This is a genomic window from Limnohabitans sp. T6-5 (assembly GCF_003063315.1).
Taxonomy (GTDB): Bacteria; Pseudomonadota; Gammaproteobacteria; order Burkholderiales; family Burkholderiaceae_C; genus Limnohabitans_A.
The window spans coordinates 343,309-453,901 of sequence record NZ_NERV01000003.1; the positions used below are offsets into that span (position 1 = coordinate 343,309).

Below are 110,593 nucleotides of genomic sequence, written 5' to 3' on the forward strand. Positions count from 1 at the left end.
GTCTGAAACGCCGTGGACGAAGAAGCTCTGGATTTACGACCTGCGCACCAACAAGCATTTCACGCTCAAGACCAACCCGCTGCGCCGGGCTGACTTGGACGAGTTTGTGGACTTGTACAAGGTGGGCAAGCGCCACGAACGGACCGAGACTTGGAGCGCTGAAAACCCCGATGGCCGTTGGCGTGCGTATGGTTATGACGAGCTGATCGCCCGCGACAAGACCAGCCTGGACATCTTCTGGCTCAAAGACGAGAGCCTGGCCGACAGCGACAACCTGCCCGCCCCGGCGGTGATTGCCCAGGAAATCGTGGAAGACCTGCAAGCCGCGCTGGAGCAGTTCAAGCTGATTGCGGGTGATTTGGGGGCCGATGTGCCCGAAGTCGCGGTTTAATCGTGGCCATGAACAAAACCGACCAAATGAGTTTTTTCGGCTTTGAAGCCGGGGGCGTGGATAAGCCCAAGAAAACTTCGATGAAGACGACCAAGCCCCGCCTGGCCCAGCCTGCTGCATTGGCCGCGTCGGCCTTGCCTGCCGCCTTGGCGGCCACGGCGCAGCCACCAGTTTTGCCCCAGGCCGAGGGGTCCAGTGCCGACCCCGAAGCCATGGCCCAGGCCCTGGCGCAGCACCCCGACTTTCGGGTGCTGCGCCGTTTGGTGCCGTGCGCCGACTATGGCGGCTTGCAGGGCCAGGCCACGCAGCGGGTGATCGTGCTGGACACTGAAACCACCGGGTTGGACAGCAAAAACGAAAAAATCATCGAGCTGGCCATGTTGTCGGTGCAGGTGGATGTGGCTACGGGGTTGCCGGTGGGGCCCGTCACCATTTATGAGTCGTTTGAAGACCCGGGCAAGCCGATTCCACCGGCCATTCAGGACATCACGGGCATTGACGACACCATGGTGCAGGGACAGCGCATCGACGATGCGGCGGTGACAGCGTTGGTGGAGCAGGCCGATCTGATCGTGGCGCACAACGCCGGGTTTGACCGGCCTTTTGTCGAAGCCAGGCTCCCGGTGTTTGCCCGCAAGGCCTGGAATTGCTCCTTCATGGGCATTGACTGGAAAAAAGAGGGCAGCGGTTCGGCCAAGCTGGAGTTTTTGGCGTCTGAGCGCGGCTGGTTTTACGACGCGCACCGGGCGCAGGTCGATTGCCACGCCTTGCTGCAGGTGCTGGCTTCGCCCCTGGGGGATGGTTTGACCGGTTTGTCACGCCTCTTGGCGGGTGCCGGGCAGATCCGCTACAAGCTGCGTGCCACGGGTGCCCCGTTTGAGGCCAAGGACAAACTCAAGGCACGCGGCTACCGCTGGGACGGCGAAGGCCGGGTCTGGTGGTGCAGTCTGGGTTCGGACGAATTGCTGGACGCCGAGTGCACTTGGCTGCGGGCCGAGGTCTATGGCCAGCGCAGCGCCCGGGTGCAACTGGAAGCCATGGACAGCCTGGTGCAGTTTTCCAGCCGGGCCGGGCGCATCACCGAACGCGCCTTGTGAGGCCTGTGCCAGCGCCCCGCAAGCCTTGGTGATACCGGCAACCGTGTCTGTCTGGGATAATGCCAGGTTGCACAGACACCACACGCCCCCATCTACCGGCTTGAGGTCTTGAGCTGGCACCCACGGGGTGTTCAGTCTCTGCCAATTTTTATTCAGGGTTTTCAAATGGCTCAATACGTTTTTTCCATGAACCGGGTCGGCAAGATCGTGCCGCCCAAGCGTCAGATCCTCAAAGACATTTCGCTGTCCTTCTTCCCGGGCGCCAAGATCGGCGTGCTGGGCACCAACGGATCGGGCAAGTCCACTTTGCTCAAGATCATGGCCGGCATCGACAAGGAGATCGAAGGCGAAGCCATCCCCATGTCGGGCCTGAAGATCGGGTACTTGCCGCAAGAGCCCCAGCTTGACCCCACCGAAACCGTGCGCCAGTCGGTGGAAAACGGCATGGGCGAGATAAAGGCCGCGCAAGCACGCCTCGAAGAGGTGTATGCCGCCTACGCCGAAGAAGACGCCGACTTTGACGCCCTGGCCGCGGAGCAGGCCAAGCTTGAAGCGATCATTGCCACCGCAGGCGACGCCTCTGACCACCAACTCGAAATCGCCGCCGACGCGCTGCGCCTGCCCCCATGGGACGCCGTGATCGGCAACCTGTCGGGTGGTGAAAAGCGCCGCGTGGCGCTGTGCCGCTTGCTGCTGTCGCGCCCCGACATGCTGCTGCTTGACGAACCCACCAACCACTTGGACGCTGAAAGCGTGGACTGGCTGGAGCAGTTCCTGTCGCGCTTTTCGGGCACCGTGGTGGCCATCACCCACGACCGTTACTTCCTGGACAACGCTGCCGAGTGGATTTTGGAACTCGACCGCGGTCACGGCATCCCCTACAAGGGCAACTACTCCACCTGGCTGGAACAAAAAGAAGCCCGCTTGGAGCAGGAGCAGCGCACCGAAGACGCCCGCACCAAGGCCATGAAGAAGGAACTGGAGTGGGCCCGCGCCAACCCCAAGGGCCGTCAAGCCAAGAGCAAGGCCCGTTTGGCCCGTTTTGAAGAACTGAGCGACTATGAATACCAGCAGCGCAACGAAACCCAGGAAATTTTCATCCCTGTGGCCGAGCGTCTGGGCAACGAAGTATTCGAGTTCAACAACGTCAGCAAGTCCTTTGGCGACCGCATGCTGATCGACAACCTGAGCTTCAAAGTGCCTGCGGGCGCCATCGTCGGCATCATCGGCCCCAACGGCGCCGGTAAGTCGACCCTGTTCAAGCTGATTTCGGGCCGCGAGCAGCCCGACAGCGGTGAAGTCAAGATCGGTCAGACCGTGAAGATGGCCTTTGTGGACCAGAACCGCGACGACCTGGACAACAACAAGACCGTCTGGGAAGACGTCTCGGGCGGCCTGGACATCATCAACGTCGGCAAGTTCCAGATGGCCAGCCGTGCGTATTGCGGCCGCTTCAACTTCAACGGTGGCGACCAGCAAAAGAAGGTCGGCATGCTGTCTGGCGGTGAGCGCGGCCGTTTGCACCTGGCCAAGACCTTGATCGAAGGCGGCAACGTGTTGCTGCTGGACGAACCTTCGAACGACCTGGACGTTGAAACCTTGCGTGCCCTGGAAGACGCGCTGCTGGAATTCGCAGGCTCGGTGATGGTCATCAGCCACGACCGCTGGTTCCTGGACCGCATTGCGACGCACATTCTGGCTGCCGAAGGCGACAGCCAGTGGGTGTTCTTTGATGGCAACTACCAGGAATACGAAGCCGACAAGAAAAAGCGTCTGGGCGAAGAGGGCGCCAAGCCCAAGCGCGTGCGCTTCAAGGCTTTGAAGTAATCCGCTGCTTTGCACCAACAACAACGGGCCCTTCGGGGCCCGTTGTTGTTGGTAGTCTTTTGTAGGTCGGCAGCTTCAGCTCCGACATTTCAGGCCCAGGCGCAGACCCATGTCGGGGCTGAAGCCGCCGACCTACGAATACCGCTCCCCTCGTAGGTCGGCACCTTCAGGTCCGACATGGTTCGCTCCGGCACAGGCCCCATGTCGGGGTCTTTGACCGCCGACCTACGAATACCGTTCCCTCGTAGGTCGGCACCTTCAGGTCCGACATGGTTCGCTCCGGCACAGGCCCCATGTCGGGGCTGAAGCCACCGACCTAACAATGTTTCTCCCGTAGGTCGGCGGCTTCAGCCCCGACATGACAGGCTCAGGCGCTGGCCTTTGTCGGCCCTGTGACAGCCGACAACGACATCTCGCGGGTCAGCCGCTTCAGCGCCAACATGCGTGGTTTCAGCACAGCCCTCTTGTCGGGGCTGAAGACACCGACCTACGAATTGGACAGCCGGGTCTTGGCCTTCTCGGCCCACATCTGCAGGCTGTCGAACAAATCTTTCTGGCTAAACGAGCAGCTTTCTTCACTGAAGAGGGCGCTGGCTTCGATTCGGTCGAGCAGATTGCCCAGCACGTCGCCAAATTTCTCAGGCAACGGCAGCCGGGCGCCATCGCTGCGCCACTGACGGATCATCTCGTTTTGTGGCAAACCGCCTTGTTGGCAAGCGGCCAGCGCCTCGGTCATGCGGTTCAGGGTGTCCAGGGCGGTATTCATCGGCTAAGGTCTCCTGCAAAGTCAGGTGGCATATTCGGCTGGGATTCGAGGCGACAATCATGCCCCATGAAAGCCAAATCCCTCAAACCCATGCGCCTGGAGGACATTTTGTTCAGCCAAGGCTTTGGCACGCGACGTGTCTGTGCTGGTCTTGTGCAGCAAGGCTATGTGCAAGTCAACGGTGAAACCATCACCGATTCGGGTGAATTTTTTGAACTCGAAGACCTGCATTTCAACGTGCAAGGCACCGACTGGCCGTTCAAAGAGCACGCCTATGTGCTGCTCAACAAGCCTGCAGGCACCGAGTGTTCGCAAAAGCCGTCGACCTGGCCGAGCATCTACACCTTGTTGCCCGCCCCGTTGCGCCAGCGTCCGCAAAAGGCTGCCGTGCAGGGCGTGCAGGCGGTGGGGCGGCTGGACCAGGACACCACGGGTTTGCTGCTGTTGACCGACGACGGCAAGTTCATCCACAAGATGAGTTCGCCCAAGCACCATGTGCCCAAGGTGTACGAGGTCACCACCAAGCACCCAATCACGCCCGAGATGGTGAACAAGCTCTTGTCCGGCGTGGTGCTGGACGACGACCCTAAGCCCGTCAAAGCCGCTGCCTGCGAGGCGGTGGGCGATCTGCACCTGAAGCTGACCTTGACCGAGGGCAAATACCACCAGGTCAAGCGCATGCTGGCCGCAGTGGGCAACCGCGTGGAGGGCCTGCACCGCTCGCAAATCGGAGGCCTGGTCTTGAACGATCTGGCGCCGGGGCAATGGCGCTGGTTGACGGACGAAGACCTGGCCTTGCTCAAGGCCTGAGCCCAAGTCGGGGTCTTTGGCGAAAGCACGCAACGTCGGACTCTGCGAGTACCGACCTACGGGGCCGTGTTGTAGGTCGGTGGTCGAAGACTCCGACGGATGCTGGCGAGGCTGTAACGCCCAAAAAAAAGCAGCAGCTCACACAGGCATGTCGGACTCTTCGAGTACCGACCTACGGGGCCGTGTTGTAGGTCGGTGGTCGAAGACTCCGACGGATGCTTGCGAGGCTGTAGCGCCCAAAAAAACGCAGCAGCTCACACAGGCATGTCGGACTTTTCGAGTACTGACCTACGGGGCCGTGTTGTAGGTCGGTGGTCGAAGACTCCGACGGATGCTTGCGAGGCTGTAGCGCCCAAAAAAACGCAGCAGCTCACACAGGCATGTCGGACTCTTCGAGTACCGACCTACGGGGCCGTGTTGTAGGTCGGTGGTCGAAGACTCCGACGGATGCTTGCGAGGCTGTAGCGCCCAAAAAAAAGCAGCAGCTCACACAGGCATGTCGGACTCTGCGAGTACCGACCTAATGAATGCCTTTTACTTTTAGGTCGGTGGCTTGTGATTCAACAAACGCCTGCACCGCTTGCGCGACGGCTTCGGGCTGGTCGCGGTGGGGCGAGTGGCCGCAATCGGGCAGTTTGAGCAGCTGCGCATGCGGCACGGCGCGGGCGATGTCGTCGATTTGGGCCATGGTGCCGTAGGGGTCGGTTTCGCCTTGAATCGCCAGCAAGGGCGCGCTGATGCCCTGCAACTCTGGGCGGATGTCAAACGAGCGGAAAGCATCGCTCAGCCACACATCGTTCCACTGCCAGAAGGCGCAGTCCACATCGGCATGAAATGGGGTCAAGCGCGGGCGCAGCGGGCCGTTTTCGTAGGCCTCACGCGCCGTGGTGATGGCCTGCACCGAGATGTCTTCGACCATCACATGCGGCGCCATGACGATGCAGCCCGCCACCGGATGCTGGCTGGCATGAATCAAGGCAATCGTGCCGCCGTCTGAATGACCCAGGAGCAGGGGCCGCTGAATGTTCAGTGCCTGAAGCAGCGCGGGCAACACCTCCAGCGCTTCGTGGTGCATGTAGTCGGGCTGCAGTCGCCCGTGGCGCTGACCATTAACCCTACGCGAGGTGCCGCGCACATCGGGCGTAGCGCTGGATTGGCCATAACCTTGGCGCGAATACACCAACCCCGGGCAGCCCAATCGCGCGCACATTTGTTGCGGCCAGTCGCGCCACAAGGCGACGCTGCCCAGCCCTTCGTGCAAAAAAACCAGGGTGGGCAAATGGGTGGAGTTCGGTGCGGTCATGCGCTGAAACTCCAGGTCCATCTCCAATACAGTGATTTTTTCTGTGTTTTTGATCTGCATCTGCATTCCTCAAGTCCGCCCGATTACACTTGAAAGTGATTTTGAAAGCGTTTTTGTGATTTCTTTGTCCCGTAAGTTTAGATTTCTGGGTTTTATCGCCCTGGTTTTTCAGTTCAATGTGGTGGTCGCGGCCACCCAGGCTCCGGTTTTTGTCCTCAATTCACTCGACGGCAACGTCAGTGTGATCGATCCCCAGACCTGGACAGAGCAAAAGCGCATCCCCACAGGCAAAGAGCCGCACCACCTGTACCTCACCCCTGACGAAAAATCGGTGATCGTGGCCAATGCCTTGGGCGACTCGCTGACCTTCATTGACCCGCGCACGGCACAGATCCAACGTGTGGTCACCGGCATTCTGGACCCCTATCACCTGCGCTTTTCGCCCGACATGAAGTGGTTCGTCACGGCCGCCAACCGCTTGAACCACGTTGACATTTACCGCTGGGATGGCCACAAACCCACCCTGGCCAAGCGGATCTCGACCGGTAAAACGCCCAGCCATTTGTGGCTCGACAGCAAAAGCGCCACGGTTTGGGCATCGATTCAGGACAGCGACGAACTGATCTCGATTGATTTGGCGACACAGACCCTCAAGTCCCGCATTGCTACCGGCCCCATGCCTGCTGACGTGTTTGGCACCCCGGATGACAAAACCTTGTTGGTGGGCATCACCGGTGGCACGGGCGTGGAGGTGTATGACATCTCGGGCGCTCAGCCGCGACTGATCAAAATGCTGCCCACAGGCAAGGGCGCCCACGCTTTTCGCGCGCTGGGCGACAAGCGCCATGTGTTTGTGAGCAACCGCGTGGCCAATACCATCAGCCAGATCGACTACACCAGCATGCAAGTGGTGGCCGAGTTTCCAGCGCCCTCGGGCCCTGACTGCATGGAGGTGTCGGCCGATGGTCGATTCATCCTGGTCGCTTCACGTTGGGCACGCAAGCTCACGGTGATTGATATTGCTGCCCGCAAAGTGGTGCGCCAAGTGCCCGTGGGCAAATCGCCCCATGGTGTGTGGACGCTGGACCATGCGCCAAGGAACTGACAAGGTCATTCGCGCCTTGATCGCAGGCCTGGCCAGCGCTGTGCCCGCCCTGGCCTTGGCAGCCACCTGCACCCAACCCGTTTACCTCACTTTTGACACCGGCCACATGGGCGTGGCGCCTTTGATTGCCGAGGTGTTGCAGCGCCAGCAAGTTCAGGTCACCTTCTTTGCCGCTCAAGAAAAAACCCGGGAGGGGGATGGCACTTTGGGCCAGCATTGGGCGCCCTGGTGGCGAGCCCGCGCTGCCGAAGGCCATGCTTTTGCCTCTCACACTTGGGATCACGCTTATTGGCGCGCCGACCTGAGCGCAGGCCAATTCCGCATTCGCCCTTCTTCGGGCACGCAGGCGGGCCAAGACCTGGTGTGGTCGGCCAAGGACTATTGCGACAACTTGCGGCACGCAGCCACTCGTTTGCAGCAGATCACAGGTCAGACCCCATTGCCCCTATTCCGGGCGCCCGGCGGCAAAACGTCACCGCGTTTGCTGGCGGCGGCCAAACAATGCGGTTTTGCGCATGTGGGCTGGGCAGATGCGGGCTTTCTGGGCGATGAGTTGCCCAGCGGCGCTTACTCTAATGCCCAGTTGCTCAAAAAAGCCCTCGCCAACATCCGCGCCGGGGACATCTTGATGGCCCACCTGGGCATCTGGTCGCGCCAGGACCCCTGGGCACCCGCCGTGCTGGAGCCGCTGATCGTGGGCCTGAAGGCGCGCGGCCTGTGCTTTGCCACGCTGCGTGAACACCCCCAATTTCGCGACTGGATTCTTCAACAGCCCTTGAAACTCTCGGCGCAGACCGACGCGCAAAGGTGACGCATGGACGCGCTGATCGACATTTTTTCTGATTTGCAGCAGCTGTTTTTTGAAGAATTGCTGCAGCCCCTGACGCTGGCCTTGGGGCAAGACAACTTGCTGGAAAAAGCCTACGAAGGCAGTGGCTGGGTGGTGGCCGGTGTGCTTCAAATTTTGGTCATGGTCACCGTGTTTGGCCCCATGCAGCGCCTGTGGCCCGCCGAGCCCGTGCAGGACACGCGCACCGTGCGGGTGGACATGCTTTACACCCTGATCCACCGCTTGGGCCTGTTCAAGCTGGCCATGTTTTTCACCCTCGATGCGCTGTTCGAGCAAGGCCTGGGCGTGCTGCGCGTCATGGGCCTGCCCACTTGGCATCTGGACCAACTGTGGCCAAGCGTCACCGACGGCGCTGTGCTCAGCTTTGTGCTGTACCTGGTGGTGTTGGACTTTGTGCATTACTGGATTCACCGGGCGCAACACCAATCGCACACCTGGTGGGCGCTGCACTCGCTGCACCACGCGCAGCGGCAAATGACCATGTGGAGCGACAACCGCAACCACCTGATTGACGACATCGTGACCAGCTTGATGTTGTCGGCGGTGGCGGTGCTGATCGGTGTGGGGCCGGGCCAGTTTGTGGCCCTGGTGGCCATCAGTCAGTTGAGCGAAAACTTCCAACACGCCAATGTGCGCATTTGGTTTGGCCGCCTCGCTGAGCGCCTGTGGGTCAGCCCGCGCTTTCACCGCAGGCACCACAGCATCGGCATCGGCCACGAAAGCCAGAGCCAAGGCCGGGTGGTTTTGGGCGGCTGCAACTTCGGCGTGCTCCTGCCCTGGTGGGACATGCTCTTTGGCACCGCCGACTTCCAGCTGCGCTACGACCCCACAGGCGTGCGCGACCAGGTAGAGCAAGGCCGCGACTACGGACGTGGATTTTGGGCGCAGCAGTGGCGGGGGGTGCTGCGCTTGATGGGCAGGGCTTGAGGTATCGTCTCTCCCGTTCAAACTTTTTCTTGGATCACTGCCATGTTGAAAACGATGAATGACCACGGCGACTCGGGAGATGCTTTGGTGGATAAAGCAGCCCTGTCCAACGCGTTGCCAAAAAGCTCAGCGGAGTCCGTAATTGCCGCCAGGCTGTCGCATCAGTGGCCTCGTGATTGCTTGGAATTGGCCGGTCAGTTTCCCGATTTTCCTTTGTCTAAAGAGAACCTTGTTACGCAGCTTGCTGAGGTGCCGCGCACTCTGTGAGTTCTTCCGAAGGACGGCGTTGTTGCTTCTGAACTGGCACAAAGAAGTTTGATCCGCAGAGCCTGTTGATCCGTCCCTGTGCATTATTGAATGGGCAAAAGGTTTTTTGTCCCATGTCGGTGCTGAAGCCACCGACATACGAATACCGCTTCCCCGTACGTAGGTCGGTAGCTTCAGCTCCGACGTTTTTCGCTTCGGTGCAGGCCCATGTCGGGGCTGAAGCCACCGACCTACAAAGACCATCTCTCGTAGGTCGGCAGCTTCAGCTCCGACGTTGCTCGATTTAGCGAAGGCCCATGTCGGGGCTGAAGCCATCGACATGCGGGGGACTTGGCGCAACTCTTTCAGGATTCATCGTGCCGGATCAATAACGCGGCGCATTTTGTCGCAGTGGTGCGAACAATGGACTTCCTCAAAACAAGGAGGTTCACATGGCCAAACGCAAAACTCTGGATATCGGTGCACTGATCGGCAGCGAGGGCAGCCCGCTTGCAGCGTCATCGTTGCCCCCCATCGTCAAACTCTGGTCTTTCCGGATTTTGGTCGAGCTGGGGCATGTACAGAGCCTGCTGGCGCGGGGCTCGTACCGGCAAGAAGACCTGCTGCGTCAACTGGGCTTGGGGCAGCCCTTGTCGCAGGAAGATGACGCACTGCGCGACCGTGGCGTGGTCAAAGCCATGCTGCTGGCGCACCGCTTGGCTGAACAAGAGGCGGGCGAGGTGCCGCCCATCTTGGTGCGCAATGTGCAGCGCATTGCCGAGCTGGTGGGGCTCAACGCGGTGGAATGCCGCATCCTGGAGTTTGTGCTGGTGATGCGTTACGACGCCACCCTCAATGACCTGTGCGAAACCATCTCCAAAATCCGCTTGCCAGAGATCATCAAGTGTCTGGCTACCGTTTTGCAGCTTGCGCCTGAGGACGTGCGTTTGGCGCTGCACCGTCAATCGGCTTTGGCCCGCTCGGGGCTGATGACGCTCGACACCACCCACTCCACCAGCTTCAACGAAAAATTCGACCTGCTCTGCGCCAGATCGGTGGAGCAACTGTTTGAGTCCGACATCGAGCCCGTGGACTGGATCAAGGACCGCGTTCATGCCACCACGGCGGGCCACCTGCAATGGGCCGATTACGAGCACGTCAAAACCCCTGTGGGGCTGCTGCGGGCTTATCTGCACCACGCGGTGGCGCAGGCGTGCAAAGGCGTCAACATCCTGGTCTATGGCCCGCCCGGCACGGGCAAAACCCAGCTGGCCAAACTGCTGGCCAGCGACATGGGGTGCGAGCTGTTTGAAATCGCCACCGAAGACGGCGACGGCGACCCCATCACGGGCAACAGCCGCGTCAAGGCCCATTGCGCGGCCAACAGCTTTTTCGGGCAGCGCCGGGCTGTGATCCTTTTTGATGAAACCGAGGACGTGTTCCCCAGCACTTCGGGGTGGTTGTCGTTTTCAGGCGGCGACGAACGCCAGCAAAACCTGCGCCACAAAGGCTGGATGAACCGCGTGCTCGAAAACAACGCGCTGCCCACCATCTGGGTGAGCAACAACGTCTCGGGGCTGGACGCCGCCTATGTGCGCCGCTTTGACATGGTGCTGGAACTGCCCGTGCCGCCCAAGGCGCACCGCGAGCGCATCGTGGCCCAGGCCAGCGCGGGCATGCTGCCGGCGCAAAGCATCCAGCACCTGGCCGAGAGCGAGCACCTGAGCCCGGCGGTCATCTCGCGTGTGTGCCAAGTGGTGCAGGCCATTGCCGACCCCATGCAGCCCCACCGCGTGACCGAGGCGGTGGAGCTGCTGGTCAACAACACCCTGGAGGCGCAGGGCCACCCCAGCATCCCCAAGCAAGACCCTCACCGCCTGCCCGAGGTGTATGACCCCGCGCTGGTCAACACCGAGCTGGACCTGCAAGCCCTGGCCACGCAACTCAAAGAGGCCAAGGGTGGGCGGCTGTGCTTTTACGGCCCACCCGGCACAGGCAAGACCGCCTACGGCCGCTGGCTGGCGCAGCAGCTGGGTATGCCGCTGCACGTCAAGCGCGCATCCGACCTGCTGGGCATGTTTGTGGGCGAGAACGAAAAAAACATCGCCCGTGCCTTTGCCCAGGCCGAGGCAGAGAACGCCGTCTTGCTGATCGACGAGGTGGACAGCTTTTTGCAAGACCGTCAAGGCGCCCAACGCAGCTGGGAGGTCAGCTTGGTCAATGAAATGCTGACCCAGATGGAAGGCTTTGGAGGCGTGTTCATCGCATCGACCAACCTCATGACCCAACTGGACACGGCGGTGCTGCGGCGCTTTGACATGAAAGTGCATTTCGACTTTTTGCGGCCACAGCAGGCCGCGCAACTGCTGCTGCGCCACTGCCAACAGCAGGGCTTGGCCGAGCCGGGCGCGCCCGAACTGACGCAGCTGGCAGCCCTGAACAACCTGACCCCTGGCGACTTTGCCGCCGTGCAAAGGCAAAGCCGCTTGCGCCCGCTGCGCAGCGCCAGCGACTGGGTCAAAGCCTTGCAGGCCGAAAGCGCGATCAAGCCCGGGGCCAAAGGTGCGTCAATGGGTTTTTTGCACTGAATTTGTTTAAAGTTCCTAAAAATTACAAAAAGTGCGACATTTGGTGTCGCTATTGAGTACCATTGAATGCATTCAAACAGATGCATTTACACCTTGTAGCCCATGGCCTCCAAAAAACCCGACACCTTGGAAACCCTGCGCCTGGCCATCGAGCTGCTGCGGCGCATCCCGCGCAGCCGCAAAGTCAGCACGGGTGAATTGCACAAAGAACTGCAGGCGGCCGGGTTTGAGCGCGACGAGCGCAGCATCCAGCGCCTGCTCAAGACCCTGAGCCAACACTTTGACATTGAGCGCGATGAGCGCAGCCTGCCCTATGGCTACAGCTGGAAAGACCAAGGCCAAGGCCTCATGGTGCCCACGCTCAACCGGCAAGAATCGCTGCTGCTGCTCTTGGCCGAGCAGCAATTGCAGCCGCTGCTGCCTCCAAGCGTGCTCAAGTCCATGGACGGGTTTTTCAGGCAAGCCCGCGCCAACCTGGCCCCGCACCAAGACGCCCAACTTGAAAAGCAATGGCTGGGCAAGGTGCGCGTGGTCAGCGAAACCCAACCCCTGCTGCCGCCCAAGATGGCCGACGGCGTGCTGGCCGCGGTGACCGGTGCCCTCTACGGTAACCACTGGTTGAACGTGGACTACACCAACCAGAAAGACGAACGCAAAACTTACCGCGTCATGCCCCTGGGCCTGGCACAGCAAGGCCCCCGCATCTACCTGGTGTGCCGGTTTGAAGGCTACGACAACCAACGCATCCTGGCACTGCACCGCATCAACACCGCCACAGACAGCGGCTTGCCGTTTGAGCGCCCAGACTTTGACCTGGCCGCCTACGACGGCGAGGGCCACTTTGCCGTGGGCAACGGCGAACGCATCCGCCTGCAATTTGAAATCGACAAAGCCCCCGGCAAACACTTGCTGGAGTCGCCCCTGGCCGAAGACCAGTGCGTGATCGAAGGCCCGGGCAGCTACACCATCACCGCCACCGTGCAGCAGACCTTGCTGCTGGACCGGTGGTTGAACAGCTTTGGGGCGGGTATCCGCAACATCAGCAAAACACCGGTGGACGCATGAGCATCGCTGACATACGCCAAGGCAACGTATCGCGCCGACGCAATCCCTTGGTTGCTGAACTGTTTCGGCGCATCCAGATGGTAGAGGCCTGGGGCAGGGGCATGCCGCTGATTTTGGCCAATGCGCCAGCGGTCGAGTTTCGCAAAACGGCAGGCTTGTTCATTTCCAGTTTTGCCCGCCCGTCCTACAGGGATGACATGCCCTCTCCATCCAAAGAGTCAGAGTCACGGCCAGAGTCGCGGCCAGAGTCATTGGAAAGCCGTGTACTTCGGGTATTGCAAAACGGCCCACTCAGCAAAGCAGAACTGTCACAAAAACTGGGTCAAAAAACCGTCTCTGGGACGCTCAACCAATTGGTGCGCAGCTTGGTGACCAGTGGCAAGGTTGCGTACACGCTGCCAGAAAAGCCCAACAGCAGATTGCAGAAATACAAACTCAAAAAAGGGCCAACCCCATGACCCCCCACCTCAGCAAATCCCTGCTCAATAACTACCGCCAATGCCCGCGCCGCCTGTGGCTGGAGATGCAAGACCGCGCGGCCCGCAAGCAAGGCCAAGCGCCGCTGGCGCAAGCCAGCTACAGCGCTGACGCGCAAAAACGTTTTCTGGACGGGCATGTCATTGGCCGCATTGCCAAAGCCCGTTGGCCCAAAGGAATCGACATCGAAGCTCAAAGTTGGGTGGAAGACGACAGCGGCCACAAGCGCCGCGACCTGAGCTATGCCCAGCACCTCACGCAAACGTGGCTCATGCAAGGGGTGCCCCTGTTTGAGGCCACCTTCAGCCACAGCCAACTGCTCGTCATGGCCGATGTGATGCGGCCAGCCCAGCGTGGTGGCAAAACGGTCTGGCAGATGATCGAGGTCAAGTCCAGCACCACCCGCAAGGATTACCACATCACCGATTTGGCCACCCAGGTCTGGGTGGCGCAGCAATGCGGCGTGCCTGTGGTGGGGGCGGCCCTGATGCTGGTCAACAAGGGCTTTACGCTGCAAACCGCTGGCGACTACACCGGTTTGCTGGAACTGCACCAAGACGCTGAACTGAACGAGCAACTGCGCGACGCCATCCGACAAATGCCCGCCACCCTCAAAGGGGCGCACAGCACCTTGGCGCAAGCGCAAGAGCCCACCCAGCACCAACCCGGCGCGCAATGCACCAGCCCTTACGAGTGCCCGTACCTGGCGCATTGCACACAAGCTGACCGCAGCGCACGCCCCAGCAAGGCCGTGCCCATCCGCTTTTACAACGACCGAGGCGGCGCCAAAGCCCAGCAACTGCTGGACGCTGGCCACACCGACCTGCGCAAAGTGCCCGCCAAAACAGTGGCAGCGCTGTGGAACGGCGAGAGTGACACCCACCGCGTGAACCAACGACTGGCCCAGGCTGTGCGCACCGGGCAAGCGGTGTTGGACCGCGCTGGCGCACAAGCCGAACTGCAAGCCCTGAGCTGGCCCGTGCAGCACCTGGACTTTGAAACCATCAGCTTTGTGGCCCCCGTGTGGCCGGGCACGCGCAACGGACAACAGATCCCGTTTCAGTACAGCATGCACCGCCAGGCGCAAGGTGGCCAAGTGTTGGCGCACACCGAGTTTTTGGACACCAGCGGCCAAGACCCCCGCCGTGCACTGGCAGAGCAACTGGTCAAAGACATCGACCCCCGCTGCACCGTGTTGGCCTGGAATGACTCATTTGAACGCACCGTGATCCGCGACCTGGCCGACACCTTTGCTGACCTGCACAAACCGCTGATGCGCATCCACGACCAAGTGCAAGACCTGCTGCCCATCGTGCGGCGGCACTACTTTCACCCCGACATGGCCGCCGCCGAAGGCAGCACCTTCAGCATCAAGACGGTGCTGCCTTGCATGGTGCCGCACCTGCAATACAGCCAGCTCAACAGCGTGCAAAACGGTGGCGAGGCCCAACTGGCCTATCTGCTGGCCGCTGCGCCAAAAGGCGCCGAAAAAGAACCCGGCCAACCCATCACCAAGGCCGAACGCGAACAAGCCCGAAAGGATTTGCTGGCGTATTGCGGGTTGGATACGGAGGCGATGGTGGAAGTGACCTCGTTCCTTTATGACATCCCCACAAAAAAGAAAGCCATGACATGAGCCATTGCCGTTACTGCAACTCCACTTCGTTTGGCTCGGGCTGCCCGCACAGCCCTACCAAAAAGCACGAACACAACGGGGATGAAAAGAAATGTGAGTTCTGCAACTCGTCGTCATACGGCAGCGGGGCCAACAAGTGCCGCTGATGTGGATCGACGTCGACGGGGAGCTGGTGTCCGCATTCGCCGTCGGGGAAGCATGAGAAATAAATGTGGTTCGTTTTTAAAAAAATGATTGGTAGGAGTTCTCGCGAATGACTCGGAACACTTGGGGATTGCTGGGGCCGGAGTTTCTTTCTGGCGCACGCCGTACGCGCACACTAGGACTAGCTTCCGCAGTCCGATATTTCAACGACCGTGCAGTCCCTGGCGTGGGTGGCATTTGGTACGGGAAGCAACTTTTTCTTGCCTTACTGGGCGTCGTAGTGGCAGAGCGCGCTGCGCAACAGAGCCCAAAGTTCAAAACTAGCAAGATTCAAGTTGCCAACGCAATTGAGGCACTGGCTTGCTGGTTGGCGTTGAAGCAAAGCGATTCTGACCCCCGTCTTCGGGGGCGTGAAAAGTTGGCGGGCAAGCAGGCCAAGGACTTTGCTTTTTCCTTGGCCTGCAAACCGGGCTTTTATCTCACACAGCCCATGCGTATGCAAACAGTTCAGCCCTTGCTTGCGCTTGGTTTTGTGAGTGCGGCTGCTGAACGGTTCAATCTTTTTTCTTCTACGGCAGATGGACGAAATTTCGTTGATGCTGCTTGCAATGGTTACAAACCCTATAAGCACGATGTAGTCACGCATCTGACGGGTTGGGCGCTCGGTGATCACATTGACGTCGAATCTAAAGAACTTAGCGATGCATTGTCACCACTGGTGGCGATGCCGGTTTTGGCTAGTCAGCTTTTGCAAGAGCGTCTTCAGCAGGGGAACACACCCGATGCCGAACGCCGCCGCAACGCATTTGCGTGGATCAAAATCATGAAGCCTGGTCAGGATGCAAACGCATTGGCCTCAGGGCTGATCGGAACAAACCATTGGCATGACATTGAAGTGGGCGCTGTCTTTCTAGCGCTCCACGATCTGGCCATTTCAGCATTGGATGCGGTTGAAGTTGGTATGGGGTTCGAGTGTTCGATTCAAGATGGCACAAAAAAGGCGGCGACGCAACTTCAGAACTTGAAAACAGCAGCACAGAATTTTTTGGACTACGAGCATACCGATCGAAAAGATGCGGTTGAGTTTTGCAACGCGTGCGTTGCAGACCCCAAAACGGCATTGCAGTCGTTGGTCAGACGCGATGACACGGTGCTCAGACTGGAAGGTGAAAAAATCAAACGGGGTCCGGCTTTTCTAGGCAAATTGATTCAGGCATCCATAGACAATTTGAAAACCACAGGTGATACCCCTGTCCCACCCAGCCTATCCCATCGCTTTCGCAATATGTATCGTCTTAACCTCGACTTAAATAGCCAGATACATGAGTGGCTGCAAGCGCGTAATCAAAATGATGGGGGGCAGAATGAGCAAGAGTGACTTTCGCCCACCTTCACTGGCGCAGCACTTCGATCCGCCACCGGACTATGTGGGGCTTTTCGGATGGATGGTCGGATTTTCTGCCGATGCATCGTTCATGAACGATGCCGCCGAACGTTTTACGACATACACATATGCACAGCGCGCAAGTGCAGGCCGCATTGCGCTAGCCCTGTTTCTTGATCCACACAATCAGCCCATCTCTCTGGTGGATGCACCTGGTGTGGCACATTTGCCGTTTAAAAATCTTGCCAACAGGCCATGCAGGCTTGTCCATGCCAAAGTTGCCATTCTTGGGTTTCGGCATACCGAACACCGAGATAAGTGGTACCTGCGGTTGCTCGTTTCTACTGGCAACTGGACGCGGCAGACTCTGGAGGAGAGTCTAGATCTGGCTTGGGCCGTGGATGTGTCCAGCGACGAGTTGAATCAGGCTGCCGATGAAGCCAAGGCGGCTTGCGCAGACATCAAGGCGGCGAACAACTTGATGCAGTGGTTGCGCGATGGGGCGAACGGTTTGTTTGATGTGCGATTGTTGCAATCCAATCAGGCCACACAAGACCAGCTAGATGTGGACGGATGGATACGCGAGTGTGTCAAAGAAGCCAGAGGTATCGCCCCTCGCTTCTTCGACAACCGAGATAGATCCATGCTCGCGCAGCTACCGCAGCTTGTGAACAAGATCAGCAAAGTTTCACGCAACTACTTGGCATTGGGGTCTGGATTCTATGAAGGTGAGAAAACCACTGTGCCGCAAAAAATTATCGCGAGTCTGAAAGACGCAGGCATTCTTACTCGAAGCGCTGAGATTGATCTCTTTGTTAACCCAACCGCCTGCCAATCGATCGCGGTTTCATTCGGCATACTTGAGAACGAAGGCGTAACTGTCAGCCCCGCCAAAGCCCCCGCCTTGTTATTCAAGGAGGATAACGTCCGCACTTTGCACGCCAAGTTTCTTTTTAGTGCGAACTACTCGAATAATTCAAACAAGTGCAATAGCTCATGGATCTATCTTGGCTCCGGCAACCTTACCAATCCCGGTTTCGCTAAGAGCATGAGTGCAAATGGTGGAAATTTGGAAGCTGGCATTGTGTTCGGTGCCGATGGCTTGCTGTGGTGTGGAGACAAAAAGGGCGAACCTTTAGCTAAGGTCGTTACCAACCTACTGCCTATCGAAAAGGATGGCGAGAAGCGGGCCCTTCCCGAGCTCAAAGCTGGCGAGGGCTGGGAGCCGGAGCCTCTCAGTCACTTCGCCCCTCCAGTCCCATGGCTGGTTTGGTATGAAAGAGAAAACGCCAGCGAACTTCGTTTGCCAGATAGTGTTGCTGGTGACATTTCGTCTTTCGTTATCTTGAACGCTGCCGGCGCTAATGTTCAGCAGAACGACGAATCCCATTTTCCTTGGACTGGCGCGCAACCTCAGCAGGTTCGCTGCCTATGGAAAGTTTCCAACGAGGAGCGTACAGCCTGGGTACCCGTAATGGACGAATTTGGTCGAATTGCAGCTATCAAATTGCCGCTCATCGTGAACATGGAAGAAGCATGGTTGCAACTCTCCGACTTTCCCAACCCGCCTGAATTGCACGAACCGGATGAGACAGACGGCAGTGCGGAAGATGAGGGAAAAGCCGACACATCCAGCAATGCAAATGTCACTGCTGCATCCAACTACCCCATCCGCCAGATGATGGAACTGGTGGAACAAATCGCTGGAAAGCAGACCGATATTCAGGAACATGATTGGCCGTTGTGGTGTCGCCGCTTGGAGCAGACGCTGATTCAGGCTAAAGGTAGCAAAGTGGTTGAGTACTTTGCCAATGACTTGAAGATGAATCCACTTGCCCCTTTGCGCCATGCGTCATTCAGGCCGGAATATGCGGAGGACGAAACGACAGATGCAGGGCGACGGTATGGGTATGCGCTTGCGAGCATTCAGAATGTTTGGGGTGTTCAGGACTTATCGGCCTTGGGTGAAGAACCATGAGTAAGTTTGCAGGATGGGCGCACGTTGCAAAGAATTTGCATTGCTTTGCCAATGGCAACGAGTTAGATATCAACAACGGCCAGCGCGCGAGCCTAATTGCCATTGCAAAACACATTCCCCAAAACGGAATGATCATTGCCGACGAAGTGGGCATGGGCAAAACCCGTATAGCCACCACACTAACCAAGGCTGTCATCGAAGCCGGTGGCCGCGTTGCCATCCTCGTTCCGCCAGGTTTAGGGTCGCAGTGGGTTGAGGAGCTAGGAAAATCGCATGTGGATGGCGTGCAGCCTATTCTTCGTAGCCTTTGGCAATACTTACAGGCGTGGGAAGACGGGAACAATCCTACACCGTGGTTTGAACAACGCGTTGTTCTTATGTCGCACGCCTTTTGCAACTGGCGCCTATGTGAAAATGCTGCCGGATGGCGATTTGAACTACTACCAGAGCTGTACGCACATTGGAAGACGCTCCAGGATACAAGTTGGGTTAGGAAAAAGAAATCAACTGATCCTTGGGTCGTAAATGCAGCTAAGAGCATTGCCGAGGCAATAGAGAAAAGCCCTCAGAATTCTCAAAACAGAGAGCGAATTTCGGAATTGGTGTTGCCCGATCCTTGGACATCAGCTTTCAAGGGAAAAGAATATGAAAACCATACTGAACTTCGATCCGTGTTAGAAAAAGCGGTTGGTCTTGGATTGGGTCTGTTTGACTTGGTAATTATTGATGAGGCGCACAAAAGTAGAGGTCTAGAGAGCGGTCTGAACCGGCTGTTGGAGTCGGTCGTTTTGTCGTCATATGGAGCACGCCGATTGGCAATGACCGCCACACCGATTGAACTGGATGTTAGCCAATGGCAGCAAATTTTTTGCCGTATTGGTGTGCAAGATGACAAAGCCAAAAACGCTATCGTCACTTACGCCGCCGCTGTTCAGCAAGTTCGACAACTTCCAAACAATAAAACGAAGCAAGAAGAATTTACAGAAGCTGCTCAGAATTTCCAATCAACCCTAGGCCAATACATTCTGCGCCGAGGCAAAAGCGAAGTTGAATCCGTCAAAGCCTTTGTAGAGCGAGACTGCAATGAGCACGGCGACTATCGTCGTTTGAGTGACATTGCGGTGCAAACGGCTGCGCTTTCACCCGCATGGAAGCAAGCCGTATGCGTAGCAGAGGCGCTTTCATTCGTTACACCTGGACTGAATGATCTAACTGCAAAACGACTCCGTCTGACTTTGGGGAATGGTCACGGCATTTCCGTGCTGATGGATCAATCCTTGCGTCATGAGGTCGATGACGCTACTTACGAAATCACTCCAAAGCCACTTGCCCAGTATCGCGATGATGAACAGAAGGAAGACAAACGGACGAAACGTGTCGAATGGTGGAAAAACGTTATGTCTCTGGCATTCAAAGGCAATGAGGATCAGAAGGCAGGTGAAGCCGCCTTATATGCCCACCCTGCCATTCTTGCCGCAGTGGCAGCAATCGAAGCTGCATGCGAACAAGGTGAGAAAGTGCTCGTTTTTGGTCGCTTCACCCGTCCAATGCAGGCGCTGGTTCGTTTACTCAACGCGAGGGAGATGTTGCGTTGTTTGTATAAATGGAACCGTCATTGGCCACAAGAAGTATTGCGGAAAGATGATCAGGTTAATGAGGATGTGGCCGTTTCCGCAGCCCTTCTTCAATTGGAAATCGGCAAAACATTGGAGAATGTGAAAGCCCTGCTGAAAAAACAATATGGGGAATTGGAAAAGCAGCGTGATGCTTTTCGAAGCAATTTGGAAGCACACATCAGAGATGGCTTGATGCAAGCCCACTTGAAAGATAAAACCCGCACAGAAGCACTGTTCAAGGCATTTTCAGAAGTCCTTGATGTTCCTGTTGAGGTTAGCGACCCAAAGATAACTGCGCGTGTACTGGTGGCCCGTGCCATTCAAGAAACATTGTCGCCGGAAGATTTGGAAAAACCGACAAGCATTGCTCTTGCATTTGAGTCCATCGTCACCGCTGCCTCTGATACGGACGAAGGTGATGTGGATGGCGATGGTCAACTGAACCCCACAGAGGCAGGCAAAATGTGGAGCGCTTTGATGGTGCGCCTGAAAGGAGAGTTCGGTCGCCAAGAAGGCAGTTTTGCCCGCCTGATGAATGGCAACACCAAGCCGCATACCCGCCGCTTGCTTCAACTCGCGTTCAACCGTGAGCATGCCAATCCCAAAGTACTGGTAGCCCAGTCCATGGTCGGGCGTGAAGGCTTGAACCTGCATGAAGCCTGCCGCACGGTCATCTTGCTACACGCTGAATGGAACCCCGGGGTGGTTGAGCAGCAAATCGGCCGTGTGGACAGAATCAACAGCCTGTGGGAAAAGAAGCTTGCAAATGCGCTTGCTCAAAATTTCCCAGCAGATGCTCTACCCAAAATTGAAATTCGACCCGTCATATTTCAAGGCACTTATGACGAACACAACTGGAAAGTGCTGATGCAGCGTTGGGATGACCTGCGTGCGCAACTTCATGGTGTGGTTATCACGCCGTCTATCGCTGAACATCTGTCCCCGGAGGTGGTCAGAAGCATCAACGCCTGCGCACCCAATTTTTCGCCGTTACGGCGGCAAACCCCAAGCTTGAATCCGTGATCCGGGGAATTTGGATGGCCACAGCCTGTGAGCGAGCGCATTAACTTCTCAGGGCAGAGGCCCGCGGTCTTTTGTGTGCACTGGGAAGAGTCCGCCATGGGCCAAAGCCTGGACCCAAGCTTTCCGCGCTTATTGAGACCGTATGTCGACTGGTGTGCCAAGCATGGTCACTTTGTGCCCAGGCTGAACAAGCCGGAGCACGTCGGACCTGGCGTGGGTCTGTGACGGCTGTCCTTAGGGCGCAGTCAACGTGCGGCGCTAATTGTCGTGATCACCAAGACACTGGTGGCCTTCTCTCACTTTGATGGAACCATCATGTCCAACCAGCTGCGACACCGCCGCCGTCACACGCACCGCAGCAATGCCCTCAAGCGTGTGGCGCCCACTCGCTTCACGCACACGCGAGCCACACGCCGCAGCCTGGCGCTGGCGGTGCAGCGTTTGATCGACGCGTCTACGCGCTTCAAATTGGTGCCCATACGGCGCAGCCGCTGGTCGCACACTCTGGCGCTGCAGGGCTGGCCCGATGCTGTGCGTGTGCAGGTTTCCATCGATTCGCTGGCATTGGTGGTCACACACGATGGGCAATGGTGGGACGCTTTGCTGTGGCCTGATTGCCAGCCGCAAAAATGCCGTGGCGGTTGGCGTTGTGCGCTGTGCACTCAGATGGCTCCTTGCAGTCATGTCTTTCGCCAACTTTCGGATTTGTTGTTTGAAGACTTGGCGCAGCCTTTGCTCACCTATTTGAATCGGCTGCCTGAGCAGGCACAACTGCGTTTGTCTGCATTTCAGGATGGTGGTGCTACTTGGGCCAAGGTGGACGCAGACGATGGCACGGCGCCCGGCGGGGCTTGCGCCGTGGTGAGCTGGCCGATTGGCGGCACAGCATGAAAGTCTTTTTGGACGATGAGCGCAGCACCCCCGAAGGCTGGGTGCGTGTGTATTGGCCTGACGAGGCCATTGCCTTGTTGCAGACGGGGCAGGTGACCGAGATCAGCCTGGACCACGATCTGGGCGATGATGCCCGGGGCACCGGTTACGACGTGGTGCTGTGGGTCGAAGAGGCGGTGCATTTGCGCGCCTTTGTGCCGCCGCGCATGCATGTGCATTCAGCCAATGCGGCGGCGCGTGCGCGCATGCTCGCGGGTATTGCATCCATTGAACTGACCCGCAATTCAAAGATCTGACCTTCAGGCAAATGATGTCCCTGAGCAATCAAAGTATTGCCCGGGGCAGTCAGGGCACCAGGGTGAGATTTGCGCGTACGTCAGCTCAATTGATGGAGCAAGAATAAGACTTCACTTGTGGGTGTCGATCAATTTCGACGGTGAATTGCTTGATGTCGCCGGGATTCCATTTGTCATAGGCCATTGACTTGACTCTCGTCAGTACTGTGCCGCTGGGTGCGGTGCCGATACAGGTAAACCCAACGTCTTTCATGGACGTGTTTTTGACGTTACCGATATTGACGGTGAGGGTTTGACTTCGTTCTGAAGGAACATAGCATTGGCTCAGTGACCATACATCAGACAGGTTGCGTGCTTGGTTCATCAAAGCCGACTTGTCGTCGTCAAGGCAAGTTTTTTCAGACCGCACAACAACAATACCTCCTGCCCCCTTGATGGCGTTCCAGCGTGCAGCCACTTCAGCTTTCTGCTGGGCAGCATCTTTTTCGGCTGCTTGCTTTTCAGCAAGGCGTCTGTCCTCTTCATCAAGCCTTTTTGACTCAGCTTCCCGCAGTTCAGCCAATGCAGCATATCGTTGTTGAAGCATGTCGGATTGCTGGTCGGTAGGGATATGTTCCTCATCAACGACTGAACCGTAGCAATCAACAAAAATGTAGTGCTTCATGAAGATGCCCGCATCCACGTAGGCGGTTTCCTTGCAACCAAGGTCAAATTGTTCAACAAACTTGAATTTCTTATTCGTTGTTGGATCGAAAGTGGTGCTTGCCATTTTCGATTCCTGACCGAGCAGACCAGAAAAAAAGCTTTTCACTTTGTTATCGATCTGATCTGCGATTTTTTTGCCAGCTGAAGGTGGCGGCTCTCCAAACGAGGAGATTTGGGCTTGAGCCACGTTGGCACATAAAGCAAGGGCGGTGATGGTGTGGGCGTATTTCATCTCGGATTTATCCGTGAGGGTTGGACATCCGAAGACTTTCGCTGCTGGTGCGACAAGATGCGACGGTTGTACGCAGCCCTTGCGGTCAGAGGCTTGTGTTTTGTGCAGAGGGCTGTGTGAAGTAAAAACATTGGCGGGTTTTTTCTATGACAGCTTCCAGCCGCGCATTCGTTAAAGACCAAACACCGCGCAGAAATACTGTCTTACGCGGGCGGCATGTCCAATGTCAGCAGATGGTGCCCAACCAGCTCGGCATCGTTTCTGGCGGTCAGGATGACCGTACAAAGCCAGCTGCCTGCGGCGGGTAGCTCAGGCATGTAGATACACCACGAAATGCCATTGAACTGCTCTGGCAGTATGTCTTTTTGAAAAAGTTGCGTGCCGATTTGTCGGTCGTAGCAGTGACCTGTCAATTCCATGTGTTCAGCGCAAACCAATTGAACCTGCACTTGTCGCAATGCCTCCGGACTCTGGATTCGACATTGCAGCAGGGTGGGGTGATGCGGCGTGAGCATCACAAAACTGTGCCGCAGTTTGGGCGGAATGTATGCACGGCTGCTGAGGGGCAAGACCACTCTGCGTGGTGGGTGTTGTTGGTGCAAGTCCAGCAAAGCACCCACATCGTTTTCTCCGCGCTGGGTGCAGGCCAGCAGCCAGCGTCCGTCAGCGGACAAGACGCCCGTGGTGCGAGCTGGGGCGCTCTTGTATTCGCTTTGCAGTTCGCAGGTGTTGCCGTCTTGCGCCTCTCCGGTCTCGGCATCAAATACGACGATCAGACCGCAGGCATGCCCGGCTGCCACGGTGCGGCCGTCTGGCGTGGCCAGCAGCCATTGCACGGCTGCGCCAGAGAATTGGTAGCGCTGCGGCTCATCGGCCGACGCATTGGACGTGCGCAGGATGCGGCCGTTTGAATATCCAAGCAGCGTGTGGCCAAGCGGCGTGTCGCGTGTCAGCGGGCATGAGCAGGTGATTTGTGGGGTCATGCCGCCATGGTGGCGCTGGGGCCGACACGTTGCGTCGGGGTTGTGCGAAAACGGGTGACTATTCAACGCCAACGCAGCCGGGCCGATTCAAGAACTTTTCGTGTTGATGCGCTGTGCTGCTGTGCGGCGCATGTTGTCGCTCTCATGCCCACACTGCATGGCATGACACCAACACCCGAAACCCCACCCGTCCCGAACTACCAGAACGCGCCCCATGAGGCCGACCCGATGGATCTATTCATGCCCGCATTGCAAGACGCCATTGAACAGCTGGAGGTCATGCACGACGCCTGGTGGCGCGTGAACGATGCTTTGCTTTTGCTGCACAACATGGAAACAGTCGACCCGGCATTCATGCCCGATGCATTGGCCGACTTGGAGGTCTTGAGAGTGAAGATTGGGCATTTAAAGCACGCAGTGCGCTGGGAGCTGGATGAGCAGCGGCAGCGCATGGATGCCCGTGCTGTGCAGGCGATGACGCGTTCACCAGAGGACACGGCGGCACTGCGCACACAGCTGGCGCAGGCCGATTTGAACCTGAGCACGCTCTACCAGCATTTACTGCAACTGGGCAAGCAATGCGGACAGCCGCTGGTGCAAGAGTTGTCGGGGCATGCGTCGGGCTTTCCCCCACCGATGTGGGACGCCGAAGTGCGTGTGAGTCTGGACTACATGCTCAATGACGATCATCCACTCTACGACGACAGGAGCAATAACCACTTGGCGCGGCAAGAACCGATCAACTGGCACGTCAATGCCGAGGGTGTCAAGTCGCGTGAAATGGACGATGACCCGCAGCAGGACAACTGGCTCGACTACAAACATGCTTGGATGAGCCGCCAAGGCTGGCTGACGCACGATGTGCTGGAGCACAACTATGGTCATCACCCTCACTTTGGTGTGGCCGCTTTGCTGCACACGGGCTTCATCTGGGTAGAGGTGAACACAGTGCGCTCGTATGTCTTTGACCTGAATTCAGGTCGCTTCATTGCGCAGGAGAAGTGATGGAAACGCAAATGGCAACGCTTGAATTGGCGCTGACGCAGATGCGGCTCATTGACAATGCCTGGTGGCGTGTGAACGATGCCTTGTGTTTGCTGCGTGGGCTTGAGGCTGACGGTGTGCCCTTCATGGAAATGGCCCTTGCCGATTTGAAGGCACTAGAGAAAAGCGTTTGGATTCTCAAGGACGCGATCAAGAGGCAGATGGAAAGTTGTCGCGAGCGCATGGATGCGCAGGCGGTGGATGCCATGACGCAATCGCCCGAGGACGAGGCCAGCTTGCGTGCACGCCTCGTTCAAGCCGATTTGAACTTGCATGTGCTTTACAAGCATTCGCTACAACTTGGGCGGCAGACTGCGCAGTCTTTGGTGAATGAGGCCATGGGGCGAGAGTCTGGTTTTCCTCCGCTTGCAGACAATGCAGTGGTGAGGGTGGAGCTGGAATACCTGCCTGATCAGAATGAGCTGACGCATACCGATCAGGGCGGCACCGTCCTGGCGCATCAGGAGGCGCTGTTTTGTTGGGTCTCTGACAAGGGGATCAGCGACAACGCCATAGAAGAAGACCTGGAAAACGAAAACTGGATGGATTTCAGTCACCCTTGGATGAGTTGGCAAAGTTGGCTCACACACGATGTGTTGGAGCACAACTACGGTCGAAATCCTCGCTTTGGGGTTGCTGCATTGCTGAAGACAGGCACCGTGCGGGTGCAATTGCGTACTGTGCGTTTATATGAGTATGACCTGCACGCAGGGCAGTTTGTGTCGCCGTCATCGCCTTGACGGCGGCGCAGCAGATCCAGGAATCGGCCTGCACACGGCTTGGTTCAAGGGTTGGCCGTCAGCGCGGCGAGAATGAGGGATGCTTTCATGGCATGAATCCTTGGGATGGAGGTGAGAAAAAGGTGATCAACTGTTTGGGCTTGTCGACAGCGCTTGCTCAGACGCCAATCGCTTCGTAGCGGCTTTCACCCGGCTTGAGGTCTGGGTCGTAGACATCCCAGCAGAGCCAGCGCAAGTGGCTGGGGTGTTGTGCTCGCCATGTCGTCAGCGCTTTTGCGTGATGGGAAAAAGAGCCCGTTGCGTGAGCCCTGAGCACCACCATGCTTTGCACGGCGTGCGCTGACAGTTGCGACCAGACGGCATCCAGCGCCGCCTGGATGTGTTCAGGCCCATGGGCCATGGCGCTGCCTATGTGAGCGCCATGGCTTTGCGTGCTTGGCCATGGGTTTTCAGGATCAAAGAGCGCCGCCAAATCCGGCAGTTCAGCATTCCACAAGACCGAGTGAATGCCGTCGCACTGCAAAGCCAGCATCAGGTCGATGGCTGTTTGCAGATGCTGTGTTGCCACGCCGCAGAAACGCAAAACCATGGTTGCTTGCAGTGCGCTGGCGTTCCACGGTGCTTGTTCAATAGGCGCCTGTGCATCGTCCAGTACCAGCCAAAGATGGACGTGGGACACTATGTCCTGCGTACATTCCTGCAAGGCCGTATGCGTCAATGGCGACACACTCCACAGCCGGATGACGGGACTTTCATCTTGGTCATGGGTCGTTTTTTCTTTCGTGCGCGGCGCGAATTTGTAGATGTGTGCAGTAGAGAGCATGGGCGGTTTTCTCACAGAGGTGACGTGCGTGTCAGTGCTGTCAGTGCAGTTCAAAACCACTGCTGTTGCCGATCTGGCGCAGCGCCGCATCGGTGGCGATCCAGTGAAAGACGCTGTCAAAGCGTTCCTGCAACTGGCGCATGTCCTGCACCCCGTTGTAGCGGTCGTAAAGTATGGCGATCAGGTGGTATTCGGCAGTGCGGTTGCGCTTGCCTTGGGCCAGGTGGCAGCACACACTTGCCAGGCACGCCATCAGTTCTTCGCGCAGCAGTGCGGAGGTGTATTGCGGCCAGGCATGGGTCGCCTGTTCGGCTGTCGCCCCTTTTTGCATTTCGTAGGCTTTGTAGATCAGCGCTTCGGTTTCAGCGCTGTTCAAGGTGCAGCCCAGCGGCGCCATGGTGTATTGCAGCAAGGCCAAGCTGATCTCGAATGGGCGCATGAATTCGGGACTCCAGCGGAGTCGAAGGTGAAAGCAGTTCGCCAGGGCGTTGCTCAGCAACTTGCTCATGGTTGCGCTGCTCCAGACAAAGTCAGCCACAGGCGTGCAAGTTGTTCGGCTTCTTCTGCCGGGCTGTCTTGTGCGGGGTCGCAGCTGATCTGATGGGCCGCCAGCACCTCTTGCAAACGTGTGGGGGCTCCATCGGGCCGAGCATTCAGTACTTCACGCAGATCGGTGATGCTCGACACTAAGGTGTGCATGGCAGGCAGACCACAGCGGCGCTGCGCCCGGTCGAGACAGTTCACATGAAAATCTGCGTGCCACACCAGCAAATGCGCACCCTGAACGTAGGACAACCAGCTGCCAGCCACATCACGCCATATGTGGCTGTCAGCCAGACTGGCGTTGCTGTGGCCGTGGGCCAGCGTGCCCGATCTGGGGATGGGCGTTTGCGGGTTCAGCATGGTGTGAAATCGCTCTGGTGTGATGCACCCGTCCTGCACGGTGACGGCGGCCAGCTCAATCAATTGGGCATCTGGGGCCAGCGCGTCGTGGGCTTCGCAGCGCATGGCCACCACTTTTCCCGCAATGCGCTGGCTCATGCCGTGCCCAGCAGGTCCAGCAGTTGTGGCAAGCCCTGTGCGGCCGAGGTGGGCCATTGCACGCGCATGTACTTGGCCAGTTCGGAGGGGGTGGGGTTGATCTCTGCCACAAACTTGCCCAGGTTGTGGGCATTGAGGGGCAGCTCGGCCGCAGGCCAGACCACGCCAGAGGTGCCCACCACCAGCATGGCGTCGCAGGTGTCCACCAGGTCTTCCGCCTGGCGAAAAGCGTCTTGCGGCATTTCTTCGCCAAACCAGACCACGCCAGGGCGTAGGTAGCCCTGGCAGTGCTGGCAGCGCGGTGGGTCCAACTCGGTCAGGCTGGCGTCGGGCTCGCCTGGCGCAAATTCGCCTGGCCTGTGGCACGCCATGCAGCGCGGCGCAAACAGGCTGCCGTGCAGGTGAATGACGCTGGCGCTGCCTGCGCGCTCGTGCAGGTTGTCCACGTTTTGCGTGACCACATCCACCTGTACCTCGTGCCCGTGCAGGCGCTGCAAGGTGCCTGCCAGTTGCGCGATGGCCACATGCCCGGCGTGAGGCTGGGTGGTCATGACGGCACCGCGACGACCTTCATACCAGGCCCAGACGCGTTGCTTGTTCTCGCTCCAGCCTTGTGGGGTGGCCATTTGCCGCGTGTTGAATTGGGCCCACAGGCTGTCCGGTTTATCGCGAAAGGTGGCAATGCCGCTTTCGGCCGACATGCCCGCTCCGGTGAAGACGACGATGCGCCGGGCCTGGCGCAAGACTGCGGCGAGGGTGTGTTCGGGTGTGGTCATGGCAACTTTCCTGTGTGTGGAGGACTGAAATCCAGTTTAGGCAACCCTGCGTCAGGATGCGTCGCCATCTGTAGGGCTCTGCAAATACCAGCTCTTTCCCCCGTAGGTCGGCACTCGAAGAGTCCGACATTTTCTGAGCGCCCCTCATGCTCGATCAGGGCAACATCGGTGATTCAACATCGTCGGGGTCTTCGACCGCCGACCTACGAACACCCCGTAGGTCGGCACTCGAAGAGTCCGACATTCCCAGTTGAACTGTTAAGCTTTCGCCCATGAAGCTGTTGATCGATTCTTTTTGGCGTGCTGCCTTGTATTGCCTCTACCCCAAGGTGATTGGCCTGTCTTTGTTGCCTTTGGTGCTGATTGTTGCGGCCTCGGGTGGCTTGGGCTGGATGTATTGGGATGTGGCGGTGTCTGGCGTGCGCGATTGGCTGGATGCGTCGAGTTGGTTGCAGGTGGTGTGGCGCTGGTTTGACGGGGTGGGGTTGGACAAGCTCAAGAGTGTGGTGGCCCCGCTGGTGGTGATTTTTTCGGTCACACCGCTGGTGGTCGTGGCCACTTTGCTGGCGGTGTCGTTTTTCATGACCCCTTCGCTCACACGGCTGGTGGCGGATCGGCGTTTTGCGCAGATGCAGCGAAAGAAGGGCGGCAGTTTCTGGCATGGACTGTGGTGGACTTTTGTGTCGGTGTTGCTGGCGCTGGGCGCTTTGTTGGTGACTTTGCCCATGTGGCTGGTGCCCCCGCTGGCCATGGTGTTGCCTGCCTTGATTTGGGGCTGGTTGACCTACCGCATCATGGCTTTTGATGTGCTGGCCGAATTTGCCAGCCCGGACGAGCGACGGACTCTGTTGGCGCGTCACCGCCCGAGCTGGCTGGCGATGGGCGTCATCACCGGTTTGATGGGCGCAGCGCCCAGTCTGGTGTGGGCTTCGGGGGCTTTGTTTGCGGCGGCCTTTGTGATTTTGGTGCCCATGGCCATCTGGATCTACACCTTGGTGTTTGCCTTTTCATCGCTCTGGTTTGCGCACTTTGCCCTGGCAGCTTTGCAGGCATTGCGCCATGAACCCTTGAATGCCAGCGTGGATGAGGTGCTGAACTCTGCGCCTGTGGCGCCCCATTCGTCGGCCCGGCTGGGCACGAAAACCGATGACGTCACGGACGTGCACTCACACCGCGACCTTTGAACCCCTGAACCTTCTTGAAGAAAGTCCTGACCGTGACCCCCACTTTTGGCTTGATCATCATTGGCGACGAAATCATGTCCGGTAAACGCCAGGACAAACACATGCCCAAAGTCATTGAGCTGCTGTCTGAGCGGGGGCTGAGTCTGTCTTGGGCCGACTATGTGGGCGATTCGCCAGAGCGCATCACGGCCACCTTGCAGCGGGCGTTTGCTTCGTCCGATGTGGTGTTTTCATGTGGCGGCATTGGCGCGACGCCCGACGACCACACCCGCCAGTGTGCAGCGCGCGCCCTGGGGGTGCCGCTGGCCTTGCACCCGCAGGCCAAGCTGCTGATTCAAGAGCGCATGCAGGACGTGGCCAAAGAGCAGGGCCTGCCCTATGAGCCTGATCGCGACGACAACGTGCACAGGCTCAATATGGGGGTGTTTCCCGAAGGGGCTGACATCATTGCCAACCCCTACAACAAGATTCCGGGCTTCACCTGTCAGGGCCCGGGCGGTGGTGCGGTGCATTTTGTGCCCGGCTTTCCGGTGATGGCCTGGCCCATGGTGGCGTCGGTGCTGGATGCGCGTTATGCCGCGCATTTCCATCAAAACGCCTGGCTTGAAAAGTCAGTCATCGTGTTGGGCTCCATGGAGGCGACGCTCACGCCCTTGATGGAGTCGGTAGAAGCCACTCACCCGGGGGTGAAGGTGTTCAGCCTGCCCAGTGTGGACCACCCGCAATGGGGGCGCCACATTGAGCTGGGTGTCAAAGGCGCGCCCGAACAGGCAGAAAAAGCTTATCTGGATCTGCGACAAGGGCTGAAGGTGTTTGATGTGCAATATGGCCCCGAAATGGTGCGTTGAGTCGGTTTGCACCAAAATAGTGCGAACGCGCACTAAAATAAAGCGAGCAAAAGATTTGAAAGCGTGAACCGACACTGCCTTGGACGGGTCTTGGCGGAGCATCAGCGTGAAGGCCCGCAGTCGCTCGCCAAAGGCAAAGACTTTTTTGTGAGCAGGTGGTGAACAGGGCCGCGACGAAGGCACAATCACGGCGTATTCGGATTTTGCAGGCTTGAGCCCAAGCTGGCACAAAAACTGCAATGCCCGAAGGTACGTTTTTCAATCCCTTTCCAACCAGGAGAATTTGATGGCCAAGACCGTCGCAGACGTGATGAAGATGGTGCAAGAAAATGAAGTCAAGTTTGTTGACTTCCGCTTCACCGATACCCGTGGCAAGTGGCAGCACATCACTGCGCCCGTGTCGCAGTTTGACGAGCAGAAGTTCGAAGACGGTCAAGCCTTCGACGGCTCTTCGATTGCTGGCTGGAAGGGCATCGAAGCTTCGGACATGTTGCTGATGCCCGATGCCAACAGCGCCTTCATCGACCCCTTCTTTGAAGAAGTCACTTTGGTTCTGATCTGCGACGTGATCGAGCCCACAGACGGCAAAGCCTACGAGCGTGACCCCCGTTCGATCGCCAAGCGCGCCGAGACTTACCTCAAGCAAGCTGGCCTGGGCGACACCGCATTCTTCGGCCCAGAACCCGAATTCTTCTTGTTTGACGACGTGCGTTGGAGCACTGAGCCCAACAACACCTTCTACGCCATCGACGAAGCCGAAGCCCCATGGAACAGCGGCACCAAGATGGAAAACGGCAACAGCGGTCACCGCAACCGTGTCAAGGGTGGCTACTTCCCCGTGCCTCCCGTGGACAGCACGCACGACATGCGCAGCGAGATGTCCCTGATCCTCGAATCGATCGGTATCCCGGTCGAAGTGCACCACCACGAAGTGGCTGGCGCTGGTCAGTGCGAAATCGGCACCCGTTTCTCGACCTTGGTTGAGCGCGCCGACTGGACCCTGATGCAAAAGTACGTGATTCACAACGTGGCCAACGCTTACGGCAAAACCGCCACCTTCATGCCCAAGCCCTACGCTGGCGACAACGGCTCCGGCATGCACGTTCACCAGTCCGTCTGGAAAGACGGCAAGAACCTGTTCGCTGGCAATGGCTACGCTGGTTTGTCTGAATTCGCTTTGTTCTACATCGGCGGCATCATCAAGCACGCTCGCGCCCTGAACGCGATCACCAACCCTGGCACCAACAGCTACAAGCGTTTGGTGCCTCACTACGAAGCACCGGTTAAATTGGCTTACTCGGCCAAGAACCGCTCCGCTTCGATCCGTATCCCCAACGTTGCCAGCGACAAGGGCCGTCGCGTGGAAGCCCGCTTCCCCGATCCATTGTGCAACCCTTACCTGGGCTTCGCAGCCCTGTTGATGGCTGGCCTGGACGGCGTGGAAAACAAGATCCACCCCGGCGAAGCTGCCACCAAAGACCTGTACCACCTGCCTCCAGAAGAAGACAAGTTGGTGCCCACTGTGTGCTCCAGCCTGGACCAGGCGCTGGAAGCCCTCAACGCTGACCGCGCTTTCTTGACCAAGGGCGGCGTGTTCACCGACTCGTGGATCGACGCCTACATCGACTTGAAGATGCAAGAAGTCAACCGCAGCCGCGTGGAAGTGGCACCTGTCGAATACGACATGTACTTCTCCCTGTAATCCGGCCCATGCGGATTGCACAGCCCTGTGCAAAAAAGGACGGCTTCGGCTGTCCTTTTTTTTTCGTCCGACGTGGCTTTATCCTGAACAGAACATCCATGAAAAGGGGCGTGGCCATGAAACCCAAATCACCCGAGCTGATGCCTGCGTGGACGGCCATTGCGTCCTTTGTGGCCTTTTTGTGCGCGCTGTGCGGGGCTCAGGCACAGGCGCAGGCGCAGGAGGGTGTGTACCGCTGCGGCCAGGAATACACCAATGCGCCGCGCGACAAGAGCCGCTGCCAGTTGCTCAACCCACAAGCGGTCACGGTCATTGAAGGCACGCGCCCCACATTGGGTGGGGCCACGGCAGCCACTGCTGACGATCGCACCAAAATGGAGCCCTCCAAGGCAGAGGGTGCTGCACAAAAAGACCGCGATGCCCAAGGGCGCACCATTGTGGCCACGGAGCTGGAAAAAACCCGGCAGCAGCACGCGCAACTGCTGCAAGAGTACAAGCAGGGAGAATCCGTGCAGTGGAAGTCAGAGACACGCGAGCAAGCCCAACAACAGGAGCGTATGGCCAAGCTGAAAGCGGCCATCGAGCGTGCCGAGCGCGACATGGAAAGTCTGCAGCGCGAATTAGCCCGCCGACCGGCCCCAACCCACCCTTGAAACATGGATGAGCACATGTCTTTGATAGCCAACCGATTTCAGGCTTTTGATTTGCTGGCGACCCCTGTGGCCGTGCTGGAGGGGCAGGGCGGCATCCTTTTTGCCAATGCGGCCCTCGAAGACGTGATGGGTCTGTCCCGCCGCAGCCTGCATGGCACGCACATGCCTGACTATTTTCTGGACCCGCAACCACTGACCCACGCCCTGGTGGGCGCGCAATCCAACGAGTTTGCCGCTTTGCGCTATGAGGCCCAACTGCGCCGCCTGCACCACAACGACAGCTTGCCTGTTCATGTGATCGTGGCCCCTACTGACCAGCTCCATGAGGTGATTGTGGAGCTGTTGCCGGTGGAGCAGCAAACCCGCCAAGAGCGCGAAGAGCGCCTGCTGGAGCAGGCGCAAGCCAACAAGGAGCTCATTCGCAATTTGGCGCACGAAATCAAGAACCCGCTGGGCGGCATTCGCGGCTCGGCCCAGTTGCTGGAAATGGAGCTGGACAACAAGGAGTTGACCGAATACACGCAGGTCATCATCCACGAGGCCGACCGCCTGCAAACCCTGGTGGACCGCTTGCTGGCGCCGCACCGCAGACCGCATGTGGTGGGCGATGTGAACATCCATGAGGTGTGCGAGCGGGTGCGGGCCTTGATCCTGGCCGAATTCCCACGGGGACTGAAGGTTGTGCGTGACTACGACACCTCGATCCCCGAGTTTCGTGGCGACCGCGAGCAGCTGATTCAGACCGTGCTCAACATCACGCACAACGCGGCGCAAGCTCTGCAAGAACGCATCGCACAGGGCGATGCGCAGATCACGTTCAAGAGCCGAATCTTGAGGCAAGTCACGTTTGGCAAGCAGCGTTACCGCCTGGCATTGGAATTGCATGTGATCGACAACGGGCCTGGTGTTCCAGACTCGATCAAGGACCGCATTTTCTTCCCGTTGATTTCGGGGCGCGAAGGCGGCTCAGGCCTGGGGCTGACATTGGCGCAAACCTTTGTTCAGCAACACCACGGCATGATCGAATGTGACAGCGAGCCCGGTCGTACGGATTTCAAAATCTTGATTCCGTTGCCTTAATGCACACCTGAGTGCCCACAGAAAGTGCCACGTTGATGAAGCCGATCTGGATCGTAGACGATGACCAATCCATCCGCTTTGTGCTTGAAAAAGCACTCTTGCGCGAAGGCTTGCCCACCCGAAGCTTCACCAATCCACGCGAGGTCTTGAAGGCGCTGGATTCCGAAGACGGCCGAGAGGGCCCGCAAGTGCTGGTGAGCGACATCCGCATGCCCGGTGGTTCGGGCCTGGATTTGCTGACCACCATCAAGCAGCGCCTGCCCGCCTTGCCGGTCATCATCATGACCGCGTTTTCCGATCTGGACAGCGCGGTGTCGGCCTTTCAAAGCGGTGCGTTTGAATACCTGCCCAAACCGTTTGACCTGCCCAAAGCGGTGGAGCTGATCCGCCGTGCCGTGGGCGAAAGCCAGCGTGAAGAGGTGACAGAAAAAACACAGGTCGACACCCCCGAAATGCTGGGCCAGGCCCCGGCCATGCAAGACGTGTTTCGCGGCATTGGCCGCTTGGCGCAAAGTCATGTCACGGTGCTGATCACGGGCGAATCGGGCTCGGGCAAAGAGCTGGTGGCCCATGCCTTGCACAAACACTCACCGCGTGCCCACCAGCCCTTTGTCGCCATCAACACGGCGGCCATTCCCAAAGACTTGCTGGAGAGCGAACTCTTTGGTCACGAGCGTGGTGCCTTCACCGGTGCACAAACCACACGCCGGGGCCGCTTTGAGCAGGCCGATGGCGGCACCTTGTTTCTGGACGAAATCGGCGACATGCCCTTTGACCTGCAGACCCGCTTGCTGCGCGTCTTGTCGGACGGCAACTTTTACCGCGTGGGCGGGCACAGCGCCGTCAAGGCCAATGTGCGCGTGATTGCCGCCACCCACCAAAACCTGGAGCAACGCGTCAAGGAAGGCGTGTTCCGCGAAGACTTGTACCACCGGCTCAACGTGATCCGGCTGCGCTTGCCCGCTTTGCGTGAGCGCCGCGAAGACATTCCCATGCTGGCGCGTTACTTTTTGCAGCGCAGTGCCCAGCAGCTGGGGGTGGAGCCCAAGCGCATCTCGGATGCTGCCATTGAGCGCTTGAGCCATTTCCAGTTTCCGGGCAATGTGCGCCAGCTGGAAAACATCTGTCACTGGTTGACCGTGATGGCCCCAGCGCAAGTGATCGAAACCAAAGACCTGCCGCCTGAAGTGCTGGACGTGCAAGCGCCTGCGGTGGCGGCGTCCGAGAGCATGACGCCTCAAGCCGAGGCGCCCCTGGCCCCCGCTGTGCAGCCAGTGTCCGGTGCTGCCCCTTCGGCCTCTGCAGACGCCAGTGCCGCTTGGGCTGCTGCGCCTTTGTCAGCACCTAGTTCAACCGCTTTGGCGTCTGGCACCTGGGAGCCCGGTCTCGAGGCCGAGGCCTTGCGCCTGCTGGCCACCGACCGCACCGATGTGTGGGATGTGCTCACGCGCCGCTTTGAAACCAGCCTGATCCAGGCCGCCTTGGCCACCACCCGGGGCCGACGCATCGAAGCCGCCCAAAAATTGGGCATCGGCCGCAACACCATCACCCGCAAGATCCAGGAGTTGGGCATCGAAGAGTAAAGGGTCGAGTCATTTCCGTCGGCACTCGAAGAGTCCGACGTGGTCCAAGTACCCACATCGCCTATTCGGGCTTGGCATGTGTGTGGGTACATGTCGGGGTCTTCGACCACCGACCTACAAACCGCAGCGCGCCCCGTAGGTCGGCACTCGAAGAGTCCGACATTGCGGTGAAACCAAACGACGTGTTTTCAGGCGTTTGCGGCTCACACGTCAAATGTCGGGGTCTTCGACCACCGACCTACAACATCCTCGCAATCCATCGTCCCGCCATCCTGTTGTCCTGCCTCGTAGGTCGGTACTCGAAGAGTCCGACGATGGTTTTGATGCATCGATGAGGTTCAGTCAGCGAAGGGGTCTTTGAGCACCACATCGCTGACGGGAAAGGCCACGCATGGCAGGACACAGCCGTCGGCTTTTTCTTCAGCGCTCAAGCCTGGCCAGGCCATCTCGTAGCGCACATGGCCGCTGAGCAGGTGGCCGATGCAGGTTCGGCAGCTGCCCGAGCGGCAGGAGCTGGGCCACTGCAAACCGCCTTGTTCAATGGAGTCGAGCAAGGACTGCTCTCGCCAGGCATCAAAACTGCCGCCGTCGGGCTCGATGCGGGCGTTAAAGAACGGGATGTCTTGGCCCATGCTCAGGTCGGTCCTTCAAAGATCAACTTCCAGGCCGAGCCTTCCTTTTGCCAGTAAGTACGCAGGTATTGGTAGGCATTGATGTTTTTTTGGTTGGGGTCTTTCATGGTGACCACCAGGGTGTCTTGTGCGTCGTGCCAGCGCAGCACGGACATCAGTTGCAAGGGCTTGCTTTTGTAGTGTCCCAGTGACACTTTGGCCAATTTGGGCCACCAGTAAGTCAGGTCCATTTCGTCGCGCTCAAAGCGGCTGCTGTAGTGCTGCTTCAAGACGTCCGGATCGAGGCCATTGCGCGCTTGTAGCCATTGGTTCAGGGTCGGTTTGAAATCTGCGTACAGGCTGGATGCGCCACCGGCGGGCACCCAATCGAGCTTTTCGGCAATGATGACGGGTGTCATGCGCAGATCCGGCAAGTTCAGCAACTTTTCCATTTCCGGATTGGCCAGCACCACACAGCCATCGGTGGATTCGGGTGCCCGGGCGTACTGCGCACTGGGCGTGCCGTGCAGCCAGATGCCCGAGCCCGACTTGCGGCGCATGATGTCGATGGCACTGGGGTAGTTCAGCGTCAAGGCGCCCACCCCAAATAAATCGGGCAAGGTGGCGCCCGGCAGGTTTTTTTGAATGAAGTAAATCCCCAGCGGGGTTTTGCCATCGCCTTCCTTGAGCTTGCCCACCCCATTGATGCCCACAGAAATATAGGTTTCCTTGAGCAATTCGAGCTGGGGTTTACCGTCTGCCCCGGTGCGGTTGGCGAACCAGTACAGGCGCGAGCGCGAAGCATCCACTGCTGCGACATAGGCTTGCTGCGGGTCAAGGAAGGCCAAGGCTGCCGGGATTTGTCCTTGCAGGGCGTGGGCCTCAGGGTGGCTGAGCCTGCGTGTGGCTTCGAGCACCAGCTCTTGCAGGCGCTTCAAGGCAGAAGGTTGGGTTTCTTCGTTGATCTCATCGCCATGAATGGGCTGACGTGAGCTGATGTTGAGCAAGTCGGCATACAGCAGCTGCCCCAGCTGAAAGTTGGGAAACTGCGCCGTCAGGCTGGCCGCCGTGGCCAGGGCCTTGGCGCGATCACCATTGCCCAGCTGCGCATAAATGCGTCTGACCAGGGTTTCGGGGTCTGGGCTCGCCGCAGTGGGCTCGTTTGGGGCGGGTTCAAATTCGATGCGCCAGCCCATGGGGCCAGATGTGGCTTGGGCATTGGTCAGTGCATTGGAGTCGACATCGGAGATTTCGTGAAAGGCAGAGAACCACCAGGCGACAAACGCCAGCAAAACCACCAGCAAGCTCGGCCAGGCCCAGCGCAGACGCCTGGGGTGGCTCAGGGCGTTTGGCCAAAAGCGATTGAGGCGTTGGGTCAATGCCTTGAGCCAGCTCAATTGACTGTCTCACGAGCAATCAGCCATCGATCACCGTGCTTGACCATCTCCAGCGTTTTGCGGCTATTGCCCTTGAAGTTGTCGGATTCATAGACTTGCTGGAATTGGGCCGTGGCTTTGGTGCCATTGACTTCAATTTTGAGGTTGTTGACGGCAACGGCAATGCTTTTCTTGGAGAGGATTCGCACTTGGCGGTCACTTTCCCATTTGGTGCGCGACTGCCGATCGGCTCCTGCAAAAGTGCTGCTGTAAGCCGCCAGGTAATGCGGCATGTCCTTTTGGCTCCAGGCCTTGGCCCAGGCCTGTACGGCAGCGCGCACGTCGGCTTCATCGGTCTTGGCTGGTGCCTGCACCTTGGGCGTTGCAGCTGCGGCTTTGGACGCCTCATGCGTGGCAGCGGCAGGCTGCTTGGTGGGCGAGGGCGTTGTGGCCGGTGCAGCTTGTTTCGCCTCAGTTGGTTTGGCCTGTGGTGCTTTGGGCTCGGGGGCTTTGACCACTTGTGGGGTCACTTGCGCCACGGGTGCCGTTGGCGCAGCTGCGGCGGCCACGGCAGGGGCGGATTTGGCTGCGGGCAGGGCCTGAGCTGGGGCCGATGCCACCACCGCAGGGGCCACGGGTGCAACAGGTGCTGTGGAGGGCGTCGGTGCAACCGCTGACGGCACCGCAGATTTTGGCGTTTCGGCCATGGGCGATGCAGGACTGCTGGTCAAAGGGGTAGCACTTTGCTTGTCACGGCCAATGCTGCCGAGCAAGGTCAACTGAGGTGCACTGATTTTGGCCTTGGGGTCGACTTGCAAGGCCTTGGCGTAAGACTGTTTGGCCAATTGACTGTGCACATCCGAGAGGTTACGGTGCGCCGCTGCGTAACTGGGGTGCGTTTGCAGGGCTTTTTCGAGGTAACTGCGCGATTCTTCCAGGCGGCCCTTGGCGGCATAAAGCACCCCGAGGTTGTTGTAGGCCTCGGACAGATCGGGATGAGAATCCGTGATTTTCTTGAAGGTCTCGATGGCCTTGTCGGTTTGACCTTGCTGGGCCAGAACGACCCCTTCCATGAACTGGAACTGAACTTCTTGAGGGTGGGCTTGGCGTTCTTGTTGCACCAGTTTGAGCGCCTGATCCAGCTGACCCGCTTGAATGGCCTGTTTGATCGTGTCCTGTGTGGTCAGTGCTGCATGCACCAGGTGAGCTCCCATGAGCCCCAAGCCCAGTGCGGCCCCGCGTGCCCAAGTTGTCCTCGAGAGAGTGCGTCGGGTTACTGCAAAGGACTGCAAATAATGATCAAACAACATAGCCAGCAATACGATTTCTTAAACCAAAGAATTGTAGCCAGTGATTGCCCCGAACCCTTGTGTACTTTTGTATGGCCAGGCTTGCCGCCTGGCGCTGTCCGGAGGGCATTGTCAAGGTGTGCATGCGGTTTTGTCTCGGCAGGCTGCCCTGCTGCACATCCGCTGACAACGTGGCATGCAGATCAGTGTTGCATGCATAAAACCGGCTAAGCATGCACCGCCGTTGTGTGAGATGTTTCAGTGTCCAGCCGCAGCGGACAAATAGGGCGCATTCGCAGACCATGGGGTCGGCACGTTGAATGACATCCAGATCTCGGTAAATGGGTGTGGAAACGCCAGCTCTTGTGCGTGCAGCATCAGCCTCGGACTGAGGGCCTTGATGTCGGGCGGTGCGTACAGCGAGTCGCCCAGCATGGGGTGACCGATGCTTTGCAAGTGCACGCGCAGTTGGTGGGTGCGGCCTGTCACGGGTTCCAGCTCCACCAGCGTGGCGGTGTCACTGGTTTGCAGCGCACGCCAGCGGCTGCGGCTGGGTTTGCCATCCGGGTGAATGATGTGAATGGGGCGACGCTCCCAATCGAGCAGGATGGGGCCATCAATCGTGCGCCAGCCATCTTCATCCACAGCGGCTGTAGCCTGGGTTTGCAGCGGATGCCCTGCGACCACCGCCACGTAGCGCTTCTTGACCTGGCGGGTTTCAAACAAACGGCTCAGACGGCGTTGCGCTTCAATGCCGCGTGCCATCATCAGCAAGCCCGATGTGTCCTGGTCCAGCCGGTGCACGACCAGCGCTTCGGGGTAAATGTCCTGAACGCGCTTGGACAGGCAGTCTTGCTTGTCCGGGCCACGGCCGGGCACAGACAGCAGGCCGCTGGGTTTTTCGAGCACCAGCATGTGCTCGTCTTCGTGGATCGGGGTCATTCAAAAACGTTCAAGAAACCGCAGTGGTCAGGCGCTGCCCTCTGCCGCAAGGCGGGCAGGCGTTGCAGGGGGAATTCAAGCTGGCTTTTTGCCGCGTGGTGCCACAAAAGTGGTCGGCGCCATGGGACGGTCTGATGTGAACGTCTTCGGTGGCGTGGTGTCTTTTTTAGGCTTTTTAGCCATTTTGTTGCTGCGTTGTTCGCCTTTGGCCATGGTAGTTCCTCGGTGGTCATCCCGGTTTGAGATGGCTTCGATGGTAAGGCACAAAACAGAGCGAAGTCGGCGATGGCGTCACGAAACCTTTTCAGTGGATGCGGGACGTGGGATTTGCGGGCAGTGACCTTGAATCAAGAAATGTCGGACTCTGCGAGTACCGACCTACGGGGCAGGACAACAGGATTGCGGGGATGTTGTAGTTCGGTGGTCGAAGACCCCGACAGACGCACGCTGAGTGAAGCTGCTTTTGCTGACCGTGACCTTGAATCAAGAAATGTCGGACTCTGCGAGTGCCGACCTACGGGGCAGGACAACAGGATGGCGGGACGATGGATTGCGGGGATGTTGTAGGTCGGTGGTCGAAGACCCCGACAGACGCACGCTGAGCGCAGCTGCTTGTGCTGGCAGTGACGTTGAATCACAAAATGTCGGACTCTGCGAATACCGACCTACGGGGCAGGACAACAGGATGGCGGGACGATGGATTGCGGGGATGTTGTAGGTCGGTGGTCGAAGACCCCGACAAACGCACGCTGAGCGCAGCTGCTTTTGCTGGCCGTGACCTTGAATCACAAAATGTCGGACTCTTCGAGTACCGACCTACGAGGCTGCCTGTGCCATTTTGTAGGTCGGTGGTCGAAGACCCCGACATGGGGTCTTCGAGTCGGGCGCTGGGGTGATTACTTCACCTCGGTGACGAACTGTTCGACGGGACGGCGTACCTTTTTGAGGTTCACCAGCCAGTCGCCTTCGGCGCGGTAGCCCAGCGGCACGATGACGACGCTTCGCAGGCCACGAGCGGCCAGGCCCAGGATCTCGTCCACGGCTGGCGGCACAAAGCCTTCCATCGGGGTGGCGTCGACTTCTTCAAATGCAGCCGAGATGAGCGCAGCGCCCAAAGCGATGTAAGCCTGACGGGCAGCGTGTTCGAAGTTCACTTCGGCGGGGCGGCCTGGGTAGTTGGCCAGCAGCATCTTGCGATAGTTTTCCCAGCCTTCGTTGGTGCCACCGCGCTCAGTGTTGGTGTAGTCGAAGTAGGTATTGATGCGCTCGGCGGTGTAGTTGTCCCATGCGGCAAACACCAGCAGATGCGAGCCTTCGGTCACTTGGGCTTGGTTGTGGGCTTTGGCCTGGATCTGGGCGCGCACGGCCGGGTTGGTCACCACGATCACCTCAAACGGCTGCAGACCGCTGGAAGTAGGGGCCAAGCGGGCAGCTTCGACGATGCGGTCCACTTTGTTCTGGGGCACAACTTTGCTCGGGTCCATTTTTTTGCAGGCGTAGCGCCACTGCATTTTGTTCATCAATTCAGACATTTTTTCCTTTTAGGGGGGTGAAAACGGACCATTTTGTCTCAAACCTCAATCCACGGGCTGCCAAGAGCCTATCGGCAGGTCACGCAAGTGATAAGGGCCAATGGCCGTGCGGATCAGGCGCAGCGTGGGCAAACCCACGGCGGCTGTCATCCGGCGCACTTGGCGGTTGCGACCCTCGCGGATGGACAGCTCTAACCATGATGTGGGGATGTTCTGACGCTCGCGGATGGGTGGGTTGCGCGGCCACAGGTCGGCAGGCGGCACCACCGCCTGGGCGCGGGCAGGCAGGGTGGGGCCGTCGTTCAACGTCACGCCCCGGGCCAAAGCGGTCAGGGCCTTGTCATCCACCACGCCCTCGACCTGCACCAGGTAGGTCTTTTCCATCTTGAAGCGCGGATCGGCAATGCGCGCCTGCAACTGACCGTCGTCGGTCAGCAGCAGCAAGCCCTCGCTGTCGGCGTCCAGCCGCCCGGCCACATACACGCCGGGCAGGTCGATGTGGTCCTTGAGCCCGCGCCAGCGCCCCTCGGGGGTGAACTGGCTGAGCACCCCGTAGGGCTTGTTGAAACGGATGAGCATGAGGAGGAGCGGCGCATGGGGGTAAGGCCGCGAGCGTATCAGGTCGTGTGGTCCGGGCTTTGCATGGTGGCTTCAATTTGAATCTTGTGGGAGACAGCCCTGCTGGCGATCAGACGCTGGTGGACCACAGTCTTTTCGCTTGCAGGGCAAGCTCCCACAAAATGCGCCCAACTGGCTACTCGCTGCTGGGACTTCATCGGGCCGGATCCATCATGTGTGGGTTAGCATCCCCCGCATGAGCACCCAATACGAATGCCTGAAAAGCGCCGACCTTTATGCTGAAGCCTTTGGCATCGCAGCCCCCGCCCATTTGCTGGACAAAGAAGTCTGGCCGCGCAAGCAGGGCTTTTTCATCCGCAAAGCGCTGCTGTCCAGCCCGGTGACTGCGCAGCCGTCGGAACCTGGCGCAGACGCGTCAGCCCCAGCGCTCCAAGCAGCGCCGTTGGTCATGGAATTGGCACAAGGCCAATTTGGCTTGGTGCCCACCTGGGTCAAATCGGCGTCAGATGCCAAACTGCGCTCGACCAAGCTGGCTGTGACGCGCTACGAAACCATGAGCACATCCACCAACACCCGGGACACATGGCTCAGCGGCCAACGCTGCATCATCCCGATGCAGGCCTTTTTTGAAGACGATTGGCGCAGTGGCAAAGCCGTGCCCACCCGCATCGCGCGGGTGGACGGCAAGCCCATGGGGGTTGCCGGCTTGTGGGAACGCTGGGCCAAAGACGGCGAAGAAATCACCAGCTTCACCTTGCTCACGGTCAACGCCAACAGCCACGCGCTGATGAACCGTTATCAGCAAAACGGCAACGAAAAACGCATGCCCGCCATCCTGAACGAAGGCAGCTGGGCCGCCTGGCTCAGCGCCCCAACCGACAAGGCACGGGAGTTCATGCGTGCCTATCCGGCCCAATTGCTGCTGGCCAATCCGGTGCAAAAAAGTAAAACTTAAAGGTTGCTTATTAAACGAGCAATCTGTTCCAGACCAAGCGGGCTAAGGGTTTGCGAGGATATCCCCGCTCTTGTCCACAGCTTCATTCACAGAAGCCCGGGACAACTTGGCAGGCAGCCCACAACCCGGCTGTCAGAGCGTTGCGGCCAGCGCAGCCAGTTGGTCGGTGGCGATGCCCCAGCCCTCATGAAAGCCCATTTTTTCATGTTCAGCGCAGTCTTCGGCTGACCAATGCCGGGCGCGTGCGGTGTAACGGGTCTGGCCGCCTTCGTCTTCAAACGTCAATACGCAGGTGAAAAACGGCTTGGCCGACGGCTGCCAGTCGCCGGTGTAGGCATCGGTGAACACCAGCCGCGCATCGGGCACCACCTCCAGATAAACGCCCAGATTGGGCACCTCGGTGCCGTCCGGCCCCTGCATCACGATGCGGCTGGCCCCACCCGGGCGCACATCCATCTCGGCGTGAATGGTTTTCCAGGGCGGCGGCGTGAACCACTGCACGATCAGCGCAGGCTCCGTCCAGCAGCGAAACAGCTGGTGGCGCGGCACATTGATCAGGCGCGTGAGCACCAACTCACGGGCATTGGTGGCAAGGGGCATGGTGTTGGATGGCATTTAAAAAATAAGCTTTGAAGGAGGGGTGAAAGCCATCCAATGATGGCTTGCCTGTTTAGCAGGCACATTGTCGCAGGCCGCATGCAACAAGGGTTTGCACGGATGTCCACGGCCTTGTCCACAAGTTCATGCACAGACGGGCGGAACAACTTGGCCTGTCACTTGTACTGTCACTTGGCCTGTCGATGGGGCTCACAGCGACTGCCGGTATCGCTCCAGCATCTGAGCCTGTGTTTCGGCCTCGATCTCTTCGCCTTTGAAGGCGCGGATCTGGTCGCGCATCATCTCGCCCATGCTGGGCAGCCGTGCCCGGTCAGCCTGGCGTGAAGCGTCCCACAGCTTGGAGCGCATGAACGCCTTGGCGCAATGCAAATACACCGACTCCACCGCCACGCGAATCACCAGCGCAGGCGTGCGCCGCGCATCAACGCACAGCGCCAGATCGGCCGGGTCGGTGGACAGCACCGCATGGCCATTCACGCGCAAGGTCTCGTCAAAACCCGGCACCATGAACAACAAGCCGATACGCCCGGTGGCGATGATGTTCTCCAGCGTGTCCAGCCGGTTGTTGCCCGGCGCATCGGGCACCAGCAGCGTGTGCGCGTGGGTCACCTTGACGAAACCCGGCTCACCCCCGCGCGGTGATGCGTCCATGTCGCCCGCTGAACCCGTGCTGGCCATCACCACAAAAGGCGACAGGCCAATGAACTGCGTAGCGTGCGCATCGAGTGCAGGGATTTCTTTTTTGAGCGAACGCTCACGGGCGGGGCCGTAGAGCTGGCGCAGGGCGGTGAGGGTGGTGATGTGATGGGCTGTCATGGTGGGTGTGACTTGCTAAAGCGCGGTGCGGGGTGACTGGCCGTCCAGTGCCGGAATCATTGTGCAATTCGTACCATCTGAATGACCAATTTTTTGCCGCAAGCCTGCGCGTATTTCCGCAGTGTGGCAAACGAGGGCGAATGCTTTTCGCTGCGCAAAGACGCTTCCAGTCTGGACACAGCTGAAACCGTTGTGCCCATGCGCGAGGCCACATCCGCTTGGGTCAGGCCTGCGGCTTGACGTGCTTCCAGCATGGCGTGCAGTGCGGTGTATTCCTCTTCCAGATCATCAAACGCCTTTTGCACGCCGGGCTTGGCCAGCAGTGCTTTGCGAAAAGCCGCGTCGTGCGGCACGGGTTTGTAGCCAGTTTCAGCCATGTTGCACATTCTTCAGTTTCTAAAAGCCCGACACAAGCTCACTCAAGACCGATGGAATCGAGCTGAACTTTGAGTGTGGGCAGGGCGGTTTGCAACGTGTCCCAAACCACGGCTTTTATACCGGGCGGGCTTCTTGCACCACCACATCCCGAAACTTGGGCGGCAAGTCTTTGGGCGTGAGCACATCCACGGACACACCCAACAAGGTTTGCAACTCGTCTTGCAAGCCACCCAGGTCAAACAGTGTGGTGCCGGGCAGAGGGTCGACCAACAAATCCAAGTCGCTGCCTTCGACGTCGTGGCCATGCAAAGCCGAACCAAACACTCGCGGATTCGCCACGCGATAACGTGCTGCGGCTTGGCAGACGGCGTCGCGGTGTTGGCTGAGAACTTCGGATGGGCGCATGGATGCTGACTTGAAGCTCAGGGCTTCTTGCAAGCTTGATTTAAGGTTGCTCGCCCAGCAAAGCCTGAACAACGGTGATCAAGCCAGGCAGGGATTGTTGAGCAATGGTCCACACCGTGCTGGGGTTGACGGTAGCGTAGCCGTGGATCAGTTGGTTGCGAAACGCCACGATTTGAGGCAAGTCGGGCAGCTGTGCGGCCATGGCTGCATCCAATTTTGAAAGTTGATTGAGTGCTTCCCCAATCACTTCAAACTTGCGTTCAACGGCTGCCTGAACCAGTTCATTATTTTCGTAGGCGGTAACGTCCAACCCTGACGTGAAGGTTTGGATGGCCAACGCCGCTTCACGCACATCCCACAAAAATGCGCGAGGGTCACGCTGCATAAATCGACTCGCGGTGCTGGTTGATGCTGGCCAGCACGAAGGGGTTGCGCACGGCACCCGGCTCGATCAGATCGACCCCACGTCCCAGAAGTGTCTCCAGTTCTGACTTGATACCAAAAAAGCGGTGCAAGTCTGCAGGGGCTTCGGGTGAAAACTCCACCAAAAAGTCGGCATCGCTGCGCTCGGCGTCGAAGTCATCGGCACGTGCGGCCGAGCCGAACACCTCCAGCCGGCGGATTTGGTATCGCTGGCAGATGGCCGAAATATCGGCGCGGTGTTGGGCAATGGCGGGGTGCATGGGGCAAGTTTAGCGAGGTTCTGCGGCAATCGGCCCAAGAGCCCTCTCAATCTGAGTCCGAAAAACCAACAGCGCAATGCACGCAAGCTGCGGGAGTTGAAGGCAATAGGCGGTCAATGCCCCTCTGCCGTCGCCAGATCGATCACGCGCTGGGCGGGTGTGCCTTGCTCCAGCGCGGTGCGGGGTGACTGACCGTCGAGTGCCGGGTGCGGGCTTTCCAGGAAAGCCAGCAATTGCCAGCCGTCGGTCGAGGCCAAGGCCGCAGCCATGGGCGCGATGACCGGAAAGATGAATGACTCGAATTGCCAGCGGGGCAGCTTGTAGCCCCGGCGCAGGTGCGACACACCAATGCAGCGGCCGCTTTTGATCCAGGCGTTCATGGTCACGCGGGTGGTGCCCGACAGGGCAGCGGCTTCGTCGGTGGTGATCATGTCGGCCGCCTGAATGCGTTGCAGCCGATACTGCGCGCCAAAGCGCAGCAGCGCCTTGGTTTGCGCTTCTCAGGCGTATGGGTCTTGAGTTGAGCAGTTCCGTTGAGGTTCTGCATCCAAGGGTATTCAGGCCGATGACAAAACCATGATGATCTCAAAACCCCGACCCCGGCTCACTCAAAAACACCAGCTCCTCGGGCGTGGACTGGCGACCGAGGATGGCGTTGCGGTGGGGGTAGCGGCCAAAGCGCTCGATGATGGCTTGGTGGCGCAGTTCAAAGCGCAAGGTGTCTTCCATGCCCGGCTGATCAAACAGGACCACCGCTTGTGCGTGCACCAGGGCGGACTCGCTGTGCATGTAGGGCATGTAGGCAAAGCTGCGCTGCGCCAAGGGCAGGCTGCGGTCTTGCCCACTGGCCACCAGGTCTTGCGCCAGCGCCAAGGCCAGCGCGTCTTGCGCAAAGGCGCGGGGCGTGTCGCGGTACACGTTGCGCGAGAACTGGTCCAGCACCAAGACCTCGGCCAAGCGACCCTCGGGTGTGGTGCGCCAAGCAAACAACTCACACCGCGCCGCCGCCTCTAGGGTGGCGCCGAAGCTAGAGCGGATGACTTCGTCCAAGGCGGGGTCTTTGGCGAAGTGGTGCTTGGGGGTGAGTTCGGTGAACCAGAAGTCGAGGATGGATTGGGGTTGCATGACAGCTGGGTTCATGCTGCTTTGAGAACCATGTCGATGTGCATGGACGAGTAAGGACAGACCACCCCGCCAGACTCGGTGCGCTCCAGCAGCCCCAGGTCGGCCAGCACGACTACGTCTTCGTGTACGCGCTTGACGTCGCGCTCCACCAAGCGGGCCAGCTCGCGCACCGACAGCTCGCCCTTGCCTTGAGCGGTGCGTACCAGCGCCCAGCGCTTTTCGGTCAGCTGGCCAAAGAAATGGCCGGGGCTTTCAAAGTTGAGCACCTCGCCTTGGTAAGTGTTTTTTTGCGCCGCGTGGGCAGCTGCACGCAAACCGGCTTGCCAGTCGGGTTGCAAAGTGATGGTCAAAAAACGTTCGGTCATGTTGTTCTCCTGGCCGCTACGGCGGCAATGAAGTCTTCCACCAGTTGATCTACCCCGGTGAATGTGTAGGGCAGTTCTTGCCCGTCCAAATGGCAGTGTTCGCCTTTGCCCCGCTCGTTGTCAAAGCCAACGATGCGAACGCCATCCTTGGCATAGACCGCACGGTATTTGAAACCGTGCTTGGTGGGTGGAACCGGCGCGGGCACCCGCCAGACCACCAGCTCAATCACGGCACCATCGGGCGTGATGTTCTTGAATCTGGTGATCAGTTCAGCGGGCATGTTGGCGATTGTGCCAACACAGCTTGCTTGTTGTCAAGAATGACAACACTTGCCAGTCAGGCTCAAAACCCCGAGCCCGGCTCACTCAAAAAAGCCAGCTCCTCGGGTTTGGACTCGCGGCCCTAGCGATGTCCTGGCAATTCAACTCTTTTGCAAAGCTTGCCAAACTTGTTGCGTGGCTTTGATCAGGTCGGTGACCAAGCGTTCATCAACATCCATCATGCCCTCGTATTCGCCTAAGTTGCGCTTGTTGTGGCACAGGTCGAGAACGCGCCAGACCTCAGGCCCCAGCCCCAATGTGTGAGGCAAAGCCTGAAAGACGATGTAGCGGTTGCTGGGCCGAAAGCCTTGTTTGCGCAGAGCTGCCAGACACAAGGCGTGCGCGGCGTTGTAGGCTAGATCAAAACGGCTTTCCAGCGCCAGTGTGGCGTTGGTTGCATCGGTCAGGCGGGTGCTGCCTGTGCGCAGCAAGCCCGCGATTTCGGCGGCATCGGGTGGCTCTGCTTTGAGTGAGCCGCTGGGGCCGCTCAGGTTTTCAAGTGGAGTGGGTGGGCTCATGTTGCGGTGACTCCTCCTGACCGATCAGCCATATTTTTGGCTGTTGCATCACGCGGTTGATGAAGGCATTGTCACCCAGCTGGCGGGCTTTGAAGTCGGTCGCTGAGTAAATGGCAGGGTTGATGGGGCGCCCCAGCGTTTGGCTGGCAGGTTCCAGCGCCGCAAATACATCACCATAGCCCAGCGTGTCGCTGACCAGCAGCACATCCACATCGCTGGCGCTGGTGTCTTGCTGCTTGGCCATGGAGCCAAACACAAAGGCCAGCGTAATCTGCGGCGCAATCGGCAAGAGCGCTGCGCGCAGCACATCGGCCAGCCCCATGGTTTTGAGCACCATAGAGCGCAGCTCGGTAAACACGGGCGAAGCCGCGTTGGCCTGAAAGTGTTTTTGGTTGCCCTGTTTGCGCACCGTGAGCAAACCCGCTGCAGCCAGATCGGCCAACTCGCGCTGCACAGCGCCTGCGCCTGACTGGACCAGGCCAATGACTTCGTTGGTGTAGAAGCTGCGGTCCGGTGCCACAAACAGCACGGCAAGCACCCGCTGACGTACCTTTGAAAACAGTGCGTCGGCGATGGAAGAGGTGATTGAAGCGGTATTCGTACCCATAACGGGTTTGATCATACCTTATTTGGGTATTTTTGAGGCGTCAGAGCACGCCAGCTGTTTGGACCTAAAACCCCGACCCCGGCGCACCTAAAAAAGCCAACTCCTCAGGCGTGGACTCGCGGCCCAAGGTGGCGTTGCGGTGGGGGTAGCGGCCAAAGCGGTCGATGATGGCTTGGTGGCGCAGTTCAAAGCGCAAGGTGTCTTCCATGCCCGGCTGATCAAACAGGACCACCGCTTGTGCGTGCACCAGGGCGGACTCGCTGTGCATGTAGGGCATGTAGGCAAAGCTGCGCTGCGCCAAGGGCAGGCTGCGGTCTTGCCCACTGGCCACCAGCTCTTGGGCCAGCGCCAAGGCCAGCGCGTCTTGCGCAAAGGCGCGGGGCGTATCGCGGTAGACGTTGCGCGAGAACTGGTCGAGCACCAAGACCTCGGCCAAACGCCCCTCGGGCGTGGCGCGCCAGGCAAACAACTCACAACGCGCCGCCGCCTCCAGCGTGGGGCCGAAGCGCGTGCGGATGGTTTCGTCCAAGGTGGCGTCTTTGGCGAAGTGGTGCTTGGGGGTGAGTTCGGTGAACCAGAAGTGGAGGATGGGTTGGGGTTGCATGACTCAGTTCACCCGGCCTTGCCAATATGCAGGGCGACGGTGCAAATGCGCAACTGCAACGACCAAAATGTCGTCCTGATCGATGTTGTAAATAACGCCGTATGGAAATCTTCGCAGGCGACAGCGACGCGTCTGGCTTGAAAGCGGGTGCCAGCCAAGTGGATGCCGCTCAATGAGCTGGATGGTGCGCAGAAACTCCACCAAAAACGAATCGCCCAAGCCTTGGGCTTGTTGGGCATACCAATGGATCGCCTCGTCCAGCTCGGATTGAGCTGCGGGCAAAAGGCGGACGCTCATGCCGTTTTGACTTGGTATTTGGCAATGACCTCGTTCAACGGAATGGCTTGAACCTCACCCCGGCGGAAAGCCGCCAGCCGGGATTCAGCCTCTTGCGCCCATTGCGCATCCAGAGACTCGTCTCGCTCATCCAATGTGTCCAGGATCTGATCGACCAAAGCCATGCGCTCATCGGGGGGCAGTTGAGATGCTTGATCGCAGAGTTGTTTGGCGGTGGGCATTTTGGACTCCAAAGGGCAGGGGCAAGTCAGTTTAGCGAAGTTCAGCGCACAAGGAAATTCAAGCCACCCGCTTCAAAGACAGCTTGACGGTGTAACCCAATTGCGCCGCCACATTGACCAGCGCATCCAGCGTAAATTTGTGGGTGCGGCCTTTGATCAGATCGTTCATGCGCGGCTGGCTGATGCCTGCACGTTGCGCGGCCTCGGCTTGGGTGATGTCGAGTTTGAGGATGACCTTGCGGATGTGCGAGACCAAGTCGGCGCGCAGCAACAGGTTTTGCGCTTCAGGCTCGGCAAAGCCAAGGTCGTGGAAGACGTTGTCGCTGCCAACGACCATGTTCAGTTTGTTGCTCATGACTGATTGCCTTCTTGCAACTGGAAGCGTTTCATTTTATATCCGTTTTGATAATTTCATAAGGACTGTGGCGTGCTTCCGACCATAACCCTCCACTCTCAGAATAAGGCAAAAATGAACGCAAAGGAAATCTATTTGCGTGATGCTTTTGCCTTTTATGAGTTCTGTATGCTTCGTCGCGTGAATGGGCGTCCAGCGTGCAAATTCAGTTTTCAGGGTGGTCATGTATTCGCTTTAAAATGTGCAGAATTCTGCAATGTCCAAGGAACCAGTCATGGGTTTTTCTGCCAGCGACGTCGTGCCATTCACGCAAGCACGCGCCCATCTGTCCGAACTGGCCGACCAGGCCAAGGCCGGGGCAGAGAAGATCATCACCAAAAACGGCGAGAGCTACGTTGCGCTGATCGACTCTGACCGCCTGGACTACTACCACCGGCTGGAGCGCGAACGCATCCACCTGCTGTTGATCGACGACGCCAAGCGTGGCCTGGCCGACATCACCGCAGGCCGCACGGTGGAAGCAGACGCTGCGCTCGCCCAGCTGCAACAACGGCGCAAGACCGCCACCCAACTACCCGCCAAACAACGTGGCTGATCCGCTGTACCGGGTCGAGCTGACCGCCAGCTTTTTGGAGCGCCTGGACGCCATTGAAGCGTTTTTGGTGGAAGCTCAAGCCAGCTTTGCGTTCGATGACTTGCTGGCCGAGCTTCGCGCCACCGCCATCCCGAACTTCCGCCGTTTTCCACGCATTGGGCGGCGCTACTTGGCCAACCCACCGCAGTCAGCCGAAGCGCTGGCGCTGCTGACGGCCATGCCTGCGGGCGCACCACATGCGCTGCGCGAATACCTGCACGGTGACTACCTGATGCTGTATCTGGTGAAGGATGCAAGCCCCAAGACTGAAGCCACGGTGGTCCTGCTGACCATTTGGCATCACCGACAGCTTTCGTTTGACTTTGCTCGGCTGTGGCCGTCGGCACCATCGACCTATGACTGAAGCTAAAAGCTCACTTTTTGAGCCCCGCGCTTGATATGCTCACCAGCATTGCGCGTGGGTTGAAAAGCCAAACCAAACGCCCCCGATTCACCCAAAACAACGACAAGGTTTAAGAATGACGAGTATCCAGCAGCGCGCAGCTTTGCAAAGCCAAATTTGGAAAATTGCCAACGATGTGCGTGGCGCCGTAGACGGGTGGGACTTCAAGCAATACGTGCTCGGCACTTTGTTTTACCGCTTCATCAGCGAAAACTTTGCAGCCTACATTGAAGGTGGTGACGAGGACATCAACTACGCCCGCTTGAACGACATCATCATCACCCCCGCCGTGAGGGACGACGCCATCAAAACCAAGGGCTACTTCATCTACCCCAGCCAGTTGTTTGCCAATGTGGTGGCCAGCGCCAACACCAATGAAAGCCTGAACACCGACCTGGCCAAAGTCTTTTCAGCGATCGAAAACTCAGCCCTGGGCTACCCCTCAGAGCGCGACATTCGCGGCCTGTTTGCCGACTTCGACACCACCAGCAACCGCCTGGGCAACACCGTCAAAGACAAAAACACCCGCCTGGCCGCCGTGCTCAAAGGCGTAGCCGAACTCAACTTTGGCGATTTTGGAGGCAGCGATTTCGAGACCCACCAGATCGACCTGTTTGGCGATGCCTACGAATTCCTCATCTCCAACTACGCCGCCAACGCGGGCAAATCGGGCGGTGAATTTTTCACGCCGCAGCATGTGTCCAAGCTGATTGCGCAGCTGGCCATGCACAAACAAACCAGTGTCAACAAAATTTACGACCTGGCCTGCGGCTCAGGCTCGCTGCTGCTGCAAGCCAGAAAACACATTGACCAGCATTTGATTGAAGACGGTTTTTGGGGGCAAGAGCTCAACCACACCACGTACAACTTGGCGCGCATGAACATGTTCTTGCACAACGTCAACTACGACAAGTTCAACATCCAGCTGGGCGACACGCTGATTGATCCGCACTTTGGCGATGACAAACCGTTTGACGCCATCGTCTCTAACCCGCCGTATTCGGTGAAGTGGATCGGCAGCGACGACCCAACCCTGATCAACGACGACCGCTTTGCCCCCGCAGGCGTGCTGGCCCCCAAGAGCAAAGCCGACTTTGCCTTTGTGCTGCACGCGCTCAACTACCTGTCGAGCAAGGGCCGCGCCGCCATCGTCTGCTTTCCGGGCATCTTTTACCGGGGTGGTGCAGAGCAAAAAATCCGCCAATACCTGGTAGACAACAACCATGTGGAAACCGTCATCTCGCTGGCCCCCAACCTGTTTTACGGCACCACCATTGCCGTGACCATTCTGGTGCTGTCCAAACACAAAGCCGACACCACCACCCAGTTCATCGACGCCAGCGGCTTGTTCAAGAAAGAAACGAACAACAACACATTACTGGATGAACACATCGAGCAAATCATGGCCGTCTTCGACAGCAAGGCCAACGTGGACCACTTTGCCCGCTCGGTCAGCCATGCCGACATTGCCGCCAACGACTACAACCTGTCCGTCAGCAGCTACGTGCAGGCCAAAGACACCCGCGAAGTTGTGGACATTGCCCAGATCAACGCCCAGCTCAAAACCACCGTGGCCAAGATCGACCAACTGCGCAAAGACATTGATTCAATCGTGGCCGAGATTGAAGGAGGTGAAGCGTGACCGAGGTGCCACAAGCATTGCCCCAGGGCTACGCTAATCTGCTCAGCGACATCAAGCAGCGGGTCCGCCACGCCCAAACGCGGGCTGTGCTGGCTGTCAATGCCGAGCTGATTCGGCTTTACTGGGACATTGGCGCGCTGATTGACAAGCGACAGAAACAGGAAGGCTGGGGGGCTGGTGTCATTCCGCGTCTCGCGCGTGACCTGCACAATGCACTGCCTGAGGAAAAAGGATTTTCTGAGCGCAATATCAAACGCATGCTGGCCTTCTACCGCGAATATCCGCTGGTGGACTTTGTGCCACAAGCTGTGGCACAAAGCGCAGCGACCCCAGAAGTGCCACAGGCTGCGGCACTTTTTGAGGCACAGTTGCTGCAAGCCATTCCCTGGGGGCACCACGCTGAGCTGATGGCCAAGGTCAAGGACTTACCCACCCGACGCTGGTACATGCAAGCCACCTTGCAACACGGCTGGAGCCGCAGCATCTTGGTGATGCAGATCGAATCCGCTGCCCATCACCGCCAGGGCCGCACCGTCAGCAACTTCGCCAGCCGTCTGCCTGCGCCAGATTCGGATTTTGTGCAACAAACCCTCAAAGACCCTTATCTGTTCGATTTCTTAACCCTCGAACCCGGATTTCACGAACGTGAACTGGAAACCGGCCTTGTGAGCCATCTGGAAAAATTCTTGCTGGAGCTTGGGCAAGGTTTTGCTTTTGTTGGACGGCAATACCACCTGGCTATCGGCGATCAGGACTTTTACATCGACCTGCTGTTTTATCACCTCAAGCTGCGCTGCTATGTGGTGATCGACCTCAAGCGCGGCGACTTCAAACCCGAATACGCCGGAAAAATCAACTTCTACTGCAATGTGGTGGACGACAAGCTCCGCCACGAAACCGATCAACCCACCATAGGTTTAATTCTGTGCCAGCAGTCCAACCGCGTGCTGGCCGAATACGCCCTGCGCGGCGTCGATAAACCGATTGGCGTTTCCAGCTACGAACTCACCCGAGCCCTGCCGGAAAACCTTGGGAGCAGTCTGCCCAGCATTGAAGAAATTGAGCGCGAATTGCAGGGGGACGAGGCATGAGCGACGTGAACTTTTTGGACAAGCTGCTGGATGGCGTGGCAGTTGTGTGGATGCCGCTCGGGCAGGTTGGTGAATTCATTCGCGGCAATGGAATGCAGAAAAAGGATTTCGTTGAAGACGGATTCCCTGCAATTCACTATGGTCAGATCTACACGCGCTATGGTCTTGCAGCAAACACGGCATTTACTTGTGTCGAAGAGGGATTGGCTAAACGTCTAAGAAAAGCGAAAAATAATGACCTCTTATTAGCAACTACCTCTGAAAATGATGAAGACGTAGTGAAGCCACTTGCATGGCTCGGTACCGAAGTCGCAATTTCTGGTGACATGATGCTTTTTAGGCACAAGCAAAACGTCAAGTACTTAGCCCATTATTTGCAAACGAACGAATTTCAAGAGCAGAAACGAAAATACATCACAGGCGCAAAGGTACGTAGAGTTTCAAGTGGTGATCTATCAAAGATTACCGTTCCCATCCCCTGCCCAGACAACCCCAAAAAATCGCTTGAAATCCAAGCCGAAATCGTCCGCATCTTGGACGCCTTCACCGAGCTGACCACCGAGCTGACCGTCCGCAAAAAACAATACAAGCACTACCGCGATCAGTTGTTGAGTTTTGAAGATGGGGAGGTGGAGTGGAAGACGCTGCCTGAGATGGCTCTTGATTTTGGGCGTGGAAGATCTAAACATCGCCCGAGAAATGACGCAAAGCTGTATGGTGGCGATATTCCGTTCATACAAACAGGCGATATCAGAAGTGCATCGCACATCATCACGAGATACAGCCAAACCTACAGCGAATTTGGCCTAAAACAAAGCAAGTTATGGCCCAAGGGAACGCTTTGCATCACGATTGCGGCCAACATTGCGGAAACATCCATATTGGGCTTTCATGCATGCTTTCCAGACAGAGTCATTGGCTTTGTTGCTGACCCCCACAAGACCAGTGCCGACTATGTTGAATACATTCTTCAATCAGTAAAAAACAAGCTGGAAGAAAAAGGGAAAGAAAAGAGTAGCGCACAAAGCAATATCAATCTAGCTACGTTTGAAGAGTTGAGGCTGCCTTTCCCGTCGCTCACAGAACAAACGCGAATCGTCGCCATCCTCGAGGAATTCGATGCGCTGACGAACTCCATCACCGAAGGCTTGCCCCGCGAAATTGAACTGCGCCAGAAGCAATACGCGCATTACCGCGATTTGCTGCTGAGCTTTCCCAAACCGCAAGAGGTGATGGCATGAGCGATGCAGACAGCAAAGTCAAACTGTTTGAGTCGCAGCTGATTCGCAACGAGTGGGATGCGGAAGCTGAGAAATGGTGGTTTTCGGTGGTCGACGTTGTGGCGGTGCTGACCGATCAGCCCGACTACACGCGGGCGCGCAAGTACTGGAGCGTGCTCAAAGTTCGCCTGAAAAACGAAGGCAGTCAGTTGGCTACAAACTGTAGTCAACTGAAATTGCCCGCCGCCGACGGCAAAAAATACCTGACCGATGTGGCGGACACCGAGCAAATCCTGCGGCTTATCCAGTCCATCCCCAGCAAGCGGGCTGAACCTTTCAAGCTGTGGCTGGCCGAAGTGGGCAGCCAGCGCCTGGACCAGTTGCAAGACCCAGAGTTGTCCATCGATCAGGCCATGCTCGACTACAAGCGGCTTGGCTACACAGACAACTGGATCAACCAGCGGCTCAAGAGCATCGAAATCCGCAAGGAGCTGACCGACGAGTGGAAAAAAAACGGCTTGCAAGAGGGGCCAGAGTTCGCCTTTTTGACCGACGTGATTTACAAAACCTGGGCCGACAAAACCGCCAAGGAATACAAGCAGCACAAGGGCCTGAAGAAAGAAAACCTGCGCGACAACATGACCAACAAGGAGTTGATCATGAGCATGTTGGCCGAGCTGTCCACCAAGGAAATTTCTGAAGCTGTGCAACCGCAAACGCTGGATGCCCACGAATCCGTGGCCAAGCGCGGTGGCGGCGTGGCCCGGCAGGCACGGCTCAAGCTGGAGGCCGAAACGGGTAAAGAACTGGTCAGCCCGCAAAATGCCAAGCAGCTGCGGGCCCTGGGGCAGGACCCCAGCCCCAAAACAAGGGGCAAAGCATGAAGAAGCTCACCACGCGCGACCAAACCACCGAGTTTCTGCTCTACACCGCGCCCAATGGGGGCATCAAGGTGGAGGTGCTGCTCAACAATGAAACCATTTGGCTGACCCAAAAGCGCATGGCCGAACTGTTTGGTGTGGGCGTGGCGGCCATTTCCAAGCATCTGGACAACATCTACGAGTCGGGTGAGCTGCAGCTTGAGGCAACTCTTTCCGTTTTGGAAACAGTTCAACAAGAGGGTTCGCGCCAAGTCGCCCGCAAGCTTGAATATTTCAACCTCGATGCCGTCATCTCGGTCGGCTACCGCGTCAACTCGGCGCAGGCCACGCAGTTTCGCATCTGGGCCACCCAGCTGATCAAGGAATACATCATCAAGGGCTTTGCCATGGATGATGAGCGCCTGAAAAACGGGCGCTTCTTTGGCCAGGATTATTTTCGTGAGTTGCTGGAGCGGGTCCGTTCCATTCGGGCCAGTGAGCGGCGCATTTACCAGCAGATCACTGATATTTTTGCCGAGTGCAGCATCGACTACGACCCCAAGTCAGAGACCACGCGGCTGTTTTACGCCCATGTGCAAGACAAGTTCCACTTTGCCATCACGGGGCAGACTTCGGCTGAGATCATTTCGCGCCAAGCCGATGCCAGCAAGCCCTTGATGGGCTTGAGCACCTTTAAAAATGCACCCGCTGGCCGTGTGTTGAAGTCGGACACGCTGGTGGCCAAAAACTATTTGAGCGAGCCGGACATCAAAAAATTGGAGCGTGCGGTGGCCGCTTTTTTTGATTACATCGAACGCATCATCGAGCAGCGGACCAGCTTCACCATGACGGGCTTTGCCGAGAGCGTCGACAAGTTTTTGGCCTTCAATGAATACCGTGTTCTGGAAGGCTACGGCAGCATCAGCCGCGAACAGGCTGACCATATAGCGCTGGCCGAGTATGAAAAATTCAACAAGCAGCAAGGCATCGAATCCGATTTCGACCGCCAAATCAAAAAGCTGCTGCACAAAGGGAGTGCAGGGAAGTGATCGACTACAAAACCATTGCCGAGTCCAAAAACTTCATCGTTTTGGACAGGTACACCAAAGATTGGCAAGTCAATGACAGCTACCAGAGCGAGAGCGAGCTGGAGCGTGAACTGATTGAAGACCTGCGCAATCAAGGCTACGAGTACCTACCAGCGCTGAACACACCCGAGGCCTTGCTGGCCAATGTGCGCGTGCAGTTGCAAGCGCTCAACAACGTGGTGTTTTCTGATGCGGAGTGGCAACGCTTTGTAGAGAATTGGTTGGACAAAGGCAGCGATGGCATCGTGGAGAAGACCCGTAAGGTTCACGACGACTACATCCACGACTTTGTGTTTGACGATGGGCGCATCCAGAACATCTACTTGGTGCTCAAAGACGAAAAACGCATTGCGCACAACAAATTGCAGGTCATCAAGCAATTTGAGCAGGCAGGCACGCAAGCCAACCGCTATGACGTGACGATTTTGGTGAACGGCCTGCCACTGGTGCAGGTCGAGTTAAAGAAGCGCGGGGTCGCCATTCGCGAGGCGTTTAACCAAGTGCACCGCTACAGCAAAGAGAGCTTCAACAGCGCGAACTCGCTGTTCAAGTATTTGCAGCTGTTCGTGATTTCCAACGGCACCGACACGCGCTACTTTGCCAACACCACGCAGCGCAACAAAAACACTTACGACTTCACCATGAACTGGGCGAAGGCGGACAACAGCCTGATCAAGGACCTGAAAGACTTCACAGCCACCTTTTTCCAAAAGCAGACTTTGCTCAAGGTGTTGCTGCAATATTCGGTGTTTGATGTCAGCGACACCTTGCTGATCATGCGCCCTTACCAAATTGCCGCCACCGAGCGCATTTTGTGGAAGATCACCAGCACCTTCCATGCCAAGAGCTGGAGCAAGCTGGAGGGCGGTGGCTTTATTTGGCACACCACCGGCTCGGGCAAAACGCTGACCAGCTTCAAGGCGGCGCGTTTGGCCACCGAACTCGACTTTGTGGACAAGGTGTTCTTTGTGGTAGACCGAAAGGATCTGGACTACCAGACCATGAAGGAATACCAACGGTTTTCGCCCGACAGCGTGAACGGATCAGACAGCACGGCAGGCCTCAAGCGCAACCTGGAAAAAGACGACAACAAGATCATCGTCACCACCATCCAAAAGCTCAACAACCTGATGCGCACCGAGTCCGACTTGGCCATTTACGGCAAGCAAGTGGTGTTCATTTTTGATGAGTGCCACCGCAGCCAGTTTGGCGAAGCGCAGAAGAACCTGAAGAAGAAGTTCAAGAAGTTCTGCCAGTTTGGCTTCACCGGCACGCCGATTTTTCCGGAGAACGCCCTGGGCGCTGAAACCACTGCCAGCGTGTTTGGCAGTGAGCTGCATTCGTATGTAATCACCGACGCCATTCGGGATGAAAAGGTGCTGAAGTTCAAGGTGGACTACAACGATGTGCGCCCACAGTTCAAGACCATCGAAACCGAGCAGGACGAAAAGAAGCTGAGCGCGGCCGAAAACAAACAGGCCTTGCTGCACCCCAAGCGGATTGAAGAAATTTCGCAGTACATCCTGAGCAACTTCCGCCGTAAAACCCACCGCCTGCAGCTGGGCGCTTCACAGGCTGGCAAAGGCTTCAACGCCATGTTTGCCGTCAGCAGCGTGGACGCGGCCAAGTTGTATTACGAGTCTTTCAAAGACCTGCAAAAGGCCGTCGACAAGCCTTTGCGCGTGGCCACCATTTTTTCGTTCGCCGCCAACGAAGAGCAAGAAGCCATTGGCGATATCCAAGACGAGAGCCTGGAAGTCTCGGCCCTCAACAGCAGCGCCAAAGAATTTTTGACCGCCGCCATTGCGGACTACAACACGCACTTCAAGACCAGCTTCAGCGTGGACAGTAACGGCTTCCAGAACTACTACCGCGACCTTGCCAAGCAGGTCAAGGCGGGCGAGATTGACTTGCTGATTGTGGTGGGCATGTTCCTTACGGGCTTTGACGCCCCCAGGCTAAACACCTTGTTTGTGGACAAGAACCTGCGCTTCCATGGCCTGATTCAAGCGTTTTCCCGCACCAACCGCATCTTTGACGCCACCAAGACGTTTGGCAACATCGTGACCTTCCGAGATCTGGAAAAAGCCACGGTCGACGCCATCACCTTGTTTGGCGACAAGAACACTAAAAACGTGGTGCTGGAGAAAAGCTACAAGGAATACATGGAAGGCTTCACCGACATCGTGACGGGTGAGGCACGCCGTGGTTTCGTCGAGGTGGTGGGGGAGCTGGAACAGCGCTTTCCTGACCCATCGGCCATCCACAAAGAAGCCGACAAAAAGGCCTTTGCCAAAGTGTTTGGCGAATATTTGCGCATTGAAAACGTGTTGCAAAACTTCGATGAGTTCGCCAGCCTGCGCGCCGCGCAAAGTCTGGACGTGCGCGATGCGGCGGCAGTGGAGGCCTTCAAGGCGCAGCACGGACTGAGCGACACCGAGTTCGCGGCCATGCAAAGTGTGCAGATTCCCAGTGAGCGGGCGATTCAAGACTACCGCTCGGCCTACAACGATATTCGCGATTGGCTGCGCCGCCAGCGTGAGGGCGGGGCACCAGAGCAGTCCAACGTCGATTGGGACGATGTGGTGTTTGAGGTGGATTTGCTCAAGTCGCAGGAGATCAACCTCGACTACATCCTTGAGCTGATCTTTGACAACAACAAAAAAACCAAGACCAAAGCCGATTTGGTCGAAGACGTGCGCCGGGCCATTCGCGCCAGCCTGGGCAACCGCGCCAAAGAAAGTTTGTTGGTCGACTTCATCAACCAGACCGACCTGAGCCAGTTCGACGACAAAGCCAGCGTCATCGAAGCCTTCTTCACCTATGCGCAAGCTGAACAGCTGCGCGAAGCGCAAGAACTGATCAGCTCAGAAAACCTGAACGCCGACGCCGCCAAGCGCTACATCGTCCACTCACTCAAACGCGAGTACGCCAGCGACAACGGCACCGAACTCAACGCCATGCTCCCCAAAATGAGCCCCCTGAACCCGCTTTACCTGACCAAAAAGCAGACTGTGTTTCAAAAAGTGGCTGCGTTTGTGGAGAAATTTAAGGGGGTTGGTGGGGGGATTGGCTAGCGTTTCCACATTTTTGAGGATTTTTCTGTACGTGCCTGGAGATAACAAGCTGGGCGGAGCACCAAGATCTCGGCCAAGCGCCCCTCGGGCGTGGTGCGCAAGGCAAACAACTCACACCGCGCTGCAGCCTCCAGCGTGGCCCCGAAGCGGGTGCGGATGGCTTCGTCCAAGGCGGCGTCTTTGGCGCAGTGGTCCTTTGGGGTGAGTTCGGTGAACCAGAAGTGGAGGATTGATTGGGGATTCACGTATCAGGTAATAAACATGACAAAAAGAACGGACCAGTGACATATGAACGTTCTGCACTCTCTTAGTCTTGGTCAATTAAATCGGAACCAGATATAGGATCAATTCGTTCGTTCCTTGACGAGCATTACGATTAGACTTATTTCCACCAAGAGTGCTAAATACGGATGCAACTTCTCGCTTCTTGACTTTGAAATACTGTGCGGACAAGGCTTCTACGATTTCGCCCGATAAACCGTTTGAGGCAACTCCGGCAGGGAACGTCACTATTGAATGAGCTCCTTGGGCAGCAATACCCAGCATAAGGCGATCAAATTCGTCGATAGACTTTGTTAGTAAACAAAATGCAGATTGAGGTCGCTGTGTAATTGGCGGATATCTGCCACTACCCTCTGCCGTTATTGCTTTTCCAGTGACAACTGTTTCAAGTACATGATAAAATCTACTATATTGAACCTCTGAATACGGAGGGTCAACAAAAACTAAATCCCCATCGTTTAGGTTTTCTGTAACATCTAGAGCATTTTTTTGTTTTACCTCTCCTCGAACTTTTGCCCAAGTAGTACTTAATTTATTTAATGCTTGTGTAGTTTCTAAAAAAACATCTTTCCGCCATGCATTTAATAAGTGTGGTAGTGATGTCTCAGTAGTTGAGAAAGGTTGTGCTGTGTGTCCTGGTGCCGCAGCACACGAACTAGCAGCAGAAATCAAAGCTGCCAATTTTGTAGCACGATTCTTCTTATTTACAGTAGCTCTTAGTGCGTCAATCGCCAACGCTTGCTGAATGCTGTAGTAGTATCCTCCGTATGCACGGGTTATTGGATATCGTGGAGAGCTTAGTTCAGCGATTACTCTTGTGCGGCCAATCCACTCAATCGATTCGGGACCATTAGTTGGTTGCTGGCCAAGAGCAAGTACTTCCTTTAAAAATGCAGGATCTTCGTGTATCCAATTGGAGGCTTCTCTATACCAAACGTCATGTACTTTCTGAAGGTCAAAGCCTTTTGTTCTGCAAATAACTGCTTCGGTAAGTGTTGTTGCATATTTTTGAAGATCAGAAGCGAGAACGGGGAGTTCAGTTCGTTGTGCTACAAAGGAAGAGACAGCCCCAGAACCACAAAATAAATCTACAAATCTACGGCGATCTTTTGTTTTTTCTTCTATAAGATGTCCAAGCCCGTTTGTAAGCATGGCTCTTTTTGAACCCATGTATTTCATGGTTGTAGGCCCCACTGCGGAATGCAGGTTGCTTGGCATAACAAGTGAAAATTCACGGCCGGATTCGCAAAGAATGCCGCGCGAGTTACAGGAGTAGTAGCCTTTCCATACTCTCTGACTGCATCTTCAGTTGCAATTAATAAATCTTGGTGCAATGATCGACGATCATCTCTGATATCTTCAAAACGTTCAATTAAACCATGTTCAATTGAAATAGGTTCTAGCCAAAAATCTAGTTCATTGCCATGTTTATATCCAGCATCTTTAAGTAGTCCATTGACTACACCTGTTGCCATACGTAAAAGCAAAGTCGCTCTAGCCAATACCGGAGTAGGATCCTGCGGGGTTTTTGATGTGTCGCAAGCCGCTGCAATGAGTGGAAAAACACCTTGACTAGTTAAAAAATTCTCTGATATACAATTCAACATAGGTTCTGCTGCACAAAGTCGTTCGTGAGCAGATCTGATTTCAGTTTGCATTTCTACCGTATTTGGGTCCCGTCCAAGTTGGTTACGTAGTTTCTCTAATGCTTGATCCTGTAGCCCTTTTTTTAAAATGTGTTTGTCTAGATCTAAAAAAGTTGCCCCAGGTGTTGGTTGAAAAGTATTCCAAAAATTCTCGATAAATGAAACCGCTTGATTTAGATTGGCCCTATGTGGTGTCAAGACACGCGGAGAATAGCTACACAGATTTCTAAAAGTTTTGTCTGTCAGACCTTGTTCTAAGTCGAAAGCCCAATCTGACAACCACCTTGCTGATATTTGAGCTGAATTTACACCGGGAAACGCATGAGCAATCAGATTTGGGAGTGTGGTTCCAAATATATCTGCCATATGAGGTAGGGCTGCGGCTCCACCGCTACTGTTGTGGATTACCTCGGGTAACGCTAACCAAACCATTGTGTGAGTACCCTTTGCGTTCGGTAACTGTCCACAGCGCGTTTTTCTGGTTTTTGCGGGGTTATCGATGACTTGCAGACTTCCTGTGCTGTCCAGAACGGCATTCCATTCATTGAAAGCACCAAGACCACACGAAGATAATATTGCTTGCGCAGCACGGAGCTCCGCGTAGTATCCAAGATGCCAACTTGTATGTCCGTCACCAGACAAGTAGGCGCTCAGTGCTCTAGATAAATATGACCATCCGTCTATGCAATGATTTGGTGCTGCTAGTGCCAAATATTCTGCAACTTCAGCAGGGCTAATAGCCGATGCCAGTGTTGGATGCATATCAAGTGTTACACCTTGACTTGCTTTGTGATTGGGCTGGCACCAAGGGCCAGTTCCATTGGAAATGACCCTTGATAGTGCTGCAACTATCGTTGCACGATCAGCTTTTGCGATCTGACCGGATTCATATGGAGATAGCGCCATATTTAGCCTTGGATTTCAGTCGCACTAATATTTTTTGCTGTTGCACTCAGCGCAGTATTTCCAGAGGCTAGAACATTAAGCAGCTCTCTTCGCAACCGACTGTAGCCACCTGTCCCACGGAAGCTAGCTTTCATCAGTGATTCGGTCGTATTCAAACCAGGTGCATCAAATGATCTCCAGTCGAAATTGGCGAGTATATGCATTGCCTTTAATAAAGGTTGATAAAAACTTTGTTTATTAATATCTTCTAAGCATTTGTCGATATCGGAATCTCGAGTCTCGCCCGCATTTATGTCATCATATTTCCATTCGGGTAAATGTAACTCTTCTGACATTGCAAATAAGATATCATTGATAGCCAGAGAAAATCCTCTGACTCCTTGGTCATGGTTAAGCAGGCTCTTTGATCCAGAAAATGCAATGTCATGGCCATCTGAAAAGTCGATCTGATCACCATCAACTTTTCTTATTTGTTCAGCCCAGCCATCCTGTTTTTTACGAACACCATTCGCTAATTCAGACCAAAGAAAAATTAAAAAGGCAGCTTGTTGTGGACGACTCCATTCCAGTGGGCCTTTAGTTTGGCTTAAATTGGCAGCGAAAAGTCCCTTTCGACTGCGAGCTGATAACCCAGGGCTCAAGAATGAATTGAATATTGCCTGTACCCAGCTGGCTTGTGAAATCCAACCACTTTTGCGTTCCCCAAGCATATTAATTCGTTGATGCCAGGGACTCTGCTCGTGTCTGTAAAGTAAATCTGTAAGTTCTTGCGCGCGTGCTTCTCTATAGACGTGGGTTGATGGGGTCGCTTCAAGCCAGTCCTGAGTTCTCAATAGTGGGAATAAGTCATACGCATGGCTAGGGTTTATTCTTTTTGGGGAAACGTTTATTGACCAAAAAAGATAAGCTTGCCAGCCGATATCTAATCCGTGAAAAGCCACGACAGGTAGTTCGAAATCTTCAGGTAAACCAGATTTTTCATCAAATGCAAAAAGCCGGTGTTGGCCATCAATGATTTCAATTGGGGGGACGCCTGTAGGTAGCCAGTCTGTGCAATCGATTCCAAGTGGTAACTCCAATTCCACTGAATTGGAGTTACTACGCTTTGAAACAGAAATGAGATCTTGATTAGATACCGTTTTACCTCTTCGGGGTTCATTAGGCTTCAGTAAATTTACAACGATGGCTGTTGGAAGCCATCCAGGCTTTTTTAAAGGATCGTTTTCGATATCTGACTTCTGTTTGGCTGAAAGATTGCCATATGGGTAGCCAGATTTGACGTACTCAACGATCTCAAGAGACCGGTCCTTAACGTGAGCCCGTTGAATACCAGTCGCTACGTTGCCCTCTCGCTTTCTTTCGTAGACACCTGATAGCTTTTTCAAAAGCCTCGCAGACATGGAGAAGAGCATCATTTCCTTCGGAGGATGAGCTCTAGAGTTCTCTCCAGAATACTGATAGTTATCCCAATCTGCTAGCCATTGTCGACACTCAATAGCAGCAATTTTTTGTTTTTCCATGAACCTCTCCTCAAACTTTATTTTTAATATTCGCCAAAGATAACCATAAATCTATAGATGCCTTATCGGTTAGCGTAAGAATCTTTCAACCCCGTCACCCGGTTAAACACCGGCTTGGCTCCCGCCACATGATCTAGGCGGTCGGCCACAAAGTACCCAAACCGCTCAAACTGGAACTTCTGGTCCGGCTGCGCACCGGCCAATGATGGCTCCACATAAGCCGTCACCATTTTCAGGCTGTCCGGGTTGAGGCTTTGCAAGAAGTCTTTGCCGCCCGCATCGGGGTGCGCTTCGGCAAACAGGCGGTCGTACAGGCGCACTTCGGCTGGCACGCCGTCGGCCACGCTCACCCAAGTGATTGCGGCTTTGGCTTTGACGCTGTCGGCGCCGGGCGTGCCGCTCTTGGTGCCGGGGATCACTTTGGCGTGCACTTCTGTTACGCGTCCTGCCGCGTCGCGTGCGCAGCCGGTGCATTCGATCACGTAGCCGCCTTTCAGGCGCACCACGTTGCCGGGGAACAATCTTTTGTAGCCCTTGGGCGGCACTTCTTCAAAGTCTTCGCGCTCAATCCACACTTCTTTGCCGATCAGGAACGTGCGGTCGGCGGGTGGCGTTTGGCCTTCGGCAATCGCGCTGTGGGGCAGGGCGGGTTGGGTGCAGGCTTCGGTGTGGCCGTCGCTGCCAAAGGCCTCGGCCCAGTTGGTCAGCACGAGTTTGACGGGGTCGAGCACGGCCATGCCGCGGTGGGCTTTGTTTTCCAGGTCTTCGCGCAGGCACCCTTCGAGCGTGCTGTAGTCGATCCAGCTGTCGCTTTTGGTCACGCCAATGCGGTCGGCAAACAGGCGCAGGCTTGTCGGCGTGTAGCCCCGGCGGCGCAGGCCCACGATGGTCGGCATGCGCGGGTCGTCCCAGCCGCTGACTTTGCCTTCATTCACCAGTTGCGCCAGCTTGCGTTTGCTGGTGATCACATAGGTCAGGTTCAGGCGGGCAAATTCGTATTGTTTGGGGCTGGGCGCGGCCAGCAGCTTGCACTCGCACAGGCGCTCCATCAGCCAGTCGTAAAACGGGCGCTGGTCTTCAAACTCCAGCGTGCAGATGCTGTGGGTGATTTGCTCCAACGCGTCTTCGATGGGGTGGGCAAAGGTGTACATCGGGTAGATGCACCAGGTGTCGCCCGTGTGGTGGTGGGTGGCGCGGCGGATGCGGTAGATGGCCGGGTCGCGCATATTGATGTTGGGCGAAGCCATGTCGATCTTGGCGCGCAGCACGGCCGCGCCGTCGGCCAGTTGGCCGTCGCGCATTTCGCGAAAGCGCGTCAGGTTTTCTGTCACGGTGCGGCTGCGGAAGGGGCTGTCCACGCCGGGCTTGCCAAAGTCGCCCCGGTTGGCGCGCATGTCTTCGGCGCTTTGTTCGTCCACATAGGCGTGGCCGGCTTCGATCAGCGCCTCGGCGGCGCGGTACATGAAGTCGAAGTAGTCGCTGGCCTGGTAGGGGGCGGCGCTGCAGTCCTCGGATGCGGCTGCGCCTTGGGCCTGGCCCAACTGCGACCAGTCAAAACCGAGCCATTTCACGGCGTCGATGATGCTGTTGACGTATTCGGTGTCTTCTTTTTCGGGGTTGGTGTCGTCAAAGCGCAGGTGGCACACGCCGCCGTATTCTTTGGCCAGCCCGAAGTTGATGCAGATGCTTTTGGCGTGGCCCACATGCAAATAGCCGTTGGGCTCGGGCGGAAAGCGGGTGCGGATCTTGGCCGGGTCGGGTTGGCCCGCAGCGTGGTGCGCGGCGTCGCCGGGGCTGCCTGCCCAGCGGCGGCTGGCGTAGGTGCCTTTGTCCAGGTCGTTTTCGATGATTTGGCGCAGGAAGTTGCTGACTTTGTGGTCGGCGGTGGCGTTGGTGTCGGGAGCTTTGGGGGTGGGGGCGGTCATAGCGCTTGATTTTAGAGGCTTGCCGCAGGCGATCCGTTACGGTTGGACACCATTGTGAAGCGCCGGGTGTGGTCCTTGGGGGCTGCTCAAACGCTAAAGGTGCAGGCGGGCAATTGCCGCTGTTCATTTTGGAGAATTTGCATGTCCATTCATTTGTTCAACACCTGGGGCCGCAAGCTGGCCTTGTGGGGTGGCCTGGCGCTGGGTTTGGCCCAGGTGGGGTGCGCCCACCCGGTGGTGATGGAGCCGCAGGTGGTGGTGTCGTCGCGCATGGGCTATCCGCCGGTTTATGGCCGGGTACATGAGCCCGGCCCTGTGGCGGTCATGCCGCAGCCTCGGCCCATTTACATGCCACCGCCGCCGCGTGTGGTGTATGCCCCGCCCGTTTATGCCCCGCCGGTTTATCGTCCTGGGCCGGGTTGGGCTTATGGCGGCAACCGCGATGAGCGGGATTGGCGCCACCGCCATGAACATGGGCATGGGCGCGGTGATGGGCGTGACGGATGGCGCCGGTGAGGCTCATGCCTGCAGGTCAGTACTCGCAGAGTCCGACGTTATTGGATTTGGCACAGGCTGCATGTCGGGGCTGAAGCCGCTGACCTTCGGATTTTTTAAATTAATACCCGGGTAATTTAATTTAATCCGGGCATAATTGCGGCTTTTGCGATTGAAAGCACCGTTTGAGCCCGCCTAATCTTGACCTATCCCCTCTTGAATTCATCGCCTTTGAAGGTAGCCGTTGCCTGGCCCGTGGCGGTTTGACCGAAGTGGCTTTGCAGGTGAAGGCGGCCACTGAAGCGCGGCCTTTGGCGCGCTTCATGGTGTTCAACGCTTGCACCAGCGAGGTGCTGGATTTTGATCTGCGGGGCACGCCCCAAGAGGTGTTGGCGCGGCTGGCCGTGTCCCATCCTGCAGCGCTGGCTTGCGCCGCAAGCCCGGCCGACAGCACGCCCCCCACAGACCTTGCAGGTGCACCGGGTGCAGACACCCCAAGCGAAGACACCGCATCGACCAAGACAGGCCCGGGCCGCCCCAAGCTGGGCGTGGTGGCGCGTGAGGTGACTTTGTTGCCGCGCCACTGGGCCTGGCTCAGCAGCCAGCCCGGCGGCGCTTCGGTGGCATTGCGCAAGCTGGTCGAGCAAGCCCGCAAAGACAGCCAGTCGCAAGACCAGCGCCGCTTGGCGCAAGAGGCGGCTTATCGCTTCATGTCGGCCATGGCGGGCAGTCTGGAAGGCTTTGAAGAAGCCGCTCGCGCCTTGTTTGCAGCCGACCGCCCCCGGTTTGAGGCCCTGATGGCGCCTTGGCCGCAAGACATACAAAACCATTTGCAGCACCTGGCCCAAGCGGCCTGGTTGCCTTCTGACGATTTGAGCCCAACGGAGTTGCCCCATGCGTGAAAAGTTTCGTTCCCGAGAGGCGGCCATGCCTTTCATCATGCTGGCGGTGCTGATCGACATGGCCGCCATCGGCATCATCATCCCGGTCTTGCCCGCGCTGGTGGGCAGTTTTGCCAACAGCCAGGCCGATCAGGCCTATTGGTATGGCGTGGCGGCGGTGTCGTTTGGGGTGTCCAACTTTTTGGCAGCGCCGGTACTCGGCGCTTTGTCCGACCGATATGGGCGCAGGCCTGTGTTGCTGCTGGGTTTCATGGGCCTGGGCGTGAGCTTTTTTGGCACAGCCATGAGCACCACGCTGTGGGGTTTGATTGCGGTGCGCACGCTGGGTGGCGCCATGCAGGCCAACGCGGCCATTGCCAACGCCTATGTGGCCGACATTTCTGCGCCCGAAGAGCGGGCCAAGCGCTTTGGCTTGCTGGGCGCCATGATGGGCTTGGGCTTCATCGTGGGGCCGGTGATGGGCGGTTTGTTGGGGGCGATTGACCTGCATTTGCCGTTTTATGTGGCCGGCGGCCTCACTTTGCTGAACGGTTTGTATGGCTACTTTGTGTTGCCCGAGTCGCTGCCCGCCGCGCAGCGCAAAGCCTTCAGCTGGCGCTCGGCCAATCCGGCCAGCTCATTGCGCAAGCTGGGGCAGTTGAAGGGTGTGGGGCCGCTGGTGGGCGTGGTGGCGTTCAGCGGTTTGGCGCAGTTTGTGCTGTACACGGTTTGGGTGCTTTACAACAGCTTCAAGTTTGGCTGGGGTCCCAGTGAAAACGGCTGGTCACTGGCCGTTGTGGGCGTGGTGGCGGTGCTGGTGCAAGGCGTCTTGATGGGCCGTTTGCTCAAGCGCTTTGCGCCGCCCAAACTGGCCATCATGGGTCTGGTGTCGTCGGTCATCGCCTACACGCTGTGGGGTGCGGCCACCGAGGGCTGGATGATGTACGCCGTCATCGCCATCAACTTGCTGGGCGGCACGGTGGCAGCGTCGGTGCAAAGCATGATTTCGTCGGCCGCCGACAGCAAGAGCCAGGGCCAGACCATGGGCGCTGTCAGCGCTCTGAGCAGCTTGATGGCCGTGGTGGCCCCGATTCTGGGGGCGCCATTGCTCGCGCTGGTGTCGCACTTGCCGCGTGGCGACTGGCGCATGGGCGCACCGTTTTACTTTTGCGCGGCGCTGCAACTGGCTTCGCTGGCGCTGGCGGTGATGCATTTGCGCAGGCATCGTCGCCAACAAACGGGTAATACCCGCACGGCTTGAGGGGCGGGTGCCATGGATCAAGCGCTGGTGGGCGCTGATCTGCGCACCGCGCCGGTTTCCAGCGCGGTGTATGGGGCTTCAAGGTTCCTTGACAAACAAGGGGGAGCGGGGACCGTACAGCAATCCATCGGCACGACCAGCTCTGAGCAATCGCTGGCTGGCCAATCCCGCCATGGGGTGACTTTGGTCCGAGACCGTGCCAATTACCTGCTTGACGATGGCCGCAACGAGCATTCCAGCCAAGCCGCCTTGTTGCTGGTTTTGTTGTTCAGCCGTGCTGGCGGAGGCTCTGCCGGTCCAGAGCAGTTTGTCTGTTTTCAGGTCAACCAGTCGGGCCTCGGCGGTCACCGTGGTGGCGCTGTCCAGCACTTTGTAAACCGTCCCGTATTGGGTCATGGTGATGTAGAGCGCCGCGTCGGCGCCAAAGATCTCGCGCAGCTTGGCGCTCGGCAGCGCGTGGGCATCGCTCGCTTCGGTGATGCCGTTTTCCTTGAAGGTTTCATCCACCAGCGTGACGGGCATCACGTAGTAGCCGGACTCTGACAAAGGGTTGGTCACCTGGGCCAGCATGCTGTAGCTGGCGCGGACTTCGGGGGTCTTGTTCAGAGGCGGCAAAACCAGAATGGATCTGGGCTGGCTCTCTTTCAAGTTGGTGTAGTCGTAAGGCGTTTTGGGTTTGCTGGCGCAGCCACTCAGCAATGCGATGGACAAGGCCGTGACCATCAGCCGGATTGAAATTTTCATGCGTGTCCCCGGGGCTCAGTTTTTCTTGAATTTGCGAAGCAGAAAGTCAATGAAACTTTCTGATTCCGGGAATTGCTGTTTTTCAGCCTCAAGGTGTTTCTGGAAACGGCCCATGTCACCTTGTTTGCCATACAGAAGTCCCATGTGGGCTTGGTAGCCGGGCGGTATGGCTTTGCCGCCTGCACGCATTTTTTGCAGATCGTCTTCCATCAATTTGGCTTGGGTGTCCAGGCTTTCGCGGTCGCCGCGGAAGTAGGTGTCGATGTTTTTTTCGTACCCGTTCCAGCCATACAGCGGGGGGACGACGGTTTTATTGGCACAGCCGCAGAGGGCCAGCGCGGCTGCGAGCAGCGTGAGTTTGAATGTTTGCAGCATGCTGTTTCTCAACGTTCTGGGCGCCATGCGCCGTTGTCCATGCTGCTGACCAGCGTGTTGACGGCGTCGCGAATGGCCAGATCCAGAACTTTGCCGTTCAGCGTGGCGTCGTAACCAGCGGTGCCGCCAAAGCCAATGACTTCACGTTCGGACAAGCTGTATTCACCCGCGCCTTGTGCCGAATGCACCACCTCGGAGGTGAGGGTGTTGACGATGTTGATGCTGACTTTGGCATAAGCAATTTGTGTTTTGCCACGACCCAAAATGCCAAACAGTTGACGGTCACCCACGTCTTTGCGACCAAACTCGGTCACGTCGCCCGTGATGACATAGTCAGCGCCTTTGAGGCTTTGGGTTTGATTTTTCAACGCAGCTTCTTGTTTGATTTCACTCATCACGCTGCGATCCAGCACATTGAAGCGGCGCGATTGTTGGAGATGCGTGACCAAAATGGTTTGAGCTTGACTGCCCATGCGGTCTTCGCCATTGGAGAACACGCCGCGCATGAAAGAGGAACGGTTGTCAAATTTGCCCACAGACACGGGTACTTTGGCCGCCGTGCTGGGAATGGCGGCTGACTCGACCTTTTGAATCGGCAATGTGCGAGAGCCTTCCTGGACGCAGCCCGCCAAGGTCAGAGATGCAATGGACAGGAGAAGAAGTTGTTTCATGATTGATTTGTAGGAGATTTGTGAACTATTTGGAATTAATTGTCATTTTAGTGCGTCACATGGCTCTGAATAACTGTGCATACAGTCGGCTGACACCCAATGACTCGTTTTGACCTTTCAGGCGCAAACTCAGGCGCCCCGAATCGTCGCGGGTGACCGACTCGATGGCCGTGGCGCGCACCACGCTGCCCCGGTGGATTTGCCAGAACACTTGTGGGTCCAGGCGCTGCATGAGTTCCTTGAGCGGGGTGCGCAGCAGCACCTCATCACCGTTCAGCGTGAACACGCGCACGTATTTGTCGGCCGCCTCCAGCCGCAGCACATCGTCCACAGGCACCATGCGCAGTTGGTTGCCTTGGCTGGCTTGCAGCAGTTGAAGCAGTTGCAGGGGGGCCTCGGGTTTGGCGGCTTCGGTGGACGCGCTCAGCAAGGCGCGCAGCTGGTTGAGCACCGGGTCCAGCTGGGCGCTGGTGTCGGGGCCGGGTTGCCGCTGGCTCAGGGCGTTTTGCAGCCGCGCCACGGTTTGCGCCAGCCGGTCAGCACGCACGGGCTTGAGCACGTAGTCCACGGCCTGCGCATCAAAGGCCTGGATGGCGTATTGGTCGTAGGCGGTCACAAACACCAGCAGCGGAAAGGCTTGGGTTTCGGGCCATTCTTCGGCCACTTCGGCGGCAGCTTCGAGCCCGCTTTGGCCCGGCATGCGGATGTCAAAAAACAGCACATCGGGGCGGTGTTGCAGCGCCAGTTGCACGGCGCTCAGGCCGTCGCCTGCGATGGCCACGAGGTGGATGTCGGGCCATAAGGCGCGCAGTTCATTCGCCAGGGTTTGCGCCAGCAGTGGTTCGTCTTCGGCGATCAGTGCAGAGGGGGTTGTGTTCATGCGATGAAGGTTGTTGCTCAAGTTTTGTAGGTCGGTGGCTTCAGCCCCGACATGAACCCTTTGCCGATGCCAGCCATGTCGGACCTGAAGGTACCGACCTGCGAAGGAATGTCTTTTGTCGGACCCAAAGGTACAGACGTGCGAGATGGGTGGGTGCCAACATTTCAGACTTCTGCGAGCGGGACCTCTAAAGGCAAAGTCAGCACTAAAGGCAAAGTCAGCACCACGCAGGTGCCGCCCGTAGGCACGGGGCTGATGTGCATGCCAGCGCGTGGGCCATACAGGGTGTGCAGGCGTTGGCGCACATGGGTCAGACCCCAAGATGTGCTTGGGCGGTCGGTGGCGGGCGTCAAAGGCCGGGCCGATTCAGCCAGCGCCAGTTCGCTGATGCCGCTGCCGTTGTCGCGCACCGTCAGAAGCAGTTGCGCGCCGTCGGTGTGGGCTTGCACCTCGATGCGGCCACCGCTGACTTGTGGCTCCAGGCCGTGGCGGATGGCGTTTTCTACCAGCGGTTGCAAGATGAAGCTGGGCACCTGGGAGGTGGCCAGCGAGTGTGGCAGGTCAAGGTCAAACGCCAGACGCGGCCCCATGCGGATCGACATCAGGCTCAGGTAATCGTCCAGTCGCGACAACTCCTCAGCCAAGGGATGCAGGGGTTGGCGGGAGGCCTGCAGCGTGGTGCGCAGGTAGTCGTTCAGGTGGTCCAGCATCGCCAAGGCACGTTCGGTGTCGTGCCCGATCAGCGCCCGCAAATGCGCCAGTGTGTTGAACAGCATGTGCGGCTCGAGCTGCGATTGCAGCAGCATGAGCTGTGCTTGCGTCACCTCTTGGGCCAAGGCCTCGGCCTTGCCGCGTTGGAAAAAGAAAGTCACAAACCCGGCGCTGATGACAATGGCACTGACCAGCATGCCGACAAAGCGGTTGGTGTTGAGACGCCACAAATCCCAGGTGGACCAGCCCGCATACGCATCACCCACCAGCGTGCCCAAAACATAGCCTATGGGTACGCCGATCAGCAGCATCAAGCCCGCACGCAGCGCGGGCGGCCAGTAGTACGGCGCTTGGGAACGCAGAACGCCCTTGAACGCAAACCGCGCCATATCGGTGAACAGCCAAATGAAGGTGGAGATGGCGTAGGCATACACCAGTGACATGTCAAAACTGTGCGGCATGCCATCGCCTTTGCGACCTATCCAGGTGGCCACCGCAATCGGCAGCGCCGCCGCCCACACGGTCAGCAGACGTTTCAGCAGAGGTTTGCGTTGATCGACGGGCAGCCAGGCGAGGAGGCGGTTCATGTTCATGGGCTTCAGAGCTTTTGCTTGAAGAATAACGCGATCTGGTCGAACGCCTTTTGGCGTGCTTCTGGGCTGAAGTCGGGGTTGGGCAAACCGCCACGCACTTGGGTGGCGGCCACGGTTTGTGCCACGCTGGCAGGCCAGGGCGAGAGCCAGTCAAAGTGTCCGGCCTTGGGGTGGTCGGACAAGGTGGTGCATGTTTTGCAGTGCCGCAAAACATGCTGACTGTGGAAGCGGGGCACCAGCACGCCATCTTGGCCCGCCGTCGTCAGGCCCACAGGGATGCGGATGCGCGAGAGGCTTTCGGGGGCGAAGATGACCCCGACGGGTACGGCGAGGCTGACGGCGACCACACGGGGGTCGGGGCGGGGGTCTCTGGATGCGGTGGGGCTTGCTCCGCCGTGCAGGGTTTTGAAACTGGCCGAGGCGCTGGTTTCGGTCAGCATGCGGCCCATGGCAAATTGGCCTTTGCGCAGGGTTTGTTGCGCGGGGTGCTGGGCCAAACCGTTCAAACAAAAGCCGATGTCCTCGTCCAGATGCTGCGCACAGTGCTGGATCAAATTCAACAGGCGCCATTGCGCCCCGGCCAGCACCAAGCCGGTCACGCCACCCGCCGACATGCCGTGCACACCCACGCGGCGGGTGTCCACCAGCGGGGCCAGCGCCGGGTCATGCGCCACGGCGTCGATGGTGTCACTCACGTCTTGCGGGCGGGTTTTCCAGCTCTCGGGGCCAGCGCGGCTGAAGTCTTGCCAGTTGTCACCCCGGTGCTCGGGCTGCGCCACCACAAAACCGGCGCGGGCCAGCGTGGCGGCGAGCGCGTGGTCAGGCAAGGCGCTGCCTGCTGAGCCGTGCGATAAGACAATCAGTGCCCGTTTGCCTGATGCCACTGCCAGTGGCTGTGCATTGCTGGCGACCTGAACCGTGAATGCGCCCTGGGTGACGGGCTGGGCCGTTGCCGCAGTGGGATAGACGAGGGTGATGGGCATGTTGCCCGCCTGGATCTGGCGCATGCCCACGGAGGTGACTTGGGCCTGGCTGGCGCTGGCTGCCAGCAAGGTAAAGGTGCAAGCCATGCGGGTGAGGGTTTTCAGGGGGGTGCTCATGGGGTTAGTTTTGCGGTAGGTCGGTGGCTTCAGCCCCGAAGTGTGTGGGTATTGCTCAGGTTCATGTCGGGGTCTTCGACCGCCGACCTACGGGGACTGCGATAGGTTGGCGGCTTCACTCGTAGGTCGGTACTCGAAGAGTCCGACGTTTGCTTGCTCAGGCACCACTTCATGAAACAGGTTTTAAGCCTGTGCAACCAGCGTCGGGGTTTTTGACCCCCGACCTACGGGGAGCAGGCCTGCATCAGACGCGCTGGTTCTGGCGTGCGGGCAAGTTTCAACAGCCGCAGGGCTCTGGCGTTGAGCCAACCTGAGAACAGGCCATACAAGGCGCTGAGGCCGATGGCCGCTTGCAAGCTGTGCAGCTGGTCGGGCGCGGTGGCGTTCAGCATGCCCACCTGAAACTTGCAGGCAAAGATGGCCATGAACAAGGCCAGTGGCAGCCAGCTGCCGGGCACGGTGAAGCGCCGGGTGACTGCGTCGTAGCTCGCGCCTGCCGGGGCAGCGCCTTGGCCCAAGCCCCAGGCCACCAAGCTGCAAGTGGCGGCCCAGCTGAACAAGCCCACGGCCAGCCAGGGCGTGGGCCGCCACTGCTGGACGACCCCCACCAGCGTGAACACCGTCAGCCCGATGTTGATGCCCAAAAGCCGTTGCTTGGGGATGTGCCGGGTGCGTGTTTGCAGCAGGCCCAAAGCGATCAGGCCGATGAGCAGACCGAAAACCCAGACGGGGATGTGTTGGAGTGTTTGCATGGATTCTTTTTGTGTGTGGTGGATTAAATCAAGCCCAGCCAGTCAGACCAGATCAAATGGCCCAGGTAGCGCCTTGGCAGCAAGGTGAATGCGCCAGCGACGAGACACGCACTGACGTACAGCCGCTGCATACTTTGGCGGTGGCCCTGAACGTTGCCTTGAAGCAAATACACAAAGGCGCGGTACAACATGAAAAACGTCAGCGGAATGAACAAGTGAATCGGTGTGTACCCTGCCAGATTGGGCAATTGGAAGTCGCGTATGAACAGGGCACTCACGGCCGCCGCAACCATGAAGGTGACCCAGGCATAGCCCATGGCGCGGTGCAGGCGCGGGCGTGTGGTTCGGCCTAGCCGGGCCCACAGGGCAAAGGGGCCGAGCACCACGGCGGTGATGGCGGCGCTCATGTGCACAGCGATAAGGGGTGTCAGTTGCATGTTTCGTCCTGAAGCTTTGATGTGGCCGTAATGTGCCTGCGGGGTGTCCACAGGTAAATGGGGTGGCGATGAAAGCCATTGGCCCGGGCGCAAGATGCAAATGTGCGGTGCGAGTGGCAGCCGATGTACGCGGCTTGGCCGGTCAAAGCGCACTCTGAGGCGATAATCCACCCCAGATTTCAGGAGTGTTTGTGGATTCTTTATTGCTGCTCAAAGCCGCCGTGATGGGCTTGGTCGAAGGTTTGACCGAGTTCTTGCCAATTTCTTCAACCGGTCATTTGATCCTGGCCGGGTCTTTGTTGGGGCTGGATGGGGAAAAAGACAAAGTCTTTGACATCGCGATTCAGACTGGCGCGATCTTGGCCGTGATCATCGTCTACTGGCAAAAACTCAGCTCAACCCTCAAAGCTTTGCCGCACTGCGCAGCGGCGCAGCGTTTTGCCTTCAATGTGTTCATCGGCTTTGTGCCTGCCGTGATTTTGGGTTTGCTGTTGGGCAAGGCCATCAAAGCGCATTTGTTCACGCCGGGCGTAGTGGCCAGCACCTTCATCATCGGTGGCTTCATCATCTTGTGGGCCGAGCGTCGCCCGGCCAGCACGGTGCGCATTCACGAGGTGGAAGACATGCGCGGGCGCGATGCCCTCAAGGTGGGTTTGGTGCAGTGTTTGGCCATGATCCCGGGCACCAGCCGCAGTGGCGCCACCATCATTGGCGGTATGTTGCTCGGCTTGTCGCGCAAGGCGGCGACTGATTTTTCGTTCTATCTGGCGATCCCCACGCTGATTGGCGCAGGGGCATACAGTCTGTACAAAGAGCGCGCCTTGCTCAGCATGGCCGATGCGCCGATGTTTGGCGTGGGTTTGCTCTTCTCGTTCTTGAGTGCTTGGGTTTGCGTGCGCTGGCTGCTCAAGTTCATCTCCAGCCATAGCTTTGAGGTGTTTGCCTGGTACCGGATCGTGTTTGGTCTGGTGGTGCTGGGCACCAGCTACAGCGGCTGGGTGACCTGGGCGGCTTGAATTTTTCAGATACCTGTCGGGGTCTTCGACCGCCGACCTACAGGCGGCAGCGATCCGCCCGACATGATTTGTCGGCCTTGTAGGTCGGCACTCGCAGAGTCCGACGCTTATCGGCTCGGCGCAAGCCGCATGAATCAAGCACCCAGATTGCGCAGTGTCGCTTCGATGGCCGCCGCCGTGGCCAGGGGTTTTTCCATGGGGAACAGGTGTGAGCCGTCGAGCATCATGATGCGGCCTTTGACCAGCTTGTGGGTCAGCTCAGCACCCGCCTGGCGCATCTCGGCGGAGTGCGTGCCGCCAATGAAGGCGGCGGGGCATTTGAGGGGTTTGCGTTTGAGCAGGCTGTCGAGTTTGTGGGGCAGGCTGTTGTAGATCGCCGTTTCCACATCGCGGTCAAAACTGAGCACGCGCTGGCCGCCTTCGTCGTGCGTGCCGTGCTCGATGTAGTCGCGCAAGACCTGCGGGTCCCAGCGGGCAAATGATTTTTTGTGCTGAAAACTCTCCAGCGCGGCCTGTGCGCTGGGCCAATGGTTGCGGCGCTTTTGGCTGATGCGCCCGGGTGACAGCGCCCCGATCAAAGGGGTGCGTTTGGCCAGGCCCAGCGTGGTGGCACGCCAGCCGCCTAGCACGGGCGAGTCGATCAGCACCACGCCACGCGCCAGTTCGGGGTGACGGGCGGCGCACATCAGGCTCAGGATGCCGCCCAGTGAGTGCCCCACCAAAAATGCGGGTGCACCATTACCCTGCTGGGCACGCGCAAAGTCGGCCAGTTGCTGCACCAGATTCGGCCAGTTGTTGGTGACGGGGTAATCGGGGTCGTGGCCAAATTTTTCGATCGCATCGACTTCAAACCCGCGCTGGCGCAGGTTGTCAAACAAGACACGGTAAGTGCTGGCCGGAAAGCTGTTGCCGTGCGAGAAGATGATGCGGGCAATCGCGGCCATCAGATCAGCTTCTCGTCCGGCGTGGTGATCTTCTTGAGCAAGGCGTTACGCACCGGCGGCACCATGAGCGGGATATCGGTCGCGCCGCCGTTCCACATCGGGTCTTCGATGCTGTCGAACATCTGGCGCAGCTTGTCGCCCCAGCTGCTGCGCAGCATCTGAAAGTAGGGGTTGTGCTCGTCGATGCACATGATGCGGTCGGTCTGCAGGCTGCCCGCTTTGTAGACCACCATGTCCAGCGGCAAACCCACCGACAGGTTGGACTTGAGGGTCGAGTCCATCGACACCAAGGCGCATTTGGCCGCTTCGTCGAGCGGGGTGTCGGGGGTGATGACGCGATCCAAAACGGGCTTGCCGTATTTGGATTCGCCAATCTGGAAGTAGGGCGTCTCGTCGGTGGCTTCGATGAAGTTGCCGGGCGAATAGACCTGGAACAAGCGCATGCCTTCGCTGCCGATTTGGCCGCCAAAAATCATGGACACGTTGAACTCCACACCCGAGGCCCGCAGGGCGGCGGCATCGCGCTCGTAGACGCGGCGCACGGCGGCACCCAGCACGCGGGTGGCGTCGAACATGCTCTTGGCGTTCCAGATGGTGAGCGGCTCGTCTTGGCCGGGTTCGACCAGTTTTTCGATTTGCAGCACTTCGCGAACCGATTGCGAAATGCTCAGGTTGCCCGCCGACAACAGCGTCATGAAACGGTCGCCCGCTTTTTCATAAACGATCATTTTGCGGAAGGTGCTGATCTGGTCCAGGCCCGCGTTGGTGCGCGAATCAGAGAGGAACACCAGACCGGCGCGGGTTTTGACGGCAACGCAATAAGTCATGAATCAACTTCAGGTTAATTTTTGGGCAGCAGGCGCTGCAAGGCATACAGGGCATCGAGCGCCTCGCGGGGGCTCAAGGCGTCGGGGTTGATTTGGGCCAGGGCCGCCTCGACAGCGGTGGGGCCAGTGGCTTCGGCTTCAGGCGGTGGGGCAAACAGGTCCACCTGAGCGCGTGCATCTTGGGCGCCCGATTCGAGCGCGCTGAGCGCATGGCGTGCGTGGTTGAGCACGGCCGCAGGCATGCCCGCCAGCCGTGCCACTTGCACGCCATAGCTCTTGCTGGCGGGGCCCGGTTGCAGCTCGTGCAAAAACACAATCGACGCGCCCGATTCGGCCGCGCTCACGTGCATGTTGACGGCGGCGGTGTGCGTGGCCGGGAACTCGGTCAGCTCAAAGTAGTGCGTGGCAAACAAGGCAAAGGCCTGTGTTTTGTTGTGCAGGTGCGTGGCGATGCCGCTGGCGAGAGCCAGGCCGTCAAAGGTCGAAGTGCCACGGCCGATCTCGTCCATCAAGACCAGGCTGTGCGGCGTGGCGCTGTGCAAGATTTGCGCGGCTTCGGTCATCTCCAGCATGAAGGTTGATTGGGCGTTGGCCAGGTCGTCGGCCGCACCGATCCGGGTGTGGATGGCGTCAATCGGCCCCAGGCGGCAGCGGCTGGCGGGCACATGGCTGCCGATGCTGGCCAGCAGCACGATCAGGGCCACTTGGCGCATGTAAGTCGATTTACCGCCCATGTTGGGGCCGGTGATGACCTGCAAACGCTGGCGCGAGCCCAATACCGTGTCGTTGGCGATGAAGCTGGCACCCGACAGCTCGGCCAAGCGTGCTTCGACCACCGGGTGGCGGCCACCGCGAATCTCGATGCAGGGCTCTTTGGTGAATTCGGGCGCGCACCAATTGAGGGTGAGCGAGCGCTCGGTCAGTGCGCACAGCACGTCCAGGCTGGCCATGGCTTGCGCCAAAGCGGTGAGCGCGGGCACAAAGGGCTGCAGCTGGTCGAGCAGGCCTTCGTAGAGCCACTTTTCGCGGGCCAAGGCGCGCTCTTGTGCTGACAGGGCTTTGTCTTCAAAGGTTTTGAGCTCGGGCGTGATGAAGCGCTCGGCGTTTTTCAGGGTCTGGCGGCGGCGGTAGTCATCGGGCACTTTGTCCAGTTGCCCTTGCGTGACTTCGATGTAAAAACCGTGCACCTTGTTGAACTGCACACGCAAGTTGGCAATGCCGGTGCGCTCTTTTTCGCGGGTTTCCAGGTCGAGCAAAAACGCATCGCAGTTGGTCTGGATGCCGCGCAGCTCGTCCAGCTCGGCGTCCAGGCCGTCGGCGATCACGCCACCGTCGCGCACCAGCGTGGCGGGCTCTTCAAGCAAGGCCATGTGCAGCAGCTCTGCGCAGTGGGCAGGCGGCGTGAGCCAGCGGGCCATGCCAGCCAGCAAGGTGCCGGGCTCGGGGTTGAGCGCCTCCAACTGCCAAGACAGCGAAGCCGCACGCGCCAGTGCGTGGCGCAGGGCCACCAGCTCGCGCGGGCGCACTTGGCGCAGCGCGGTGCGGGCGGTGATGCGCTCTACATCACTTGCCCCTTTGAGCTGTTCGCGCAGGCTGCTCCACACGCCAGCACCGCTGTCGCCACGCAACACGGCTTGGGCTTGCAGGCGGTCGTGGGCGGCTTGGCGGTCACGCGGCGGGCTGAGCAGCCAGCTTTTGAGCAGGCGGCTGCCCATGCCGGTCATGCAGGTGTCGAGCAATGAAAACAGCGTGGGTGAATCTTCACCGCGCAGGGTTTGCGTCAGCTCCAGGTTGCGGCGCGTGCTGGCGGGCAGGTCAATGAGTGCGTCAGAGCGCTGCACCTGCACGCGCTGCACATGCGGCAGGCTGCGGCCTTGGGTGTGTTCGGCGTAAGTCAAAAGCGCCGCAGCGGCGGCTTGAGCGTCGCTCAGGGTGTCGGCGCTCCAGGCGGCCAGCGAGGCGGCTTGCAGTTGCTCCAGCAGCTTGCGCTGGCCCAGACCTGCATCAAACTGGAAATCGGGCCGCAGGGCCAGTGCCCAGCTGCCGCGCCCGGTGGTTTTAAGGCCTCGCAGTTTTTGCTCAAACGTGGGGGTCATGCCCGCGCTGGCCAGCAGTTCGCTGGGGCTGATGCGGTCGATCCAGTCGGCCAGTTCGTCTTGCGCGCATTCGGCCAGGTGCACCACGCCTTGCGTGACGCTGAGCCACGCCAAGCCGCAGCGGTTTTTGGCCGCTTGGTGTACGGCCAGCAAAATCGCTTCGCTCTTGTCGGACAGCAGCTCGGTGTCGGTCAGGGTGCCGGGGGTGACCACGCGCACCACTTTGCGCTCCACCGGGCCTTTGGCCGTGGCCACATCGCCGACTTGTTCGCACAGGGCCACCGACTCACCCAGCTTGATCAGACGGGCCAGATACGTCTCAACCGAATGGAAGGGCACGCCCGCCATGACCACCGGCTGGCCAGCGGACTGGCCCCGGCGCGTGAGGGTGATGTCGAGCAGGCCAGCGGCTTTTTCGGCGTCGGCAAAGAACAACTCGTAAAAGTCGCCCATGCGGTAGAACACCAGCGTGTCAGGGAACTCCGCCTTGATGCCCAAATATTGGGCCATCATGGGGGTGTGGGCTGACAGGTCGGGTGAGGGCTTGTGGGCGGGGGAAATATCGTTTTGCATCAATGACTTGGCCAATTTTTTCAGCGATGACATGTGGCATCGCCAGAAAGTGTCCCGTGGGGTGACCGGGCATTTTGGCTGGTCAAATTATCTTTAAAAATGCCAACGATAAATTTTGAGCGCGAAATTTATTGTTTTCAAAGGCCAAGCCGCCGTAAAGCCACCGTCAAGACGGGCTGGCTTCATGGCTTTGGGCCGACAGAGTCGGTCACCATTTGCCGGATGCGCCTCCGCCGCCAAAGCCTCCGCCACCGCCTCTGAAGCCCCCGCCCGGGCCGCCTCGTCCACCGAATCTAGCCCTGAGCAGCCCGCTGATGCCCAACACCGTGGTCATCATGGTGATGCCGCCAGCGACCAGGGCCATGGACAGCACGCCCAGCAGCAACCAAGTCAGCGTGCCGACAATGGCTGCGGTCATGATGGCCCCAGGAATGCGGCCCAAGATGGCGCGCAAGACAAAGCCGAGCAGGGCGCCCGCCACAATGATCCAAGTGATGTCTCTGTAAGGATCGGTGGATTTACCCACCACTTTGGCGGGCAAGGGCTCGCCGTCGACGACGCGCATCATGCGCCGCATGCCGGCAGAGATGCCGCCTGCGTAGTCCTCTTGGCGAAAGTTGGGGGTGATGATGTCTTCGATGATCCGTTTGCTGGTGGCATCGTTCAAGGCGCCTTCCAGCCCATAGCCCACTTCGATGCGCACGCTGTGATCGTCCTTGGCCACGACCAGAATGGCGCCATCGTCCACATTTTTGCGACCCAGCTTCCACTGCTCGGCTACGCGCAGTGCATATTGCTCAATGGTTTCGGGTTGGGTGGTGGGCACCATCAAAACGGCCAGTTGACTGCCCTTGCGAGACTCGAATGCCGCCAGCGCCTGGTCGATCTTAGTGAGTTGCTCTGGGGTGAGGGTGTGGGTCAGGTCCATGACGTGACCTGTCAGGGGTGGAACCGGCACCTGCGCATGCGCCGGCACAAGCCCGCCCACCAGCGCCCAGAGCACCAGCCCACACGAAAACACACGCCGCCACATGGTCACTGCACCGCGCTGGAGCTGGGGGCTTTGGGAGGCGGCGCGCTGCCACCGAAATGGACTTCGGGTGGTTTGGCCAAGGCTTGTTCGTTTTCCACCGAAAAGTTGGGTTTTTCCTTGTAGCCCAGCACCATGGCCGTCAGGTTGGAGGGGAAGGAATGCACGGTGACGTTGTAGTTCTGCACGGCCTGGATGTAGCGGTTACGCGCCACAGCGATGCGGTTTTCGGTGCCTTCGAGTTGGGCTTGAAGGTCGATGAAGCCCTGGTTGGCACGCAAGGCGGGGTAGTTTTCTGACACCACCAGCAAACGCGACAAGCTGTCTGACAGATCTTTTTGGGCTTGCTGGAATTTTTGAAAGGCTTGCGGGTCGTTCACCAGTTCGGGCGAGGCTTGTATGGCGGTGGCTTTTGACCTGGCCTCCACCACCGCTTTCAAGGTGCCTTGCTCAAAGTCGGCCTGGCCTTTGACCACATTGACCAAATTGGGGATCAGGTCGGCCCGGCGCTGGTATTGGCTGAGCACCTCGGACCAGCTGGCTTTGACCCGCTCGTTGCTGCTTTGAAATTGGTTGTAGCCGCAACCGGACAGGCTCAAGGTGGCGAGCATCAGCAGCAGGGCGAGCCATCGGGGGAATGCATGTGTCATGGGGGCCTCAAAAAGTGAGTGGGGGCGGTTCCTGATCGCAACAGATGGGGCAGCCTAAACAGACAGGCGGGGTATCACTGTGCGGCAGCAGACACGGTCAGTCACAGTACAGACGAGGGTCAGGGGTGTTTCAACAATGGGTGTTCTCTCAACCACTGAAAGAAACGCATGAAAACAGACAAGCAATTGCAAACAGATGTCATGGCAGAACTCTCCTGGGATCCCTCCGTGAATGCGGCGCACATCGGTGTCGAAGTGGAGCAAGGTGTGGTCACTTTGTCGGGGCATGTTGAGAACCTGACTGAAAAGTGGAGCGCAGAGCGTGTGGTCAAGCGGGTCAGTGGTGTTCGCGCCGTGGCCTTTGATCTGGATGTGAAGTTGCCAGAAACCGATAAACGCAATGACACGGACATTGCCGTGGCGGCCATCAATATCCTGGAGTACGCCAGCTCGATTCCCAAGGGGGCGATTCAGGTGACCGCAGAAGATGGTGTGCTGACACTGCGCGGGGATGTGGCCTGGGACTATCAAAGGCAAACTGCGGAGTCCTTGCTCGAGGGGCTCAATGGGGTGCGCAATGTGATCAACCTGGTATCGGTCAAACCCAATGTGAGCCTGTCAGCCGTGAGGTCTGAAATCGAATCGGCCCTCAAGCGACGCGCATACCTGGATGCTCAGGAAATCCAGGTCACGGTGGAAGGTGATGTCATCACCCTCAGCGGCAAGGTGCACAGCTGGACAGAGAAAAATCTGGCCATCAATTCTGCCTGGGGCACACCGGGCGTGCGTTCAGTGGTGGACAAGCTGTCGTTCGTTTGACGCGACTCAGGCCGAGGTGGGGCGTGACGGTTTCAACAACTCGATGTTGAAATCAGCCTCGTAGGGTGGCACATGGCATTCAATGATGTCGGCCGGGGCAATCGCCAGCTTGACGCCCACCACATCGGCATGCACAGGCAGCTGGGCCGTGCAACGGTCTGCCAGGCACACCACCCGGATGGTGGCGGGGTGCTTTTGCAACAGGTAGGGCACGACCTTCAGGATCGAGTGGCCGGTGTAGAACACATCATCAACCAGTAGCAAGGTGTAGCCCGTCAGGTCCAGGGCAGCATGTTGCGCCTGTTCGGTCAGCAGCGTGTCCGGATGCAGCAGGGTCAAATCGTCTGCATAGCGCTTGACCGACAGGTCCAGCCGCAGCGGGGGCTTCAGTCCGTGGGCGTTCACCATGCGTTGGGTCAGCAAATCGGCCAAGGGGGCGCCTCGGCGCAAGATGCCGACCACGGCCACGGGCGAGTTGCCGGGCAGCAGCGCCATGGCCTGGCTGGCCATGCGGTCAAGCACGGCATTCAATTCGGTGGTGTCGTACAGACAGGTGCGCGAGGGGGGCAAAGAGGTCATGCAAAGGGGTGCTCCAGCGATCAGGTTTGGTTGCAGAACCATGTCCATGCGCTCTTTACCCCTCTGGCCGGGTTCTTCAAGCCCGGTCATTACGTCCCTGGAAAGGCACAGCATGGTGTGTGTACCTGGATCGGATTGTTCGCCGGCTGTGTCAAGCGGTCTGTGTGGGGCAGCACCAACCGATGCGCCTTTTACCGGTTCCATCATGGGCCACAGATGAGTACGTCACGACGAAAGGCCGAACATGAAAAAATTCAGATGGAAGAGCAGGTGAGCATCGAGATCAAGGGCTTGGGGCTCGGAGGTGGGGGATGTGTGAATTGATCAACAGACACGGGCGCTACCCAGTGCAACAGTGCGCGCAGGGCGGTTATTTGGATACAGCCCCGTGTGCGATGCGGCATGCTTTCGCGCACCCCTGTCTTGCAGCATTTGCGCTGCCAATTCATTGGATGGAGCACCCCATGAGCAACCTCGCACGTTTCAACCCTTTCAGCGAACTGCGCGACCCTTTCGTCGACGATTTTTTCAAAGGCTTTGCCTTGCGTCCTGTTTATCGGATGCTGGAAGGCGAGCCTCAAATGCGCCTGGATTTGACCGAAGACGATAACAATTTCTTCGTCAAAGCTGAGATTCCGGGTGTCAAAAAAGAAGACATCAAGGTGTCAGTCGAGGGCAACCAGGTTTCTTTGAGTGCAGAAGTCAAAAAGGAAATGGAAGAAAAAGAAGGGGCCAAGATCGTTCGCTCCGAGCGTTACTTCGGCAGCGTGTCACGCAGTTTCACGTTGGGTCAAACGGTGGACCAATCGGCAGCTTCGGCCAAATACGAAAACGGCATTTTGCATTTGACCTTGCCTAAAAAGCCCAGCGAACAAAGCCACGTTCTGAAAATTAGCTGATCTTGAAACCTGTGCAAGCCCCTCACCACCGTGGGGGCTGCCATGGCTGAGGCTCAAACCAGAATGCGGTGCTTGCCGATGAGGTTCACGCTGCTGGCTTGCTGGCCTTCGTCACCCACATCCTCTGCGTAATGCACCGGTGTGCCCACTTGCAGATGGTCCAAGTCTTCGCCGATCAGGCTGTTGCGGTGAAAGTACAACCAGCGGCCATCCATTGACTCAATGTGGGGTGAGCCGCATCAGAAGTCTGTGTCATGGCGCACGCGGACCGGTCGGCCGGTGAGGGGGGGAGGCGCAAGATGGATGCTGGGCGCGTTCTGGGTGCGTGCGTTGGGACACTGATGTGCACAAAGCTGCTGTGCATGATCGAAGGACTTTTTCGGTCAGGTGCTTGTGGCGTGATCACATCACTTGGCGGAAAGTCATTTTCCTATTTCAAGGAGCCGTGATGGGCAAACAACTGACAGCGGGCGACCTCTGCAAGCGCAAAGTTACCGTGGGGTACGAGCACACCAGTTTGATGGATGCGGCCCAAATGATGCGTGAAGAGCATGTGGGCTCTTTGGTGGTGATCGCCGATGAAGACGGAAAACGACTGGTGCGCGGCATGGTCACGGACAGAGACATCGTGATGGCGGTGGTTGCCACGGGCCTGGACCCCGAGCCTTTGCTTTTGGAGGACATCATGTCGGAGCGCTTGGTGAGCGCCAACGCCAGCGACTCGCTGACCGACTTGATCCGTTCCATGCGGGAGCATGGCGTGCGTCGTGTACCGGTGGTCGATGCGCAAGACGAATTGGTGGGCATGGTCACGATGGACGATGTGCTCAAGGTGCTGGCCCAGGAGTTGAGTTTGCTGGTGGGCACGATTGACCGAGGCATGCAGCATGAGCAGGTGCGCCGACAGTGATTTGGGGCGATCAGATCATGCGCCCAGTGCTGCCTTGGCACCTTGGCACTGCGCCTGTCAGTTTGAGACCACCTGGCCTCTGTGAAGGCCGGGTGGGGCGGCGCAGGTCACCAGCGCATCAACGCAGGCTTAAAACGGCGCGTCCTGACCTGCCTGGCCGTCAGCTGCAGGTGGCTGGCTCTCCAGTCCTTCAGCTTCCGGGTCGTGGCTGTCCGAGGTGCGTTCACGGCTCAGGCGTTCGACCGCAGTGCGCACGGCAGCTTTGTCGCCAGCGTTGGCGAATTTGCTGAACTTGCCCAGGATGCCGACCAGCTGGCCGTAAATGCGCGGCGCACCGGCCAGGCATTCTTTTTGTTCCAAAAAGTCGGACTCGCCAGTGAAGTTGCCGATCAGGCCACCGGCTTCGGTGACCAACAGTGAGCCTGCGGCCACATCCCAAGGCGACAGGCCGGTTTCAAAGAAACCATCGGTAAAACCTGCGGCCACATAGGCCAGGTCCAGCGCGGCAGAACCGGGGCGGCGCAGGCCGGCGGTGCGTTGCATCACGTCGCCCATCATGCGCAGGTACTGGTTGAAGTTGTCGCCCTTGCGGAAAGGGAAGCCTGTGGAAATGATGCATTCTTGCAGGCGAATGCGCTTGCTCACGCGCAGGCGGCGGTCGTTCATGAACGCGCCACGGCCTTTGGTGGCGGTGAACAGGTCGTTGCGGGTGGGGTCGTAAATGACGGCTTGCTCGATCTTGCCGCGCACTTGCAGGGCAATGCTCACGCAATAAACAGGGAAGCCGTGGATGAAGTTGGTCGTGCCGTCCAGGGGGTCGATGATCCAGATGTGGTCAGCGAGCGGGTTGCCGTGCTGGCTGCCCGACTCTTCGGCCAGGATGCCGTGGTCGGGGTAGGCGGTCAGCAGGGTGTCGATGATGACTTTTTCACTCGCATGGTCGATCTCGGTGACGAAGTCGTTGACTTGCTTTTGCGAGATGCGAACCGCTTCAACGTCGAGCGCGGCACGGTTGATGATGGCGCCAGCGGCGCGCGCAGCCTTGATGGCCACGTTGAGCATGGGGTGGAGATTGGACGACATAAATTGTGTGAAGAACGGGTGTAACGCACGCACGATCGCGGCGACAAGGGGCGCATTTTCTCATGAAAAGATCAAGTGCCCGTCATTTCGGCGTCATGAAGTGCCGTTGCGTTTGCAAGGTGGCTGGCCTCAGCGTGGACAATCGGGGCATGAAAACCCGATTCATCCTGATAGAAACCAGCCACGCTGGCAATGTGGGCGCTGCCGCCCGGGCCATGAAGGTCATGGGCTTTGACGAGCTGGTGTTGGTCAAGCCGCGCTGGGCCAATGTGCTGCGCAAGGAAGAAACCATTCAGCGCGCCAGCGGGGCCAATGATGTGCTCGACAAAGCCCGGGTGGTCGAGACGCTGGATGAAGCGCTCGATGGCGTGACCCATTTGTGCGCCACGGCCATGACGCCGCGTGATTTTGGCCCGCCCACCCGTTCGCCGCGTGAGCACTTTGCCGAGCTGACCCAACCCAATGCGCCCGAGCAGTCGGTGGCGTTCTTGTTTGGCTCCGAGCGCTTTGGCATGAAAAACGAAGACGTTTACCGCTGCCATGTGGCGCTGTCGATCCCCACGAATCCGAAGTTCGGCTCGCTCAATCTGGGCTCGGCCATCCAGGTGGTGGCTTACGACTGGCGCGAGGCCTTGGGCGGCTTTCCGGTGCAGGACGTGATTGAACCTGCCGACAAGGCCGATGCCCAGCAGGTGGCGGGTATGCTGACACATTGGGAACAGGCGCTGACCGACATCGGGTTTTTGGACCCTGCCGCGCCCAAAAAGCTCATGCCGCGCTTGAACCAGTTGTTCAACCGGGCCGACTTGAGTCCGGAAGAAATCCACATCCTGCGCGGGGTGGCCAAAGCCATGATCCAGACGGCCAATGGCAAGCGATAGACTCGGGGCCTATGTTTTCTCGCCTTCGCTCCGACATCCAATGCATCCTTGACCGGGACCCCGCCGCCCGCACCGCTTGGGAGGTTTTGACCTGTTACCCGGGTTTGCATGCTTTGGTGCTGCACCGCCGGGCGCACTGGTGCTGGAACCATGGCTTCAAATGGCTGGGGCGCTTCATCTCGCATGTGGCGCGTGGCTTGACCGGCATCGAAATCCACCCCGGGGCCAAGATCGGTGAGCGGGTGTTTTTTGACCATGCCATGGGTGTGGTGGTGGGTGAGACCGCCGAAATTGGCGATGGTTGCACGATTTACCAGGGCGTGACTTTGGGCGGCACATCGCTGTACAAAGGCGCCAAACGCCACCCCACGCTGGGCAAAGACGTGGTGGTGAGCGCCGGGGCCAAAGTTTTGGGTGGCTTTGAGGTCGGTGACGGCGCCAAGATCGGCAGCAATGCGGTAGTCATCAAGCCCGTGCCTGCCGGGGCGACGGCAGTCGGCATTCCGGCGCGCATCATCCCGTCCAAGGCGGGGGAGAGCGCTGATGTGTCGAGCACCGACCGCAAGTTCACGGCCTACGGCATCACGCAAGACGATGACCCGGTGAGCCAAGCCTTGCGCGGGCTGATCGACAATGCGGCCGGGCAAGAACACCAAATCGCCATGATCTGGAAAGCCCTGGAGCAGCTGTGTGCCCAGCAGCAAATGCCCATGCCAGGCGATGCCGCCACCAGCGAGAGCTTTGAGGCGGACAAGCTCAATCGTTTGCTGGACAAGTAGCCTGCCGTTGGCAGCTTATGGATTCGGCGCGCTGAGGTTTGAAATTTTTGCACCGTCAAGATGGAGGTCGGTAGCTTCAGCTCCGACGTTGTGGGCTCCGGCTCAGGCCCATGTCGGCTCTGTTGCCGCCGACCTATAAATGCCGCTCCTCCCGTAGGTCGGTAGCTTCAGCTCCGACGTTGCTGTCTTCGTTACAGGCCCCTGAAGCCGCCGACCTACAAACCTTTGACCATTGACGACTTCACAGGGCTGGATCCAGCAGGGCTCAGGATTCGTTGGGCACTGCCGCTGAGGCCATCAATTCTTTGCGGCGCTCGTGCAGGCTGCGCCAGCGTTGTTGGGCATCGGGGTCTTGGCCTGTGGCCGCTTGGGCCAAGGCTTCGGTCTCGAGCTGTTTGAGCCGGTCGATCAGCATCATGTTGAGCAGGCGGCGCAGCTCTTGCCGGGCTTCTTGCGGGTCGGGTGGCGTGGCTTCTTCGTTGCCGGGGGTGACCCCCAGATTGTCCTGGGCCATCCAGCGTTTGGCATCGTCGGCAAAAGGCTGGCTTTGCATTTCAGCTTGCAGCGCTGACCAGCCTAATGCGCCTTGCTCGTGAAACTGTGATTCGAGCCAGGCAAACAGGCTGCCGTGAGGTGCTGGCAGGGCGCACAGCATGGCGTGGTCTTCACCCGCCAGTGTTTCCCACAGGGCCATATTGCTCAGCAGCAAACGGGCCGCGTGGTCAGCCCGGCTGGCCGGTGGGGTGCGCGGGCCGGTGTAGACGGGCGGCTGATCGCGCTTGAAGCGGCTGTTGCCTTTGAAGCCCGGTGTCCAGTTGGGGTTTTTGCGGGGCCAAGTGTTGCCGCCGCCTGCCCCGGGGTTGCCATAGCCATGGCTTTGTCCATAGCCACCGCCGTAACTGGTGCCAGGCGCCGGGTGATGGTCTGCCGCCCCCGGCCACGAAGCGGATTCACCGTAGTGCGGTTCGTAGTGGGGGTACTCGTCCGTGCTGGCCGCCTGGCTGAAGGCGGCGTTGGCCACTTGGGCAGAAGGCACTGCGGCACTGCGTGCACCGGGCGCAAAGCGCTGGTCACTGGCCGCTTGTTGGCCCCAGAGTTTTTCCAGGCCTGCAGTTTCCAGCTGGATGAGTTGCGCCAGTTCAGACAGCAGTTGCTGCTTGAGTGCGCCGTCGGGCAGCAGTTGCCACAGCGGACGGGCCTGGCTGGACAAGCGGGCGCGGCCTTCGGCGCTTTGCAAGTCGCAGTCGGCGCCAGCCGCTTCGATCAAAAAGCGCGACAGCGGCATGGCTTGTTTGATCTGCTCGGCAAAGGCCTCCTGGCCAAACTCGCGCACATAGCTGTCGGGGTCGTGCTCGGCGGGCAAAAACAAAAACTTGATGCTGCGCACATCGGTGGCGTAGGGCAGGGCACCGTCGAGTGCCTTGCGGGCGGCGCGGCGGCCTGCGCCGTCGCCGTCAAAGCTGAACACCACCGCGTCGGTGAACCGAAACAGTTTTTGCACATGGTCGGGTGTGCAGGCCGTGCCCAGCGTGGCCACGGCGTTGGCAAAGCCCAGCTGGGCCAGCGCCACCACGTCCATGTAGCCTTCAGTGACCAGCACATAGCCTGCGCTGTGCAGGGCTTCGCGGGCCTCGTACAGGCCATACAACTCGCGGCCTTTGTGAAAGACCGGCGTTTCGGGGGAGTTGAGGTATTTGGGTGTGCCGCTGCCGATCACCCGCCCGCCAAAGCCGATGCACTCGCCCTTGATGTTGCGGATCGGGAACATGATGCGGTCGCGAAAACGGTCGTAGCGTTTGTCGTCTTCCTCGTTGACGATGACCAGACCCGACTCGGCCAACAGCGGATCGTCGTATTTGGGGAAGATGCTGGCCAGGCTGCGCCAGCCTTCGGGGGCGTAGCCCAGTCCAAAGCGCTTGGCAATTTGCCCGGACAAGCCTCGGCCTTTGAGGTATTCCACCGCGCGGGGGGTGATCTTGAGTTGTTCGCGGTAGGCTTGCCCGGCTTTTTCCAGCACATCACTCAGGCTGTCTTGCTTGGCTTTTTGGGCAGCGGCGCGGGCACGGTCTTCGGGCGATTGCTGTTCTTCGGGCACTTGCATGCCGGTTTGCTGCGCCAGGTCTTTCACGGCTTCGATGAAGGTCATGCCCGCGTGCTCCATCAGAAAGCCGATGGCATTGCCGTTTTTGCCGCAGCCAAAGCAGTGGAAAAACTGTTTGGTGGGGCTGACGCTGAAGCTGGGGGACTTTTCGCCATGGAATGGGCACAGGCCCATGAAGTTGGCACCGCCTTTCTTGAGCTGCACGTACTTGCCCACGATGTCGACCACGTCGACGCGGGACAGCAACTCTTGAATGAAAGACTGGGGGATGGCCATAAGAGGGCTATTTTCGCCGATCAGGGCGGTTCATTCCGTGCGGTTTTCGGGGCAAACCAGCATGGATTTCAGCGCTGGGTCAGGCAAACTGTTCAACATCTGACCGTCAGCCGAAACAGGACCTCTCCATGACCGATACCAAAGTCAGCATCTTCGACCAGGATTTGCCCCAGACCCCCGCCAACCATGCACCGATGTCGCCCTTGAGCTTCATCGAGCGCACGGCAGAGGTGTACCCCAGCCGCTTGGCCATCGTGCACGGCGATTTGCGCCAGGACTGGGCCAGCACCTACCGCCGCAGCCGCCAACTGGCCAGCGCGTTGGCGCAGGCGGGCATTGGCAAGAACGACACGGTGGCCGTGATTTTGCCCAACACACCGCCCATGGTGGAGGCGCACTTTGGCATTCCGATGGCGGGCGCTGTGCTCAATGCCCTGAACACCCGACTGGACCCTGAAACCATCGCCTTCATGCTCGACCATGGCGAGGCCAAGGCGGTGATCGTGGACCCGGAGTTTTCGGGCACCATGAAAAAGGCGCTGGCGCTGCGACAGTCCAAGACACCGCTCTTGGTGATCGATGTGGAGGACGCGCTGTACACAGGCCCAAGCGAAAAGCTGGGGTCGGTGACCTATGAGGGGTTTGTGGCCCGTGGCGACGCCGACTTTGCCTGGAGCTTGCCTGCCGATGAGTGGGACGCGATTGCGCTGAACTACACCAGCGGCACCACCGGGAACCCCAAGGGCGTGGTCTACCACCACCGGGGCGCAGCCACCAATGCGATCTCCAACATTCTGGAGTGGGACATGCCCAAGCATGCGGCCTACCTGTGGACGCTGCCCATGTTCCATTGCAATGGCTGGTGCTTTCCCTGGACGCTGGCGGCCCGTGCGGCGGTCAACGTCTGTTTGCGCCGCGTGGATGCGCAAGCGATTTTCGATGCCATCCGCGACCATGGCGTCACGCATTACTGTGGCGCACCCATCGTGCACGGTTTGCTGGTCAATTCACCGGTCGAGATGAAGGTGGGCGTGCCCGCAGGCGTCAAGGCCATGGTGGCGGGTGCAGCGCCCCCGGCTTCGATGATCGAGGGCATGGAGGCCATGGGCTTTGATTTGACCCATGTGTATGGCCTGACCGAGGTCTATGGCCCCGCCACCGTGTGCCCCAAGCACCCCGAGTGGGATGCGCTGGACATTGGCGAGCGGGCCCGTCTGAATGCCCGTCAGGGTGTGCGTTACCACCTGGAGCGTGATGTGCGTGTGCTGGACCCCGAGACCATGCAGCCCGTGCCGCAAGACGGCGAGACCATGGGCGAGATCATGTTCAAGGGCAATATCGCCATGAAGGGTTACCTGAAGAACCCCAAGGCCACGCAAGAAGCCTTTGCGGGTGGCTGGTTCCACAGCGGTGACTTGGCAGTGCAATACCCCGACGGCTACATCAAGATCAAGGACCGCAGCAAGGACATCATCATCTCGGGAGGTGAGAACATTTCCTCGATTGAGGTGGAAGACGTGCTGTACCGCCACCCCGCCGTGCTGGCCGCTGCCGTGGTGGCCAAGCCCGATGCACGTTGGGGCGAAACGCCTTGCGCCTTTGTGGAGCTCAAAGCGGGTGCACAGGTCACGCCTGAAGACATCGTGGTGCATTGCAAGCAGCATTTGGCGGGCTTCAAGGTGCCGCGTGCGGTGGTGTTTGGTGAGTTGCCCAAGACCAGTACGGGCAAGATCCAGAAGTTCGAGCTGCGCAAGCTGGCGGGGTCAGCGCAGGCCATCAATGTCTGAGGGGCGCTGGCGACGGCGGGTCTGACCGCCACCCAGCAAAAGGCCACGCGAACGTGGCCTTTTGTCTTTTCAGAGCCCCAACGGCTGGGGCTCATCACGGCCCATCACTGGGGCTTGTGTTTTTTGGACTTCTTGGATTTTTTGCTTTTCTTGGCGGCCTTGTGGTCGGCTTTTTTCTTGGCAGGGGCTTGTGCTTTGGGGGCCGCAGCCGGGGCGGGTGTGGCCGTCACGGCGGGCGCTGCAACGGGGGCTGGTGCAGGGGCTGCGGTTTGGGCCATGGCTGTTGCAGCCAGCAGGCTGACCAGAATGGCGGAAAGGGACTTGATCATGCGAAGCCTTGTATCGTTGAAATCAAAAGAATTGCAAAACGCTTGATCATTATGAAAGCCTACGAGGCTGATTTTTCCCTGGGTCTGCGATTTTTTTATTCGATGTCAAAAGCGTGCGTGCCAAAGTGACCTTGGCGTCGGTCGGCGAAGAAATGTTCCAGTGTTTCGCGCACCGTTCTGAACGCCAATTCCTCCCAGGGGATCTCGGCTTCAGTGAACAAACGCGCTTGCATGGTCTCGAAGCCGGGATCAAACTGGTCGCTGGTCAGGCGTGCGCGGTAGTACAGGTGGACCTGCCCGACGCGGGGCACGCTCATGACGGTGAACAGGTCTTCCATGATGAACTGTGCACCGGCCTCTTCGGTGGTTTCGCGGGCCGCGCCTTGTGAGGTGGATTCACCCAGCTCCATGAAGCCGGCAGGCAAGGTCCATTTGCCTTTGCGGGGTTCAATGTTGCGCTTGCACAGCAACACTTGATCGCCCCACCAGGGCACGGTGCCGACCACATTGAGTGGGTTTTCGTAGTGAACGGTGTGACACACCGTGCAGATGGCGCGTTCGCGGGTGTCGCCGTCATCGGGCAGGCGACGGGCCACAGGGGCGCCGCAGTGTCGGCAGTGTCGAATGGTGCGGTCAAACATCATGGGTGGCTCGCAGATTGGGGCGGTAGAGAGGGTTGCCAGAGTCTAACCAGTCCCTTATGAAAAAAACCTCCAGGGTCGTGACTCCTGGAGGTGGACTCGGTGCATGGGCCAGATCAGGTCAGGTACTGGATCAGGAACAGCGAGATGCCGGGGAAGAACAGCAGCAGCAAGGTACGGATGGTGTCGCTGATCAGGAAAGGCATGATGCCTTTGTAGCTTTCGCTCAGCGGCACATCCTTGGCCATGCCGTTGACCACGTAGACGTTGAGGCCCACCGGTGGCGCCAGCATGCCAAAGCCCACGGTCATCAGCACCATGATGCCGAACCAGATGGCTGTGTGCTCAGGCGTCATGCCGAAATTCAGCTTCATGATGATGGGGAAGAAGATCGGGATGGTCAAAAGCAGCATGGACAGCTCGTCCATCACCGCGCCCAACACCACATACAGCAGCAAGATGCCGCTGACCACCATCAGGGGGGCGAGGTTCATGGCCACCACCATTTCGGCCAGTTGACCGGGCACTTGGGTGCGCGCCAGCGAGGCGTTCATGACGTCAGCGCCCATGAAGATCATGAAGATCATGGCCGAGCTGAGGGCCGTGGCATGGAAGCATTCGAGGAACTTGCTCCAGGTCAGCTCGCGTTTGAGCAATGCGGCCACAAAGGTGGACGATGCACCGACAGCCGCGCCTTCAGTGGGCGTGAAGTAGCCAGCGTAGATGCCACCAAAGACGATGACAAAGATGGTGGCGATTGGCAAGATGCCTTTGAGGGATTCGAAGGTGAGTTTTTCAACGTCTTCGGTGTCAGGGGCTTGGCCCGGTACCACGCGCACATAAATGGCGATGGCGATCATGTAACCCACCATGGCGATGATGCCGGGCATCATCGCGGCGGCAAACAGCTTGGCGATGTTTTGCTCGGTCAGGATGGCGTAGATCACGAGGGGGACTGAGGGCGGGATCAGGATGCCCAGGGTGCCGCCAGCCGCCAGTGTGCCAGTGGCCAAGCGACCTGAATAACCGTGACGTTTCATCTCAGGCAAGGCCACACCGGTGATGGTGGCAGCGGTGGCCACAGACGAGCCGCAGATCGCACCGAAAGCACCGCAAGCGAGCACGGCCCCCATGGCCAGGCCGCCCTTGAACCGGCCCATGACGGCTGCTGCAAACTGGAACAGCGCTTTGCTGATCCCGCCTTGCGTGGCAAAGTGGCCCATCAGAATGAACAGCGGGATCACCGACAGGTCGTAATTGGCCAGACGGGCAAACGCCAGGTTGTTCAGGAAATTCAGGAAAGGCGCTACGCCGGTTTGCAGGATGAAGCCTGCCGTGCCAGCCAAGAACATGGCGCCCGCGATCGGCACGCGGATCACCATGAGGAAAAGCATGATGCCGAATATCAGCAAAGCCAAAGTGATCGGGGTCATGACGAGGCCTTATCGTTGTTTTCAAATTTGGAGAGTGTCTGCATCAAGGCGATGAAGGCGGTGATCCCGAAGGGAATGCACATGCTGGTGAAGACGATCCAATCGGGAAAGCCGAGCAGCATGGAGGCGCCCATGGTTTCTTTGGCATTGATGGCCGCTGCGCCGCAGCGCCACGACAGCAAAATAAAGATGACCGTCATGAACAAGTCACCCAAGCGGTCGAGCTTGAAGTTGGTGGCATCACTGCACTTGGCTGTGAAGAAATCCACGATGATGTTTTCGCGCTTGAATTGGCAAATGGGCATGAACAGGGCAATGGCAGCACCAGCGCCGACACCGGTTAGCTCGAAGTCACCGATCAAAGCGGTATCAAAAACGTTACGCCCGATCAGGCTGTAGCAGGTCATCAGCATCAGGCCGGTCATGACCAGCCCTCCTAATATGCTGCAGAGTCGGGCAATCCGCTCTAGTGAGTTAGAGAACATCATGGTGATTGAGGGGGTGAAAAAATGAATGCAAGCGGCTGCTGGAGTGGATTGATCAAGGCATCTTGCGATGTCAAAACCATGAGGCGATAAAAAAACCTGAGCCCGCTGCCAGCAGCTGTTGCCCAGGTTTTTGGCGACAAGGCTTACTTGGTGTATTGCTTGATGAGATCGGTAGCCGACTGCAACATGCCCTTGCCGTCCATGCCTTTGCCCGTCATTTCAGCCACCCAGGCATCGTCCAGCTGGTCAGTGGCTTTCTTCCACTTTTCCAGTTCAGCCTTGGGGATGATGCTGATCTTCTGGTTGGCGGAAGCTTCAAACACCTTCTTGCTGGGCACGTCCTGACCGGCTTGGGTTTTACCCAGGAAAGCAGAAAATTCACGACCGGAGTTCTTGTCGATGACAGCTTTCAGGTCGGCTGGCAAAGATTCGTACTTGGCCTTGTTCATGGGAACCACGAACACGGTGGTGTACAGCGCGTTGTAGCTGCGGTCGGTTTCAGCAGTGAAGTTGGTCAGCTCGTTGACCTTCAGGCCGGGCGCGACTTCGTAGGGGATCACGGCACCGTCGATCACGCCTTTGGACAAGGCTTCAGGCACTTGGGGCACGGGCATGGCCACCGGGGTGGCACCCATCATCGCGACCATCTTGTTGACTTGGCGCGTAGGGGCACGCACCTTCATGCCCTTGAGGTCGGCCATGGTGGTAACGGCCTTGGACTTGCTGTAGATGTTGCCTGGGCCGTGTACGTGGATGGCCAGCATCTTGACGTCCTTGAAGTCGTCTTGGGCGAACTTCTGACCAAAGTCCCAGGCGGCGCGGCTGGTGGCTTCGGCATTGGTCATCATGAAGGGCAACTCAAACACTTCGAGTTTGGCCAGCTTGGGGGTGTAGGCTTGCAAAGTCCAGGCCACATCCACCACGCCGTCGCGGGCCTGTTCATACAACTGAACCGGGGTACCGCCCAATTGCATGGCGGGGAAGATGTCGCACTTCAGGCGGTCTTTGGAATCCCTGGCAATGTTTTTGCACCAATCGCCCAACATGGTGGTGTGTTGAATCGACTGAGGGCCCAGAAAGTGGTGCACTTTCAAGGTGATGGTTTGAGCTTGGACGCCCAAGCCACATGCCAGCAGGCCCATGGCCAAGACTGTTTGTTTTAAGAAAGGTGTCATGCAAGAGTCTCCTGGACGGAATAAAAAAGTTGATCTTAAAACCAACCGATCGGTCGGTTAATTGGTACTTACCCAAGTTGGAGAGAAATACATCAGAAATGCATGAATCATGGTTTGGATAGTTTTGTGATATGCATTATTGTGCATGCAATGGTGTTTCGGCATCAGGGTTATCACCATGATGCCTGTCTCGCGCAGCCTTTTTGATCAGGAGATATCGAGGGTCAGTGAGCCCAAACCCGTGATCTCTCCCACCAGTCGGTCACCCTGCACCACGGCGGCCACGCCCTCGGGGGTGCCTGTGTAAATCAGATCGCCTGGCTGCAATTCCCAACCGGCGGACAAATGTTCAATGCTTTCGGCAATGTTCCAGATCAGTTTGGCCACGTTGCTGCGCTGGCGGTCCACGCCGTTGACTTGCAGGCTGATCTCGGCGTGGTTCACATCCCCAGCTTGTGCCACCGGGGTGATGGGGCCGATCGGCGCCGAGTGGTCAAAAGCTTTGCCAATGCACCAGGGGCGCCCCAATTTTTTCATTTCGTTTTGCAGGTCTCGGCGGGTCATGTCCAGGCCCACGGCATAGCCAAAAATGTGCTGCAGGGCGTCGGCGGCACGGATGTTTTTTCCGCCCTTGCCAATGGCCACCACCAGTTCAATTTCATGGTGCAGGTTTTGCGTGAGACTGGGGTAGGGCATGTGCCCTGTCTGGCCCGCATCGACCACCACCAGGCTGTCTGCCGGTTTGAGAAAGAAGAAAGGCGCCTCGCGTCCGGTGAAGCCCATTTCTTTGGCGTGCTCTTCGTAATTGCGGCCGACGCAGTAGATGCGGTGGACAGGAAATTGCTCTGCCTGGCCCACAACGGGCACGGAAACAACAGGCATGGGTTGGAACACAAAACTCATGGCAAGCTTTCAAATGATGGAGTTCAGATGTTAAGCCGAGATATTTGATTCATTACACTGCGTGCTGGCTTCGGGTCTGATTTGATGATCCGTGAAAACCCTTGCTTTGGACTGAGAGTGAACCGAGATGACGACGCGCATTGATTTGGCTGCTGCACCTGGACATTTGATTCGTCGCGCACACCAAATTTCTGTGGCCCTGTTTGCCGAGCATCTGGCCACAGCAGACGTCACGCCGGTGCAGTTCGGCATTTTGAGTGCGGTGCAGGATGCACCAGGGATTGACCAGATTTCCCTGGCCAAACGTGTGGCGTTTGATGCCGCCACATCGGGCTCGGTGATTGGTCGTCTTGAAGCCAAAGGTTGGCTGCGCAGGGAGCCCGATGTGGCAGACCGCCGTCGCAAGTTGTTGGTCGTCACGCCTGCCGGTACGCAGGCTCTGCAAGGCATGCAGCAGGCGGTGGCCCAGGTGCAGGCCCAGATTTTGTCGCCTCTGACACCACCTGAGCAGGCGCAGTTTGTGGGTTTGCTGGCCCGCTTGGTTCAGGGGCATGAGGCGACGGATTGAGCATTCAGCAGTGTCTGTGCAGGACGGCTCTCTGAGTGTCCCGGGGCTCTTTGATCAGCCAACTGCAGCAGGCTCCATTCACTCCGACTGGTAGGTCAGCTCGAAATGTTCGACATGGGGCGGTGCCGCAAAGAACGGTCCCACAATGGCGCGCCACTGGGTAAAAAGGGGGGATTCCCGGAAACCCACCGTGTGGTCTTCCAGGGTGTCCCAGAAAATTTGCAGCACAAAACGCTCGGGCGTTTCGATGCATTTATTGACTTTGGCACCCCGAAAGCCTTTGGCCTGGCTGGCGACGGTTTGGAGTCCCAGCTCAATGGCTTGTTCAAAGGCGGCTTGTTGGCCAGGCTGAATGCGGATGTCGGCGAGTTCAAGAATCATGGGAAGCAGTCAAAGTGAATGAAACAGGCCGATACGTTAACCGAGATGTGTGCTGATGGACGTCATGCGCGTGTCAGAGCGCTCAAGCGGATGCCGTCTCTTGTATCCTGCGTACCCGGGCTGGCCGTGCGGCCTACCAGACCAACCAGGCGAAAAGCGCTGACACCAGCCCCAGCGCGGCGGTGCTGGTGATCCAGAAGCTGTCTACGCTGGGCCGTGCAGCCCAGACGCCCAGGCCTTGGTAGGCCAGTTGGTAGCCGCCATACAGCCCGGCGCCCCACAACAGGGTGGTGTAGATGAGCAAAGGGGCCAAGGTGATGCGGTAGCAGCGCAGCAAAAATGCGCAAACGGCTTGCACCGCATCAGCCAGGTGATAAAGCGCCACCCAAGCCAGCCAGACGGTGGCCGCTTGTGCTACTTCAGGGTTGTTGGTGTAGGCCTGGGCCAGACGGTGGCGTCCCAGCATCAGCAGACCTGCGCACAGGGCTGCGGCACCCACTGCCAGGCCGATGCCCAGTCCTGCGGCATGCCGGGCCTTGCCCGGCTGACGGGCGCCAAGCCAGTAACCCGTGCGTGCGCTGCTGGCAATGCCCAGCGCCAAAGGCACCATGTAAAGCACTGAGGCCACGTTGGCTGCAATCTGGTGACTGGCCGATGCGGCTGCGCCCAGGCGGGCAATGAACAGCGCCATCAAGGTGAAAGAGGTGACCTCGACCATGATCGACAAACCCGCAGGCAAGCCCAGTTGCAAAAAGCGCCGGAGGGTATGCCAGTGGGGCATTTCAAGTCGCCGCCAGAGTCGGTAGGGGCTGTAAATGTCCTGCGTGCGCAGCATCCACAGCCCGGTGAGCATCATCAAGGTGTTCACGCAAAGGGTGGCCCAGGCGCATCCAACCACACCCAGGCCAGTCAGGCCTGCCAGGCCAAAGGTCAAGGCGAATGACAGGGGCACTTTGACCAACAAAGCGCCCGCCTGCAACCAGGTCACCAGACGGGGGTAGCCCAGACTCTGGTTGAGTGTGCTGTACATGCGAAACAGCTGAGAGGGCACCAGCGCCAGGGCCAGCACCCGCAGGTAGGCACGAACATCTGGCCAGAGATCGGCAGGCACATCGGTCCATGACAGCCAGGGATCGGGGAACCACAAAGCGCAAAATCCGGTGGCTGTCGCGCCCGCACAGATGTAGAGCGCCTGGCGAAATGAGGGGCCGATTTCGGCATGACGTCTGGCCCCGTGCAGCTCGGCCCAGACGGGCAGCAGCGCTTGCAGCATGCCGTTGAGGGCCACATAAATGCTGATGTATATCGACGATGCCAGTGACAGGACGGCCAGCGCATGGGGGCTGTATCGACCGGCGATCAGCGTGTCTGCCACCCCAAACGCCATGACCGCCAATTGCCCGACCAGCACAGTGCCCGCATGGCGGGCGATGGTACGCAACTCGGTCATGGCTCAGCGCAGAATCGGGCTCGCTGGTTGGGGGACTGCCGGGCCGAAGATGACGAAAGTTTCAAAACGGTCAGTCGGGCGTGTGACTTGGGCGCGTTCCGTCCAGCCCAGGGCCTCGATGTTGTGCGAGACCAGGGGCAGGTTTTGCTGGTCCACGATCAGCCAATCGCAACCGGGCTGCGGCTTTTGCATGGGCATCAGTTTTACATGAGCGTGGTACAGCAATCCGGCGCCTTGGGGTTTGGTGATGCCTGCATATTGCAAGCAACTGACGGGACCGGTGACTTCGCTGACTTTTTTCATGAAAGGTGCATAGCTGCGGGCATAGTCCAGCAGGGGTAGCCACAAAGTCGTCAGTAGCAACCAGCACAGGACGGCGCCGCTGGCTGGTAGTACCAGGCTTTTCCAGATGGCGGCGCGATGTGCGCCGGTGCGCCACTTGACCAGACCGGCCCAGGCCAGGGTAGCGATCAAGGCCAATGTGAAGGCCATGGCTGAAAATTCGGGCACGAATTCAGGGGCCAGGCGTTTCACATTGGCTGCGGGTTGGGCCGGTATCCCCGTTTGCATGGCCACCCAAACGACCCAGATGGTCAATGCGCAGACGCTGAAAAACAGCAAGGTGAACCAGTCGATCAAGGCGCTCAGGCTGCGTTTGAGGGTGGGCAGGGCAAAGGCGGCCAAAGTGGCAATGGCTGGCAGCGCAAGCAACAAGACCCGGTCGGATGTGCCTGTGAACCAGCTGGCGCCCACGATGACGATCACAAACCAAAGCGGTAAGGCCAGATGAGGATTTTCATCGATGTGTGTGAGTTGGCCCCGCCAGCGCCACAAAGACCAGATGGCCAATGGCCAGGCGGGCCAGGTGAACCAGGCGATCAATTGGGCCATGCCGTGAACATCCACCAATGCGTGGGGCACAACACGCCAGCGCCACAAATCCAAAGCGCCAGCAGTGGTGATGCACAACAGGCAGATGAGTGCCACCAGTCCCAGATCCAGCATGTTCAAGCGTCTGTGCGCCGGATCAAGGGGGGTCAAAGCGCAGATCACCGAACCACCTGCGCCCAGCATCAACGCCAGACTGGGGGCGCCCGAGAGGGTCAGTCCCAGCATGCTGGCTGCGATGGCCAGTCTGCCGAGCTGACGGTGACGTGCCAGGTTGGTCAGGCCAAAAAACAACAAGGAGCCAAAGGCCAGTTGCATGAGAAAAGGCGTGGTTTCGTGAGAGCGATGCGCCAGACCCAGGCAGGCCAGCAAGGCCAGCAAGCCCCCATCGGCCAACGCGCAGGCGTAGTCGGCGGGCTGGGCTTCTCCGCCAAATGCAAATGCCACAGGCTGTGCCGCAGGATGGCGGGCCAGGGCGTACACGCTGTACCAGGTGGCCATCAGCGTGAGGGTCAGCATCAGGACAAAAGGTGCCTGTGCAAAAACGGCTTCCCAGCCCGTCGGTGCTAATTTGATGGCCAAGGCGCCCAGCCAATGGGGCAACAAAGCCAGGTTGTCATCCACTTGGCCCAGCAGCATGGGCTTGAGCCAGCTGACGGTGTCTCCAGTCGTCGGCTTGGCCAGTTGCAGCATGTAACCCAGGGCTTCGACGTCTTGTGATTTCCAGGGGGATCGCCCCCAGAAACCCGGCAAAACATAGGCCACGCACAGTAAAAGCAAGGCCAGACGCGGCAGGCGCCGGACCGCGTGTTGAGAGACGATGGCTGGGGTGGGATGGTTCACGGAGTCAGAAGATAGCAGGTTCAGGCCGGGATGGGTGCAAAGCTTGTGCGCCTGTCACGCGCAGAAGTTGTGGCTGCGGGATGCCGGGGCTGAAGAAACAGGGCCAGAAGGCGCACCACCATAGAAAAAGGGCAGGCCGGTTTCCCGGGCTGCCCTTTGGCGGTTGCCAACCGCAATTACTTGGCTGTGGAAATCTTGCCGAAGCGGTTGCGGAATTTCTCCACGCGGCCACCCATGTTGTCCACCGACTTTTGCGTGCCGGTGTAGAAGGGGTGCGATTCGCTGGTCGTGTCCAGCTTGTACAGAGGCAGCTCGCGACCGTCTTCCATCTTGATCATTTCTTTGGTGTTAGCGCATGAGCGGGTCACGAACTTGAAACCGTTGGACATGTCCTGGAAGCAAATTTCACGGTAGTTGGGGTGAATGCCGTCTTTCATGGGAAATCCTTTTATTTTCGCTACGGTAGCCACACTTCAGCCTATCTGAGTGCACTTTCCGCAAAACCTGACGATTATAGAGCATCAACCACCGCGTCGCATCATGTCGAAGAATTCGGAGTTGTTCTTGGTCGCTTTCATGCTCTTCAAGACCATCTCCATCGCCTCAATTTCGTCCATGTTGTACATGAATTGGCGCAGGATTCGCGTTTTTTGCAGCACTTCGGGTTGCAAGAGCAGCTCTTCTCGACGGGTGCCGCTGCGGTTGAGGTTAATGGCCGGGAACACGCGTTTTTCGTACAGACGGCGTTCCAGGTGGATTTCGCAGTTGCCGGTGCCCTTGAATTCTTCAAAGATCACCTCGTCCATGCGGCTGCCGGTGTCAACGAGGGCCGTGGCGATGATGGTGAGTGAGCCACCTTCTTCCACATTGCGGGCCGCACCAAAGAAGCGCTTGGGGCGCTGCAGGGCGTTGGCATCCACACCGCCTGAGAGCACTTTGCCCGATGAGGGCACCACGTTGTTGTAGGCGCGGGCCAGGCGGGTGATCGAGTCCAGCAAGATCACCACGTCTTTTTTCAGCTCAACCAGGCGCTTGGCGCGCTCGATCACCATTTCGGCCACGTGCACGTGTCGCGAAGCGGGTTCATCAAAGGTAGACGAGATCACTTCGCCACGCACACTGCGCTGCATTTCGGTCACTTCTTCCGGACGTTCGTCGACCAGCAAGACCATCAGGTGCACATCGGGGTAGTTGGCTGTGATGGCGTGCGCGATCTGCTGCATCATCACGGTCTTGCCCGACTTGGGCTGCGCCACGATCAGCGCGCGCTGGCCACGGCCCAGCGGCGCAATGATGTCAATCACGCGGGAGGTGATGTTTTCTTCGCCCTTGATGTCGCGCTCCAGACGCATCTGCTCCTTTGGAAACAGTGGCGTCAAGTTCTCGAACATGACCTTGTGCTTGTTGTTCTCGGGCAGATCGTCATTGACCTTATCGAGCTTGGTCAGGGCAAAGTAGCGCTCGCCGTCTTTGGGGATGCGCACTTCGCCTTCAATCATGTCACCGGTGTGCAGGTTAAAGCGCCGTACCTGGCTGGGGCTGATGTAGATGTCGTCTGTAGAGGCTGTGTAGCTGGAGTCGGGACTGCGCAAGAAGCCAAAGCCGTCCGGCAGGATTTCAAGCACACCATCAGCAAACACTTGTTCACCCGCTTTGGCGCGCTTTTTGATGATGGCAAACATCAGCTCCTGTTTGCGCATGCGGCCTGTGTTCTCGATTTCGAGGGTGTCGGCTTGCTTCAGGAGTTCGGACACATGAAGTGCCTTGAGTTCGTTCAAATGCATGGGATTTGGCCTGTGTCAAAACGATCCGGTGAGGATGCGTTTTCAGATAACCGGGTGGAAATGTTCAGAACCGAAAAGGCCCCGGGGTTGGGGACGGGTCTTTTTGGCGATCAAGGCTGGATTCCCTGTTGGGCTTGCCTTGCTCGGAAATTATGACAGGTTTTTAAATGAAGTTACAAAAACAAAAAACCGGACGCAAAGGTCCGGTTATCAGACTGCCCCAAAATTTGGGCGCAACGATCAGGCCAGTTGCTGATCAATGAAGGCGGTCAGTTGCGACTTGCTCATCGCGCCCACTTTAGTCGCTGCCAATTGACCATTTTTAAACAGCATCAGGGTGGGGATGCCGCGGATGCCAAACTTGGCCGGAATGTCGCGGTTTTCGTCGACGTTCATCTTGGCCACTTGCAGCTTGCCGTCGTAGGTGCCTGCCACTTCGTCCAGGATTGGTGCGATCATTTTGCAGGGACCGCACCATTCGGCCCAGAAGTCGACCACCACCGGTTGGCTTGACTGGAGCACGTCGGCTTCGAAAGTGGCGTCGGTAATGTGTTTGATCAGATCGCTGGCCATGGCCTTTTCCTTGTGAACATTGAAGATGCGGCTAAAGTTGCGCCTATTTTGACAGAATACCGTCGGGCTCACCTGTCACGTTTGAATTGTCAACACACAAATCTATGACTTTTTCCACCACATCCGCTGCCTTTGCCGAATCCATCGTCCTTGATGTGGAGGTGGCCATCGTCGGGGGCGGGCCTGCAGGCTTGATGGCTGCAGAGGTCTTGTCGCAAGCAGGTGTGTCGGTGCATTTGTTTGATGCCATGCCTTCGGTGGGCCGGAAATTCTTGTTGGCAGGTAAGGGTGGCTTGAATCTGACGCATTCCGAGGTGCCAGAAGCATTTGTCACTCGGTATGGCCCTCGCCAGCAAGAGGTGGCGTCATGGCTTGAGAAGATGGATGCCCAAGCAGTGCGTGATTGGGCACAGGGTCTGGGTATTGAAACTTTTGTGGGCAGCTCGGGTCGCGTGTTTCCGCAGGAAATGAAGGCGGCACCATTGCTCAGGGCATGGTTGCATCGTTTGCGTCAGCCGGCCTCGGGTGTGCCGGTGCAGTTTCACATGCGCCACCGCTGGCAAGGGTGGGCGGGTGACCATCTGGTGTTTGAGCGTACCGGCCTTGCCGGCGGCGCTTGTCGGGTACGGGCTCGAGCCACCGTGCTGGCTTTGGGCGGGGCCAGTTGGCCCCGTTTGGGCTCTGATGGGGCTTGGGCCCCGATGCTGGCACAGCAGGGTATTGTCATGGCGCCATGGCGCCCGGCCAATTGCGGATTTGATGTCATGGGGCGAGACGGGCGAGGCTGGACGGACCATTTTCGTACGCGTTTTGCAGGTCATCCGCTCAAGTCGGTGGCTTTGCGTGTAAATAGGGATGCCGGCGATGACTTGCCGCGTTTTGAACGTCAAGGTGAATTTGTCATCACCGAGGGCGGTGTGGAGGGCAGCCTGATTTACGCCGCGTCCGCTTTGTTGCGCGACGATCTGGAGCGAGGCGATGCAGCCCTGGTGCTCGATTTGCTGCCCGGAAAGTCAAGTGAGCAGGTGCTTAAGGAGGTTTGCTGGCCACGCGGCAGCCGCAGTCTGTCAAGTCATCTCAAGAGCCGTCTGGGTATTGATGGCGTCAAAATGGGTTTGGTGCATGAGTTGAACTCGTCCCAGACTCTGGCCAACCCGGAGGCGTTGGCGCTTCAGCTTAAAAACTTGTCCGTGTCGCTGAAAAATCCGAGACCCGTCTCCGAGGCGATTAGCTCAGCCGGGGGCGTCGTTTTGGATGGGTTGACCCAGGATTTGATGCTTTCGGCACGGCCTGGCGTTTACTGTGCAGGCGAAATGCTGGATTGGGAGGCCCCGACAGGCGGGTATTTGCTCACGGCTTGTCTGGCCAGTGGCTGGCGCGCTGGACAAGGCGTTTTGCTAAATTTTTAACAATTTCACACAAATGATGTATTCCTGTGACCGAGTTCATGCGTTGATGGTGGGTGAGTAACTTCATCCCATGAACGAGGTCGACATGACTCCAGATACTTCCAAAGAATACCAATGTGCCGTTGAGGAGGCAGCCAATGCTTTCATGAAAGTGATGGCGCTCAGAGGTTTCAGCGTACGTGATTACCCGCAGAACTTTGTGGCTCAAATGGCGCAACAAACACGTCTGGCCTTTGAAACCAACCGCATTGGCGCTCATGCCCATGCCGATGCACTGGTGTCCGAGTTGTTGCGTGCTGCCCCGCCCGTGCTCAAGCAAGTAGTGCCCGCCAAAGCCAAAGCCTTGCCGTTTCCCGCCTTGCGCCGTCGCATGGCTTGAAGCTGGCCCCGCCAAGCGTGGCTGCAGTGGCATCACAGCGCTGATGTTTACTTGAAAACTTTTTGTTAAAACAACCCGGCTGCCCATTCATGCGTGATGGGCGTCGGTTTTTGTCGTTCAAGAGGTCAGAAAGCACTTGGCTGTATGCAGATGGCGTGTTCGCCTACAGATTGTTTGAAGGGAAGTTGACGAGCCTTGACCCCGGCACTGGCTCCACAGTTAGGGCTGCTTGGTTCCCCACCTGACCCGGTTGGCCGCTTCACCATGCGGGAAGGCTCGTCGGAGGTGATTGTAGGCGAGCTTGAGGGATTTTCTGTGCGCTGACACTCTTTTCCTCTTGATATTCTGATTGTTGTTGACTTGACGTGCAGGGGGCAATGCTTGGGCTCATGAGCCCGATAGAATCGACAGCATGTCTTACCTCGTACTCGCGCGCAAATATCGCCCTCGTAATTTCACCGAAATGGTGGGGCAAGAGCATGTGGTGCAGGCCCTGACCAATGCCTTGGTGCAGCAGCGTTTGCACCATGCCTATCTGTTCACTGGCACCCGGGGTGTGGGCAAGACGACTGTCTCGCGCATTTTGGCCAAATCGCTCAATTGCCAGGGGGCCGATGGTCAGGGCGGCATCACCGCCGAGCCGTGCGGCGTTTGTCAGGCTTGCCGCGACATTGATGCCGGCCGGTTTGTGGACTACACCGAGTTGGATGCGGCCTCGAACCGGGGTGTGGACGAGGTTCAAAGTCTGTTGGAGCAAGCGGTTTACAAGCCAGTCCAAGGGCGCTTCAAGGTCTTCATGATCGACGAGGTGCACATGCTGACCAACACCGCGTTCAACGCGATGCTGAAAACCCTGGAAGAGCCCCCGGAATATCTGAAATTTGTACTGGCCACGACCGATCCGCAAAAAGTGCCGGTCACGGTGCTGTCGCGTTGCCTGCAGTTCAATTTGCGCCCGATGGCGCCCGAGACGGTTTTTGAGCACCTGACGCAAGTTCTGGCCGCCGAGCAATTGACGGCCGAGCCCCAGGCTTTGCGCCTGCTCTCGCGTGCTGCACGGGGTTCCATGCGTGATGCTTTGAGCCTGACCGACCAGGCGATTGCCTTTGGCAATGGCCAGTTGCAAGAGGCCGGTGTGCGCCAGATGCTGGGCAGCGTGGACCGCAGCCATGTGATGCAATTGATCCGCGCATTGGCCGAAGGCGACGGGGCCACTGTGGTCGCCCAGGTCAATGCCTTGCGCTTGCAAGGTGTGTCGGCCGCCGCCACGCTGGAAGATATGGCCATGCTGTTGCAGCGCATGGCGGTGATGCAGATGGTGCCGGGCTTGGCGCACGACGGCGATGACCCGGATGCCCAAGGCCTGGCCGATTTGGCCGAGCTCATGCCCGCCGAAGAAACCCAATTGCTCTACAGCCTGTGTTTGCATGGGCGCACCGAGTTGGGTCTGGCGCCGGACGAATATGCCGCTTTGACGATGGTCTTGTTGCGCTTGCTGGCCTTCAAACCCTCAGCAGCTTCGGCTGAAAAAAAAAGTCCGCGAATCAGCCCACAGCGGCTAACTGAGCCGGTTTCTGCGTCAGCGCGGGCTCCTGTGCCCACACCGCCGCAGGTCAAGCCGCCACCCCCACCCCTACCCCCGCCTCCGACTCCGCCTCCAGTCAAGCCGCAAGCCCCCGAGGACCGGTCTGCTGCGACCCACACCCGGTCGGACTCACCCCTTACCCAGGCCCCGCAGCTTGTGCCTCAGGCGCCAATGGCACGGGTAACGCCTGTGCTTTCGCAGGCTGCGGTGGACCAAAGTCCAGCGCCTGCGCCCGGACCTCCCGCTTCAGAGCCCCCCCCTTGGGAGGATTTGCACTATCCTGAAGACTATGTGAACAGCCATGACAGCGATGATGCTGTGGATGGGTTTGTGGCATCCCTGTCTGAGCAGGCGCCTCACGCGGAGGGCGCTTCGATCCGGACCTTGCCGGTGCGCGAAGCTTCCAGCTCGTCACGTGTAGACATTCCCAAGCCAGCCTCCATCGTGCTTGTGCCAACGCCGCAGGGCGATGTGTGGTTTGAGGCCATTCAGGGCCTGATGGCGCAAGAAGCCATCACGGCCTTGGTGCGTGAATTGGCTTTGCAGTCGCAACTGGTGGCGCGCGATGCCCAACTATGGACGCTGCGCATTGAACATGCGTCATTGAACCATTCGGCCAGCCGTGAGCGTTTGCAAGCGGCACTGCAAGCTGCGGGGCACGGCGATGTGCATTTGCAGATCGAAATGGGCGCCGTGACTGACAGCCCTTCCAGACGCCTTGCGGTGGCGGCCGCCGCCAAAATGGTGGCCGCAACGGAACTGATTGAAAACGACCCCCTGGTGCAGGCCATGGTGCGAGACTTTGGCGCGAAAATCGTGCCCGGCAGCATCAAGGTGATCTGAACCTGTCCCCTGCTCTTCACTTCAAACTAAAGGAAATACCATGTTCAACAAAGGACAACTGGCAGGCTTGATGAAACAAGCCCAGGCCATGCAAGACAACCTCAAAAAGGCCCAGGACGAACTGGCTTTTGTCGAAGTCGAAGGCCAGTCGGGCTCCGGTATGGTCAAAGTGCTGATGACCTGCAAACACAATGTGCGCCGCGTGACCATCGACCCCAGTTTGCTGGCCGATGACAAGGACATGCTGGAAGATCTGGTCGCTGCAGCTTTCAATGATGCGGTGCGCCAAGCCGAAGAAGTTTCCCAGCAAAAAATGGGCAAACTCACCGCAGGTCTGCCTCCCGGCATGAAACTGCCTTTCTGAGGGCTTGACCACGCATGGCCGATACACACGCCTTAGCCACTTTGGTGCAAGCCCTTAAAGGTTTGCCGGGGGTGGGCATCAAGTCGGCTCAGCGCATGGCGTTTCAGCTCTTGCAAAACGACCGGGCCACAGCACGGCAGTTGGCATCGGCTTTGCAAAATGCGGTGGACAACGTGCGCCACTGTGAGTGCTGTCACACCTTCACGGAAGCCGAGTTGTGTGACACCTGTCAGGACGCCACGCGAGACCGTTCGCTCTTGTGCGTCATTGAAACGCCTGCCGACCAGTCGGCCATTGAGCGCACAGGCACCTACCGGGGTTTGTACTTTGTGCTGATGGGCAAACTCAGCCCCTTGGATGGCATTGGTCCCCATGACATTGGTTTGGCCAAACTCAAACAACGTGTCATGGACGGTGTGGTGAGCGAGGTGATTTTGGCCACCAACTTCACGGCCGAGGGCGAGGCCACGGCCCATGTCATCTCGGAGATGATTCGCCAAAATGGGCTGCGGGTCACGCGGCTGGCACGAGGCGTGCCTGCAGGCAGCGAACTTGAATATGTGGACCTGGGCACCATCGCCCATGCCTTGGTGGATCGGCGTTGAGCGCAAGACCCCGCCGCACCTACTTGCAATCCATTACGTGAAAACCCGCTCGGGATCACTCCCGATGTGCACAAGCTGGCCTGTTCGTATGCTGGAGTCATCGAATAGTCGATGTTCACTGGAGTAAGGTCTTGTCTGCAGCTGTTTACCGTCGTCGTGCACTTTTGAAGGCAGTTGGTGCTGCTTTTTTGGGCGCCCGTACAAGCCGTGCCGCAGTGGAATCAAACCGCACCCCCTTGCGCGTGACCGTGGCTTTGGCAGCTCGGCAAAGTCTTTATCAGTTGCCACTGACTTTGGCTGAGCAATTGGGGTATTTCAAGCAGGCTGGCCTGGCGGTGGAATGGCAGTCACATGAGGCGGGTGCCAAAGCGGTGTCCAGCGCCCTTCAAGGCCAAGCCGATGTGGTGGGGGGCGCGTTTGAGCACTTGTTTGGATTGCACGAAAAGGGGCTGAATTATCAGGCTTTTGTCTTGTTGGGCCGAACCCCACAGGTCAGTTTTGGGGTGGCTACACACAAGGATCTGCGCTCAGTGCTGGCGCTCAAAGGGGCTCGTGTTGGCGTGTCGGCACTTGATTCAAGCACCCACTGGATGGCGTGCCAGTGGTTGCTGCAAAACGGCTTGCTGCCTGAAGATGTGACCTTCGTGGAGGTGGGGTCGTCCTTCGGTGTCATAGATGCCTTGCGCAGTGGCAATATTGATGCACTGTGCAATCTTGATCCGATCATGTACGGGTTGGAGCAAAAAAATGAAATCCGTTTGCTGGGCGAAGCCAGAACCTTGGCCGCAACACGCAAAGTGATGGGCGGTTCAGTGCCGGGAGCCAGTCTGTTTGCCAGGGCGGAGTTTTTGCAACAGCAGCCTGCGGTGGTACAGGCTCTGACCGACGGTGTGGTGCATGCACTCAAATGGCTACAGACGGCGGGTTTGACCGATATCCTGAAAGCCGTGCCGTCCCATCACTGGATGGGAGACAGGGCCATGTATCTGGGTGCCTTTGAAAAATTGCGCGAATCGTATGCGGTGGATGGCCTGATTCCGCAGGAGGGGGTTTTCAATGCCTGGCGGGCGCATTCGCGCTTGCCCGGCATGGTGCAT

At 58.3% G+C, this 110,593-nt stretch carries 116 protein-coding genes and 1 other RNA gene (2 of these 117 running past the window's edge); 51 read left to right on the top strand and 66 right to left on the bottom strand.

Going from position 1 to position 110,593, the window contains the following annotated elements:
• The 3 genes from B9Z51_RS13180 to ettA all read left to right on the top strand — a co-directional run.
• Positions 1-391, top strand: partial view of a class I SAM-dependent DNA methyltransferase gene (locus tag B9Z51_RS13180; RefSeq protein WP_108375457.1) — the end only. 1,115 nt of this gene lie to the left of the window's left edge; only the last 391 of its 1,506 coding nucleotides appear in the window; its start codon lies beyond the left edge, outside the window; its stop codon occupies positions 389-391.
• Between the two features lie 8 nt (positions 392-399).
• Positions 400-1,488, top strand: a complete 1,089-nt coding sequence (locus tag B9Z51_RS13185; RefSeq protein ID WP_233254961.1) for a 3'-5' exonuclease — start codon at positions 400-402, stop codon at positions 1,486-1,488.
• A 165-nt stretch (positions 1,489-1,653) separates the two neighbouring features.
• Positions 1,654-3,315 (top strand): energy-dependent translational throttle protein EttA, encoded by a 1,662-nt coding sequence (gene ettA / locus B9Z51_RS13190; protein ID WP_108375459.1) that lies wholly within the window; start codon positions 1,654-1,656, stop codon positions 3,313-3,315.
• 487 nt (positions 3,316-3,802) lie between these two features.
• Here the strand turns inward: ettA and B9Z51_RS13195 are convergent, their stop codons facing one another.
• Entirely contained in the window at positions 3,803-4,081 is a 279-nt protein-coding gene (locus B9Z51_RS13195) for a hypothetical protein (RefSeq protein WP_108375461.1), read from the bottom strand.
• A 90-nt stretch (positions 4,082-4,171) separates the two neighbouring features.
• Between B9Z51_RS13195 and B9Z51_RS13200 the strand changes: the two genes are divergently transcribed.
• The gene (locus B9Z51_RS13200) at positions 4,172-4,891 is read left to right on the top strand and encodes a pseudouridine synthase (protein WP_108375996.1); all 720 of its coding nucleotides are present in this window, start codon (positions 4,172-4,174) and stop codon (positions 4,889-4,891) included.
• 520 nt (positions 4,892-5,411) lie between these two features.
• Here B9Z51_RS13200 and B9Z51_RS13205 read toward each other — a convergent pair.
• Complete coding sequence (locus B9Z51_RS13205) at positions 5,412-6,254, bottom strand: alpha/beta fold hydrolase (protein WP_108375997.1); 843 nt, start codon at positions 6,252-6,254, stop codon at positions 5,412-5,414.
• Positions 6,255-6,339: 85 nt separating this feature from the next.
• Between B9Z51_RS13205 and B9Z51_RS13210 the strand changes: the two genes are divergently transcribed.
• The 13 genes from B9Z51_RS13210 (at position 6,340) to B9Z51_RS13270 (ending at position 22,420) form a co-directional block, all read left to right on the top strand.
• A complete protein-coding gene (locus tag B9Z51_RS13210) occupies positions 6,340-7,299 on the top strand; it encodes a YncE family protein (protein ID WP_233254993.1) in 960 nt (319 codons plus the stop codon).
• Complete coding sequence (locus B9Z51_RS13215) at positions 7,283-8,110, top strand: polysaccharide deacetylase family protein (RefSeq protein WP_108375463.1); 828 nt, start codon at positions 7,283-7,285, stop codon at positions 8,108-8,110. The genes B9Z51_RS13210 and B9Z51_RS13215 overlap by 17 nt, the downstream gene beginning before the upstream one ends.
• Positions 8,111-8,113: 3 nt before the next feature.
• Complete coding sequence (locus B9Z51_RS13220) at positions 8,114-9,076, top strand: sterol desaturase family protein (RefSeq protein ID WP_108375465.1); 963 nt, start codon at positions 8,114-8,116, stop codon at positions 9,074-9,076.
• A gap of 42 nt (positions 9,077-9,118) precedes the next feature.
• Positions 9,119-9,343 (top strand): CopG family transcriptional regulator, encoded by a 225-nt coding sequence (locus tag B9Z51_RS13225; RefSeq protein ID WP_108375467.1) that lies wholly within the window; start codon positions 9,119-9,121, stop codon positions 9,341-9,343.
• A gap of 431 nt (positions 9,344-9,774) precedes the next feature.
• Positions 9,775-11,910 (top strand): AAA family ATPase, encoded by a 2,136-nt coding sequence (locus tag B9Z51_RS13230; RefSeq protein ID WP_108375469.1) that lies wholly within the window; start codon positions 9,775-9,777, stop codon positions 11,908-11,910.
• Positions 11,911-12,012: 102 nt separating this feature from the next.
• Positions 12,013-12,975, top strand: a complete 963-nt coding sequence (locus tag B9Z51_RS13235; RefSeq protein ID WP_108375471.1) for a YafY family protein — start codon at positions 12,013-12,015, stop codon at positions 12,973-12,975.
• Positions 12,972-13,433, top strand: a complete 462-nt coding sequence (locus tag B9Z51_RS13240; protein ID WP_108375472.1) for a Fic family protein — start codon at positions 12,972-12,974, stop codon at positions 13,431-13,433. The genes B9Z51_RS13235 and B9Z51_RS13240 overlap by 4 nt, the downstream gene beginning before the upstream one ends.
• Positions 13,430-15,088: a DUF2779 domain-containing protein gene (locus B9Z51_RS13245; RefSeq protein ID WP_108375474.1), complete on the top strand. Its 1,659-nt coding sequence runs from the start codon at positions 13,430-13,432 to the stop codon at positions 15,086-15,088. Before B9Z51_RS13240 ends, B9Z51_RS13245 begins: the two co-directional genes overlap by 4 nt.
• Before the next feature lie 370 nt (positions 15,089-15,458).
• Positions 15,459-16,610 carry a hypothetical protein gene (locus B9Z51_RS13250; protein ID WP_108375476.1) on the top strand — a complete coding sequence of 384 codons (1,152 nt, stop codon included), beginning with the start codon at positions 15,459-15,461 and terminating at the stop codon, positions 16,608-16,610.
• Positions 16,597-18,594 (top strand): hypothetical protein, encoded by a 1,998-nt coding sequence (locus B9Z51_RS13255; protein ID WP_146187768.1) that lies wholly within the window; start codon positions 16,597-16,599, stop codon positions 18,592-18,594. The genes B9Z51_RS13250 and B9Z51_RS13255 overlap by 14 nt, the downstream gene beginning before the upstream one ends.
• Positions 18,591-21,233, top strand: a complete 2,643-nt coding sequence (locus B9Z51_RS13260) for a helicase-related protein (protein WP_108375480.1) — start codon at positions 18,591-18,593, stop codon at positions 21,231-21,233. Before B9Z51_RS13255 ends, B9Z51_RS13260 begins: the two co-directional genes overlap by 4 nt.
• A 315-nt stretch (positions 21,234-21,548) precedes the next feature.
• Positions 21,549-22,124, top strand: coding sequence for a hypothetical protein (locus B9Z51_RS13265; RefSeq protein WP_146187769.1), 576 nt, complete (start codon positions 21,549-21,551; stop codon positions 22,122-22,124).
• On the top strand, positions 22,121-22,420 hold the full coding sequence (locus B9Z51_RS13270; RefSeq protein ID WP_108375484.1) for a cyclic-phosphate processing receiver domain-containing protein: 300 nt from the start codon (positions 22,121-22,123) through the stop codon (positions 22,418-22,420). Before B9Z51_RS13265 ends, B9Z51_RS13270 begins: the two co-directional genes overlap by 4 nt.
• Before the next feature lie 85 nt (positions 22,421-22,505).
• Here the strand turns inward: B9Z51_RS13270 and B9Z51_RS13275 are convergent, their stop codons facing one another.
• Positions 22,506-23,357, bottom strand: coding sequence for a hypothetical protein (locus B9Z51_RS13275; RefSeq protein WP_108375486.1), 852 nt, complete (start codon positions 23,355-23,357; stop codon positions 22,506-22,508).
• Between the two features lie 203 nt (positions 23,358-23,560).
• A complete protein-coding gene (locus B9Z51_RS13280; protein WP_108375488.1) occupies positions 23,561-24,340 on the bottom strand; it encodes a hypothetical protein in 780 nt (259 codons plus the stop codon).
• A 162-nt stretch (positions 24,341-24,502) separates the two neighbouring features.
• Here B9Z51_RS13280 and B9Z51_RS13285 point away from each other — a divergent pair, with 162 nt between their 5' ends.
• Together B9Z51_RS13285 and B9Z51_RS13290 are read left to right on the top strand one after the other, a co-directional pair.
• Positions 24,503-25,345 carry a hypothetical protein gene (locus tag B9Z51_RS13285; protein WP_233254962.1) on the top strand — a complete coding sequence of 281 codons (843 nt, stop codon included), beginning with the start codon at positions 24,503-24,505 and terminating at the stop codon, positions 25,343-25,345.
• Positions 25,345-26,124, top strand: a complete 780-nt coding sequence (locus B9Z51_RS13290) for a hypothetical protein (protein ID WP_108375492.1) — start codon at positions 25,345-25,347, stop codon at positions 26,122-26,124. The genes B9Z51_RS13285 and B9Z51_RS13290 overlap by 1 nt, the downstream gene beginning before the upstream one ends.
• 157 nt (positions 26,125-26,281) lie before the next feature.
• Here the strand turns inward: B9Z51_RS13290 and B9Z51_RS13295 are convergent, their stop codons facing one another.
• From B9Z51_RS13295 to B9Z51_RS13310, 4 genes are read right to left on the bottom strand one after another with little or no spacing between them, the layout of a single operon-like run.
• Positions 26,282-27,037 carry a hypothetical protein gene (locus tag B9Z51_RS13295; protein WP_146187770.1) on the bottom strand — a complete coding sequence of 252 codons (756 nt, stop codon included), beginning with the start codon at positions 27,035-27,037 and terminating at the stop codon, positions 26,282-26,284.
• Positions 26,988-27,455 (bottom strand): hypothetical protein, encoded by a 468-nt coding sequence (locus B9Z51_RS13300; protein WP_108375496.1) that lies wholly within the window; start codon positions 27,453-27,455, stop codon positions 26,988-26,990. Before B9Z51_RS13300 ends, B9Z51_RS13295 begins: the two co-directional genes overlap by 50 nt.
• Positions 27,452-27,988 (bottom strand): exonuclease domain-containing protein, encoded by a 537-nt coding sequence (locus B9Z51_RS13305; protein WP_108375498.1) that lies wholly within the window; start codon positions 27,986-27,988, stop codon positions 27,452-27,454. Before B9Z51_RS13305 ends, B9Z51_RS13300 begins: the two co-directional genes overlap by 4 nt.
• Complete coding sequence (locus tag B9Z51_RS13310; protein ID WP_108375500.1) at positions 27,985-28,764, bottom strand: NAD-dependent deacylase; 780 nt, start codon at positions 28,762-28,764, stop codon at positions 27,985-27,987. The genes B9Z51_RS13305 and B9Z51_RS13310 overlap by 4 nt, the downstream gene beginning before the upstream one ends.
• A 272-nt stretch (positions 28,765-29,036) precedes the next feature.
• Between B9Z51_RS13310 and B9Z51_RS13315 the strand changes: the two genes are divergently transcribed.
• From B9Z51_RS13315 to ntrC, 6 genes are all read left to right on the top strand, one after another.
• The gene (locus tag B9Z51_RS13315) at positions 29,037-29,948 is read left to right on the top strand and encodes an EI24 domain-containing protein (protein ID WP_108375502.1); all 912 of its coding nucleotides are present in this window, start codon (positions 29,037-29,039) and stop codon (positions 29,946-29,948) included.
• 32 nt (positions 29,949-29,980) lie between these two features.
• Positions 29,981-30,796, top strand: a complete 816-nt coding sequence (locus B9Z51_RS13320) for a molybdopterin-binding protein (protein ID WP_108375999.1) — start codon at positions 29,981-29,983, stop codon at positions 30,794-30,796.
• Between the two features lie 286 nt (positions 30,797-31,082).
• Positions 31,083-32,498: a type I glutamate--ammonia ligase gene (gene glnA / locus B9Z51_RS13325; protein WP_108375504.1), complete on the top strand. Its 1,416-nt coding sequence runs from the start codon at positions 31,083-31,085 to the stop codon at positions 32,496-32,498.
• A gap of 116 nt (positions 32,499-32,614) precedes the next feature.
• Positions 32,615-33,151, top strand: coding sequence for a hypothetical protein (locus B9Z51_RS13330; RefSeq protein WP_146187771.1), 537 nt, complete (start codon positions 32,615-32,617; stop codon positions 33,149-33,151).
• A gap of 15 nt (positions 33,152-33,166) precedes the next feature.
• A complete protein-coding gene (gene glnL / locus B9Z51_RS13335; protein ID WP_108376000.1) occupies positions 33,167-34,231 on the top strand; it encodes a nitrogen regulation protein NR(II) in 1,065 nt (354 codons plus the stop codon).
• Positions 34,232-34,266: 35 nt separating this feature from the next.
• A complete protein-coding gene (gene ntrC, locus B9Z51_RS13340; protein ID WP_108376001.1) occupies positions 34,267-35,814 on the top strand; it encodes a nitrogen regulation protein NR(I) in 1,548 nt (515 codons plus the stop codon).
• A 338-nt stretch (positions 35,815-36,152) separates the two neighbouring features.
• Here the strand turns inward: ntrC and B9Z51_RS13345 are convergent, their stop codons facing one another.
• The 7 genes from B9Z51_RS13345 to B9Z51_RS13370 form a co-directional block, all read right to left on the bottom strand.
• The gene (locus tag B9Z51_RS13345; protein ID WP_108375508.1) at positions 36,153-36,446 is read right to left on the bottom strand and encodes a 2Fe-2S iron-sulfur cluster binding domain-containing protein; all 294 of its coding nucleotides are present in this window, start codon (positions 36,444-36,446) and stop codon (positions 36,153-36,155) included.
• A 2-nt stretch (positions 36,447-36,448) separates the two neighbouring features.
• A complete protein-coding gene (locus tag B9Z51_RS13350) occupies positions 36,449-37,822 on the bottom strand; it encodes a murein L,D-transpeptidase family protein (protein WP_108375510.1) in 1,374 nt (457 codons plus the stop codon).
• Positions 37,819-39,015 carry a tetratricopeptide repeat protein gene (locus B9Z51_RS13355; protein WP_158272893.1) on the bottom strand — a complete coding sequence of 399 codons (1,197 nt, stop codon included), beginning with the start codon at positions 39,013-39,015 and terminating at the stop codon, positions 37,819-37,821. Before B9Z51_RS13355 ends, B9Z51_RS13350 begins: the two co-directional genes overlap by 4 nt.
• A 333-nt stretch (positions 39,016-39,348) precedes the next feature.
• Entirely contained in the window at positions 39,349-40,032 is a 684-nt protein-coding gene (locus B9Z51_RS13360) for an RluA family pseudouridine synthase (protein WP_108375514.1), read from the bottom strand.
• A gap of 75 nt (positions 40,033-40,107) precedes the next feature.
• Positions 40,108-40,245, bottom strand: a complete 138-nt coding sequence (locus B9Z51_RS18550) for a hypothetical protein (RefSeq protein ID WP_199227538.1) — start codon at positions 40,243-40,245, stop codon at positions 40,108-40,110.
• A gap of 683 nt (positions 40,246-40,928) precedes the next feature.
• Positions 40,929-41,564, bottom strand: coding sequence for an NAD(P)H-dependent oxidoreductase (locus B9Z51_RS13365; RefSeq protein WP_108375516.1), 636 nt, complete (start codon positions 41,562-41,564; stop codon positions 40,929-40,931).
• A 45-nt stretch (positions 41,565-41,609) separates the two neighbouring features.
• Positions 41,610-42,143 (bottom strand): pseudouridine synthase, encoded by a 534-nt coding sequence (locus tag B9Z51_RS13370; protein WP_108375519.1) that lies wholly within the window; start codon positions 42,141-42,143, stop codon positions 41,610-41,612.
• Between the two features lie 235 nt (positions 42,144-42,378).
• Between B9Z51_RS13370 and B9Z51_RS13375 the strand changes: the two genes are divergently transcribed.
• The gene (locus B9Z51_RS13375) at positions 42,379-43,098 is read left to right on the top strand and encodes an SOS response-associated peptidase (RefSeq protein ID WP_108375521.1); all 720 of its coding nucleotides are present in this window, start codon (positions 42,379-42,381) and stop codon (positions 43,096-43,098) included.
• A 132-nt stretch (positions 43,099-43,230) separates the two neighbouring features.
• Here the strand turns inward: B9Z51_RS13375 and B9Z51_RS13380 are convergent, their stop codons facing one another.
• From B9Z51_RS13380 to B9Z51_RS13455, 16 genes are all read right to left on the bottom strand, one after another.
• Positions 43,231-43,713 (bottom strand): SRPBCC family protein, encoded by a 483-nt coding sequence (locus tag B9Z51_RS13380; RefSeq protein WP_108375523.1) that lies wholly within the window; start codon positions 43,711-43,713, stop codon positions 43,231-43,233.
• Positions 43,714-43,905: 192 nt separating this feature from the next.
• Positions 43,906-44,532 carry a pyridoxamine 5'-phosphate oxidase family protein gene (locus tag B9Z51_RS13385; protein WP_108375525.1) on the bottom strand — a complete coding sequence of 209 codons (627 nt, stop codon included), beginning with the start codon at positions 44,530-44,532 and terminating at the stop codon, positions 43,906-43,908.
• Positions 44,533-44,588: 56 nt separating this feature from the next.
• On the bottom strand, positions 44,589-44,909 hold the full coding sequence (locus tag B9Z51_RS13390; RefSeq protein WP_233254963.1) for a helix-turn-helix transcriptional regulator: 321 nt from the start codon (positions 44,907-44,909) through the stop codon (positions 44,589-44,591).
• A 115-nt stretch (positions 44,910-45,024) separates the two neighbouring features.
• Positions 45,025-45,315: a nucleotidyltransferase family protein gene (locus tag B9Z51_RS13395; RefSeq protein WP_108376002.1), complete on the bottom strand. Its 291-nt coding sequence runs from the start codon at positions 45,313-45,315 to the stop codon at positions 45,025-45,027.
• 40 nt (positions 45,316-45,355) lie between these two features.
• Entirely contained in the window at positions 45,356-45,700 is a 345-nt protein-coding gene (locus B9Z51_RS13400) for a DUF86 domain-containing protein (protein ID WP_108375529.1), read from the bottom strand.
• Positions 45,690-45,998, bottom strand: a complete 309-nt coding sequence (locus B9Z51_RS13405) for a nucleotidyltransferase family protein (protein WP_108375531.1) — start codon at positions 45,996-45,998, stop codon at positions 45,690-45,692. The genes B9Z51_RS13400 and B9Z51_RS13405 overlap by 11 nt, the downstream gene beginning before the upstream one ends.
• Before the next feature lie 113 nt (positions 45,999-46,111).
• On the bottom strand, positions 46,112-46,429 hold the full coding sequence (locus B9Z51_RS13410) for a helix-turn-helix domain-containing protein (protein WP_108375533.1): 318 nt from the start codon (positions 46,427-46,429) through the stop codon (positions 46,112-46,114).
• Positions 46,430-46,583: 154 nt separating this feature from the next.
• The gene (locus B9Z51_RS13415) at positions 46,584-47,123 is read right to left on the bottom strand and encodes a DUF924 family protein (RefSeq protein ID WP_108376003.1); all 540 of its coding nucleotides are present in this window, start codon (positions 47,121-47,123) and stop codon (positions 46,584-46,586) included.
• An 11-nt stretch (positions 47,124-47,134) separates the two neighbouring features.
• Complete coding sequence (locus tag B9Z51_RS13420) at positions 47,135-47,488, bottom strand: hypothetical protein (RefSeq protein WP_108375535.1); 354 nt, start codon at positions 47,486-47,488, stop codon at positions 47,135-47,137.
• Positions 47,485-47,769 carry a DUF6516 family protein gene (locus B9Z51_RS13425; protein WP_108375537.1) on the bottom strand — a complete coding sequence of 95 codons (285 nt, stop codon included), beginning with the start codon at positions 47,767-47,769 and terminating at the stop codon, positions 47,485-47,487. Before B9Z51_RS13425 ends, B9Z51_RS13420 begins: the two co-directional genes overlap by 4 nt.
• Positions 47,770-47,910: 141 nt before the next feature.
• The gene (locus tag B9Z51_RS13430; protein WP_108375539.1) at positions 47,911-48,327 is read right to left on the bottom strand and encodes a hypothetical protein; all 417 of its coding nucleotides are present in this window, start codon (positions 48,325-48,327) and stop codon (positions 47,911-47,913) included.
• Entirely contained in the window at positions 48,305-48,949 is a 645-nt protein-coding gene (locus B9Z51_RS13435) for a nucleotidyltransferase domain-containing protein (protein WP_108375541.1), read from the bottom strand. The genes B9Z51_RS13430 and B9Z51_RS13435 overlap by 23 nt, the downstream gene beginning before the upstream one ends.
• A gap of 49 nt (positions 48,950-48,998) precedes the next feature.
• Complete coding sequence (locus B9Z51_RS13440; RefSeq protein WP_108375543.1) at positions 48,999-49,538, bottom strand: DUF924 family protein; 540 nt, start codon at positions 49,536-49,538, stop codon at positions 48,999-49,001.
• Positions 49,539-49,541: 3 nt separating this feature from the next.
• Positions 49,542-49,835 carry a type II toxin-antitoxin system RelE/ParE family toxin gene (locus B9Z51_RS13445; RefSeq protein WP_108375545.1) on the bottom strand — a complete coding sequence of 98 codons (294 nt, stop codon included), beginning with the start codon at positions 49,833-49,835 and terminating at the stop codon, positions 49,542-49,544.
• Positions 49,832-50,056, bottom strand: coding sequence for an addiction module protein (locus tag B9Z51_RS13450; protein ID WP_108375547.1), 225 nt, complete (start codon positions 50,054-50,056; stop codon positions 49,832-49,834). Before B9Z51_RS13450 ends, B9Z51_RS13445 begins: the two co-directional genes overlap by 4 nt.
• A 58-nt stretch (positions 50,057-50,114) precedes the next feature.
• The gene (locus tag B9Z51_RS13455) at positions 50,115-50,411 is read right to left on the bottom strand and encodes a helix-turn-helix domain-containing protein (protein WP_233254964.1); all 297 of its coding nucleotides are present in this window, start codon (positions 50,409-50,411) and stop codon (positions 50,115-50,117) included.
• Between the two features lie 274 nt (positions 50,412-50,685).
• Here B9Z51_RS13455 and B9Z51_RS13465 point away from each other — a divergent pair, with 274 nt between their 5' ends.
• The 8 genes from B9Z51_RS13465 to B9Z51_RS13500 all read left to right on the top strand — a co-directional run bounded on the left by B9Z51_RS13465 (position 50,686) and on the right by B9Z51_RS13500 (position 60,426).
• Positions 50,686-51,006 (top strand): type II toxin-antitoxin system Phd/YefM family antitoxin, encoded by a 321-nt coding sequence (locus tag B9Z51_RS13465; RefSeq protein WP_108376005.1) that lies wholly within the window; start codon positions 50,686-50,688, stop codon positions 51,004-51,006.
• Entirely contained in the window at positions 50,999-51,409 is a 411-nt protein-coding gene (locus tag B9Z51_RS13470; protein ID WP_108375551.1) for a type II toxin-antitoxin system RelE/ParE family toxin, read from the top strand. Before B9Z51_RS13465 ends, B9Z51_RS13470 begins: the two co-directional genes overlap by 8 nt.
• 115 nt (positions 51,410-51,524) lie before the next feature.
• Positions 51,525-53,090, top strand: coding sequence for a type I restriction-modification system subunit M (locus B9Z51_RS13475; RefSeq protein WP_108375553.1), 1,566 nt, complete (start codon positions 51,525-51,527; stop codon positions 53,088-53,090).
• Positions 53,087-54,181 (top strand): YhcG family protein, encoded by a 1,095-nt coding sequence (locus B9Z51_RS13480; protein WP_199227539.1) that lies wholly within the window; start codon positions 53,087-53,089, stop codon positions 54,179-54,181. The genes B9Z51_RS13475 and B9Z51_RS13480 overlap by 4 nt, the downstream gene beginning before the upstream one ends.
• Complete coding sequence (locus tag B9Z51_RS13485) at positions 54,178-55,422, top strand: restriction endonuclease subunit S (RefSeq protein ID WP_108375555.1); 1,245 nt, start codon at positions 54,178-54,180, stop codon at positions 55,420-55,422. Before B9Z51_RS13480 ends, B9Z51_RS13485 begins: the two co-directional genes overlap by 4 nt.
• On the top strand, positions 55,419-56,285 hold the full coding sequence (locus tag B9Z51_RS13490; protein WP_108375557.1) for a Bro-N domain-containing protein: 867 nt from the start codon (positions 55,419-55,421) through the stop codon (positions 56,283-56,285). The genes B9Z51_RS13485 and B9Z51_RS13490 overlap by 4 nt, the downstream gene beginning before the upstream one ends.
• Positions 56,282-57,310 (top strand): RhuM family protein, encoded by a 1,029-nt coding sequence (gene rhuM, locus B9Z51_RS13495; protein ID WP_108375559.1) that lies wholly within the window; start codon positions 56,282-56,284, stop codon positions 57,308-57,310. The genes B9Z51_RS13490 and rhuM overlap by 4 nt, the downstream gene beginning before the upstream one ends.
• Positions 57,307-60,426 (top strand): HsdR family type I site-specific deoxyribonuclease, encoded by a 3,120-nt coding sequence (locus B9Z51_RS13500; protein ID WP_108375561.1) that lies wholly within the window; start codon positions 57,307-57,309, stop codon positions 60,424-60,426. Before rhuM ends, B9Z51_RS13500 begins: the two co-directional genes overlap by 4 nt.
• Here B9Z51_RS13500 and B9Z51_RS13505 read toward each other — a convergent pair.
• The 5 genes from B9Z51_RS13505 to B9Z51_RS13520 form a co-directional block, all read right to left on the bottom strand.
• Positions 60,423-60,671: a DUF924 family protein gene (locus tag B9Z51_RS13505; protein ID WP_369959220.1), complete on the bottom strand. Its 249-nt coding sequence runs from the start codon at positions 60,669-60,671 to the stop codon at positions 60,423-60,425. The two genes, B9Z51_RS13500 and B9Z51_RS13505, sit on opposite strands and share 4 nt — an antisense overlap.
• 76 nt (positions 60,672-60,747) lie before the next feature.
• Positions 60,748-61,887, bottom strand: coding sequence for a DNA adenine methylase (locus B9Z51_RS13510; protein WP_158272894.1), 1,140 nt, complete (start codon positions 61,885-61,887; stop codon positions 60,748-60,750).
• Positions 61,884-63,260, bottom strand: a complete 1,377-nt coding sequence (locus tag B9Z51_RS18285) for a hypothetical protein (protein ID WP_146187772.1) — start codon at positions 63,258-63,260, stop codon at positions 61,884-61,886. The genes B9Z51_RS13510 and B9Z51_RS18285 overlap by 4 nt, the downstream gene beginning before the upstream one ends.
• Positions 63,261-63,262: 2 nt before the next feature.
• Positions 63,263-64,780, bottom strand: a complete 1,518-nt coding sequence (locus tag B9Z51_RS13515; RefSeq protein WP_108375565.1) for a DGQHR domain-containing protein — start codon at positions 64,778-64,780, stop codon at positions 63,263-63,265.
• Between the two features lie 62 nt (positions 64,781-64,842).
• The gene (locus B9Z51_RS13520) at positions 64,843-66,705 is read right to left on the bottom strand and encodes a glutamine--tRNA ligase/YqeY domain fusion protein (RefSeq protein ID WP_108375567.1); all 1,863 of its coding nucleotides are present in this window, start codon (positions 66,703-66,705) and stop codon (positions 64,843-64,845) included.
• A gap of 141 nt (positions 66,706-66,846) precedes the next feature.
• Between B9Z51_RS13520 and B9Z51_RS13525 the strand changes: the two genes are divergently transcribed.
• The 3 genes from B9Z51_RS13525 (at position 66,847) to B9Z51_RS13535 (ending at position 69,342) form a co-directional block, all read left to right on the top strand.
• Complete coding sequence (locus B9Z51_RS13525) at positions 66,847-67,221, top strand: hypothetical protein (RefSeq protein ID WP_108375569.1); 375 nt, start codon at positions 66,847-66,849, stop codon at positions 67,219-67,221.
• A 164-nt stretch (positions 67,222-67,385) separates the two neighbouring features.
• Positions 67,386-68,102 (top strand): DUF2239 family protein, encoded by a 717-nt coding sequence (locus B9Z51_RS13530; RefSeq protein WP_233254965.1) that lies wholly within the window; start codon positions 67,386-67,388, stop codon positions 68,100-68,102.
• On the top strand, positions 68,095-69,342 hold the full coding sequence (locus B9Z51_RS13535) for an MFS transporter (protein WP_233254966.1): 1,248 nt from the start codon (positions 68,095-68,097) through the stop codon (positions 69,340-69,342). The genes B9Z51_RS13530 and B9Z51_RS13535 overlap by 8 nt, the downstream gene beginning before the upstream one ends.
• Positions 69,343-69,420: 78 nt before the next feature.
• Here the strand turns inward: B9Z51_RS13535 and B9Z51_RS13540 are convergent, their stop codons facing one another.
• The 8 genes from B9Z51_RS13540 to B9Z51_RS13575 form a co-directional block, all read right to left on the bottom strand.
• Positions 69,421-70,086, bottom strand: coding sequence for a DUF799 domain-containing protein (locus tag B9Z51_RS13540; protein ID WP_108375571.1), 666 nt, complete (start codon positions 70,084-70,086; stop codon positions 69,421-69,423).
• 15 nt (positions 70,087-70,101) lie between these two features.
• Positions 70,102-70,461 carry a DUF4810 domain-containing protein gene (locus B9Z51_RS13545; protein ID WP_233254967.1) on the bottom strand — a complete coding sequence of 120 codons (360 nt, stop codon included), beginning with the start codon at positions 70,459-70,461 and terminating at the stop codon, positions 70,102-70,104.
• 8 nt (positions 70,462-70,469) lie between these two features.
• Positions 70,470-71,132, bottom strand: coding sequence for a CsgG/HfaB family protein (locus B9Z51_RS13550; protein WP_108375575.1), 663 nt, complete (start codon positions 71,130-71,132; stop codon positions 70,470-70,472).
• 55 nt (positions 71,133-71,187) lie between these two features.
• The gene (locus B9Z51_RS13555) at positions 71,188-72,012 is read right to left on the bottom strand and encodes a LytTR family DNA-binding domain-containing protein (protein WP_108375577.1); all 825 of its coding nucleotides are present in this window, start codon (positions 72,010-72,012) and stop codon (positions 71,188-71,190) included.
• A 164-nt stretch (positions 72,013-72,176) separates the two neighbouring features.
• Positions 72,177-73,310, bottom strand: a complete 1,134-nt coding sequence (locus B9Z51_RS13560; protein ID WP_158272895.1) for a sensor histidine kinase — start codon at positions 73,308-73,310, stop codon at positions 72,177-72,179.
• A gap of 11 nt (positions 73,311-73,321) precedes the next feature.
• The gene (locus tag B9Z51_RS13565) at positions 73,322-74,416 is read right to left on the bottom strand and encodes a prolyl oligopeptidase family serine peptidase (protein WP_108375581.1); all 1,095 of its coding nucleotides are present in this window, start codon (positions 74,414-74,416) and stop codon (positions 73,322-73,324) included.
• A gap of 224 nt (positions 74,417-74,640) precedes the next feature.
• Positions 74,641-75,168: a DUF6622 family protein gene (locus B9Z51_RS13570; protein ID WP_108375583.1), complete on the bottom strand. Its 528-nt coding sequence runs from the start codon at positions 75,166-75,168 to the stop codon at positions 74,641-74,643.
• Between the two features lie 23 nt (positions 75,169-75,191).
• On the bottom strand, positions 75,192-75,605 hold the full coding sequence (locus tag B9Z51_RS13575; RefSeq protein ID WP_108376009.1) for a DUF2306 domain-containing protein: 414 nt from the start codon (positions 75,603-75,605) through the stop codon (positions 75,192-75,194).
• Positions 75,606-75,796: 191 nt separating this feature from the next.
• On the opposite strand from B9Z51_RS13575, the gene B9Z51_RS13580 reads away from it, so the two are divergent.
• Positions 75,797-76,621, top strand: a complete 825-nt coding sequence (locus B9Z51_RS13580) for an undecaprenyl-diphosphate phosphatase (protein WP_108376010.1) — start codon at positions 75,797-75,799, stop codon at positions 76,619-76,621.
• A 134-nt stretch (positions 76,622-76,755) separates the two neighbouring features.
• Here B9Z51_RS13580 and B9Z51_RS13585 read toward each other — a convergent pair whose 3' ends face one another.
• The 5 genes from B9Z51_RS13585 to B9Z51_RS13605 all read right to left on the bottom strand — a co-directional run bounded on the left by B9Z51_RS13585 (position 76,756) and on the right by B9Z51_RS13605 (position 82,741).
• Positions 76,756-77,565 carry an alpha/beta fold hydrolase gene (locus B9Z51_RS13585; RefSeq protein ID WP_369959229.1) on the bottom strand — a complete coding sequence of 270 codons (810 nt, stop codon included), beginning with the start codon at positions 77,563-77,565 and terminating at the stop codon, positions 76,756-76,758.
• Entirely contained in the window at positions 77,565-78,392 is an 828-nt protein-coding gene (locus tag B9Z51_RS13590; RefSeq protein ID WP_108375585.1) for a proteasome-type protease, read from the bottom strand. The genes B9Z51_RS13585 and B9Z51_RS13590 overlap by 1 nt, the downstream gene beginning before the upstream one ends.
• Before the next feature lie 14 nt (positions 78,393-78,406).
• Positions 78,407-81,061 carry a DNA mismatch repair protein MutS gene (gene mutS / locus B9Z51_RS13595; RefSeq protein ID WP_108376012.1) on the bottom strand — a complete coding sequence of 885 codons (2,655 nt, stop codon included), beginning with the start codon at positions 81,059-81,061 and terminating at the stop codon, positions 78,407-78,409.
• A 208-nt stretch (positions 81,062-81,269) separates the two neighbouring features.
• Entirely contained in the window at positions 81,270-82,094 is an 825-nt protein-coding gene (locus tag B9Z51_RS13600; RefSeq protein ID WP_199227540.1) for a YgcG family protein, read from the bottom strand.
• 2 nt (positions 82,095-82,096) lie between these two features.
• Positions 82,097-82,741 (bottom strand): LemA family protein, encoded by a 645-nt coding sequence (locus tag B9Z51_RS13605; protein WP_233254968.1) that lies wholly within the window; start codon positions 82,739-82,741, stop codon positions 82,097-82,099.
• A 168-nt stretch (positions 82,742-82,909) separates the two neighbouring features.
• Between B9Z51_RS13605 and B9Z51_RS13610 the strand changes: the two genes are divergently transcribed.
• Positions 82,910-83,560 carry a BON domain-containing protein gene (locus tag B9Z51_RS13610; RefSeq protein WP_108375589.1) on the top strand — a complete coding sequence of 217 codons (651 nt, stop codon included), beginning with the start codon at positions 82,910-82,912 and terminating at the stop codon, positions 83,558-83,560.
• A gap of 6 nt (positions 83,561-83,566) precedes the next feature.
• Here B9Z51_RS13610 and B9Z51_RS13615 read toward each other — a convergent pair whose 3' ends face one another.
• Positions 83,567-84,139, bottom strand: a complete 573-nt coding sequence (locus B9Z51_RS13615) for a phosphoribosyltransferase family protein (protein WP_108376014.1) — start codon at positions 84,137-84,139, stop codon at positions 83,567-83,569.
• A gap of 464 nt (positions 84,140-84,603) precedes the next feature.
• Here B9Z51_RS13615 and B9Z51_RS13620 point away from each other — a divergent pair, with 464 nt between their 5' ends.
• Positions 84,604-85,038 (top strand): Hsp20/alpha crystallin family protein, encoded by a 435-nt coding sequence (locus B9Z51_RS13620; RefSeq protein WP_108376015.1) that lies wholly within the window; start codon positions 84,604-84,606, stop codon positions 85,036-85,038.
• A 53-nt stretch (positions 85,039-85,091) separates the two neighbouring features.
• Here the strand turns inward: B9Z51_RS13620 and B9Z51_RS18440 are convergent, their stop codons facing one another.
• The gene (locus B9Z51_RS18440; RefSeq protein ID WP_158272896.1) at positions 85,092-85,253 is read right to left on the bottom strand and encodes a hypothetical protein; all 162 of its coding nucleotides are present in this window, start codon (positions 85,251-85,253) and stop codon (positions 85,092-85,094) included.
• A 233-nt stretch (positions 85,254-85,486) separates the two neighbouring features.
• Between B9Z51_RS18440 and B9Z51_RS13625 the strand changes: the two genes are divergently transcribed.
• Entirely contained in the window at positions 85,487-85,948 is a 462-nt protein-coding gene (locus tag B9Z51_RS13625; RefSeq protein WP_199227541.1) for a CBS domain-containing protein, read from the top strand.
• Between the two features lie 129 nt (positions 85,949-86,077).
• Here the strand turns inward: B9Z51_RS13625 and B9Z51_RS13630 are convergent, their stop codons facing one another.
• Complete coding sequence (locus B9Z51_RS13630) at positions 86,078-87,031, bottom strand: inositol monophosphatase family protein (RefSeq protein WP_233254969.1); 954 nt, start codon at positions 87,029-87,031, stop codon at positions 86,078-86,080.
• Positions 87,032-87,180: 149 nt separating this feature from the next.
• Here B9Z51_RS13630 and B9Z51_RS13635 point away from each other — a divergent pair, with 149 nt between their 5' ends.
• Entirely contained in the window at positions 87,181-87,912 is a 732-nt protein-coding gene (locus tag B9Z51_RS13635; protein ID WP_108376017.1) for an RNA methyltransferase, read from the top strand.
• Positions 87,913-87,923: 11 nt separating this feature from the next.
• Positions 87,924-88,691 (top strand): serine O-acetyltransferase, encoded by a 768-nt coding sequence (cysE, locus tag B9Z51_RS13640; RefSeq protein ID WP_108375593.1) that lies wholly within the window; start codon positions 87,924-87,926, stop codon positions 88,689-88,691.
• Between the two features lie 265 nt (positions 88,692-88,956).
• On the opposite strand, the gene dnaG is transcribed toward cysE, so the two are convergent.
• Positions 88,957-91,068 carry a DNA primase gene (dnaG, locus tag B9Z51_RS13645; protein WP_108375595.1) on the bottom strand — a complete coding sequence of 704 codons (2,112 nt, stop codon included), beginning with the start codon at positions 91,066-91,068 and terminating at the stop codon, positions 88,957-88,959.
• Between the two features lie 128 nt (positions 91,069-91,196).
• Between dnaG and B9Z51_RS13650 the strand changes: the two genes are divergently transcribed.
• A complete protein-coding gene (locus B9Z51_RS13650; protein ID WP_108375597.1) occupies positions 91,197-92,855 on the top strand; it encodes an acyl-CoA synthetase in 1,659 nt (552 codons plus the stop codon).
• 104 nt (positions 92,856-92,959) lie between these two features.
• Here B9Z51_RS13650 and B9Z51_RS13655 read toward each other — a convergent pair whose 3' ends face one another.
• The 6 genes from B9Z51_RS13655 to B9Z51_RS13680 form a co-directional block, all read right to left on the bottom strand.
• Positions 92,960-93,184, bottom strand: coding sequence for a hypothetical protein (locus B9Z51_RS13655; protein ID WP_108375599.1), 225 nt, complete (start codon positions 93,182-93,184; stop codon positions 92,960-92,962).
• A 95-nt stretch (positions 93,185-93,279) separates the two neighbouring features.
• Positions 93,280-93,828: an NUDIX hydrolase gene (locus B9Z51_RS13660; protein WP_108375601.1), complete on the bottom strand. Its 549-nt coding sequence runs from the start codon at positions 93,826-93,828 to the stop codon at positions 93,280-93,282.
• Between the two features lie 113 nt (positions 93,829-93,941).
• Positions 93,942-95,258 carry a TRAP transporter large permease gene (locus B9Z51_RS13665; RefSeq protein WP_108375603.1) on the bottom strand — a complete coding sequence of 439 codons (1,317 nt, stop codon included), beginning with the start codon at positions 95,256-95,258 and terminating at the stop codon, positions 93,942-93,944.
• Entirely contained in the window at positions 95,255-95,683 is a 429-nt protein-coding gene (locus B9Z51_RS13670) for a TRAP transporter small permease (protein WP_233254970.1), read from the bottom strand. Before B9Z51_RS13670 ends, B9Z51_RS13665 begins: the two co-directional genes overlap by 4 nt.
• 206 nt (positions 95,684-95,889) lie before the next feature.
• Positions 95,890-96,921, bottom strand: a complete 1,032-nt coding sequence (locus B9Z51_RS13675; RefSeq protein WP_108375607.1) for a TRAP transporter substrate-binding protein — start codon at positions 96,919-96,921, stop codon at positions 95,890-95,892.
• Positions 96,922-97,128: 207 nt separating this feature from the next.
• Positions 97,129-97,824 (bottom strand): fumarylacetoacetate hydrolase family protein, encoded by a 696-nt coding sequence (locus B9Z51_RS13680; protein ID WP_108375609.1) that lies wholly within the window; start codon positions 97,822-97,824, stop codon positions 97,129-97,131.
• A gap of 127 nt (positions 97,825-97,951) precedes the next feature.
• On the opposite strand from B9Z51_RS13680, the gene B9Z51_RS13685 reads away from it, so the two are divergent.
• A complete protein-coding gene (locus tag B9Z51_RS13685; protein ID WP_108375611.1) occupies positions 97,952-98,392 on the top strand; it encodes a MarR family winged helix-turn-helix transcriptional regulator in 441 nt (146 codons plus the stop codon).
• A gap of 78 nt (positions 98,393-98,470) precedes the next feature.
• Here B9Z51_RS13685 and B9Z51_RS13690 read toward each other — a convergent pair whose 3' ends face one another.
• The 6 genes from B9Z51_RS13690 to trxA form a co-directional block, all read right to left on the bottom strand.
• Positions 98,471-98,773 carry an antibiotic biosynthesis monooxygenase gene (locus B9Z51_RS13690; protein WP_108375613.1) on the bottom strand — a complete coding sequence of 101 codons (303 nt, stop codon included), beginning with the start codon at positions 98,771-98,773 and terminating at the stop codon, positions 98,471-98,473.
• Positions 98,774-98,906: 133 nt separating this feature from the next.
• Positions 98,907-100,223 (bottom strand): MATE family efflux transporter, encoded by a 1,317-nt coding sequence (locus tag B9Z51_RS13695; protein WP_108375615.1) that lies wholly within the window; start codon positions 100,221-100,223, stop codon positions 98,907-98,909.
• A 3-nt stretch (positions 100,224-100,226) separates the two neighbouring features.
• Entirely contained in the window at positions 100,227-101,954 is a 1,728-nt protein-coding gene (locus B9Z51_RS13700; RefSeq protein WP_108375617.1) for a hypothetical protein, read from the bottom strand.
• A gap of 176 nt (positions 101,955-102,130) precedes the next feature.
• A complete protein-coding gene (locus tag B9Z51_RS13705) occupies positions 102,131-102,391 on the bottom strand; it encodes a type B 50S ribosomal protein L31 (protein WP_108375619.1) in 261 nt (86 codons plus the stop codon).
• 84 nt (positions 102,392-102,475) lie between these two features.
• Positions 102,476-103,738 carry a transcription termination factor Rho gene (rho, locus tag B9Z51_RS13710; RefSeq protein ID WP_108375621.1) on the bottom strand — a complete coding sequence of 421 codons (1,263 nt, stop codon included), beginning with the start codon at positions 103,736-103,738 and terminating at the stop codon, positions 102,476-102,478.
• Positions 103,739-103,978: 240 nt separating this feature from the next.
• Positions 103,979-104,311 carry a thioredoxin TrxA gene (gene trxA / locus B9Z51_RS13715; RefSeq protein WP_108375623.1) on the bottom strand — a complete coding sequence of 111 codons (333 nt, stop codon included), beginning with the start codon at positions 104,309-104,311 and terminating at the stop codon, positions 103,979-103,981.
• A gap of 104 nt (positions 104,312-104,415) precedes the next feature.
• Here trxA and B9Z51_RS13720 point away from each other — a divergent pair, with 104 nt between their 5' ends.
• Both B9Z51_RS13720 and B9Z51_RS13725 read left to right on the top strand, forming a co-directional pair.
• On the top strand, positions 104,416-105,720 hold the full coding sequence (locus tag B9Z51_RS13720) for a TIGR03862 family flavoprotein (protein WP_108375625.1): 1,305 nt from the start codon (positions 104,416-104,418) through the stop codon (positions 105,718-105,720).
• Between the two features lie 85 nt (positions 105,721-105,805).
• Positions 105,806-106,099, top strand: a complete 294-nt coding sequence (locus B9Z51_RS13725; RefSeq protein WP_108376018.1) for a hypothetical protein — start codon at positions 105,806-105,808, stop codon at positions 106,097-106,099.
• 184 nt (positions 106,100-106,283) lie between these two features.
• On the opposite strand, the gene ffs is transcribed toward B9Z51_RS13725, so the two are convergent.
• Positions 106,284-106,380, bottom strand: an RNA gene (gene ffs / locus B9Z51_RS13730) — signal recognition particle sRNA small type.
• A 131-nt stretch (positions 106,381-106,511) separates the two neighbouring features.
• On the opposite strand from ffs, the gene dnaX reads away from it, so the two are divergent.
• The 4 genes from dnaX to B9Z51_RS13750 all read left to right on the top strand — a co-directional run.
• Positions 106,512-108,527: a DNA polymerase III subunit gamma/tau gene (gene dnaX / locus B9Z51_RS13735; protein ID WP_108375627.1), complete on the top strand. Its 2,016-nt coding sequence runs from the start codon at positions 106,512-106,514 to the stop codon at positions 108,525-108,527.
• 40 nt (positions 108,528-108,567) lie between these two features.
• Complete coding sequence (locus B9Z51_RS13740) at positions 108,568-108,891, top strand: YbaB/EbfC family nucleoid-associated protein (protein WP_090143009.1); 324 nt, start codon at positions 108,568-108,570, stop codon at positions 108,889-108,891.
• A 14-nt stretch (positions 108,892-108,905) separates the two neighbouring features.
• A complete protein-coding gene (recR, locus tag B9Z51_RS13745; protein ID WP_108375629.1) occupies positions 108,906-109,496 on the top strand; it encodes a recombination mediator RecR in 591 nt (196 codons plus the stop codon).
• 131 nt (positions 109,497-109,627) lie between these two features.
• Positions 109,628-110,593, top strand: the 5' portion of a protein-coding gene (locus B9Z51_RS13750) for an ABC transporter substrate-binding protein (protein ID WP_233254971.1). The gene runs 69 nt beyond the window's last position; the window shows 966 of its 1,035 coding nt (coding positions 1-966); the start codon lies at positions 109,628-109,630; the stop codon falls past the right edge of the window.

Excerpts from the sequence above, each read along its gene's own strand:
- B9Z51_RS13365 (WP_108375516.1), bottom strand. The coding sequence starts at position 41,564 with ATGTCTGAATTGATGAACAAAATGCAGTGGCGCTACGCCTGCAAAAAA.
- B9Z51_RS13625 (WP_199227541.1), top strand. The coding sequence starts at position 85,487 with ATGGGCAAACAACTGACAGCGGGCGACCTCTGCAAGCGCAAAGTTACC.
- B9Z51_RS13255 (WP_146187768.1), top strand. The coding sequence starts at position 16,597 with ATGAGCAAGAGTGACTTTCGCCCACCTTCACTGGCGCAGCACTTCGAT.
- B9Z51_RS13200 (WP_108375996.1), top strand. The coding sequence starts at position 4,172 with ATGCGCCTGGAGGACATTTTGTTCAGCCAAGGCTTTGGCACGCGACGT.
- B9Z51_RS13235 (WP_108375471.1), top strand. The coding sequence starts at position 12,013 with ATGGCCTCCAAAAAACCCGACACCTTGGAAACCCTGCGCCTGGCCATC.
- B9Z51_RS13195 (WP_108375461.1), bottom strand. The coding sequence starts at position 4,081 with ATGAATACCGCCCTGGACACCCTGAACCGCATGACCGAGGCGCTGGCC.
- B9Z51_RS13680 (WP_108375609.1), bottom strand. The coding sequence starts at position 97,824 with ATGAGTTTTGTGTTCCAACCCATGCCTGTTGTTTCCGTGCCCGTTGTG.
- B9Z51_RS13490 (WP_108375557.1), top strand. The coding sequence starts at position 55,419 with ATGAGCGATGCAGACAGCAAAGTCAAACTGTTTGAGTCGCAGCTGATT.
- B9Z51_RS13400 (WP_108375529.1), bottom strand. The coding sequence starts at position 45,700 with ATGCAGCGTGACCCTCGCGCATTTTTGTGGGATGTGCGTGAAGCGGCG.
- B9Z51_RS13475 (WP_108375553.1), top strand. The coding sequence starts at position 51,525 with ATGACGAGTATCCAGCAGCGCGCAGCTTTGCAAAGCCAAATTTGGAAA.
- B9Z51_RS13440 (WP_108375543.1), bottom strand. The coding sequence starts at position 49,538 with ATGCAACCCCAACCCATCCTCCACTTCTGGTTCACCGAACTCACCCCC.
- B9Z51_RS13360 (WP_108375514.1), bottom strand. The coding sequence starts at position 40,032 with ATGACCCCGATCCACGAAGACGAGCACATGCTGGTGCTCGAAAAACCC.
- B9Z51_RS13430 (WP_108375539.1), bottom strand. The coding sequence starts at position 48,327 with ATGAGCCCACCCACTCCACTTGAAAACCTGAGCGGCCCCAGCGGCTCA.
- dnaG (WP_108375595.1), bottom strand. The coding sequence starts at position 91,068 with ATGGCCATCCCCCAGTCTTTCATTCAAGAGTTGCTGTCCCGCGTCGAC.
- B9Z51_RS13290 (WP_108375492.1), top strand. The coding sequence starts at position 25,345 with ATGGAAACGCAAATGGCAACGCTTGAATTGGCGCTGACGCAGATGCGG.
- B9Z51_RS13265 (WP_146187769.1), top strand. The coding sequence starts at position 21,549 with ATGTCCAACCAGCTGCGACACCGCCGCCGTCACACGCACCGCAGCAAT.
- rhuM (WP_108375559.1), top strand. The coding sequence starts at position 56,282 with ATGAAGAAGCTCACCACGCGCGACCAAACCACCGAGTTTCTGCTCTAC.
- B9Z51_RS13650 (WP_108375597.1), top strand. The coding sequence starts at position 91,197 with ATGACCGATACCAAAGTCAGCATCTTCGACCAGGATTTGCCCCAGACC.
- ntrC (WP_108376001.1), top strand. The coding sequence starts at position 34,267 with ATGAAGCCGATCTGGATCGTAGACGATGACCAATCCATCCGCTTTGTG.
- B9Z51_RS13485 (WP_108375555.1), top strand. The coding sequence starts at position 54,178 with ATGAGCGACGTGAACTTTTTGGACAAGCTGCTGGATGGCGTGGCAGTT.
- B9Z51_RS13260 (WP_108375480.1), top strand. The coding sequence starts at position 18,591 with ATGAGTAAGTTTGCAGGATGGGCGCACGTTGCAAAGAATTTGCATTGC.
- B9Z51_RS13600 (WP_199227540.1), bottom strand. The coding sequence starts at position 82,094 with ATGTGGCGGCGTGTGTTTTCGTGTGGGCTGGTGCTCTGGGCGCTGGTG.
- B9Z51_RS13555 (WP_108375577.1), bottom strand. The coding sequence starts at position 72,012 with ATGAACACAACCCCCTCTGCACTGATCGCCGAAGACGAACCACTGCTG.
- B9Z51_RS13220 (WP_108375465.1), top strand. The coding sequence starts at position 8,114 with ATGGACGCGCTGATCGACATTTTTTCTGATTTGCAGCAGCTGTTTTTT.
- B9Z51_RS13655 (WP_108375599.1), bottom strand. The coding sequence starts at position 93,184 with ATGATCAAGTCCCTTTCCGCCATTCTGGTCAGCCTGCTGGCTGCAACA.
- glnA (WP_108375504.1), top strand. The coding sequence starts at position 31,083 with ATGGCCAAGACCGTCGCAGACGTGATGAAGATGGTGCAAGAAAATGAA.
- B9Z51_RS13305 (WP_108375498.1), bottom strand. The coding sequence starts at position 27,988 with ATGAGCCAGCGCATTGCGGGAAAAGTGGTGGCCATGCGCTGCGAAGCC.
- B9Z51_RS13535 (WP_233254966.1), top strand. The coding sequence starts at position 68,095 with ATGCGTGAAAAGTTTCGTTCCCGAGAGGCGGCCATGCCTTTCATCATG.
- B9Z51_RS13270 (WP_108375484.1), top strand. The coding sequence starts at position 22,121 with ATGAAAGTCTTTTTGGACGATGAGCGCAGCACCCCCGAAGGCTGGGTG.
- B9Z51_RS13565 (WP_108375581.1), bottom strand. The coding sequence starts at position 74,416 with ATGAGCACCCCCCTGAAAACCCTCACCCGCATGGCTTGCACCTTTACC.
- B9Z51_RS13740 (WP_090143009.1), top strand. The coding sequence starts at position 108,568 with ATGTTCAACAAAGGACAACTGGCAGGCTTGATGAAACAAGCCCAGGCC.
- B9Z51_RS13540 (WP_108375571.1), bottom strand. The coding sequence starts at position 70,086 with ATGAAAATTTCAATCCGGCTGATGGTCACGGCCTTGTCCATCGCATTG.
- B9Z51_RS13510 (WP_158272894.1), bottom strand. The coding sequence starts at position 61,887 with ATGAAATACATGGGTTCAAAAAGAGCCATGCTTACAAACGGGCTTGGA.
- B9Z51_RS13575 (WP_108376009.1), bottom strand. The coding sequence starts at position 75,605 with ATGCAACTGACACCCCTTATCGCTGTGCACATGAGCGCCGCCATCACC.
- B9Z51_RS13370 (WP_108375519.1), bottom strand. The coding sequence starts at position 42,143 with ATGCTCATCCGTTTCAACAAGCCCTACGGGGTGCTCAGCCAGTTCACC.
- B9Z51_RS13380 (WP_108375523.1), bottom strand. The coding sequence starts at position 43,713 with ATGCCATCCAACACCATGCCCCTTGCCACCAATGCCCGTGAGTTGGTG.
- B9Z51_RS13445 (WP_108375545.1), bottom strand. The coding sequence starts at position 49,835 with ATGAGCGTCCGCCTTTTGCCCGCAGCTCAATCCGAGCTGGACGAGGCG.
- B9Z51_RS18440 (WP_158272896.1), bottom strand. The coding sequence starts at position 85,253 with ATGGATGGCCGCTGGTTGTACTTTCACCGCAACAGCCTGATCGGCGAA.
- B9Z51_RS13385 (WP_108375525.1), bottom strand. The coding sequence starts at position 44,532 with ATGACAGCCCATCACATCACCACCCTCACCGCCCTGCGCCAGCTCTAC.
- B9Z51_RS13230 (WP_108375469.1), top strand. The coding sequence starts at position 9,775 with ATGGCCAAACGCAAAACTCTGGATATCGGTGCACTGATCGGCAGCGAG.
- B9Z51_RS13425 (WP_108375537.1), bottom strand. The coding sequence starts at position 47,769 with ATGCCCGCTGAACTGATCACCAGATTCAAGAACATCACGCCCGATGGT.
- B9Z51_RS13395 (WP_108376002.1), bottom strand. The coding sequence starts at position 45,315 with ATGCGCCCATCCGAAGTTCTCAGCCAACACCGCGACGCCGTCTGCCAA.
- B9Z51_RS13620 (WP_108376015.1), top strand. The coding sequence starts at position 84,604 with ATGAGCAACCTCGCACGTTTCAACCCTTTCAGCGAACTGCGCGACCCT.
- B9Z51_RS13615 (WP_108376014.1), bottom strand. The coding sequence starts at position 84,139 with ATGACCTCTTTGCCCCCCTCGCGCACCTGTCTGTACGACACCACCGAA.
- B9Z51_RS13410 (WP_108375533.1), bottom strand. The coding sequence starts at position 46,429 with ATGATCACCACCGACGAAGCCGCTGCCCTGTCGGGCACCACCCGCGTG.
- B9Z51_RS13690 (WP_108375613.1), bottom strand. The coding sequence starts at position 98,773 with ATGATTCTTGAACTCGCCGACATCCGCATTCAGCCTGGCCAACAAGCC.
- B9Z51_RS13205 (WP_108375997.1), bottom strand. The coding sequence starts at position 6,254 with ATGCAGATCAAAAACACAGAAAAAATCACTGTATTGGAGATGGACCTG.
- B9Z51_RS13545 (WP_233254967.1), bottom strand. The coding sequence starts at position 70,461 with ATGCTGCAAACATTCAAACTCACGCTGCTCGCAGCCGCGCTGGCCCTC.
- B9Z51_RS13225 (WP_108375467.1), top strand. The coding sequence starts at position 9,119 with ATGTTGAAAACGATGAATGACCACGGCGACTCGGGAGATGCTTTGGTG.
- B9Z51_RS13285 (WP_233254962.1), top strand. The coding sequence starts at position 24,503 with ATGACACCAACACCCGAAACCCCACCCGTCCCGAACTACCAGAACGCG.
- B9Z51_RS13560 (WP_158272895.1), bottom strand. The coding sequence starts at position 73,310 with ATGAACCGCCTCCTCGCCTGGCTGCCCGTCGATCAACGCAAACCTCTG.
- B9Z51_RS13355 (WP_158272893.1), bottom strand. The coding sequence starts at position 39,015 with ATGGGAGCTCACCTGGTGCATGCAGCACTGACCACACAGGACACGATC.
- B9Z51_RS13330 (WP_146187771.1), top strand. The coding sequence starts at position 32,615 with ATGAAACCCAAATCACCCGAGCTGATGCCTGCGTGGACGGCCATTGCG.
- B9Z51_RS13240 (WP_108375472.1), top strand. The coding sequence starts at position 12,972 with ATGAGCATCGCTGACATACGCCAAGGCAACGTATCGCGCCGACGCAAT.
- B9Z51_RS13420 (WP_108375535.1), bottom strand. The coding sequence starts at position 47,488 with ATGACCGAACGTTTTTTGACCATCACTTTGCAACCCGACTGGCAAGCC.
- B9Z51_RS13695 (WP_108375615.1), bottom strand. The coding sequence starts at position 100,223 with ATGACCGAGTTGCGTACCATCGCCCGCCATGCGGGCACTGTGCTGGTC.
- B9Z51_RS13610 (WP_108375589.1), top strand. The coding sequence starts at position 82,910 with ATGAAAACAGACAAGCAATTGCAAACAGATGTCATGGCAGAACTCTCC.
- B9Z51_RS13670 (WP_233254970.1), bottom strand. The coding sequence starts at position 95,683 with ATGACCGGCCTGATGCTGATGACCTGCTACAGCCTGATCGGGCGTAAC.
- B9Z51_RS13630 (WP_233254969.1), bottom strand. The coding sequence starts at position 87,031 with ATGTCGTCCAATCTCCACCCCATGCTCAACGTGGCCATCAAGGCTGCG.
- B9Z51_RS13375 (WP_108375521.1), top strand. The coding sequence starts at position 42,379 with ATGAGCACCCAATACGAATGCCTGAAAAGCGCCGACCTTTATGCTGAA.
- B9Z51_RS13310 (WP_108375500.1), bottom strand. The coding sequence starts at position 28,764 with ATGACCACACCCGAACACACCCTCGCCGCAGTCTTGCGCCAGGCCCGG.
- B9Z51_RS13685 (WP_108375611.1), top strand. The coding sequence starts at position 97,952 with ATGACGACGCGCATTGATTTGGCTGCTGCACCTGGACATTTGATTCGT.
- B9Z51_RS13390 (WP_233254963.1), bottom strand. The coding sequence starts at position 44,909 with ATGGCTGAAACTGGCTACAAACCCGTGCCGCACGACGCGGCTTTTCGC.
- mutS (WP_108376012.1), bottom strand. The coding sequence starts at position 81,061 with ATGCAAAACGATATTTCCCCCGCCCACAAGCCCTCACCCGACCTGTCA.
- dnaX (WP_108375627.1), top strand. The coding sequence starts at position 106,512 with ATGTCTTACCTCGTACTCGCGCGCAAATATCGCCCTCGTAATTTCACC.
- B9Z51_RS13275 (WP_108375486.1), bottom strand. The coding sequence starts at position 23,357 with ATGAAATACGCCCACACCATCACCGCCCTTGCTTTATGTGCCAACGTG.
- B9Z51_RS13295 (WP_146187770.1), bottom strand. The coding sequence starts at position 27,037 with ATGCGGCGCTGCGCCAGATCGGCAACAGCAGTGGTTTTGAACTGCACT.
- B9Z51_RS13435 (WP_108375541.1), bottom strand. The coding sequence starts at position 48,949 with ATGATCAAACCCGTTATGGGTACGAATACCGCTTCAATCACCTCTTCC.
- B9Z51_RS13660 (WP_108375601.1), bottom strand. The coding sequence starts at position 93,828 with ATGATGTTTGACCGCACCATTCGACACTGCCGACACTGCGGCGCCCCT.
- B9Z51_RS18550 (WP_199227538.1), bottom strand. The coding sequence starts at position 40,245 with ATGGCCAAAGGCGAACAACGCAGCAACAAAATGGCTAAAAAGCCTAAA.
- B9Z51_RS13675 (WP_108375607.1), bottom strand. The coding sequence starts at position 96,921 with ATGACACCTTTCTTAAAACAAACAGTCTTGGCCATGGGCCTGCTGGCA.
- B9Z51_RS13605 (WP_233254968.1), bottom strand. The coding sequence starts at position 82,741 with ATGACACATGCATTCCCCCGATGGCTCGCCCTGCTGCTGATGCTCGCC.
- B9Z51_RS13725 (WP_108376018.1), top strand. The coding sequence starts at position 105,806 with ATGACTCCAGATACTTCCAAAGAATACCAATGTGCCGTTGAGGAGGCA.
- B9Z51_RS13315 (WP_108375502.1), top strand. The coding sequence starts at position 29,037 with ATGAAGCTGTTGATCGATTCTTTTTGGCGTGCTGCCTTGTATTGCCTC.
- B9Z51_RS13185 (WP_233254961.1), top strand. The coding sequence starts at position 400 with ATGAACAAAACCGACCAAATGAGTTTTTTCGGCTTTGAAGCCGGGGGC.
- B9Z51_RS13345 (WP_108375508.1), bottom strand. The coding sequence starts at position 36,446 with ATGGGCCAAGACATCCCGTTCTTTAACGCCCGCATCGAGCCCGACGGC.
- B9Z51_RS13280 (WP_108375488.1), bottom strand. The coding sequence starts at position 24,340 with ATGACCCCACAAATCACCTGCTCATGCCCGCTGACACGCGACACGCCG.
- B9Z51_RS13570 (WP_108375583.1), bottom strand. The coding sequence starts at position 75,168 with ATGCAAACACTCCAACACATCCCCGTCTGGGTTTTCGGTCTGCTCATC.
- B9Z51_RS13520 (WP_108375567.1), bottom strand. The coding sequence starts at position 66,705 with ATGACCGCCCCCACCCCCAAAGCTCCCGACACCAACGCCACCGCCGAC.
- B9Z51_RS13215 (WP_108375463.1), top strand. The coding sequence starts at position 7,283 with ATGCGCCAAGGAACTGACAAGGTCATTCGCGCCTTGATCGCAGGCCTG.
- B9Z51_RS13405 (WP_108375531.1), bottom strand. The coding sequence starts at position 45,998 with ATGCACCCCGCCATTGCCCAACACCGCGCCGATATTTCGGCCATCTGC.
- B9Z51_RS13245 (WP_108375474.1), top strand. The coding sequence starts at position 13,430 with ATGACCCCCCACCTCAGCAAATCCCTGCTCAATAACTACCGCCAATGC.
- B9Z51_RS13465 (WP_108376005.1), top strand. The coding sequence starts at position 50,686 with ATGGGTTTTTCTGCCAGCGACGTCGTGCCATTCACGCAAGCACGCGCC.
- B9Z51_RS13720 (WP_108375625.1), top strand. The coding sequence starts at position 104,416 with ATGACTTTTTCCACCACATCCGCTGCCTTTGCCGAATCCATCGTCCTT.
- rho (WP_108375621.1), bottom strand. The coding sequence starts at position 103,738 with ATGCATTTGAACGAACTCAAGGCACTTCATGTGTCCGAACTCCTGAAG.
- trxA (WP_108375623.1), bottom strand. The coding sequence starts at position 104,311 with ATGGCCAGCGATCTGATCAAACACATTACCGACGCCACTTTCGAAGCC.
- B9Z51_RS13665 (WP_108375603.1), bottom strand. The coding sequence starts at position 95,258 with ATGACCCCGATCACTTTGGCTTTGCTGATATTCGGCATCATGCTTTTC.
- B9Z51_RS13590 (WP_108375585.1), bottom strand. The coding sequence starts at position 78,392 with ATGACTTATTGCGTTGCCGTCAAAACCCGCGCCGGTCTGGTGTTCCTC.
- B9Z51_RS18285 (WP_146187772.1), bottom strand. The coding sequence starts at position 63,260 with ATGGCGCTATCTCCATATGAATCCGGTCAGATCGCAAAAGCTGATCGT.
- B9Z51_RS13635 (WP_108376017.1), top strand. The coding sequence starts at position 87,181 with ATGAAAACCCGATTCATCCTGATAGAAACCAGCCACGCTGGCAATGTG.
- B9Z51_RS13585 (WP_369959229.1), bottom strand. The coding sequence starts at position 77,565 with ATGGCCGCGATTGCCCGCATCATCTTCTCGCACGGCAACAGCTTTCCG.
- B9Z51_RS13705 (WP_108375619.1), bottom strand. The coding sequence starts at position 102,391 with ATGAAAGACGGCATTCACCCCAACTACCGTGAAATTTGCTTCCAGGAC.
- ettA (WP_108375459.1), top strand. The coding sequence starts at position 1,654 with ATGGCTCAATACGTTTTTTCCATGAACCGGGTCGGCAAGATCGTGCCG.
- B9Z51_RS13300 (WP_108375496.1), bottom strand. The coding sequence starts at position 27,455 with ATGAGCAAGTTGCTGAGCAACGCCCTGGCGAACTGCTTTCACCTTCGA.
- recR (WP_108375629.1), top strand. The coding sequence starts at position 108,906 with ATGGCCGATACACACGCCTTAGCCACTTTGGTGCAAGCCCTTAAAGGT.
- B9Z51_RS13515 (WP_108375565.1), bottom strand. The coding sequence starts at position 64,780 with ATGGAAAAACAAAAAATTGCTGCTATTGAGTGTCGACAATGGCTAGCA.
- B9Z51_RS13450 (WP_108375547.1), bottom strand. The coding sequence starts at position 50,056 with ATGCCCACCGCCAAACAACTCTGCGATCAAGCATCTCAACTGCCCCCC.
- cysE (WP_108375593.1), top strand. The coding sequence starts at position 87,924 with ATGTTTTCTCGCCTTCGCTCCGACATCCAATGCATCCTTGACCGGGAC.
- B9Z51_RS13415 (WP_108376003.1), bottom strand. The coding sequence starts at position 47,123 with ATGCAACCCCAATCCATCCTCGACTTCTGGTTCACCGAACTCACCCCC.
- glnL (WP_108376000.1), top strand. The coding sequence starts at position 33,167 with ATGTCTTTGATAGCCAACCGATTTCAGGCTTTTGATTTGCTGGCGACC.
- B9Z51_RS13455 (WP_233254964.1), bottom strand. The coding sequence starts at position 50,411 with ATGAGCAACAAACTGAACATGGTCGTTGGCAGCGACAACGTCTTCCAC.
- B9Z51_RS13550 (WP_108375575.1), bottom strand. The coding sequence starts at position 71,132 with ATGAAACAACTTCTTCTCCTGTCCATTGCATCTCTGACCTTGGCGGGC.
- B9Z51_RS13525 (WP_108375569.1), top strand. The coding sequence starts at position 66,847 with ATGTCCATTCATTTGTTCAACACCTGGGGCCGCAAGCTGGCCTTGTGG.